Consider the following 113,227-nt stretch of genomic DNA (forward strand, 5'->3'; position numbering starts at 1 on the left):
GTCTTCCACAGCCGCTGCCGCGATTCCGGGTCCAGCCCGGTGGTCGGCTCGTCCAGCACCACCAGCTCCGGCCGTCCCCAGGTGGCCAGCGCGAAGTCGAGCCGCCGCTGCTCACCGCCGGACAGCTGCTCGACGCGGGTGTCCCGGCGGTGCCCGAGTTCCACGCGGTCCAGCTGCGCGTCGACGTCGTCGGTGCGGCTGCTCAGCGCCCCCCACAAGCGGAGGGTCTCCGCGGTGGACAGCTCCTCGATCAGCCCCGCCTGCTGCAGCATCACCCCCATCCGGGGCTTCAGCCGCGATCTCGCCCGCGCCGGATCGTGGTCGAACACCCGGATGCGGCCGGCTTCCGGCCGCCGGAAGCCCTCGATCATCTCCAGCGTGGTCGTCTTGCCCGCGCCGTTCGTGCCGAGCAGGGCGAAGATCTCGCCCGCCCGCACGGTGAAGTCGACGCCGTCCACGGCGGTGAAGCCGTCGTAGGAGTACTTCAGTTCGGAAATCTCGATCGCGTTCATGGGGAAAACCATGCCCCGGGGGCGCGCTCGTTCTTAGTCGTCGCTGTCACCGGTGCCGATGACGGTCGTACGCGGGGCACGTGACAGGTGTCATCTGTGGTTAGTGTGAGCCGGTGCGCGGAATCAGGTGGCGGGTGCGGGGACGGGATCGGGCCGCCCTCGAATCGTTGCGCCGCTACACCCGGTACAACATCCTGTTCTCGGTGTTCGCGGTCGGCAGTGTGCTGGTGCTGGCCGAGGTGCGGGACCACCTGGACGCCGCGCGCCTGGTGGCGCTGGTGGCCGGGCTGGTACTGGGCGGACTGGGGCACTGGCGCTGGACGGTGCGCTCGATCGACGGTCCGATCGAGCGGATGCCGTGGTGGCAGGCCGGTGCGCTCACCGCTCTCGCGGGCGGGCTGCTGGCCATCGCCTTCGGCACCGAGGGCCACGGCGTGGTGTGGTCGCTGGCCGCCGGGCTGATCGGGCACGACCTGCTGATCGGGCGGTTCCCCGAGGCGGGCTGGCGGTTCGGCGTCGGGTTCGCGGCGCTGATGGGGCTCACCGCGGCGGTCAGCATGGTGGTCACGGGTCAGCCAGGGGCGCCGGGGCAGGGCGTGCTGACCTTCGCGCTGACCCTGCTGATGACCTACGCCGAGGTGCTCCTGCTCAGGCAGTGGCGGCTCACGCTGGAACTGGAGAAGGCCCGCCACGACGCCGCGGAACTGGCCACCACCAAGGAAAGGCTGCGGCTGGCCGAGGACCTGCATGACATCCTCGGGCACGCACTGGAGGTGGTGTCGTTGAAGAGCGAACTGGCCAGCAGGCTCAGCGAAGTCGATCCCGAGCGGTCGCGGGCCGAACTCACCGAGGTGCAGCGGCTGGCCAGGGGCGCGGTGCACGACGTGCGCGCGCTGGTGCAGGGCAGGCGGTCCACCGAGCTGGTGATCGAGATGGCCGGGGCCCGCGGACTGCTCGAATCGGCGGGCATCCGGTGGCAGTTCACCGGCGATCCGGCGCGGCTCGGCGCCGAGTCGAGCGAGCTGCTCGGCCGGGTGCTGCGCGAGGCGGTGACCAATCTGCTCCGGCACGCCGACGCGAGCCATTGCCTGGTGCGCCTGGAGATCCGCCGCGATCGGGCGGTGCTGCACGTGCGCAACGACGGCGTCGCGCCGATGCGGCAGGACGGTCGCGAAGGTTCCGGCCTGCGCGGGCTGAACCGGCGCATCACCGAAGCGGGCGGGGAATTCAGCGCCGAACCCCACGGCAACGCCTTCGAGGTGCGGGCGGAGGTGCCCCGGTGATCCGCATCGTGCTGGCCGACGACGAGCAGCTGACCCGGCAGGCCATCGAGTCGCTGCTCAACCTGGAACCGGACCTGACCGTGGTGGCCGGGGTGCCGGACGGCGCCGCCGCGCTGGCCGCGGTCGCCGAGCACCGGCCGGACGTGCTCGTGGTGGACCACGAGATGCCGGTGCTCGACGGCCTCGCCGTGCTCGACCGGATCGCCGCCGCCCATCCGGCGGTGCGCTCGGTGATGCTCACCCGGCACGCGCGGCCGGGCGTGCTGCGGCAGGCGCTTTCCTCCGGTGCCAAGGGTTTCCTGGCGAAGACCGCACCGGCCTCGCTGCTCGCCGACGTGATCCGCCGAGTCCACTCCGGACTGCGGTACGTCGACCCCGAGTTCGCCGCCGACGCGATCGCCGAGGTCGACTGCCCGCTGACCGAACGCGAGCTGGACGTGCTGCGCCTGGTAGACGACACCACCACCGCCACCGAGATCGCGCGGGCGATGCACCTGTCGGCGGGTACCGTGCGCAACTACACCTCGTCGGCGATGGCGAAGCTGGGTGCGCGCAGCCGCGGGCAAGCGGCTCGCATCGCCCGCGACCACGGCTGGATCTAGGGCCGGTACACCGACTTCCGGGACACCGGGAAGTCGAAGTAGGTGTCCGGGTACGGCTCGTCGTTGAGGGTGAAGTGCCACCACTCCTCGACCAGGTTCCGGAACCCGGCCTCGGCCATGGTGTTCACCAGCAGGTCGCGGTTCTCCCGGGCCTTCCCGGTGATCAGCGGGTTCGCCGTGTGCGAGAGCGTGTCGAAGCAGTCGAAGCCGGTGCCCATGTCCACCGAGTTGTCCGGGAAGCGCTCGCCGGCGGGCGCGGTGCACGGCTGGAGCGGTTCACCGGGCACGTACGGCCGCTGGTGGCGCGGCGGCAGCTTCACCACGGTCAGGTCGACCGTGCTGCCCCGGCTGTGGCCCGACTTCTCCGCGATGTAGCCGTCCGCGAACAGCCGGTCCTTGGCCACGTTGGGGTAGAACTCGGGCTTCATCTTCTCGTCTTCGAGGTCCTTGGCCCAGCGCACGAAGTGGTCGACCGAGCGCTGCGGGCGGAAGCAGTCGTAGACCTTCAGCGTGTACCCGCGGCTGAGCATCTTCCACTGCACGCGCCGCAACGCCTCGGCGGCCGGGCGGGTGAGGATGCACAGCGGTTCGCGGTAGCCGTCGATCTTCGTGCCGACGAAGTTGTGCGGGCCGTAGTACCGGATGTCGTGCTGGATGGTCGGGGCGAAGTCCTGCAGCACGACGAACGGGCGGGGCGGGGCCGCCGAAGCGGGCGCGGCGAAGGTGGCGCCGGAGACCAGGACGGCGGCCGCGGCGGCGAGCACCTTGCGGAGGATGTGCGACATCCGCTCTTGGTAACAGCGCTGGGGTGGAAGAGTTCCCGAAAATACGTAACGAAAGAATAACGGGACTGGTGACCGAGTTCCGGGTCCGATCACCCGGTGTGAGCGACCGGCAGATGGCCCAGTCCGGACTCTGGGAACAGTTCGCCCGTTCGGCCCAGCAAAGCCGCCGAAGGGGCCTTCCGGCTGCCCTGAATGGTGGGAAAGCCACTCCCTCCGGTGGCGTCCCATCCTTTGATCACCTGATTGACACCCCCGGGGGGTGCCGAGAACATTCCGGGCATGTCCATTCGAGTCGCACTGGTCGGGCGGTTGCACGTCGACCTGCGCCAGCAAGCCAGCGCGCTCTGTCCGGCTTCCTGATTTCCTCTCCTTCGCGCTCTTGACCCGCGTGTTTTCCCGCGGGTGATTTTTCGAATTCACCATTCGGAAGGAATAGGGGTTAATTCATGCTGTCCACTTCGCCCCGATGGCGAAAACTCGTGATCGGCGCACTGGCGGGCGTGCTCGCCGTCGGCGCGGTCACCTACCAGGGGTCGAGCACCGAGGCGTACGCCGACGTGCAGACCTTCACCGATTCGAAGACCGCCTCCGACGGCAAGCAGTACTGGGTGAAGAACCACCTGGTCGGCGGCCAGCAAACCGCTCGCGCGGCCGGGGAAAAGCGCAAGAAATGGCTGCTCGTCTGGGCCGGTGACGAGAACATCGCCGACACGCTGGTCAAGGACGTGAAGAACCTGCCGGGTTCGCTCGCCGGTGGCCTCGGCAAGGTGACCAATGCCTTGCCCGGCCCCGATTTCCTGGCCGTGATCGACGCGACCGAGGGCTCGAGCACCTACGGCAAGGTGGTCAACACCGCCACCGTCGGCCCGCTGGTGGAGAACGAGCCGCACCACATGCAGTACGTGTGGCACAAGGGCGACACGATCTACGCTGGCGCGTTGTTCGCCGCGGCGACCTACGCCTTCGACGTCAGCGCGTTGCCGGAGCTGAAGCTCAAGGGCATCAGCCTGCCGACCAACACCCTCGGCGGTTCGGTGCCCGACGCGTACTGGACGCTGAAGGACGGCACCGCCTACGGCACCTACATGGGCGGCCCGGTGGTGCCCGGTCCGTACGCCTACGCCAACGGGCAGGTCGCCGTCGGCAACGGGTTCGCCGGCAGTCCCGGCGCGCTGGTCCGGTTCGACCAGACCGGCAAGGTGCTGTCGCAGACCTCGGCGGCGACCCCGCAGGGCGACAACGCGAAGCTGTGCGCGAACCTGCCGCAGCTCGGGAAACCGACCTGTGCCAACCCGCACGGCATCCAGGCCCGCGAGGACCTGAACACGCTGGTCACCAGCGACTACGCGGAACCGCGCAACATCATCCTCGACCCGGTGAAGCAGCCGTCGCCGTACCTGCGGCGGCCGACCGTGCGGACCTGGGACATCACCGAGCGGGACAACCCGAAGCTGAAGGCGGTGTCCTACCTGCAGGACGGCCCCCGCGCCGATCCGGCGGACCCGCTGCACGCGGAGAGCCGCGCGGTGATGGAGACGACGGTGACCAACCTGCCCGGCCACAAGGGCGCGTTCGCCCAGACCATGCAGGGCGGTGCGGTGCACTACACGCCGGACATCACCGCCAAGGAACCGAAGTGGGTCGAGGTGTTCGACGACGGGGCCGCCAACAAGGCGATCCACGCCGGGAACGACTCGAACGGCGGTGGCTCGAACGGTGGCTGGATCCAGACCAGCCCCGACGACAAGTACCTGTACCGCGCGATTTCCGGGCGGGGCAAGGGCGCGCTGGGGCCGAACGACCCCGGCACCACCGGTGGGGTCTACGTGCTCGACATCCAGAAGCTGCTGGCCGCGGGCACCGACTTCCAGTGCAGGATCGACACCTTGGCCGAAGCGCAGACGGGCGGCGCGGAAAGCGACTGCCCGACCGTCGCCGGTGCCGCGCCGATCAACCCCGGCCAGCCCGCCGCGGGCCCGCACTGGGGTGCCTACGACAACTTCAAGCTCGGCGCCGACGGCTTCTACCACGAAACCAAGTCGCCGGAACGGATCGCGGTGTCGAACTACTTCGTCGCACGGTCCGGTTTGGATGGTGACCACAAGGTGAACATGCTGAACCTCGGTCCCGACGGCAAGGTCAGCGTGGACAACACCTTCAAGGACGAGTTCTCCGGTCAGGTGGGCATCAACTTCAACCGGAAGGACTGGCCGCACGGGTCGTTCGGCAACGCCAAACCGCACTCGGAGCTGTTCGTCATCGCCGACGCGGACGTCAGGTAGTTCGGGGGTACGGGGGTCGTCCCCCGTGCGGACAAAGGAGTAGGGGCCATGGACCACTCGCACATCGGCGTCACCGGGTCGGCCGGGGCCGACACCGCCGCGCTGCTGCTCCGGCTCGTGCTGCTGCTCGGCACGGCCTTCGTCGCCGGAACCGGGCTGCTGCGCCCGCTGGCGGACCGGATCCCGGCCAGGGTAACCGTGTTCACCTGGGTGCTGGCCGCGGTTTCGGCCGTGCTGGCGGCGGTTTCGGTACCGGTGCTGGACGTCAACGTGGTGGGCGCCGCGGTGCACGTGGTCCTGGTTCTCGCGGTGCCGTCGGCACTGGGCAGGCCGGGTCCGGCCCGCTGGTTGTCGGCGGCACTGATCCTGTTGCTGGTACTGGAAACCGCCGTCGGGCGGTCCGGGGTGGAATTCGCCGTCGACACCGTCTACGTGGCCGCCGCGGCCGCGTGGTTCGGGGTCACGGTGCTCTCCGTGGCCGTTCCGGCGGACCAGCTGCGCACCGACGCCCTGCGGCCGGGGCCGTTGTCGCTCACGCTCGGCGGGTTGCTCGTGCTCGCCGGTGCGGTGCGGCTGGCCACGTCCGGGATCGGCTTCGACCGCCGGGTCCACGAAAGCGCGTTCGGCATCGCGCTGCTCGTGGTGGTGGGACTGCCGTTGCTGGTCACGGCGGTGGCGGCGATCCGGCCGGGCCGGATCTACCGCTACGGCACGGTGGGCATCGTCGCGGGTTTTGTCGCCTTCAGCGCGCTGGCGGCGATCCCGCGGCCCGCCGAGCTGCCGGTCCCCGGGGTGCCGGTGCTCGGCGAGGCGTCACTCGGTGGTCAGCGGGTGCCGGTGCTGATCAGCCCGCAACGGCCGGGGCGCAATCTGGTGCACTTCCCGGCCAGCGCGGGGGACCAGCTCGACGTCGCGGTGCCCGGTGGCACGCCGGTCCGGGCGCTGCCCCGGGCCGGGGCCGAGGGCACCTGGGCGGAGATCGACCTGCCCGCCGGGCGCAGCGAGGTGCTGCTGCGCGCCGGTGCGGCGGAGTCCACTGTGGACGTGGACACCGGTGACCAGCCGGGGTTCGCGTCGGCGTCCGGGGTGGACGGTCCCGAATGCGCCAGCGCCGCGCTGGGCGGGTTGATCACCGGCCGTCGTGACGTGCTCGGCTCGTGCCCGGCCGACGCATTGTCCAATGAGGACGCCGACGCGTTGCGAAAACTGGTCACCTTCCTGGATTCCCGTGGTGCGAAGGGAATCACGCTGAAGGCCGACGACTCCCCGCGCGGGGTGGCGGCGGCCGAGGTGGTGCGGGAGGCGGCGGCCGCGGCCGGGCTGCGGATCGACGCCGACCAGCAGCCGGAGAACGCGCTGGTCGCGGTGTCCGGCTGGGCCGAGGCGCACCGGGCGCTGACCACCGCCGGGGCGCAACAGGCGGAGAGCCCGGTCTACGCGCACGGGCTCTACCTCGCGCCGTGGCTGCTCAACACCCCGCTGGCGACCTCGGTGACCACCACCTCGGTGCCGCTGCGGTTCGACCCGCGGGAGCAGCTGCCGGTGAGCTACGCGGTCGCCGTCGGGAACGCGTTCGGCGGCGAAAGTCCCACCATGGCCGGGTTCCACACCTGGCTGGGCACGCAGTCCGTCGAGGGTGAGGTGCAGATCTACGCCGCCGCGCAGGTGACGGTGATGCCGATGGGGCCCGGTGAGGCGCACGCGCCGGGCATGCCGATGACCGAAGAGCTGGCCGGGCAGTGGGTGCCGAAGGCGACCGTGGTCCCGGTGAGCCTGCCGCTGCTCGCCTGAGCGCGGCTTTTGATGGGAGTCCTTGGAGGAGAGATGAAGAAGCTGGTTTCACGGGTGCTGGTGACCGGCGTCGCGGTGGCGGCGTTCTCCGGTGCCGCGGGCGGGGTGGCCTCGGCCGCGGACAGCACGCCGATCTGGGTGCTGCCGGGCGTGGACCTCGGTCCCGTGCTCGACCCGACGATCGGGGTGCCCGGTGGGCTGGCCCCGGTGTTCGACCTGCTCAAGCTGATCGGTGCTTGATTTTTTGTCGCATAAGGAGGAAGTCATGAAGAAGTCCCTCGCCCGCGGGGTGGCCGCGGCCGTGCTGTACGGGATCGCGCTGGTCGGTGTCGCCGCGCCGGCGCTCGCCGACCCGGTGATCGTCGACGAGCCGGACACCAGTGAGCTGAACAACATCTGGACGTTCGCGCCGCTGGGGGTTCCGGTGCTCGGGCTGGTGCAGTCCGTGGTGAAGGCGCCGAACAACCTCATCCCGAACTGACGCCGGCGTCCCCGGGGTTCACGCCACCTTGCCGCGCTCGCGCAGGGCGAGCAGGGCGAGCGGGACCCCGGGGATGAGCAGTGCCACGCCGAAGAGCGTCATCAGCGTGGCCGACCAGGTGCTCTCGTAGACCGGGTAGGGCCACATCGGCGCGACGGAGACGGGGATGGTGTCGGCTTCTGCGGGCAAAAGCCCGAAGTCGAACCACCAGGAGCGGTCGACGAAGACGCGGGTGCCGTCGAGGAGGTACTCGCCGCTGACCGTGCGGGGTGCGCCGTCCTCGAAGGTGCTGGTGTCCTCGGTGGCGGTGACCAGGAGATCGACGTTGTGGTCGAGGCCGACGAGGCTGCTGAGGCCGTTGAGGATGAGGTTGGCGGCGGGGATGCAGAAGGCGAGGGCGCCGATGGCGAGGAGGACCGCGGGCCAGATCGGGGGGAGGTTGTCGTCGTTGGCGCGCTTGCGGCGGGCGCGGCCGAGGACCTGGGACAGGAAGATCACCACGAAGGGGAGCACCACGAAGATCGCCAGGACGGTGATGGTGCCGGACAGCCCGGCGCCCGCTACCAGCCAGAACAAACTGGTCGCGACCACGAGCACCCAAACCGCTACGGCCAGCGGCTTTCGCCCGCGAACGCCGACCCGGCCGCGAAGCCAGCCGAGCACCCCCGCCAGCGCATACCCCGCGACGACGAAGGCGGGTAGGTAGTCCTTGAACGTCACGCCTTCCCCCTTCCTCCTGCGATCACCGCTCCACAAGAGCGCCCATCCAAATCAAGAGCACCGCTCTCCATCGAGAGCACCAATCCCACCTCAGAGCGCCGCTCTAGCCGGTTTCACGCCGACCTCTCCGCCATCCCCACCATCAGCGAGACCACCTCCGCCGCCTCCACCGACGCCGCCAAGACCGCCGACATCACCGGGACCGCCGGCATCACTGGCGCTCTCGCCGCCACCGCCGCCCCCGCGGACATCGTCGGGACGGCCGACATCACCGGGACCGGCGGGACACCCGAACCGCCCCGATGCCAACGGCCAGCAACGGCAGCCCGAACAAAACGACGCCGAGCAGAAAGCTCTGCGCCGCGGTCCCGAAGTCGGTGAACGGGCCGTACCACCCGCTCTCCAGGAACGGCAACCACGGCTCACCCCCGGCGAGCACCCGCGCCTCCGCCCCGAAGAAGTAGGCAACGGAGTTCACGAACGCCACCGCCCCGATGATCACCAGCGTCGCCAGCAGTGGGAGGAACCCCAGCACCAGCAGCACCAGCAACCCCCGCTCCACCACCCCCGGCCGAATCGCCGCCACATCCTCCGGTGCCCCGCCCCGCCGAACCGCCGCAGTCTCTTCCGGCGCCTTGTCCCGCCGAATCGCCGCAGTCTCTTCCGCCGCCTTGCTCCGCCGAATCGCGGCCGCCTCTTCCGACGGCCCGCCCTGCTGGGTCGCCGCCGTTCCCGACGGTGGGCCACCTGGCGAGGTCCCCGCAGCTTCCTCCGGTGCTGTGTCCGGGTGGGCTGCCGCGCTCTCGTCCGGCGGCGCAGCGCTCGCCGTCGTCTCCAGGTAGCGACTGGGGGCTGACCTGCCCTCCCCGGCCACGTTCAGCGGCGGCATCCGATACGCCAACTCGACCAGCAGGTCCGCATGGCGCAGCACGTTCGCATCCAGCTCACCCGCCGATTCACTGCTCAGCACCCCCTCCGCCAGCACGATCGGCGTGCTCACCTTCCGCCCCGCCAGCCAGTGCAGGCTTTCGCGGGGTAAAGCAGCCCGGGCGAACGGCGCATCTTCGGTGAACAGCGTGTACATCCGGTCGAACTCCGCGACGCCGGTGGCGACCGGCTCCCCGCCACGCGCCCAATCCCGCTCCTGCGACTTCGGCACGATGGCCAGCTGCGGCCCGACCGGCACCGCCAGCTGCACCACGCGGTACGGCACCGTGTCCTGCACCGGATCGTCGCCCTGCATTCGGCGGGTGGTGACCGTGTGCCGAAAGGCGACGAACCGCTGCCCCCGGTACCCGAAGCCGGAAAGCTCCTCGGGTCGAAGCGGCTCCCCGGTGTTCCAATACACGAACGAACCGAAATCCGGCTCTTCCGCCCGCCTCCGCAGCACCCGGTCGAATTCGCGGCGCTTGCGGCTTTTCACCGCGCGCCCGTAGAACACCGCCGAGGCCACGCCGACCGCGAGGCCGCCACCGACCCCCGCCGCGAAGACCGTCCCCGAAATCAGCGCCATCGACTCAGATGTCCAGCTTGTCGCTGGTCTCCTCGTGGCTCTGCTCGTCGCCGATCGCGCCGGCGTCGCTCGCCTTCTTGCCCGCCTTGGCGTGGCTGATGCCCTTCGCGAACAGGTCGTTCACGATCGCGCCCGGTTTGACGCCCTCACCCGAGCTGTCCCCGAAGTTGCTCGGGTTGATGCCGACGGTCGCCTTCGGGATTTCCTTGAGGCCCTTCATCCCGGCTTCCTTCAACCCGGTCAGCACGGACTTCCCGAGCGTCTCGCCGTACCCCGCGCCCTTCTCCAGCCCGATCTTGCCGACCCGGTCGAGCGCGGCCTGGTTGTTCTTGAGCGACTTGAGGAAACCGTCCGCCTTGACCTTCGCCAGGCTGTCCTTCAGCTTCGCCCAGAACTCCTTGATCTTGTCGAGCAGCTTGCGCAGCATCTGCACGATCTTGTTGCCCTTGGACACGCTGCTCGCGCCCTTGGCCGCCGAGGCGGTGCTGGCGGCGGCGGTCGACGCGCCCGCGGTGGGCACGGCGGCGGCCAGCGCCGGGATCCAGATGGTGATCAGCCAGGTCACCAGCTCGGTGATGATGGCCATGATGACCTGCTTGACGATGGTCATCAGCATGCTCGACAACTGCAGGATCTCGCTGACGTTCCCGGACTTCGCCGCCACGCCCTCGATGCCGCTGGCGAACTCGCCCAGCCGCTTCTTCGCCGCGTCACTGGCTTCGCCGGTCCACTCCTGCAGCGTCTCGTCGGCGTTCTTCACCAGGTCCTGGCTCATCCGGACCATGCTCTCGCCGATGGCCTTGAAGTTGCCCGCGCCCTGCGACAGTCCCTCCGGATCCCCGCTGACCAGCTCGATCGCGTCCTCCAGCGGCTGGAAGATGCTGACCAGGAAGCTCAGTCCCTGCCCGACCAGCCAGCCGATCGGATCGGTGGCGATCTCCTGCGCGGTGCTGCCGATGGACTGGATGAAACCGGTGGTGTCGGTGATCACCGTGCCCGCGGCGAGCGCGATGTCACCGGCGTCCTTGCTCTCGAACGCGCCCTTGACGTCCTTGACCAGCGTGTAGCCCTTGCTGATCGGCGCCGGCGCGGCACCCATCGCCTGGTCGAAGTTGTTCTCGCCGGTCTTGATCGACAGGCCCTTGTCGTACTCGCTGGTCTTCGTGGTCTCAGCCATTGCCGCCCCCCGACGCCGAACCGCCCGTGTTGATCTCGTTCAGCAGGTCGCTGAAGCCCTTCGCGAAGTCCTGGTCGGTCGACTGGTACGCCTGCGAGGCGCGCTCGAACTTCGTCGACAGCGCCAGCACGCCCTCGTTGAGCTGGCCGAGCAGGTCGTTCAGCTCGGCCAGCATGGTGGAGTAGTTGTCCTTGGTCATCAGCCCGACCAGCCCCCAGGACTTGTCGGCGACATCCGATTCGGTGACCTTGCTCTTGAGGTCGTTGCCCCAGCCCTCGTACTTGGTCAGGTCCGCGCTGAAGTCCTTCAGGCGCTCGTGCTTGGCGTTGAAGCCGCTTCCGTCCGGCATCAGCGGTCGTCCTCCTCGAACAGGTTCTTCAGGAACGCGTCACCCTGGGAACCGCCACCGGCTTGCGACGGCCCCGGCCGCGGCGGCTCGTCGGAGGCGCTGAGGAACGTCTGCTCCGAGAAGTCCTCGTGCTCGTCACGCGGGCGCCGGGCCGGTGCGGTTTCTTCTTCCGCGAGCTTGGACCGCAGCGCCTCCGGTGTGGTTCCGAAAAGTTCGGCCTGGGTTTCCAGCACCCGTTCGGTGGCGCCGAGCTCACCACCCATGTGGGCGTCGACGATCACCGCCTGCTTCCGCGCGGATTCGGCGACGGCGGCCTGCAGCGTCTGCATGAGCGCGGCCGAAAGCGCCTGCGGTCGCTGGCGCATCGCTTCCTCGGTGAGCCGGATTTCCTTCACCGCACCACCCGGTCCGGTGACCACGGTGACCGACCGGTCCGGGGAACTGGCGGTGGCCTCGAGTTCGCTGATCTCCGCCTGCATGCCCCCGATGTTCGCCAGGCGTTCATCCACGTTCTTGAGCCCGGCCTGGAACTCTTCGAACTTCGCGACGAGTTGGTCGAATTCCGCCGACATCGGCCCCTCCAGCTGCTGTTTTCGCCTGACGACGCGGCTGATTGTCGTACAAATGGAGCAGTACCGCCCAGCGATTCACCGGAATCGTTCCCCCAGGTTCTAGGCTGCTGCGGTGAGCAGCGGATCCACCAAGGGACAGCCGATGATCGAGACCCGTCATCAGACCGAACTGCTGGCCCTGTTGCGGGACGAGGGCCCGATGTCCCGGGTGGAACTGGGCGAGCGGCTGGAACTGCCGCGGGCGCGGGTCGCCGCCGAAGTGACCCGGCTGGGGGAGCTGGGACTGGTCGAGGTGGCCGGTCCGTCGGCGAGCCGGGGTGGGCGGCGCTCGACGCTGCTGCGGCTCGCCGGGGATCTCCGCATCCTCGGTGTGGACGTCGGTGCGACTTCGGTCGGCGTCGCCGTCACGGACGCGGCGTGCGAGGTGCTCGGGTACACGGTCGAGGACTGCGACATCCGGCAAGGGCCGCACGCGGTGCTGAGCCGCGTCGTGGAGTTGGCGGAGAAGGTGCGCGAGGAGGCGCCGGGCCGGTTGCTCGCCGCCGGGATCGGGCTGCCGGGGCCGGTGAGCTTCGCCGAGGGCATGCCGGTGGCGCCGCCGATCATGCCCGGCTGGGACCGGTTCGCCGTGCGGGACCACCTCGGCGGGTTGCTGCACTGCCCGGTCGCGGTGGACAACGACGTGAACGCGATGGCGCTCGGTGAACGGCACTCCGGGGTGGCGCGCTCGCTGGACGACCTGATCTTCGTGAAGGTCGGCACCGGGATCGGCTGCGGCATCGTGCTCGGCGGGAAGGTCTACCGCGGGGTCGCGGGCACGGCCGGGGACATCGGCCACATCCGGCTCGACGACTACGGGCCGACGTGCGCCTGCGGTGAGGTCGGCTGCCTGGAGGCGTACTTCGGCGGTTCGGCCCTCGCGCGCGACGCGCTCACGCTGGCGCGCAGCGGGCGGTCGGCGTTCCTGGCCGGGGTGCTCGCGGAGAAGGGTGAGGTGAACGCGCACGACGTGGGCCTCGCCGCGGCCTCGGGCGACTTCGGCGCGGTGAACCTGATCCGCGACGGCGGCCGTCGGCTCGGGCAGGTGGTGGCTTCGCTGGTCAGCTTCATCAACCCGGGCATGGTGGTGATCGGCGGCGGTGTGGCGCAGCTGGGGCACCAGCTGCTGGCGGAGGTGCGGAGCGCGGTGTACCGGCGCTCGCTGCCACTGGCCACCGGGAACCTGCCGATCGTGTTGTCCGAACTGGGCGACACCGCGGGCGTCATCGGCGCCGCCTGGTCCGCCGCGGACCGCGCCTTCACCCTCTCCTCCTGACCAGCCACCCCTGACCTGGGGAACCTGCTTTTGCCCGCAGAAGCAGGTTGCCCGGGTTTGTCACGCCTGGTGATCGTTGTGGGTTGAGGCGTGACCGTGGGTTAGTTTCTCGCCGTCGCGAGCGCCGGTGGGAAACGGCAGCGGCGTACATGCTTTTGAACGTTGTGAACGAAAGTAGGTACGTAACGAACTGGTCTAATCGGGTGGATTGACAAAAGATGGCTGGTTCTTCACCTTGACGAGTGAACTTTGCCACCTTACTTTCGCTGGCGACACTACAAAGTGGAGGCAAGGTGGCCATGGGCGTGAGCGTGCAGGCTGAGCAGATCAGCCAGCGCACGGCGAACCTCGCCGGCCTCCTTCGCGCGCTCCGGCGCGGCCCGCGGTCGCGGTCGCAGCTGGCCGCCCACTCCGGTCTCTACAAGGCCACCGTCTCCAGCCTCGTCACCGAGCTCGGCGACCGCGGCCTGGTCCGCCCGGCCGGGCTCCGCAACGGCGGGCACGGCAGGCCCAGCCAGCTGGTCGAACTCCGCGGCGAGGCGGCTTACGGACTCGCGCTGCGCGTGGAGGCCGACGGCTTCTCCGCGATGAGCATGGACCTCGCCGGCGTGCCGCTGGCCAGCCGCGCGAGCGTCGCCGACGTGGCCCAGCTCGGGCTCGAACGCGGCATGGACGAGCTCGCCGCTCTCGCCGAAGCCGTCTGCGCGGACCTCGACGGGCCGCCCATCGGCGTCGCGGTGTCGGTGCCCGGCCTGGTCGACACCGACTCCCAGGTCCTCCGGTTCGCCCCGGCGCTGCGCTGGCGCGACGCCGGCCTCGCCGACCTCATCGCCGCCCGCCTCGGCGTCGACCTCGCCGGGGTCGTCGTCGAGAACGAAGCCAACCTGGGCGCGTTCGCCGAGGTCCTCGAAGGCCCCGGTGTGCGGGAGCTGTTCTACCTCAGTGGCGGCATCGGCGTCGGCGGCGGACTCGTCTCGAGCGGCTCGGTCCTCCGCGGGTCACGAGGTTTCGCGGGCGAAATCGGGCACATCACCATCGACGCGATGGGGGACGCCTGCTCCTGCGGCCGCACCGGCTGCCTGGAGACCAAGGCCGGGTTCCCCGCCCTGCTGCGTGCCGCCGCCTCGCCGCCGGACTCGCTGCACGACCCCACGCTCGGCGTCGACGCCAGGGTGATCGCGCTCCGCGACCGCATCCGCAGCGGAGACCAGCGCGCCGCGGCCGCCGTGCACGACCTCGGCACCGCGTTGAGCACCGCGCTCGCCACCGTGGTCGACCTGGTCGACCCGGAGGTGCTGGTGCTCGGCGGTTACTTCGCCGGCCTCGCCGAATGGCTGGTCGAGCCGATCCGGGTGGCGCTCGGCGCGCGGTCCACCGGCCCCGGCACCCGCTGCCGGGTGGTCGCCTCCACGCTCGGCACCTCGGCCGCCCTGCTCGGCGCGGCCCACCTGGCCACCGAACGCCTCTTCGCCGATCCCACCCTCGCCCCGACGGCCGCGAGCGGCTTCTGCGGGGAAAAGCAGGTTCGCGGGGTCGGGCGGGATGACGTGGAGAAATCGGAGGTCTCCTGATGAACGACTCCCCGTTGCTCTTGGTGCGCGGCGTGGTCAAGGTGTTCCCCGGCGTGCGTGCGCTGGACGGGGTCGACCTGGAGGTGGTGCCCGGTGAGGTGCACTGCCTGCTCGGCCAGAACGGTGCCGGCAAGTCGACGTTGATCAAGGTGCTCGCCGCCGCGCACCACCCCGACGAGGGTGAGCTGCACTGGCGCGGCGAGGTGGTCTCGCCCGCGAACCCGTCGGCCGCGCTCCGCCTCGGCATCGCCACCATGTACCAGGAGCTCGACCTGGTGCCCGGCCTCTCGGTCGCGGAGAACATCTTCCTCGGCCACGAACGCCAGCGCTTCGGCTTCACCAGGGTCGCCGAGCAGCGCGCCAGGGCGCAGGAGCTGATGGCCCGCCTCGGCCACCCGGAGATCCACCCCGGCACCGAGGTCGGCAAGCTCTCGGCCGCCCACCAGCAGCTCGTCTCGATGGCCCGCGCGCTCGCGCACGACGCCCGCCTGCTGGTGATGGACGAGCCGACCGCCGCGCTCGCCGGTGAAGAGGTGGACAACCTCTTCCGGATCGTCGAGGAGCTCACCGCCGACGGCGTCGCGATCGTCTACATCTCCCACCGCCTCGAAGAACTGCGGCGCATCGGCCACCGCGTGACCGTGCTCAAGGACGGCCGCACCGTGGCCCAGAACCTCGACGCCCGCGACACCCCGACCTCCGAACTGGTCGCCCTGATGGCGGGCCGCCGCGTCGAAACGGTCTTCGGGCCGACCCGCGAACCGCGGCCCGAAGGCACGCCCGAGGTGCTGCGCGTCGAGGGCCTCGCCCGCCGTGGCGAGTTCGAGGAGATCGGTTTTTCCGTGCACGCCGGGGAAGTGCTCGGCATCGCCGGTCTCGTCGGCGCCGGGCGCAGCGAAATACTGGAGACCATCGCCGGCGCGCGGAAAGCCGATTCCGGCAGCGTCCACGTCGACGGCAAGAGCGTGCGCAACGGCAGCGTGCACGCCGCCGTCCGCGCGGGCATCGGCCTCGCCCCGGAGGAGCGCAAGAGCCAGGGCCTGCTGCTCGACCTCCCGGTGGCGCACAACGTGACGCTGGCCAGCCTGTCGCGCTACGCCAAGCTCGGCTTCACCGACCGCGCCCGCGAACTCCGCGACTCCGGCGACACGCTGAAGCGGCTGGACCTGCGGCCCGCCGACCCGCGGCGCATCGCGCGCACGCTCTCCGGCGGCAACCAGCAGAAGGCGGTCCTCGCGCGCTGGCTGGTGCGCGGCTGCCGGGTGCTGCTGCTCGACGAACCGACCCGAGGGGTGGACGTCGGCGCGCGCGCCGAGCTCTACCGCCTCATCACCGAACTGGCCGAGACCGGAGTGGCGATCGTGCTGGTCTCGAGCGAGATCCCGGAGGTACTCGGTCTGGCCGACCGGGTCCTCGTCCTCCGCGAAGGCCGGGTGCTGGCCGACCGGCAGGCGAACGAGCTCACCGAGGCCGGGGTGCTCGACCTGATCCTCGAGGGGAGTGCGGCATGACCGAACAGACCGAATCGCGGCCGATCAACACGGAGCCGGACCCGCCGCCGGCACCGCCGGCGGCCAAGAAGAACGGTTCCGGCTTCCCGCTGGACTTCCGGCTGATCGGGCTCACCGGGGTGCTGGTGGTGCTGTGCCTGGTCGGCTACTTCACCCGCCCCGAGGTCTTCTTCACCGAAGGCAACATCTCCACCATCCTGCGGCTGGCCGCGGCGATCGGCGTGGTCAGCGTCGGCATGACCTTCGTGATCATCAGCGGCGGCATCGACCTGTCCGTCGGCTCGATCGTCGCGCTCTCCAGCGTCTGGCTGACCACGCTGGCCACCCAGTCCTACGGCCCGGTCGTGATGGTGATCTGCGGCCTCGCGGTCGGCCTCGGCTGCGGCCTGGTCAACGGATTGCTGGTGTCGTACGGAAAAGTCGTGCCGTTCATCGCCACGCTGGCGATGTACGCCTCGGCGCGCGGGCTCGCCGAGCGGCTCAGCGGCCGCAAGACCCAGGTGGTCGGCGAGACCAGCTTCCTCGACTTCTTCCGCGGCGACATCCTCGGCATTCCGGTGCTGATCTGGATGTTCGCGCTGGTCTTCGGCGTCGGCTGGGTGGTGCTCAACCGGACCACCTTCGGCCGCCGCACCTACGCCGTCGGCGGCAACGCCGAAGCCGCTCGCCTCGCGGGCATCAACGTCAAGCGCCACACCGCGCTGGTCTACGCGGTGGCGGGACTGTGCTGCGGGGTCGCGGCGCTGATGGTGGTCGCCCGGACCACCGCCGGGGCCTCCACCAACGGCATGTTCTACGAGCTGGACGCGATCGCCGCGGTGGTCATCGGCGGCACGCTGCTCACCGGCGGCAAGGGCTCGCTGATCGGCACCCTGGTCGGCGTCCTGATCTTCACCGTGCTGTCCAACATCTTCACGCTCAACAACCTCGACACCGACATCCAGAACATCGCCAAGGGCGCGATCATCGTGCTGGCCGTCCTGCTGCGGTTCCGCGGTCGTGGGGAACGAAGCACCACCTAAACAACCAATGGAGGAGCAATGACGCAGTCCTTCCTGGCCCGCCGCGGGTTCCTGCTCGGCGCGGGTGCGGTCGGCGCCGGTGTGGTGCTGGCCGGCTGTACTTCGAACGAGCCGCCGGCGGCGGAGAACAACAACGCGCAGCCGGTGGCGGCGGGCTCGGGGGACAACGCCCAGCCCGGCAAGATGGTCACCGTCGGGTTCTCCGCGCCCGCCGCGGACCACGGCTGGATGGCCGCGATGACCACCAACGCCCGTGCCCAGGCGGAGAAGTTCTCCGACGTCACGTTCAAGCCCACCGAGGGCACGAACGACGTCAACCAGCAGATCGCCCAGGTGGAAACCCTGATCACGGCCAAGGTGGACGTGCTGGTCATCCTGCCGTTCGACGGCAAGGCGCTGACCGGCGTCGGCCAGCAGGCGATGGACGCGGGCATCCCGGTGATCAACGTGGACCGCGTGTTCGACACGCCGCTCGCCTACCGCACCTGGATCGGCGGCGACAACTACCGCATGGGCGTCAACGCGGGCAACTACATCGCCCAGCAGATGAAGGCCAAGGGCATCACCGCGCCGGTGATCGGCGAGGTGGCCGGCATCGACTCGCTGCCGCTGACCCAGGAACGCAGCCAGGGCTTCAAGGACGCGCTGACCCGCGCCGGTTTCGCCGTGGGCCCCCGGGTTTCCGCGCAGTTCACGCCGGAGTCCGGCGAGTCGCAGACGGCGAACCTGCTGCAGTCGGCCGCGAAGCTCGACGCGCTGTGGAACCACGACGACGACCAGGGCGTCGGCGTGCTCGCCGCGGTCGAGAACGCCAACCGCAGCGAGTTCATCATGGTCGGCGGCGCCGGTTCGAAGAACATGATGAACCACATCAAGTCCGACGCGAACCCGGTGAAGGCGACGGTGCTCTACAGCCCGTCGATGGCCTCCTCGGCGATCGCGCTGGCCAGGCTGCTCGGGCAGGCGAAGGGCGTCGGCGACCTCGCCGAGCACGAGATCCCCTCCGAGATCACCACCTATTCGGCCGTGGTCACCAAGGAGAACGTGGACCAGTACATGGACGTCGGCTTCGACTCGTAGCGAGCAGGTCGTCGGTCACAGCGCGGAGAACGGGGAAACAGCAATGAGTTCGGCAGGCGGGGAGCGCATCGGGGTCGGCTTGGTCGGGCACGCGTTCATGGGTGCGGTGCATTCGCACGCGTGGCGCAACGTGCACCGGATCTTCGACACCCCACTGACCCCGGTGCTCGCCGCCTTGGGCGGACGGGACGAAGCGAAAACGAAGGCCGCCGCGGCGAAGTACGGCTTCGCCGCGGTGGAAACGGACTGGCGCGACCTGATCGCCCGCGACGACGTGGGCCTGGTCGACGTCTGCACCCCCGGTGACTCGCACGCGGACATCGCGATCGCGGCACTGGAGGCCGGAAAGCACGTGCTGTGCGAGAAACCCCTCGCCAACACGGTGGAAGAGGCCGAGCGGATGGCCGCCGCGGCGCGGTCGGCGGCCACCCGCGGGGTGCGTTCGATGGTGGCGTTCAACTATCGCCGCGTGCCCGCGCTGGCGCACGCCCGCAAGCTCGTCGGCGACGGCGCGCTGGGTGAGATCCGGCACGTGCGCGCGACCTACCTGCAGGACTGGCTGTCCGACGCGCAGGCGCCGATGACCTGGCGGCTGCGCAGGGACAAGGCCGGTTCCGGCGCGCTCGGCGACCTCGGCGCGCACATCGTGGACGCGGCGCAGTTCGTCACCGGTGAGCTGATCACCGGGGTTTCCGCGCTCACCAACACCTTTGTCAAGCAGCGCCCGAGCGGCGACGGCTCGACGGGCGAGGTGACCGTCGACGACGCCGCGTTGTTCCTCGCGCGGCTGTCCGGCGGTGCGGTCGCCAGCTTCGAAGCCACCCGATATGCCTTGGGGCGCAAGAACGCGATGCGCCTGGAGATCAACGGGACCAAGGCCAGCATGGCGTTCGACTTCGAGTCGATGAACGAACTGTGGTGGCACGACGGATCCGCCCCGGACACCGAGGCGGGCTTCCGCCGGATCCTGGTCACCGAGCCCGGCCACCGGTACCTCGAAGGCTGGTGGCCGCCGGGGCACGGACTGGGCTACGACCACACCTTCACGCACGAGGTCGCGGACTTCCTGACCGCGATCGGCGAGGGCACCGACCCCGCCCCCGGTTTCGACGACGGCCTGTGCGTTCAGCAGGTCCTGCACGCGGTCGAGATCAGTGCCGCCGACGAGGCGCGCTGGACTCCGGTGGCCGGCACCACCGTCAGCACCGCCACGGCCGGGGGGAGGTGACCCCAGCCCTTTTCGTTCGGTCTCCTCGCTCGTACCGCCGCCACCCAAGGAAGTGTGTGTATTCGTCATGCGCGGATTGAGAAAACTCCGATCGGAAAGTCCACCCAAGCCCAGCCGGACCGCCATCCGGCTCGGGGTGCTGGCCCTCTCGGCGGCGACCGCCTTCAGCGGCAGCGCGCTCGCCACCGCGGCCCAGCCCGATGAAGTCGGTGCCCAGCACGAGGAAGCCAGCGTGCTGGTCTTCTCGAAGACCGCCGGGTTCCGGCACGACTCGATCCCCGCCGGGATCGCCGCCATCCAGCAACTCGGCGCCGACAACCACTTCTCCGTCGAAGCCACCGAGGACGCCGGTGCCTTCACCGACACCAACCTGGCCCGCTTCGACGCGGTGATCTGGTTGTCCACCACCGGGGACGTGCTCAACCCCGAGCAGCAGGGCGCCTTCGAGCGCTACATCACCGCCGGGGGCGGGTACGCCGGCGTGCACGCCGCTTCCGACACCGAGTACGACTGGCCGTTCTACGGCGACCTGGTCGGGGCGTACTTCAACTCGCACCCGCAGATCCAGCAGGCCACGGTCAACGTCGAGGACCGGCAGCATCCGTCCACTTCGGAGCTTCCGTACCAGTGGCCGCGGACCGACGAGTGGTACAACTACCGCGAAAACCCGCGCCAGGACGTGCACGTGCTCGCCTCGCTCGACGAGCAGAGCTACGACCCGGGCAACGGCGCCATGGGCGACCACCCGATCGCCTGGTGCCACACCAACTCCGGTGGCCGTTCCTGGTACACCGGCGGCGGGCACACCATCCAGTCCTACAGCGAGCCGGAGTTCCTCAACCACCTCAAGGGCGGCATCCTCTACGCCAGCGGGCTGGCCGAGGGCGATTGCTCCACAGAGGACCCCGGAACCGGTGAGCCGGGCGACGCCGACTTCGACCAGATCACCCTGGCCAAGGGCGAGGAGAAGACCGGCGAGCCGATCGCGCTGGCCGTGCTGCCCAACCGCGACGTGATCCACACCTCGCGCGACGGCCGCGTCTGGTACACGACTTCGGGCGCCACCACCTCGCTGGCCGCGCAGGTCCCCGTCTACAACCACGACGAGGACGGCCTGCAAGGCGTGGCGGTCGACCCCGACTTCGCCAACAACCGCTGGGTGTACCTCTACTACGCGCCCACGCTGAACACGCCCGCCGGGGACGCGCCGGAGAACGGCACCGCCGCCGACTTCGAGCCGTTCAAGGGCTACAACCAGCTTTCGCGGTTCAAGCTGAGCGAGGACAACACGCTCGACCTGGGCAGTGAGCAGCAGATCCTCCAGGTTCCCGCCGAACGCGGCATCTGCTGCCACGCCGGCGGTGAGATCGACTTCGACGCCGCGGGCAACCTGCTGCTGTCCACCGGTGACGACTCGAACCCGTTCGCCTCGGACGGCTACACCCCGATCGACGAGCGCGACACCCGCAACCCGGTCTTCGACGCGCAGCGGACCTCCGGCAACACCAACGACCTCCGCGGCAAGCTGCTGCGCATCAAGGTCGGTGCCGACGGTGGCTACACCGTGCCCGAGGGCAACCTGTTCGCGCCCGGCACGGACAAGACCAAGCCCGAGATCTACGCGATGGGCTTCCGCAACCCGTTCCGGTTCTCCGTGGACAAGGAGACCGGCTGGATCTACCTCGGTGACTACGGTCCGGACGCCGGTGCGGCCAACCCCGCCCGCGGGCCCGGCGGCACCGTCGAGTTCAACCTGATCAAGGGGCCGGGCAACTTCGGCTGGCCGTACTGCGTCGGGGACAACCAGCCGTTCATCGACTACGACTTCGCCACCGGCCAGTCGGGTCAGGCGTTCGACTGCGCGGCCCCGAAGAACACCAGCCCGCACAACACCGGCCTGGTCGACCTGCCCCCGGTGCAGCCGGCCTGGATCCCCTACGACGGCGGATCGGTGCCCGAGTTCGGCACCGGCGGCGAGTCGCCGATGGGCGGCCCGACCTACCGGTTCGACCCGGCGCTGGAGAACACCACGAAGTTCCCCGAGTACTACGACGGCAAGAACTTCGCCTACGAGTGGGACCGCGGCTGGATCAAGGAGATCGCCGTCGGCGCCAACGGCGAGCGCGGCGAGATCAAGCCGTTCTTCGACTCGATGGAGCTGGTCCGGCCGATGAACATCGAGTTCGGCCCGGACGGTTCGCTGTACGTGCTGGACTACGGCACCGGCTACTTCGGCGGTTCCGCGGAGTCGGCGGTCTACCGGATCGACTACACCAAGGGCAACCGCACGCCCGAGGTGAAGGTGACCGCGGACAAGACCTCCGGTCCCGCCCCGCTCACGGTCAGCTTCGACCCGGCGGGCACCACCGACCCGGACGGCGGTGACCTGACCTACGCCTGGGACTTCGACGGCGACGGCACCACCGACTCCACCGAGGAGGGTGTGGTCTCGCACACCTACGCCACCGCCGGGCAGTTCACCGCGAAGCTGTCGGTGACCGACCCGACCGGGCTGACCGGGGCGGCGAGCGTGGTGGTCACCGCGGGCAACACCGCACCGACGGTGACGCTGGACGCGCCGGTGAACGGCGGCTTCTTCGGCTTCGGCGACAAGGTGCCGTTCAAGGTCACCGTCACCGACCCCGAGGACGGGCCGGTCGACTGCGCGAAGGTCAAGGTCGAGTACATCCTCGGCCACGACAACCACGGTCACCCGCTGAGCCAGGCGACCGGGTGCGAGGGGGTCATCGAGACCCCGGCCGACGAGGGCCACGGGCTCGACGCCGACATCTTCGGCGTGATCAACGCCAGCTACACCGACAACGGTTCGGGCCAGGTGCCGCCGCTGACCGGTTCGGCGGAGAACGTCCTGCAGCCCAAGCTCAAGCAGGCCGAGTTCTTCACCGAGAACAACGGCACGCAGATCGTGGCCGCGGCCGGGGCCAGCGGTGGCAAGCGCGTCGGCTACATCGACGCGGGCGACTGGATCCAGTTCAGCCCGGTGAACCTGACCGGCGTCACCGGCATCGGCTACCGCGTCAGCTCCGGCGGCGCGGGCGGCACCATCGAGGTGCGCTCGGGTGCGGTGGACGGCCCGGTGGTCCAGACCGTGCCGGTGCCGAGCACCGGCGGCTGGGACACCTACGTCGACCTGCCCCCGGCGCCGATCACCGACCCCGGTGGCACCAAGCCGCTGTTCCTGGTGTTCAGCGGCACCGGCACCGGCGGGCTGTTCGATGTGGACGCGATCAACGTCCAGGGTCCCGGGGTGGCGCAGCCGGTGGTCACCGCCTGCGAGCCGGCCACGCCCGAGGCGGGGTACACCACCCTGCTCGACGGCACCGAGGCCAGCATGGCGAACTGGAAGATGGCCGGTCCCGGTTCCTTCGAACTGCAGGCCGACTGCAGCTGGAAGACCGTCGGTGGCATGGGGCTGCTGTGGCACCAGGAGGAGTTCAACGCCTACAGCCTGAAGCTGGACTGGAAGCTGGCCGGGGACGACAACTCCGGTGTGTTCGTCGGCTTCCCCGACCCCGGCAACGACCCGTGGGTCGCGGTCAACCAGGGCCAGGAGATCCAGATCGACGCCACCGACGCCCCCGACCGCACCACCGGTGCGATCTACGGGTTCAAGGGCGCCGACATCGCCAAGCGGGACGCCGCGCTGAAGCCGCCGGGTGAGTGGAACTCGTACGAGCTGGTGCTGGCCGGGCAGACGATCAAGGTCGTGCTGAACGGCGTGGTGATCAACGAGTACACCGAGACCGACCCGGCCCGTGACCTCTCGCAGGGCTTCATCGGCCTGCAGAACCACGGCAACGGCGACGACGTCTTCTTCCGCAACGTGCAGATCAAGGAACTGGACGTCACGGCACCGACGGTGGCGATCGGCGGGGCCACGCAGGGCGCGGTCTACGGCGACTCGGCCGACCTGGTGCTCGAACTGGACGCGCAGGACGAGGTCGGGGTCACCGAGGTGACCGCGACCCTGGACGGCGCCCCGGTGCGCGACGGTGACCTGGTCGCGCTGTACCGCCTGCCGCTGGGCTTCCACGACCTGACGGTGTCCGCTGTGGACGCCGCCGGGAACCGGACCAGCCAGAAGGTGCAGTTCGTCACCATCACCTCCGGCCGGGACGCGCAGCAGCTGCTCGATCGGTTCCGGGCGACCAGCCGGTTGTCGCTGACCGCCTACAACGAGCTGGGCAAGCAGCTCAAGAAGGCCAGGCAGGCCGAGGCGAACGGCAACGACACCAAGGCGGTCAAGGAATACCGCGCGTTCGCGGAGCTGGCGGCCAAGCCTGGCTTGGTCTCCGACGCCGAGGTGCGGGGCGTATTGGTTAGGGACGGTAACGAGTTGGCCCAGCGAATCGAATGGTCTATCGCGATCGCGCCTTCGGGTGGTTCCATCCGAAAGGTTTGACCACTCAGGGCCAACCCTGATCAGGACGGTGTGGGTGGCGACCTCGATCGGTCGTCACCCACACCGGGCCGCCGTTCTTTCGTGGAGAGGTGTTGTGTGATGTCCGAGCGAGGTATGCGCACCGGCTTGTGGCTGGTGGGGGCCAGAGGATCGGTAGCGACCACGGCCGCGGTCGGGCTGCTGGCGTTGCGCGCGGGGGTCGCCGGACCGACCGGGTGCGTCAGCGAACTGCCCGCGTTCGCCTCGGTGCCGCTGCCCGCGTGGGACGACATCGTGCTCGGCGGACACGACATCGTGCACACCCCGCTGGAGAAGCGGGCGGAGCAACTCGCCGACGCCGGCGTGTTCAGCCACGCGGTGCTCGCCGCCGTCCGCCCCGGCCTCACCTCCGTCGACGCCGAAATCCGCGACGGCTACCACCCCGCCACCCACACCGGCTCACAGGCTTCTGCGGGGAAAAGACTGTCAGAAGACATCCGATCGTTCGCGGCCAGGCACAACCTGGACCGCGTGGTCGTCGTCAACGTCTCGTCGACCGAGGCGCCGACCCCCGAGCTGCCCGAGCACAACGACCTCGGCCTGCTCGAAGCCGCCCTAGAGGACCCGGCGCGCGCCGTGCTCCCGCCGAGCTCGCTGATGGCCTACGCCGCTCTGCGCGCCGGCAGCCCCTACGTCGAGTTCACGCCTTCTGCGGGCATAAGCATGTCCGCGCTCCGTGCGCTCGCCGCGGACTTGGGCCTGCCGTACGCGGGTAGCGACGGCAAGACCGGCGAGACCCTGCTCCGGACCGTGCTCGCGCCGATGTTCACCTCGCGCGCCCTGCGCGTGCGCTCGTGGTCGGGCACCAACCTGCTCGGCGGCGGCGACGGCGAGACCCTCGGCGACCCGACCAAGGTCAACAGCAAGCTCGAGTCGAAGGCGCGCGGCCTGGCCGCGCTGCTCGGCGAGCAGGTCACCGCGCCGCTGCACATCGACAACGTGCCCGACCTCGGCGAGACCAAGACCGCGTGGGACAACGTGTCGTTCGAGGGCTTCCTCGGCGCGCGGATGAGCCTGCAGTTCACCTGGACCGGCTACGACTCGGCGCTGGCCGCGCCGCTGGTGCTGGACCTCGCCCGGTTCACCGCCGCCGCGCACGCCGCGGGGCAGTCGGGCGCGCTGACCGGGCTCGGCTTCTTCTTCAAGGACCCGATGGGCAGCGACGAGCACCGGTTCGCCGAGCAGACCCGCCTCCTGCACGAGTGGGCGGGCACCCTGTGAGCCGGCTACGCACCCTCGCCGAACTGGTCCGCGCCCCCGCCGCCCTCACCGTCCTCGGCGACACCGTCGCGGGTGCTTCTGCGGGGAAAAGCAGGTTGCGCGGGCGGCGGTTGTTGCTGCCGCTGGCTTCCGCCTCCTTCTACTGGGCGGGAATGGCGCTGAACGACTGGGCCGACCGCGACCTCGACGCGGTCGAGCGGCCCGAGCGCCCCATCCCGTCCGGCCGGATCTCCGCCAACGAGGCGCTGGCCACCGGCGGTGCGCTGACCGTCGCCGGGCTCAGCCTCGCCGCGCTCGGCGGCGGCAAGCAGGCGCTCAAGGTCGCCGTGCCGCTGGCCGGCGCGGTCTGGGCCTACGACACCCTGCTCAAGCCGACCCCGGCCGGCCCGCTCGGCATGGCCGTCTGCCGCGCGCTCGACGTGCTGCTCGGCGCGGGCGGCAACACCCGCGCGGCGGCCCCGGCGGCCGCGGCGATCGGCGTGCACACGCTGGGCGTCACCGCGCTGTCCACCGGCGAGGTGCACGGCGCCTCGCCGACCACCGCGAAAGCGGCACTGGCCACCAGCAGCGCGGCCACCGCGCTCGCGGTCAGCGGCCCCGCGCACACCGGCTGGCACCGGCTCGCCTCGCTCACCGCGGGCTCCGGGTACGCCGGGTTCGTCGGTCGCGCGCAGGCGGAAGCGGTCGCCGATCCGTCGGCGAAAGTTGTGCGCAACGCCACAAAAACCGGCATCCACGGCATGGTGCCGCTGCAGGCCGCCATCGCCGCCCGCGGCTCGATCGTGGGCGCCGCGCTGGTCGCCTCGGCGTTGCCGATCGCGCGCAAGCTGTCGAGGAAGGTGAGCCCCACATGACCTTCTCGCTCGGCTACGGCACGAACGGCTTCGCCAACCACCGGCTGCTCGACGCGCTCGCCGTGATCGCGGACCTCGGGTACACCGGCGTCGCGCTCACGCTGGACCACGACCACCTCAACCCCTACGCCGACGACCTGCCCAAGCAGCTCGAACGCGTGGCCGCGCGGCTGTCGTCGCTCGGGCTGAACCGGGTGGTGATCGAGACGGGCGCGCGCTACCTGCTCGACCCGTGGCGCAAGCACCACCCGACGTTGCTCTCGGACGACCCCGCGCCCCGGCTCGGCTTCCTGGAGCGGGCGATGCGGATCGCGGCCGAACTGGACGCGGACTGCGTGTCCTTCTGGTCCGGCGTCAAACCCCCTGACCTCGACGACGCCACCGCCGGCGCCCGCCTGCGCGAGGGCCTCCAGAACCTGCTTTTGCCCGCAGAAGCATTAGGGGTGCGGGTGGGGATGGAGCCCGAGCCCGGGCACTTCGTCCAGCACCTCCAGCAGGTCCTGGACCTGCGCGAACAGCTCGGCAACCACGAGCTGTTCGGCGTCACGCTCGACGTCGGGCACTGCGTCGCGGTCGAGCCGGTCGACGCCGCCGAGTGTGTGCGCCTGGCCGGTCCGCTGCTGTTCAACGTGCAACTCGACGACATGCTGCCCAACGTCCACGAGCACCTGGAGTTCGGTGAGGGGCAACTCGACCTCCCGGCGACGCTCGGTGCGCTCACCGAGATCGGCTACGAGGGCCTGGCCGCCGTCGAGCTGCCGCGGCACAGCCACGCCGCTCCCGAAGTAGCCGCCCGGGCCTTCCGCGTGCTGAACCTGCTTTTGCCCGCAGAAGCCGATCACCCCTGGGTCGTGGACGCGGTGGCGCAGGTCAGGGCCAAGCCCGACTCGATCGGCAGGTTGTTCCCGGCGGCGGGCCGCGGCGTCGGCCGCACGCCGGTCGCCGCCGAGGCCGATCCGCAGGGGCTCGTCCAGGGCACCCTCGACGACCAGGCCCGCGTCCGCCTCCTCACCGAACTGAACCTGCTTTTGCCCGCAGAAGCCTTCGCGGCGGAGGTGGGGGAGTTGTATCGGTATGGCGACGACGCGGAGCGCCGCGGCGTCCTCCGCGGGTTGAACGCGCTGGACAAGCCCGATGACAACGTCGTCGCCGCCGGGCTCCAGTTGGTCGCCGACGCTCTTCGCACCAACGACACCCGGCTGGTCGCCGCCGCCATGGGCGCGTTCGCCGCCACCCACCTCGATGCCCATTCCTGGCGCCACGGGGTACTGAAATGCCTGTTCACCGGGGTTCCCCTGGCGGCGGTCGCGGAGCTGGACCGCCGGGTCGACGATGAGCTGCGCCGCATGGTCTCGGACTACGCGGCGGAGCGGAGCGCGGCGGGCCGTGAAGTACCCGCGGACGCGCGCGCCATCTTGGAAAGGGGAGAGCACTGATGCGGATTTTCGACCCGCACATCCACATGACCTCACGCACCACCGACGACTACGAAGCGATGTACGCCGCCGGGGTCCGCGCGCTGGTCGAGCCCGCGTTCTGGCTGGGCCAGCCGCGCACCAGCGTCGGCTCGTTCACCGACTACTTCGACTCGCTGATCGGCTGGGAGCGGTTCCGCGCCGCGCAGTTCGGCATCCGCCACCACTGCACCATCGCGCTGAACCCGAAGGAGGCCAACGACCCCCGCTGCCGCGAGGTGCTCGACGTACTGCCGCGGTACCTGGCCAAGGACGGCGTGGTCGCGGTCGGCGAGGTCGGCTACGACTCGATGACCCCCGAAGAGGACGACGTCTTCGCCCGCCAACTGGAACTCGCCAAGGAGCACGAGCTGCCGGTGATGGTGCACACCCCGCACCGCGACAAGCTCGAAGGCACCAAGCGCACGCTCGACGTGGTCCGCGAGTCCGGCATCCCGATGGAGCACGTCCTGGTCGACCACCTCAACGAGGTGACTGTGGGCCTGGTCGCCGAGGCGGGCGCGTGGATGGGCTTCTCCATCTACCCCGACACCAAGATGGACGAGCACCGGATGGTGGCGATCCTGCGGGAGTACGGCCTGGAGCGCAAGATCGTCAACTCGGCCGCCGACTGGGGCCGCTCGGACCCGCTGAAAACGCTCAAGACCGGCCAGGCGATGCTCGCCGACGGGTACGAGGAGTCCCATGTGGACACCGTGCTGTGGCAGAACCCGGTCGACTTCTACGCGCAGAGCGGCAGGCTGACGCTGGACCCGCTGCCCGGGTTCAGCGGTGAGGCGAGCGAGTTCCAGGGCAACTCGGTGCTCCGGGGTGGCCGCAAGTGATCTCGTACTGCACCAACGTGCATCCCGCCGAGGACCTCGGCGGGATCCTGGCGCAGCTCGACCGGTACTCGGTACCAGTCCGCGAGCAGTACGGGGAGGACCGGCTCGGCGTCGGGCTCTGGCTGGCCGCGCCGGTCGCGCGCGGCCTCGCCGAGGACCCGGCCGCGCTGGCGAAGTTCCGTGCGGAGCTGGACGCGCGCGGGCTCGGCGTGTGCACGCTGAACGCCTTCCCGTACGGCGGTTTCCACGACGAGGTGGTCAAGCAGGCCGTCTACCATCCGAAGTGGACGGAACCGGCGCGGCTGCGGTACACGCTCGACTGCGTGACCGTGCTCGGTGGCCTGCTGGCCGACGACGCGGCATACGGCAGCATCTCCACCCTGCCGCTGGCCTGGCGGGAGCCGTGGACCCCGGTCGACGATGCCGCGGCCACCGCCGCGCTGACCGAGTTGACCGAGGTCCTCGCCCGGGGCGACCGCCCGATCCGGTTGGCGGTCGAGCCCGAACCGGGCTGCGTGCTGGACACCGTCGCCGACGCGCTCGGCTGGCTGTCCGGCCGCGTCGACCCCGCGCACATCGGGCTCTGCCTGGACACCTGCCACCTCGCGGTCTCGTTCGCCGATCCGGTGGACACCCTGCGGCGGATCGCCGACGCCGGGCTGGACGTGGTGAAGGTGCAGGCCTCGGCCGCACTGCACGTCGCCGACCCGGCCGCGGAGGACGCGAAAGCCGCACTGGCCGCCTTCGCCGAACCGCGCTACCTGCACCAGGTGCGCGAACTCGCCGAGGACGGCACCGTGCTCGCGTCGGACGACCTGCCCTCGGCCTCGGCCGAACTCCCCGCGCACGGGCCGTGGCGCGTCCACTTCCACATACCGTTGCACGCCGCCCCGCCGACGCCGCTGAGCAGCACCACCGACGTGCTGACCGCGGTGTTCGCCGAACTCGGGGGCGAGCCGCACATCGAGGTCGAGACCTACACCTGGAGCGTGCTCCCGGGTGGCGGGGACGACCTCGCCGGCGGCATCGCCGCCGAGCTGCGCTGGGCGCGCGACCAGCTGAACTCTCGAAAGGCTTCCGCATGAAACCCCTCGTGGTGCTCGACGTCGTCGGGCTGACCCCCAAGGCGCTGCGGCACATGCCGCGGCTGTCCGCGCTGGCCACCGACGGCTGGCAGGCCGAGCTCGGCACGGTGCTGCCCGCGGTCACCTGCAGCGCCCAGTCCACCTTCCTCACCGGGCTGACCCCAGCGCAGCACGGCATCGTCGGCAACGGCTGGTACTTCCGCGACCTCGGCGAGATCTACCTGTGGCGCCAGCACAACCGGCTCGTTCAGGGCGAGAAGCTGTGGGAGACGGCGCGGGCCGCGCACCCCGGCTACACCTCGGCGAACGTGTGCTGGTGGTACGCGATGGGCATGACCACCGACGTCACGGTGACGCCGCGGCCGATCTACCACGCCGACGGCCGCAAGTCGCCGGACGCCTACGTGCGGCCGGTCGAGCTGCACGACCAGCTGACCGGTGAGCTCGGCGAGTTCCCGCTGTTCCAGTACTGGGGCCCGACGGCCTCGCTGACCTCGAGCAAGTGGGTCATCGGCGCCACCCGCAAGCTTCTGCGGGAAAAAGCACCCGACCTGCTCATGGCGTACGTGCCCCACCTGGACTACGACCACCAGCGCTTCGGGCCCGACCACCCGCAGGCCGCCGTCGCCGCGCGCGAGCTGGACAACGCGCTCGCCCCGCTCCTCGACGACGCCCGCAACCGCGGCGCCACCGTGGTCGCGCTCAGCGAGTACGGCATCACCAACGTCAGCCGCCCGATCGACATCAACCGGGCGCTGCGCCGCGAGGGCCTGCTGGAGGTCTACACCCAGGCGGGCATGGAGTACCTCGACCCGTGGACCTCGCGCGCCTTCGCCGTGGCCGACCACCAGGTCGCCCACGTCTACGTCCAGGACCCCGCCGACCTCGAGCGCGTCCGGTCCGTCGTGGCCGAGCTGACCGGCGTGGACGAGGTGCTCGACCGGGAGGCCCAGGCCCGCTACGGCCTGGACCACGAGCGCGCCGGCGAGCTGGTCGCGGTCGCCGACCCCGAGTCGTGGTTCACCTACTACTACTGGACCGACGACAACCGCGCGCCCGACTTCGCGCGCGGTGTGGAGATCCACCGCAAGCCGGGTTACGACCCGGCCGAGCTGTTCTTCGACCCCGCCGACCGGCTCGCCAAGGCCAAGGCGGGGTTGAACCTGGCGAAGAAGTTCGCCGGGCTGCGGTACGCGATGAACGTGGTGCCGACCGATCCGCGCTGGGTGCGCGGCTCGCACGGCAGGCTGCCCGACTCGGCTGAGGACGGTCCGGTGCTGCTCTGCTCGGACAGCGCCTTCGAACCGGCCGGCCGGCTGTCCGCCACCGACGTGCACCCGCTGCTGCTGTCGCTGCAAGGACTCAAATAGAAGGAGTAGCTCGCTATGAGTCGTCCGATCACGCTGTTCACCGGCCAGTGGGCGGACCTGCCGTTCACCGAGGTCTGCAAGCTCGCCTCCGAATGGGGTTACGACGGGCTGGAGATCGCGTGCTCGGGCGACCACTTCGAGGTCGACCGCGCACTGTCCGAAGAGGACTACGTGCCGCAGCGCCTCGAACTGCTGGCCAAGCACAACCTCAAGGTCTGGACCATCTCGAACCACCTGGTCGGCCAGGCCGTCTGCGACGACCCGATCGACGAGCGGCACCAGGCCATCGTGCCCAGCCGCGTCTGGGGCGACGGCGAGCCGGAGGGCGTGCGGCAGCGCGCGGCCGCCGAACTCGCCGACACCGCCAGGGCCGCGGCCAAGCTCGGTGTGGACACCGTCGTCGGCTTCACCGGGTCGAAGATCTGGAAGTACGTGGCGATGTTCCCGCCGGTCTCGCAGGCCGTGATCGACGACGGCTACGAGGATTTCGCGAACCGCTGGAACCCGATCCTGGACGTGTTCGACCAGGAGGGCGTCCGGTTCGCGCACGAGGTGCACCCCTCGGAGATCGCCTACGACTTCTGGACCACGAAGCGGGCGCTGGAGGCGGTGGGCAACCGCCCGGCCTTCGGGCTGAACTGGGACCCCTCGCACTTCGTCTGGCAGGACCTCGACCCGGTCGGCTTCATCCTCGACTTCGCCGACCGGATCTACCACGTGGACTGCAAGGACACCCGGAAGCGGTTCGACGGGCGGAACGGGCGCCTCGGCTCCCACCTGCCGTGGGCGGACCCGCGGCGCGGCTGGGACTTCGTCTCCACCGGGCACGGCGACGTGCCGTGGGAGGACTGCTTCCGCGCGCTGAACTCGATCGGCTACTCCGGGCCGATCTCGGTGGAGTGGGAGGACGCCGGCATGGACCGGCTGCGCGGGGCGGCCGAGGCCGTGACCTTCCTGCGCGGCCTGCTGTTCGACAAGCCCGCGGCGGCGTTCGACGCCGCGTTCAGCAACCAGAAGTGAGGTTCATCTGATGGTCGACAGAAACCTTTCCCGTCGTTCGATGCTGCGCGGCGCGGCCGGTGCCGCGGCGGTCGGCGGCGCGATGCTGGCGCTGCCCGGGGTCGCCTCCGCCGGTGGTGGCCACGGTCACGGGCACGGCCACGGCAGCATCCCGCTGCACCGGATCAGCGTGCAGCTCTACACCCTGCGGTCGCTGCTGGAGAAGGACCTCGACGGCACGCTCGGCGCGCTGTCCGACATCGGTTTCCGCAACGTCGAGATGGCCGGGACGTACGGGCGCAGCGCGGCCGAGTTCCGCAAGATCCTGGACAAGCACCGCCTGCGCGCCACCTCCAGCCACATCGGCATCGACGGTGACGTGAACAAGCTCATCGAGGACGCCAAGACGCTGGGGCACCGGTACTCGGCGGTGCCGTGGGCCAAGTACGCGACGAAGGCCGAGTGGCAGGCCTTCGCCGAGCGGCTGGACAAGGCGTCCAGGGCCTTCGCCAAGGCAGGCATCCAGTTCGGGTACCACAACCACGACCACGAGTTCGCGCTGGTCGAGGGCGTGCGGCCGTTCGACATCCTGGCGAAGGGCACCAGCAGCCGGTACACCCACTTCGAGGTCGACCTGTACTGGGCGGTGGTGGCCGGGGTGGACCCGGTGAAGCTGTTCCGGGAGCAGCGCGGGCGGGTGCTGCAGTACCACGTCAAGGACCGCGGCGCGGACGGCGGCTGGGCCGACGTGGGCACCGGGAACATCGACTTCCGGAAGATCTTCGACGGCACCCCCGGCATCCGGGAGTACATCGTGGAGCACGACAATCCGGCCGATCCGCTCAAAACCGCCAAGGTCGGCTTCGATTACCTCCGGAAAGTCCGGTTCTGAGTTCCATTCGGCGGGAGCGGCTCCGGGCGTCTCCTGGCGCGGTGATCGGCGGGCGTAGCGTGGCGCGGGTTGCAGCAGGCGACACGAGGAGGGCGCTGTGAACACCGAGCAGAACGAGTGGACCGAGCCGGTGCCGGAAACCACCGGCCGCCGCGCCGCCCCGGAGGGCGCGCCCCGGCATCCGCTGATCGACCTCACCCGGGACCCGAACCCGGGCCGGCCGGATCACGCCAAGCCGGAGGACTGAACCACGGCCCACGAGTGGGGCGTCACCGCACCGCCGGTGGCGCCCCACTCGTGTGTCCAGCTCCCGAAGATCATCTCCAGTCCGCTCCCGGGCGGGATCGGCTTCTGCGGGGAAAAGGAGGTCACCGCGCTGACCTGCGCGAATGCGGACACCCGCGCCCGCCGGAACCTGCTTCTGCGGGCAAAAGCAGGTTCCGGCGGGTGGGTGGGGTGGTGGTGACGCGGCCGGTGGGAATCCGCCACGCTCCGCGGTGGAGGCGCTAGACTGGGTGGTCCGTCCCCGGATACGACCCCCCGATTGGGAGCTGCCCATCGGGCCGGGTATCTTTGATGACCGTGCCCGGCACATGTCGGGCCGCTCCGTGTGCCGTCAGGCGCCGGGCGGGACGCGTGCAGCGCTCGCCGGGCCGTTCAGGCGGGCTGGCGAGCACAAGCAGTTCCACGGAAACCCCGATGGGAAGTCAGTTGGGTCGTCAGACCCTGACGCGGGCCGACACGCCCGACCGCGGGGGCCGGGGAGAAACAAGCAAGATCGCGACAGAAAGCTGGTCCATTGCCCACGATCCAGCAGCTGGTCCGCAAGGGCCGCCAGGACAAGGCTGCCAAGCAGAAGACCGCGGCCCTCAAGGGGAGCCCGCAGCGGCGTGGCGTGTGCACCCGCGTGTACACCACGACCCCCAAGAAGCCGAACTCGGCGCTGCGCAAGGTCGCTCGTGTGAAGCTGACCAGCGGCATCGAGGTCACCGCCTACATCCCCGGTGAAGGCCACAACCTGCAGGAGCACTCGATGGTGCTCGTGCGCGGCGGCCGTGTGAAGGACCTGCCGGGGGTCCGCTACAAGATCATCCGCGGTTCGCTCGACACGCAGGGCGTGAAGAACCGCAAGCAGGCGCGCAGCCGGTACGGCGCGAAGAAGGAGAAGAGCTGATATGCCCCGCAAGGGTCCCGCGCCGAAGCGGCCGTTGATCTCCGACCCCGTCTACGCCTCGCCGCTGGTCACCCAGCTGGTGAACAAGGTGCTGAAGGACGGGAAGCGGTCCCTGGCCGAGCGCATCGTCTACGGCGCGCTCGAAGGCGCTCGCGAGAAGACCGGCACCGACCCGGTCGTCACGCTGAAGCGCGCGCTCGACAACGTGAAGCCCACCATCGAGGTGAAGAGCCGCCGCGTCGGTGGCGCCACCTACCAGGTGCCGATCGAGGTCAAGCCCGGCCGCTCGACCACCCTTGCGCTGCGCTGGCTGGTCTCGTTCTCGCAGGCGCGCCGTGAGAAGACGATGATCGAGCGCCTGCAGAACGAGCTCCTCGACGCGAGCAACGGCCTCGGGGCGAGCGTGAAGCGCCGCGAGGACACGCACAAGATGGCCGAGTCCAACAAGGCGTTCGCCCACTACCGCTGGTGACGTCCGCCCGGCTGTCGATCCAAGCCAGCCCGGGCCCCAAGCTTGAGACAGGGGAACACTGCAGTGGCACGTGACGTGCTGACCGACCTGAACCAGGTCCGCAACATCGGCATCATGGCCCACATCGACGCCGGTAAGACCACCACGACCGAGCGGATCCTGTTCTACACCGGGATCAACTACAAGATCGGCGAGGTCCACGACGGCGCCGCCACCATGGACTGGATGGAGGAGGAGCAGAAGCGGGGTATCACCATCACCTCGGCTGCCACCACCACCTTCTGGGCCGACCACCAGATCAACATCATCGACACCCCGGGTCACGTCGACTTCACCGTCGAGGTGGAGCGTTCGCTGCGGGTGCTCGACGGTGCGGTCGCCGTCTTCGACGGCAAGGAAGGTGTCGAGCCGCAGTCCGAGCAGGTCTGGCGCCAGGCGGACAAGTACGAGGTCCCGCGCATCTGCTTCGTCAACAAGATGGACAAGCTCGGTGCGGACTTCTACTTCACCGTGAAGACCATCGAGGACCGCCTCGGGGCCCGGCCGCTGGTCATCCAGCTGCCGATCGGCGCCGAGAGCGACTTCGAGGGCGTCATCGACCTGGTCCGCATGAAGGCGCTGACCTGGCGCGGCGAGGTCCAGAAGGGTGAGGACTACGCGGTCGAGGACATCCCCGCCGCGCTCGCCGACAAGGCCGCCGAGTACCGCGAGAAGCTGGTCGAGGCGATCGCCGAGACCGACGACGCGCTGATGGAGAAGTTCTTCGGCGGCGAGGAGCTGTCCGAGGCCGAGATCAAGGCCGGCATCCGCAAGCTGACGATCGCGCGTGAGGCGTACCCGGTGCTCACCGGTTCCGCCTTCAAGAACAAGGGCGTGCAGCCCATGCTCGACGCGGTGATCGACTACCTGCCGTCGCCGCTGGACGTCCCGGCCGTCGAGGGCACCCTCACCGACGGTGAGACCAAGGCCACCCGTGAGGCCTCGGTCTCCGAGCCGTTCTCCGCGCTCGCGTTCAAGATCGCCGCGCACCCGTTCTTCGGGAAGCTGACCTACATCCGGGTCTACTCGGGCAAGGTCGCCAAGGGCTCCCAGGTCGTCAACGCGACCAAGGAGCGCAAGGAGCGCATCGGCGGCCTGTTCCAGATGCACTCCAACAAGGAGAACCCGGTCGACGAGGGCCAGGCCGGCCACATCTACGCGGTGCAGGGCCTGAAGGACACCACCACCGGTGACACCCTGGCCGACCCGCAGAACCCGGTCGTGCTCGAGTCGATGACCTTCCCGGAGCCGGTCATCCGGGTGGCCATCGAGCCGAAGACCAAGGCCGACCAGGAGAAGCTGTCGCTGGCCATCCAGCGTCTCGCCGAAGAGGACCCGACCTTCCAGGTCAACCTCGACGAGGAGACCGGCCAGACGATCATCGCCGGCATGGGTGAGCTGCACCTCGAGGTGCTGGTGAACCGGATGAAGTCCGACTACAAGGTCGAGGCGAACATCGGCAAGCCGCAGGTCGCCTACCGCGAGACGATCAAGAAGACCGTCGAGAAGCTCGACTACGTGCACAAGAAGCAGACCGGTGGCTCCGGTCAGTTCGCCAAGGTGATCGTCAAGCTGGAGCCGCTCGCGACGACCGACGGTGCGCTGTACGAGTTCGACAACAAGGTCACCGGCGGCCGCATCCCGCGGGAGTACATCCCGTCGGTGGACGCGGGCGCCCAGGACGCCATGCAGTACGGCGTGCTGGCCGGTTACCCGCTGGTGGGGTTGAAGCTGACCCTGCTGGACGGTGCGTACCACGAGGTCGACTCTTCGGAGATGGCGTTCAAGATCGCCGGTTCGATGGCGATGAAGGAAGCCGCGAAGAAGGCCGGCCCGGTGATCCTCGAGCCGCTGATGGCCGTCGAGGTCACCACGCCCGAGGACTACATGGGTGACGTGATCGGTGACCTGAACTCCCGCCGTGGCCAGATCCAGGCCATGGAGGAGCGCGCAGGGACCCGTGTCGTGAAGGCACTGGTTCCGCTGTCGGAGATGTTCGGCTACGTCGGTGACCTGCGGTCGCGTACCCAGGGCCGGGCGAACTACTCCATGCAGTTCGACTCCTACGCCGAGGTTCCCGCGAACGTCGCGAAGGAGATCGTCGCCAAGGCGACGGGGGAGTAACACCCCAAGCCCGCGGTCGTGCGGGCCCCGAAGCGGGGCCCGCCCGGCCGACCAGATGATTCGCCGTCGACAGCCACGTCGTTCGGTGAGCAAGCTCAAAAAGTCCAGGAGGACATTCCAGTGGCGAAGGCGAAGTTCGAGCGGAGCAAGCCGCACGTCAACATCGGAACCATCGGTCACGTCGACCACGGGAAGACCACTCTGACCGCGGCGATCACCAAGGTTCTGCACGACAAGTACCCGGAGCTCAACGAGTCGCGGGCGTTCGACCAGATCGACAACGCGCCGGAAGAGAAGCAGCGCGGTATCACGATCAACATCTCGCACGTCGAGTACCAGACCGAGAAGCGCCACTACGCCCACGTGGACGCCCCCGGTCACGCGGACTACATCAAGAACATGATCACCGGTGCCGCGCAGATGGACGGCGCGATCCTGGTGGTGGCCGCGACCGACGGCCCGATGCCGCAGACCCGCGAGCACGTGCTGCTGGCCCGCCAGGTCGGTGTGCCCTACATCGTGGTGGCGCTGAACAAGGCCGACATGGTCGACGACGAGGAGATCCTCGAGCTGGTCGAGCTGGAGGTCCGCGAGCTGCTGTCCTCCCAGGAGTTCCCCGGCGACGACGCCCCCGTGGTGCGCGTGTCCGGCCTGAAGGCCCTCGAGGGCGACGAGAAGTGGGCCGAGGCCGTTCTCGAGCTGATGACCGCCGTCGACGACAGCGTGCCGGACCCGGTGCGTGACCTCGACAAGCCGTTCCTGATGCCGATCGAGGACGTCTTCACCATCACCGGTCGTGGCACCGTGGTGACCGGTCGCGTGGAGCGCGGCCAGGTCAACGTGAACGAAGAGGTCGAGATCGTCGGCATCCGCGAGAAGTCGACCAAGACCACCGTCACCGGTGTCGAGATGTTCCGCAAGCTGCTCGACTCGGGCCAGGCGGGCGACAACGTCGGCCTCCTGCTGCGCGGCATCAAGCGCGAGGACGTCGAGCGCGGCCAGGTCATCGTGAAGCCGGGCACCACCACCCCGCACACGGAGTTCGAGGGCTCGGTCTACATCCTGTCGAAGGACGAGGGTGGCCGTCACACCCCGTTCTTCAACAACTACCGCCCGCAGTTCTACTTCCGCACCACCGACGTCACCGGCGTGGTCACCCTCGCCGAGGGCACCGAGATGGTGATGCCGGGCGACAACACCAACATCAGCGTGTCGCTGATCCAGCCGATCGCCATGGACGAGGGTCTGCGGTTCGCCATCCGCGAGGGTGGCCGCACCGTCGGCGCCGGCCAGGTCACCAAGATCAACAAGTGATTTCCACCTGAACCCGGGGGGCTCCTGACCCCGGGTTCAGGTCGTGAAATCGCCTGTGCGACACTATTCAGGTTGCTTCGTGATGGGGCGGCCGAACCCGACCCGGGTTGCGGCCGCCCTGTCACGAGAGCCGAGGTCCGCCGAGCTCTTCCTTCGGGTGAGGGTTGCGGGCAAGGGACGCCGGTTTCCGGCGGCCCCCTCACGTTGAGGAAGACCAGGCAGGACGACGATCCCGAGGGATCCGTCTGTGCAGCGGGCGCGACACGCCCGACCGCGTGGACCGGAGACCAGGCCGTTGAACTGCGGAAACCGGGGCTCCGGCCCGGGTTGAACAGATAGCGGCACGAGACGACAAGGAACGCAGCCACCATGGCGGGACAGAAGATCCGCATTCGGCTCAAGGCCTACGACCACGAGGCGATCGACGCCAGCGCGCGCAAGATCGTCGAGACGGTCACGCGCACCGGTGCCTCAGTCGTGGGCCCGGTGCCGCTGCCCACCGAGAAGAACGTTTATTGCGTCATCCGCTCGCCGCACAAGTACAAGGACTCGCGCGAGCACTTCGAGATGCGCACGCACAAGCGGCTGATCGACATCCTCGACCCGACGCCGAAGACGGTGGACGCGCTCATGCGCATCGACCTGCCGGCCAGCGTCGACGTCAACATCCAGTAAGCGTTTGGCGAGCGGCGGAGATAAGAGACTCATGTCTGACAGGCAAGTGAAGGGCATCCTGGGCACCAAGCTCGGCATGACCCAGGTCTTCGACGAGAACAACCGGATGGTTCCGGTGACCGTCGTGCAGGCCGGGCCGAACGTGGTTACCCAGGTCCGTACCCAGGACAAAGACGGCTACAGCGCCGTGCAGCTGGCCTTCGGCGCCGTGGACCCGCGCCGGGTCAACAAGCCGCGCACGGGCCACTTCGACAAGGCCGGGGTGACCCCGCGCCGGCACCTCGCCGAGCTGCGCACCACCGACGCCGACGGCTACGAGGTCGGGCAGGAGATCACCGCCGAGGTGTTCCCCGCCGGCACGGTCGTCGACATCACCGGCACCACCAAGGGCAAGGGCTACGCCGGTGTCATGAAGCGTCACGGCTTCAAGGGCCAGGGCGCCAGCCACGGTGCGCAGGCCGTGCACCGCAAGCCCGGCTCGATCGGTGGCTGCGCCACCCCGGGCCGCGTCTTCAAGGGGCTCCGCATGGCGGGCCGGATGGGTTCCGCGCGGGTCACCACGCAGGGCCTGACCGTGCACGACGTGCGCGCCGACGAGGGCCTGCTGCTGATCAAGGGCGCGGTCCCCGGGAACAAGGGCGGTCTGGTCTTCGTCAGGACCGCCGCGAAGGGTGGTAACACCGAATGACCAGCGTCGAGCTGAAGACCCCGGCCGGTAAAGCCGACGGCACGATCGAGCTCCCCGCGGAGATCTTCGACGTGCAGGCCAACGTGCCGCTGATGCACCAGGTCGTGACGGCCCAGCTGGCCGCCGCGCGGCAGGGCACGCACGACACCAAGACCCGCGGCGAGGTCGCGGGTGGTGGCAAGAAGCCGTACCGCCAGAAGGGCACCGGTCGCGCCCGCCAGGGTTCGATCCGCGCCCCGCAGTTCACCGGTGGTGGCGTCGTCCACGGCCCCACGCCGCGCGACTACACCCAGCGCACCCCGAAGAAGATGAAGGCCGCCGCCCTGCGTGGCGCCCTCTCCGACCGGGCGCGCGCCGGCCAGCTGCACGTGGTCACCGAGCTGGTCACCGGCGAGAAGCCGTCGACCAAGGCCGCCAAGACCGCGCTGCGCGCGCTGACCGAGGCCAAGCGGGTGCTCGTGGTGCTGCACCGCGACGACGAGCTGACCTGGCGCTCGGTGCGCAACCTCACCGACGTGCACCTGATCACGCCGGACCAGCTCAACACCTATGACGTGCTGGTCAACGACGACGTGGTGTTCACCAAGTCCGCGTACGACGTCTTCGTCGCCGGCCCCGCCAAGGGCAAGGGCGCCAAGGCGACCGCGCGGTCGAGCGAAGTTGCCGAAGGGAGTGACGAGCAGTGAGTTCCGTCGCCATTCCTGACCCCCGCGACATCGTGCTCGCGCCGGTGATCTCCGAGAAGTCCTACGGGCTGCTCGAGGACCACAAGTACACGTTCGTGGTTCGCCCGGACGCCAACAAGACCCAGATCAAGATCGCCATCGAGCAGATCTTCGGGGTCAAGGTCGTCAGCGTGAACACGCTGAACCGCCAGGGCAAGCGCAAGCGCACCCGGTACGGCTTCGGCAAGCGCAAGGACATCAAGCGCGCCGTCGTGACCCTGTCCGCTGAGAGCAAGCCGATCGAGATCTTCGGCGGACCCGCCGCGTAAGGGACTGAGCAGACATGGGTATTCGCAAGTACAAGCCGACCACTCCCGGTCGCCGTGGCTCCAGCGTCTCCGACTTCTCGGAGATCACGCGGTCCACCCCGGAGAAGTCGCTGCTGCGTCCGCTGCACGGCCGTGGCGGCCGCAACGCCTCCGGCAAGATCACCACCCGGCACAAGGGTGGCGGCCACAAGCGGGCGTACCGGCTGATCGACTTCCGCCGCCACGACAAGGACGGCATCCCGGCCAAGGTCGCGCACATCGAGTACGACCCCAACCGGTCGGCCCGCATCGCGCTGCTGCACTACGCGGACGGCGAGAAGCGCTACATCATCGCGCCGGAGAAGCTCCGCCAGGGCGACACCGTGGAGAACGGCCCCCGCGCCGACATCAAGCCCGGTAACAACCTGCCGCTGCGCAACATCCCGGTCGGCACGGTGATCCACGCGATCGAGCTCCGCCCCGGTGGCGGCGCCAAGATCGCCCGGTCCGCCGGTGCCAAGGTCCAGCTGGTGGCCAAGGACGGTCCCTACGCCCAGCTGCGGATGCCCTCGGGCGAGATCCGCAACGTGGACGTGCGCAACCGCGCCACGGTCGGCGAGGTCGGCAACTCCGAGCACGCCAACATCAACTGGGGCAAGGCCGGTCGTAACCGCTGGCGGGGCAAGCGCCCCACCGTCCGCGGTGTGGTGATGAACCCGGTCGACCACCCGCACGGTGGTGGTGAGGGGAAGACCTCCGGTGGTCGCCACCCGGTCAACCCGAACGGCAAGCCGGAGGGTCGCACCCGCCGCAACAAGCCGAGTGACAAGCTGATCGTCCGCCGCCGGCGTACCGGCAAGAAGCGCTGAGCAGGGAGGTAGAAGACTATGCCGCGCAGCCTGAAGAAGGGCCCGTTCGTGGATGACCACCTGCTCAAGAAGGTGGACGCGCTGAACGAGTCCGGCAAGAAGACGGTGATCAAGACCTGGTCCCGCCGCTCCACGATCATCCCCGACTTCCTGGGGCACACGATCGCGGTGCACGACGGCCGCAAGCACGTCCCGGTGTTCGTCACCGAGGCGATGGTGGGTCACAAGCTGGGCGAGTTCGCCCCGACGCGGACCTTCAAGGGTCACATCAAGGACGACCGCAAGTCCCGCCGCCGCTGAGCGGTGCGACAGACAGCAAAGAGGTAGCAAGCGATGAACGCCAAGGATGCGACGGTCGAGGCAGAACTGCCGACGGCCTTCGCGCGGGCTCGCTTCGTCCGGGACTCGCCGACCAAGGTGCGCCGGGTGATCGAGCTCATCAAGGGCCGCAGCGCCGCCGACGCCCTCGCCGTGCTGCGGTTCGCACCGCAGGCGGCCAGTGAGCCGGTGGCGAAGGTGCTCGCCAGCGCCATGGCCAACGCCGAGAACAACCTCGACCTCGACCCCGACACCCTCTGGGTCAAGAACGCGTACGCCGACGAGGGCCCGACCCTCAAGCGCATCCGCCCGCGGGCCCAGGGCCGCGCGTACCGGATCCGCAAGCGCACGAGCCACATCACCGTCGAGGTGGAGTCGCGGCCGAAGGCCGACAAGAAGGCGAAGAGCAAGAAGGCAGGTGGCCGGTAGTGGGCCAGAAGATCAACCCGCACGGCTTCCGGCTGGGCATCACCACGGACTGGAAGTCCCGCTGGTACGCCGACAAGCAGTACGCCGAGTACGTGGCGGAGGACGTCAAGATCCGCAAGCTCCTGTCCACGGGCATGGAGCGGGCCGGCATCTCGAAGGTGGAGATCGAGCGCACCCGTGACCGGGTCCGCGTGGACATCCACACCGCCCGCCCCGGCATCGTCATCGGCCGCCGCGGCGCCGAGGCCGACCGGATCCGCGGTGCGCTGGAGAAGCTGACCAAGAAGCAGGTCCAGCTGAACATCCTCGAGGTGAAGAACCCCGAGGCCGACGCGCAGCTGGTCGCGCAGGGTGTGGCGGAGCAGCTCTCCAACCGCGTGGCGTTCCGCCGCGCGATGCGGAAGGCGATCCAGAGCTCCATGCGCTCGCCGCAGGTCAAGGGCATCCGCGTGCAGTGCGGTGGCCGCCTCGGCGGTGCCGAGATGTCGCGCTCGGAGCACTACCGCGACGGCCGCGTGCCGCTGCACACGCTGCGCGCCGACATCGACTACGGCTTCTTCGAGGCCCGCACCACCTTCGGCCGCATCGGCGTGAAGGTGTGGATCTACAAGGGTGACGTGGTCGGCGGGCTCAAGGCCAAGGAGGCGCGTGACGCCGCCGCGGCCGCCGAGCGCGCGCCGCGTCGCGACCGTGGCGACCGTCCGTCCCGCCCGCGCCGCTCCGGCGCGTCGGGCACCACGGCCACCTCCACGGAAGCGGGCCGGGCCGCCGCGGCGACCAAGAACGACACCGCCGCCGAGTCGGCGACCCCGGCTGCCGAGGGCACCACCCCGGCCGCCGCAGAGAAGACGGAGGGCTGACGTGCTCATCCCGCGCAAGGTCAAGCACCGGAAGCAGCACTCGCCGAAGCGCGCCGGTGCCGCCAAGGGCGGTACCAAGGTCAGCTTCGGTGACCTGGGGATCCAGGCACTCGAGCACAGCTACGTGACGAACCGGCAGATCGAGGCGGCCCGTATCGCCATGACCCGCCACATCAAGCGTGGCGGCAAGGTGTGGACCACCATCTACCCGGACCGCCCGCTGACCAAGAAGCCCGCCGAGACCCGCATGGGTTCCGGTAAGGGTTCGCCCGAGTGGTGGATCGCCAACGTCAAGCCGGGCCGGGTGATGTTCGAACTGAGCTTCCCCAACGAGGCCACGGCTCGCGAGGCGCTCCGCCGCGCGATCCACAAGCTGCCCATGAAGTGCCGAATCGTGACCCGTGAAGGTGGTGAGTTCTGATGGCGAAGGCCGGAGCTGCTGCGGCATCGGAGCTGCGCGAACTCACTGCGGAGGAGCTCGTGCTGCGCCTCAAGGAGGCCAAGGAGGAGCTGTTCAACCTCCGCTTCCAGATGGCCACCGGGCAGCTGGACAACAACCGCAGGCTGCGCGCCGTCCGCTCGGACATCGCGCGCATCTACACGGTGATGCGCGAGCGCGAGCTCGGGCTGTCCGTCTCCCCCGATGACGCCGAGAACGAAGAAGGTGCCGCATGAGCGAGCCGATCGCGGCGCAGGACCAGGCGTCCGGCCGCAACTACCGCAAGGTCCGGGAGGGCCTGGTCGTCTCCGACAAGATGGACAAGACCATCGTCGTCGAGCTCGAGGACCGCAAGAAGCACGCCCTCTACGGCAAGGTCATGCGGTCCACCACCAAGGTGAAGGCGCACGACGAGGAGAACACCGCCGGCAAGGGCGACCGCGTTCTGCTCATGGAGACCCGACCGCTGTCGGCCACGAAGCGCTGGCGGCTCGTCGAGATCCGCGAGAAGGCCAAGTAAGCCGGGGGACTTTCCAAGTTCCCTATCCGTTCCGCCAGGCTCACCCCGGACCACGGGGTGAGAACCGGCGAGACATACAGGAGTTGACGTGATCCAGCAGGAGTCGCGACTGCGAGTCGCCGACAACACGGGTGCCAAGGAGATCCTCTGCATCCGCGTGCTCGGCGGTTCGGGGCGGCGCTACGCGGGTATCGGCGACATCATCGTCGCCACCGTTAAGGACGCCATCCCGGCTGCCGGGGTGAAGAAGGGCGACGTGGTCAAGGCCGTCATCGTCCGCACGGTGAAGGAGCGGCGTCGTCCGGACGGCTCCTACATCCGGTTCGACGAGAACGCCGCGGTGCTCATCAAGAACGACAACGAGCCGCGTGGCACCCGCATCTTCGGCCCGGTCGGCCGTGAGCTGCGCGATCGGAAGTTCATGAAGATCATCTCGCTCGCGCCGGAGGTGTTGTAAGTGAAGGTGAAGAAGGGCGACACGGTCGTCGTCATCGCCGGCAAGGACAAGGGCGCCAAGGGCAAGGTCATCCAGGCCTACCCGGAGCGGTCGCGGGTGCTGGTCGAGGGTGTGAACCGGATCAAGAAGCACACGCGGATCAGCCAGACCCAGCGCGGTGCGCAGTCCGGCGGCATCGTGACCCAGGAAGCCCCCATCCACGTGTCGAACGTGATGGTCGTCGACTCCGACGGCAAGCCGACCCGGGTGGGCTACCGCATCGGCGAGGACGGCAAGAAGGTCCGGATCTCGCGCAGGAACGGCAAGGACATCTGATGACCACCGCTGAGAAGATCGTGCCGCGTCTCAAGACGCGCTACCGCGAGACAATCGCGGGCGAGCTCCAGAAGGAGTTCGAGTTCGCGAACGTGCACCAGATCCCCGGTGTGGTCAAGGTCGTGGTGAACATGGGCGTCGGCGACGCCGCCCGTGACAGCAAGCTGATCGAAGGCGCCATCCGCGACCTGGCCACCATCACCGGGCAGAAGCCCGAGGTGCGCAAGGCCCGGAAGTCGATCGCGCAGTTCAAGCTGCGCGAGGGCCAGCCGATCGGCGCGCGGGTGACCCTGCGCAACGACCGCATGTGGGAGTTCCTGGACCGGCTGCTGAACATCGCGCTGCCGCGTATCCGGGACTTCCGCGGGCTGTCGCCGAAGCAGTTCGACGGCAACGGCAACTACACCTTCGGTCTCAACGAGCAGTCCATGTTCCACGAGATCGACCCCGACTCCATCGACCGCCCGCGCGGCATGGACGTCACCGTTGTCACCACCGCCACCACCGACGACGAGGGCCGCGCGCTGCTTCGCAAGCTCGGCTTCCCGTTCAAGGAGAACTGAGCCGATGGCCAAGAAAGCACTGGTCCACAAGGCCGCGAAGAAGCCGAAGTTCAAGGTGCGCGGCTACACCCGCTGCCAGCGGTGCGGGCGTCCGCACTCGGTCTTCCGCAAGTTCGGGCTGTGCCGTATCTGCCTGCGCGAGATGGCGCACGCGGGCGAGCTGCCCGGCGTGAGCAAGTCCAGCTGGTAAAGGCTTCCTTCAAGACTCCCAAGTTCGCCACAGGCCCCGCCACGATGGTGGCGGGGAACCAGGGCGAGAAAGGTTGACAGGTCACCATGACGATGACCGACCCGATCGCAGACTTCTTGACCCGTCTGCGTAACGCGAACTCCGCGTACCACGACGAGGTCGTGCTGCCCCACTCGAAGCTCAAGGCGAACATCGCCGAGATCCTCAAGCGCGAGGGTTACATCTCGGCGTTCCGCGACGAGCCGGGCGAGAAGCACAAGAACCTCGTGGTGCAGCTCAAGTACGGCCCGAACCGTGAGCGCAGCATCGCCGGCCTCCGGCGTGTGTCGAAGCCCGGTCTGCGCGTGTACGCCAAGTCCACCGAACTGCCCAGCGTGCTGGGTGGCCTCGGGGTCGCCATCATCTCGACGTCCTCCGGTCTGCAGACCGACCGGCAGGCCAAGCGCAACGGCGTGGGCGGCGAAGTCCTCGCCTACGTCTGGTAAGGGAGGGGATCAAGCTATGTCACGTATCGGAAAGCTGCCGATCACCGTCCCCGCCGGGGTCGAGGTGAAGATCGACGGGCAGCACATCTCGGTCAAGGGACCGAAGGGCACGCTCGAGCACACCATCGCCGAGCCCATCACCGCGGAGCTCAACGACGGGGTCATCGAGGTCAAGCGCCCGGACGACGAGCGCTCCAGCCGCGCCCTGCACGGGCTCAGCCGCACCCTGGTGAACAACCTGGTGGTCGGCGTGACCGAGGGCTACGAGAAGAAGCTCGAGATCCACGGCGTCGGTTACCGCGTGCAGGCCAAGGGCTCGGACCTCGAGTTCGCGCTCGGCTTCTCCCACCCGGTGCACATCCCGGCTCCGGAGGGCATCACCTTCAAGGTGGAGACCCCGACCCGGTTCTCGGTGTCCGGCATCGACAAGCAGAAGGTCGGCCAGACGGCCGCGGTCATCCGCAAGCTGCGCCGCCCGGACCCGTACAAGGGCAAGGGCCTGCGGTACGAGGGTGAGCGCATCCGCCGCAAGGTCGGAAAGACGGGTAAGTGATCATGAGCGACACGACTACGACGAAGCGCAAGCCGGTCGGCAAGGACGTCTCGACCCGCCGTCGCGTGGCGAAGACCCGTCGGCACTTCCGGCTCCGCAAGAAGATCAGCGGGACTCCGGAGCGGCCTCGCCTGGCCGTCAAGAAGTCCTCGCGGCACCTGTCCGTCCAGCTGATCGACGACCTGGCCGGGCACACCCTGGCCGCGGCGTCGACCATGGAGGCGGACGTGCGCGCGGCCGACGGCGACAAGAAGGCCAAGGCCGCCAAGGTGGGCGAGCTGCTGGCCGCCCGCGCCAAGAACGCCGGGGTGACCAGCGTGGTGTTCGACCGGGGTGGCAACGCCTACCACGGCCGCATCGCCGCGCTCGCGGACGCCGCCCGCGAGGCGGGCCTGGAGTTCTGATGACGATGCAGTGCATGCTGGTGAATGGAAGGAAAGCCTGATGCCGGGACGTACACGGCAATTCGGCGGCGGCCAGGGCGGTCCCGGCGGGCAGGGCGGCAACGACCGCAATGACCGCCGCGAGCGCCGGGATCGCCGCGACGGCGGCCGTGGCGGGGCGGCCCAGGAGAAGACCCCGCACCTCGAGCGCGTGGTGGCCATCAACCGCGTGGCCAAGGTCGTGAAGGGTGGTCGTCGCTTCAGCTTCACCGCCCTGGTCGTGGTCGGTGACGGCGACGGTCAGGTCGGCGTCGGCTACGGCAAGGCCAAGGAAGTTCCCGCGGCCATCGCCAAGGGCGTCGAGGAGGCGAAGAAGAACTTCTTCCGCGTGCCTCGGATCGCCGGCACCATCCCGCACCCGATCCAGGGTGAGGACGCCGCCGGTGTGGTGCTGCTGCGCCCGGCGAGCGCCGGTACCGGTGTGATCGCCGGTGGTTCGGTGCGTGCGGTGCTGGAGTGCGCCGGGGTGCACGACGTGCTCTCGAAGTCGCTCGGCAGCGACAACGCGATCAACATCGTGCACGCCACCGTCGCGGCTCTGAAGGGCCTGCAGCGTCCGGAGGAGGTGGCGGCCCGTCGCGGTCTGCCGCTCGAGGACGTCGCTCCGGCCCGGATGCTGCGCCAGCGCGCCGGTCAGGGGGTCTGAGATGGCTCAGCTCAAGGTGACGCAGGTCAAGAGCAAGATCGGCACGAAGCACAACCACCGCGAGTCGCTGCGCACCCTCGGGCTGCGCAAGATCCGGCAGTCGGTGGTGCGTGAGGACACTCCCCAGGTGCGTGGCCTGATCCACACGGTTCGCCACCTGGTGGAGGTCGAGGAGGTCAAGTCATGACGGCCATCAAGATCCACCACCTGCGCCCGGCGCCCGGCGCCAAGTCGGAGAAGATCCGCGTCGGCCGTGGTGAGGGTTCGAAGGGCAAGACGGCTGGTCGCGGTACGAAGGGTACGAAGGCGCGGAAGAACGTGCCCGTGCGCTTCGAGGGTGGGCAGATGCCCATCCACATGCGCCTGCCGAAACTGCGCGGGTTCAAGAACCGGTTCCGCACCGAGTACCAGCCGGTGAACGTGGGCGACATCGCCCGCGTCTTCGCCGACGGTGGCAAGGTCGGGCCGGAAGAGCTGGCCGCTCGCGGCCTGGTCCGCAAGGGCAAGCTGGTCAAGGTGCTGGGCAACGGTGACATCAACGGCGTCAAGCTCGACGTCACCGCCGACGCCTTCTCCGGCTCGGCCAAGGAGAAGCTCGAGTCCGCCGGTGGCTCCGCCACCACCAACTGACGCTTTTCCCCGCAAAAGGCCCGCCAGGTCCATCCGGACCAGGCGGGCCTTTTCCGTACCCACCCATCCCCACAGCCCATCCGTTCCTCCCTCCGCCCCACCCTCTCCTGCCACCCACCATCCGGCCCCCCTGCCACCACCACCGCCCCACTCCCGCCCCATCAACCTGCTTTACCCCGCAGAAGCCGACACACCCGCCTCAACCGCCGAACGCCGACCCTGCTTTAGCCCGCAGAAGCCGGACCCTCTTTTAGTCCGCGGACGCCGGTGCCTGCTTTACTCCGCAGAATCCGACGCCTCCTTCGTCTGCGGAAGCCGGAACCCTGCTTCTCCCCGCGAAAGCCGACACCTGCTTTAGCCCGCAGAAGCTGATAGCTCCGCCCTCAGACCTCGCGACCCCGCTTCTCCCCGCAGAAGTCGGCACCGCCGCCGTCGGGACCTGCTTTTGCCCGCAGAAGCAGGTCAGTGCCAGGATCGCGCCCATGACGGATCAGCCGCCTCCACCTGAACCGGCTCCTGCCCGAGACCAGCGCCGCGGCCTGAGCGTGCTCCTCACCCTGGCCGCGCTCCTGCTCGCCGTCGCGGGCTCGTTCCTGCCGCTGTTCGTCAGCGTCCTGCCTGGTGTCGACGACTCCGACAAAGTCAGCATCACCGTCAGCGGCTGGTCCGGTGAGTCGGACACGGGCGGGTTCCCGCCGCTCGAGGCAGGCAACCTTCTCGCGCCCTTCGCCAGGAACGGCCCCATGCTGATCGTCGCCGCGCTGGTCCTGGCCGCCGCGGCCGCGCTCACCGTCCGCTCCCTCAAGACGGGCGCCGCGGCCCCGGCCCGCGCCGCCTCCGTCGCGGCCGCAGCCTTCCTGCTCGCGATCGCGGGCTCGATTGGCATGCAGGCGATCGGTTGGACGACCCTGTTCTCCTCGGGCGGCGCCCCGGCCGGCCCAGGATTCGGCTACTGGATGGTCGCCGCGGGCGCGGTCTTCGCGATCGTCGCCGCGATCCTGCTCAACCTCGATCCACAACGCACGCCGCGCCAGGACTCACCCGCCGACACCGCCGTCCACGACGTCTCGACCCCGCGCTACGGCTTCCCAGCCCCCGAGGACCCACCAGCGCACCCCTGACCGAACCTGCTTTTGCCCGCAGAAGCATGTCGCCGGAATCGGGGAGCGCTCGCGGGTGGGGCGGCGATAGGGTCGCGCCCGATCGAAGGGAGCAGGACATGGGCTGGCTGGTCGTCTTCTTCGGGGCGTCGACCCTCATCGCGCTGACGCCGGGCGCCAACAACCTGCTCGGCCTGCACCACGGCATGGGCCACGGCCTCGGCAGGGCCCTCATCGGCCTCCTCGGCAGGCTCGCCGCGTTCGTGCTCCTCATCGCGGCCGTCGCCGCCGGGCTCGGCCAGCTGCTCGCGGCCTGGGCCCCGGCGCTCACCATCGTCAAGTGGGTCGGCGTCGCCTACCTGGTCTACCTCGGCGTGCGCATCCTCATCGAAGCCAGGCGGCTTTTGCCCGCAGAAGCCGATCCGGCGGCGGGGCAGAGCGCCCTGGGGATCGCCCGCAAGGAGTTCCTGGTCGCCATCACCAATCCGAAGGCGGTGCTCATCTTCACCGCGTTCGTGCCGCAGTTCATCGATCCCGCCCACGGGCCCGTCCCCGGCCAGGTCGCTCTCCTCGGCGCCATCTACCTCCTCGCCGAGTTCCTCGCCGGAACCGTCTACATCGTCGCGGGCACCCTGGTGAAGGCCACCCGCATGAGCCTCCGCGCCCGCCGCAACATCGACCGCGGCACCGGCGTCGTGCTCCTCGGCATGGCGGGCCTGCTCGCCGGCTCCAGGACGTGAGTACTAGGCCACCCGGGTGGTTCCGCCAACTCCGGTTGTCCGCTCACAGCGGACAGAATCTCCCTCACCACAGCACTTCCCGGCCGCTGTGACCGCCCTCACCGGTGAAGATCACTCGCCACGAACGGGTGACCAGCACCTCTCGCGAGCAACCTCCGCATCCGCCTCCCCGCGAATAAGCCGCACACGGTGCCACGCGCGATCCGGGTGCTGTTAGAGTCGGCGACACGCTTTGGGGCAAGTGTGCCCTGATGCGTTCCTGGCTTGCCTGCCAGTGAGTTGTGTTCCCGCCGGTCACCGTGCCGGCCAAGCCGTTCATCGGTTCGATGGCCGATGACGTCGAGGAGGTCCCCCGCGTGCTCAGCGCCTTCCGCTCGGCTCTCGCGACGCCGGACCTGCGCAAGAAGATCCTGTTCACGCTGATGATCGTGGCCGTGTACCGGCTCGGCGCGATCACCCCAGCTCCTGGGGTTTCCTACCCCAACGTCCAGGCATGTCAGGCGCAGACCGATCAAGAGGGCATTTACTCGCTGCTGAACCTCTTCAGCGGTGGGGCTCTCCTGCAGTTGTCGATCTTCTCGACGGGCATCATGCCGTACATCACGGCGAGCATCATCGTCCAGCTCCTCACCGTGGTCATCCCGCGGTTCGAGGAGTTGAAGAAGGAAGGCCAGTCCGGCCAGGGCAAGCTGACCCAGTACACCCGCTACCTGACGATCGCGCTGGCGATCCTGCAGGCCACCGGCGTGATCGCGCTGGCCGACCGCGGCCAGCTGTTCCAGGACTGCGACCAGCCGGTCATCCCGGACAACAGCATCTACTCGCTGGCGCTGATCGTGGTCACCATGACCGCGGGCACCGCGGTGATGATGTGGCTGGGTGAGCTGATCACCGAGCGCGGCGTCGGCAACGGCATGTCCGTGCTGATCTTCCTGAACATCGCGGCCCAGCTGCCGACCGAGGGCGCCAACATCCTCGAGCGCAACAACGCCGTGGTCTTCACCTTCGTCTGCGTGCTCGGCCTGGCGATCATCGCCTCGGTCATCTTCGTCGAGCAGGGCCAGCGCCGGATCCCGGTGCAGTACGCCAAGCGCATGGTCGGCCGCCGGATGTACGGCGGCACCTCGACCTACCTGCCGATCAAGGTGAACCAGGCCGGTGTCATCCCGGTCATCTTCGGTTCCTCGCTGCTGTACCTGCCGGACCTGATCAGCCGCCTGATCGGCGATCCGAACAGCAGCTCGGGCTGGCAGGTCTTCCTGCAGAACTACGTGGTGAACCAGTCCAGCTGGGTGCACATCCTGCTGTACTTCGCGCTGATCATCTTCTTCACGTACTTCTACATCACGATCACGTTCAACGTGGACGAGCGTGCGGAGGAGATGAAGAAGTTCGGTGGCTTCATCCCGGGCATCCGCCCGGGGCGGCCGACCGCCGAATACCTGAGCTTCGTGCTCGGCCGGATCACCCTCCCCGGCTCCATCTACCTCGGTCTGGTAGCGATCCTGCCGAACTTCTTCCTGTCCATCACCGGTGACGGCAACAACCAGAACTTCCCGTTCGGTGGCACCGCCGTGCTGATCATGGTGGGTGTCGGTCTCGACACCGTGAAGCAGATCGAAAGCCAGCTCATGCAGCGCAACTACGAAGGGTTCCTCCGATGACGAGGCTGGTTCTGGTCGGGCCTCCCGGAGCAGGTAAGGGTACGCAGGCAGTCGCGTTGTCCGAAAAGCTCAGGGTGCCGCACATCTCCACCGGCGACCTGTTCCGCGCGCACGTCGGCGAGCAGACGCCGCTGGGCCGCGAGGCGCAGCGCTACATGGACTCGGGCGAGCTGGTGCCGGACACCGTCACCAACGAGATGGTCCGCGAGCGCCTGGCCGAGCCGGACGCCAAGGCGGGCTTCCTGCTCGACGGCTTCCCCCGCAACACCAAGCAGGCGGACGTGCTGGGCCAGATGCTGGCCGACGCCGACACCAGCCTGGACGCGGTGATCCAGCTCGAGGTGCCCGAGGACGTCGTGGTCGGCAGGCTGCTTTCGCGGGGTCGTTCCGACGACACCGAGGAGGTCGTCCGGCGCCGGCAGCAGGTCTACCGGTCGGAGACCGCGCCGCTGCTGGAGTACTACGGCGACATCCTGGTGACCGTGGACGGCGTCGGCGGGGTCGACGAGGTCTCGGCCAGGGTGCTGGCCGCACTGCCTGACCGCTCGTGACTGTGGGCGGACTGAGTGTTCCGAAGTTTCTCCGCCGAGGTCGCATGATCGAGCTGAAGTCCCGGGGCGAGCTGGAAGCGATGCGCGCCGCCGGGTTGGTCGTGGCGCGCACGCTGGAGCTGGTCACCGAGGCCGCGCGGCCCGGGGTCTCGACGAAGGAACTCGACGAACTCGCCGAGCAGACCATCCGGGACGCCGGTGCGGTGCCCTCGTTCAAGGGCTACCACGGGTTCCCGGCGTCGATCTGCGCTTCGGTGAACGAGCAGATCGTGCACGGCATCCCGGCGGCCTCGCAGGTGCTGGCCGACGGTGACCTGATCTCGGTGGACTGCGGCGCCATCCTGGAGGGGTGGCACGGCGATTCCGCGGTGACCATCGCGGTCGGTCCGTCCGTGTCGGCGAAGGACCTCGCGCTCTCGGACGCGACGCGGGTGGCGATGTGGGCCGGCGTCGAGGCGGTCCAGCCGGGCGCGCGGCTCACCGACATCTCGTACGCCGTGCAGACCGCCGCGGAACGCGCCGGCGAGGCCGACGGCATCGAGTACGGCATGATCCTGGAGTACGGCGGCCACGGCATCGGGACGCAGATGCACATGGAGCCGTTCCTGCCGAACGTCGGGAAGCCGGGGAAGGGCCCGCGGCTGAAGCCGGGCATGGCGCTGGCCGTCGAGCCGATGCTGACCGGCGGCGGTGGCGAAACCCTCGAACTGGACGACGGCTGGACCGTGGTCACCGCCGACGGCTCGCGAGCCGCCCACTGGGAGCACACCGTCGCCATCACCGACGACGGCCCCTGGGTCCTCACCGCCCCCGCCTGACCTGCTTTAGCGGGCAGAAGCATGTCCCGCACCCTGCTTTTGCCCGCAGAAGCCGATCGGCCCGGGGGTGGGACCGGCCGGGGCGGCGCCCTGATCGGGTCGTTTCGTATCGCCTGACCTGGTGTTTTTCCGCTACTGGCGAGTCGCCTCCCCGCCGTCTACCCTGGAGCCTGCCCGGCGGCCTCGGCCTGCCGGAAGCACCCGACCGCGATGTGACCTAACACAGTCAACCCCCGGTTGGGTGTCGCGACACGGCTTGCGTACACTGTCAAGTCGGCGTACTCATCTCGCCGGTTCCAGCGCGCGTGCAAACCTGCGGCATCGGAGTCGGGGCGGCGCGTGCGCCGGGCACCACAGCAAGCACTCACCGCTCAACCAATCACGAAACGCGGAGGACATGGGCAAGAAGGACGGGGCCATCGAGGTCGAAGGCCGCGTAATCGAGCCGCTTCCCAACGCGATGTTCCGCGTCGAGTTGGAGAACGGCCACAAGGTCCTTGCACACATCAGCGGCAAGATGCGGCAGCACTACATCCGCATCCTGCCTGAGGACAGGGTTGTCGTGGAGCTCTCGCCCTACGACTTGTCCCGTGGTCGCATCGTCTACCGCTACAAGTGATCACGGCGCAACGAGTACAAGCAGGAAAGCAGGAGACGTGAAGGTCCAGCCGAGCGTCAAGAAGATCTGCGACAAGTGCAAGGTGATCCGCCGCCACGGCCGGATCATGGTGATCTGCGAGAACCTGCGGCACAAGCAGCGGCAGGGCTGATCACCCACTCGTCGAAGAGTGGATTGACGGCACAACAACTCTCCCCGCACCTGCCGGGCCGCCCAGCGGCCTGGTTCACCCCCGGACTTCAGGCCGGGGCCGGGACACCGGTGGCGCGAGCCGCCGGATCGACAGCGAGTCGGTCCCGGGACCGGGCGGGGAGCAGACCTGAAGAGACGAATTCAGACAAGGAGCACCAGCGCCAATGGCACGACTCGCTGGCGTAGACCTCCCCCGCGAAAAGCGGTTGGAGATCGCGCTGACCTACATCTACGGCATCGGCCGTACCCGCTCCAAGCAGATGATCGCCGCCGCCGAGCTGAACGCGGACACCCGCGTGAAGGACCTCAGCGACGACGACCTGCTCAAGCTGCGGGACTTCATGGACGAGAACTTCAAGGTCGAGGGTGACCTTCGCCGCGAGGTGAACGCCGACATCCGTCGGAAGATCGAGATCGGGTGCTACGAGGGTCTGCGGTGGCGCCGCGGGCTTCCCGTCCGTGGGCAGCGGACCAAGACCAACGCCCGCACCCGCAAGGGTCCGAAGAAGACGGTCGCCGGCAAGAAGAAGGCTGGCAAGAAGTGAGCATTCGGGGCAAGAAGGTCGTGCACATCGGCGGCGCCCAGCGCCGCGGCACGGGTTCGTGCGTTTCACCGTCTGCTCTGTACGCCCGCCCGATGGCGCTCCGCCAGCTGTACACCGACGCCGGTTCCGTGATCCGGCGCGGGCAGCGTGAAGCGGCCGCCGCTCACCAAGAGAACTCGCGCTAACCGAGGAGAATCACCCAGACATGCCACCGAAGTCTCGTACCGCCGGGGCCAAGAAGGTCCGGCGCAAGGAAAAGAAGAACGTGGCCCACGGCCACGCGCACATCAAGAGCACCTTCAACAACACCATCGTGTCGATCACCGACCCGACCGGTGCGGTGATCTCGTGGGCGTCCTCGGGCCACGTCGGCTTCAAGGGCTCCCGCAAGTCGACTCCGTTCGCCGCGCAGATGGCCGCCGAGAACGCGGCCCGCAAGGCCGCCGAGCACGGCATGAAGAAGGTCGACGTGTTCGTGAAGGGCCCGGGTTCGGGCCGCGAGACCGCGATCCGCTCGCTGCAGGCCGCGGGTCTCGAGGTCGGCACCATCCAGGACGTGACCCCGCAGCCTCACAACGGCTGCCGCCCGCCCAAGCGGCGCCGGGTCTGAGGAACGGGGAGGAGTAAGCAGAAATGGCTCGTTACACCGGCCCGGCGACGCGTATTTCCCGTCGCCTCAAGGTTGACCTCATCGGCGGCGACCAGGCTTTCGAGCGCCGTCCGTACCCGCCCGGCCAGCACGGCCGCGGCCGCATCAAGGAGAGCGAGTACCTGCTTCAGCTTCAGGAGAAGCAGAAGGCTCGCTACACCTACGGCGTTCTCGAGCGCCAGTTCGTCCGTTACTACAAGGACGCTGTGCGCCGCACCGGCAAGACCGGTGAGAACCTGCTCCAGATCCTGGAGTCCCGGCTCGACAACGTGATCTACCGCGCCGGCATCGCCCGGACGCGCCGTCAGGCCCGCCAGCTGGTGAGCCACGGCCACTTCCTGGTCAACGGCAAGAAGGTCAACGTGCCGAGCTTCCAGGTCTCGAAGTTCGACATCATCGACGTCAAGCCGAAGTCGATGGGCACCCTGCCGTTCGTGGCGGCGAAGGAGTCCTTCGGCGAGCGCCCCATCCCGGCATGGCTGCAGGTCGTCCAGTCGAACCTGCGGGTGCTGGTCCACCAGCTGCCCGAGCGTGCGCAGATCGACGTTCCGGTCCAGGAACAGCTGATCGTCGAGCTCTACTCGAAGTGATCCCGGCCGGGCTCAGGCCCGGCGGTGATCGGGCGGCGGCGCCCCGAGTGCGCCGCCGCCACGCCACCCCTTTCGGCGTCATATGGCGGGCGTCGGCAGGACAAGGAGAAGGAAAGTGCTGATTTCCCAGCGGCCGGCTCTCGGCGAAGAGACGGTCAACGAAACCAGGTCCCGGTTCACCATCGAGCCGCTCGAGCCCGGTTTCGGCTACACGCTCGGCAACTCGCTGCGGCGCACGCTGCTGTCGTCCATCCCGGGCGCGGCGGTCACCAGCATCCGCATCGACGGGGTGCTGCACGAGTTCACCACCGTTCCCGGGGTGAAGGAAGACGTCACCGACATCATCCTGAACCTGAAAGAGCTCGTGGTGAGCTCCGAGGAGGACGAGCCGGTCACCATGTACCTGCGCAAGCAGGGGCCTGGTGAGGTCACCGCCGCGGACATCGTGCCGCCGGCCGGGGTCACCGTGCACAACCCGGATCTGCACATCGCCTCGCTGAACGGCAAGGGCAAGCTGGAGATCGAGCTGGTCGTCGAGCGTGGCCGCGGCTACGTGCCCGCCCTGCAGAACAAGCAGGCCGGCGCCGAGATCGGCCGGATCCCGGTCGACTCGATCTACTCGCCGGTGCTGAAGGTGACCTACAAGGTCGAGGCCACCCGTGTCGAGCAGCGCACCGACTTCGACAAGCTCATCCTGGACGTCGAGACCAAGCCGTCCATCACCCCCCGCGACGCTGTGGCTTCTGCGGGCAAAACACTGGTCGAGCTGTTCGGCCTGGCGCGTGAGCTCAACGTCGACGCCGAGGGCATCGAGATCGGGCCGTCGCCGCAGGAGGCGGACACCATCGCCGCCTACGCGATGCCGATCGAGGACCTCGACCTGACCGTGCGGTCCTACAACTGCCTCAAGCGCGAGGGGATCCACACGGTCGGCGAGCTGGTTTCGCGGTCAGAAGCCGACCTGCTCGACATCCGCAACTTCGGTGCGAAGTCCATCGACGAGGTCAAGCTGAAGCTCGTCGGCCTGGGCCTCGCGCTCAAGGACAGCCCGCCCGGGTTCGACCCGACCGCGGCCGCGACCAGCTACGACGGCGAGGGCTGGTCCGAGGGCGTTGGCGGGATCACCGACGGTATTTCGGACAACGGCCACGACGATGGCCAGGACTACGCAGAGACGGAGCAGCTGTAGGACCGGTGGTCGCTCCGATGTGGTGACGCATCGGAGCGACCTGGTTCCGTGGCTGAGAAGCTGAACTAGGAGAACCGATGCCCACCCCCACCAAGGGAGCCCGTCTCGGCGGGTCGGCCGCCCACCAGCGGCACCTGCTGGCCAACCTGGCCACGTCGCTGTTCGAGCACGGCCGGATCACCACCACCGAGGCGAAGGCCCGGCGGGTGCGTCCGCTGGCCGAGAAGCTGATCACCAAGGCGAAGCGGGGCGACCTGCACAACCGCCGGCAGATCCAGCAGGTCATCCGTGACAAGTCGGTCGTGCACAAGCTGATCGCCGAGATCGGTCCCGGTTTCGCGGACCGTGCGGGCGGCTACATCCGCATCACCAAGACGATGCCGCGCAAGGGCGACAACGCCCCGATGGCGGTCATCGAACTGGTGGCGGAGAAGACCGTGACCGCCGAGGCGCAGGCCGCGCGCAAGACCAAGTTCGCCAAGGACGAGGCCCCGAAGACCGCGGAGGCCCCGGCCGAGGAGACCAAGGCCGACGAGGACGCCCCCGAGACCGACAAGGCCTCGGACACCCCCGAGTCGACCCCCGCCGACACCCCCGAAGCCACCGACGAGGCTGCTTCTGCGGGCGAAAGCACCGCCAAGAAGGACGAGTCCTGACGGCTGAGAACACCCCGGACGAGCCCGCCACCCCCACTGGGGAGGGCGGGCTCGTCCGTCTGCGCCTGGAAGTGTCTTATGACGGCACAAACTTCTCCGGCTGGGCCAAACAACCAGGTCGGCGCACTGTTCAGGGCGTCCTGGAGGACACCCTCGCCAAGCAACCGCCCGGCGTAGCCGTCCCCCGTTCCGTGGTCGTCGCCGGCCGCACAGACGCCGGCGTCCACGCCTCCGCCCAAGTCCTCCACCTCGACGCGCAGCCTTTTGCGGGCAAAAGCATGAACACGCGGGTTCCGGTGGATGAGCGCGGGATTCCTGATCTTGAGCGCATGCGTCACCGCTGGAACCGGCACCTGCCTGCGGACGTGCGCGTGCTCGCCGCGACGGTGGCTCCGCCCGGCTTCGATGCCCGGTTCTCCGCGGCCCGCAGGCACTACCTTTACCGGGTCTCAGACGCCCCCTGGGGCGTCGACCCGCTGCGCCGGTACGACACGCTCGCCTGGGGCCGTCCGTTGTCCGTGGACCGCCTCAACGAGGCCTCGGCCGAACTGCTCGGCCTCCACGACTTCGCCGCGTTCTGCAAGCAGCGAGAGGGCGGCACCACGATTCGAGAGCTGCAGCGGCTGGTCTGGCGTCGCACGGCTGAGTACGCGGTCGAGGTCGAGGTTTCGGCGGACGCGTTCTGCCACTCGATGGTCCGCAGCCTCGTCGGTGCGCTGCTCCAGGTCGGAGACGGTCGCAAGGACACAGGCTGGCCAGGGCAGCAGCTGGAGTCCCGCGTACGAGACAGCGCGGTCGCACCCGCCCATGGGCTGACCCTGGTGGCCGTCGACTATCCGCCCGACGCCGAGCTGGCCCAACGAGCCGAGCAGACGCGCAACATCCGGACGCCTGATTCAGTTTCGTAGTTCAGCTGCCAGCTCGAACCAGCTGGATTCGTTTCAGGATCTCTTGGTAATCGGTAGCGAGATGCTCCGCGCGCACAATCACGAACTTCCAGCCTGCCTTTCGTAACCTTTGTCGGCGCTCCTCATCGCGGCGTTGCTGCGCGGCAGTGTCATGCATTCGGCCGTCGTATTCGACAGCCAACTTGTCTTCTTCGAGCGCCAGATCCAGGCGGCCGATGAACTCGCCGTTCTCGTGCACGTTCAGTTGGGTCGTGGGGCGTAGACCGCCGCACTGCATGATTACTCGCAGCTCGGACTCGGGGTGCGATTCTGCTTTGGTGTCTACGAATTCAAGGGCCAGGCGACCGAGGCGCACGCCCCAGTTCCTTCGCCGTCGGCACTCGGCCTTGAGCTTGTCGAGCCTGATCCTGATCCGTCGGAGGAACATGTCGAGGTCGGGTACGGCCGTGCGCAGGCGGCGCACGGTGCCTCGCAGGCGAGGCGCATGGCGGAAGATCAGGTCGAGGGCGATGCGGACTGGTCGCGCGATTCGTGCGTTCGCCCAACGCTTCGATTCGATTGGCCGGATATCCGTGCGTCGAATGCGCATCCCGGCTACCGGACCGAAGCGAGAGGTCTCGGGGACGACGAATTCGACCGGGTCGTAGGGCTTGGCGAGCTTCGCGCCGCGGATGGTGGCCGCCGAGCGGCCGGTCAGCACGGCTTCCGGCGGTACTCGCAGGGTTGCTCCGCGGCATCTGAGCTCGTGCGTGACTTCGGCTTCGGCGCGGACGTAAACGTCCTGGAACAGCCGCCTGAACCGAGGTCCTTGCAGCTGTGCTTTGGTCACGAAGCCAGCCGCGATGGCAGCCGAACCGCGGAAGACGTCTTTCAGGGACGGGTCGAGAACAATTTTCTTGGCCATGATCGGAGCCTGCGAGGCGGCACCGACAGAACCGGCCCAATCACGCCCAACGCACCCGACTTGTCCACAACGCCCGAAACAATCCACAACCCCACGCCGAACGTGCTACGCGGCGATGAGGCGTCTTCTGCGGGCAAAGCCGGGCGGGGCATGCTTCTGCCCGCAGAAGCATGCCCCGCCCGGGTGGTGGTTAGTCGCCTCGGCGGACTGGGCCGAGGAGTTGTTGTTCCTTCGGGGTGGTGACCAGGCGCAGGGGGCGCCACAGGTTGCGGCCCAGCGCCACCACCTGGTCATCCTTCAGGGTGGTCAGCTGCCGCATCATTTGCGGCGGCAGGTTCCAGATGCGCGCCGCGAGCTCCGCCTGGCCGATCGGGAGACGCTGCATGAGCACCAGGTCAGCGGCGTTCGCCGTGGCTCCGGCCTGCGGGTGAAGGTACGGCAGCACGTAGACCGTCGTCTGCCACGGCGAACGCGGCGGGAACAGGTCCTGCGGGGTCGGGCCGCCGTCGGTGATCACCAGCAGCGGCGCGTCTTCCGAAGGCCGCGGAAGCTCGACCGGCGACAGACGTCGAATCTGCACCAGCGGCGACGGGCGGCCGTTCGGCTGGTTCCCGGCCGCCTTCGCGAGCAGCTGCCACGCCGTGGGACGACCGGTGGCGACCACGACCCACGCACCGACCGCCATCGCCCGCAGTGCGACCTGCCGGGCCAGGTAGAGGCCGCCCACCAGCACGATCCTGGTCGGCGTTGACCGAAGCGCCGAGATGGTCAGCGGCTCGTCCTTGAGACCGGAGCCCAGGACGATGCCGCCGCGGTCGCCGGACGGGCTGACCGCGTCCAGCATCGCGGGGTCCACCGAGAACTCGGGGGCCACGCCGATGTTCTGGCCGGCGTCGCGCATTCGCGTGCTCATGCCGTGCCTCCCATCGGCATCGTGGCGGCCAGGCCGGACACCTGACGGCCGCGCAGCAGGGTGAGGTCGATGTTGAGGCGGTCGGAGATGGCCTTCATCCGGTCAGACGCGACATCCAACTCGCGCGGGTTTCGCGCGCTCAAGCGCACCACACCGCGGAGCCCGATCCTGCCTTCGTCCGCAGAAGGCGAGATGGACATGGCGATCGTCGAGGACAGGGCGCGCACGCTGCTGAGCGCGTTCAGGGTGCCGGTGATCTTGCCCTTCGGCCACCCGCTGATCGCGTAGCTCGCATGGCCTATGCCCGCAGAAGTCACGCTGTCCTTGCGCTCTTGGAGGCCGACGCGGGTGCCTGAGCCGGCGACCGAGGTCAATTCTGCGGCCGAAAGCCCGGCGCGGAGCAGTTCGTCCGGGTCCAGGGGGCGGGTGGGGACGCCTTGCGACTCGAGAGCGTTCCTAACCCGCGAAAGTGCGCCGATCAAGGCGCGGTGCGCGCCCACGACGCCGCCACCACGTTCCCGCACGGCCGTCGGGCAGCGCCGCGGGTCCAGCCTGATCGCCACCCACGTCGTCCGCCGGGCGGCCGCCTGCAGCGGGCCCAGCACCTCCATGTACGAGCTGAGCGCAGGCGAGTCCGACGGCAGCGCCGCACTACCCGGGTAGCAGTGCCAGATCACCTGGATCGAGTCCAGCACCACACCGCGGTCCTCGAGACACGGCGCCAGGGCGGACAGCGGCAGGCTCGGCGCCCCGCCGGCCTGGCTGATCAGCGCAGGTGCCGGTTCGACCAGCAGCACCGCGGTCCACGTCCCGTCGTTCCAGGCGAGACCGACCTGCTGCCGTTCGTGGTCAACCCCGTGCGCTACCACCAGATCCGGCACGACCAGCCGCAGCAGGTTCACCCGCGGGTCGTCCGGACCGGTCACCGCGTCCTCGGCGGCCGCGATCGACTCGATGCTGCTCGGCGGAGTGGGATTCGCCACTCGGCTGTGCGAGCGCATCGAATACCGCAGGCTGAGACCAACCCATTGGGTGAACCACTGCCCACCCCAGCGCAGGAAAGCGATCACCAGCGCGACGGCCGTCACACCGATGGAGACGTACAGCAGCTTCTCGTTGATCGCGAGCAACACGAGCCCGATTGCCAGGCCGACCTCGACCACGACCAGGTTCATCACCGGCAGCGGACCGAGGTTGATCCCCATCGCACGACGCCGGGCGGCACCGATCCGGACCGGAGCGGCGGGCGGCGGACCACCAGCGGGACGCGGCGGCGGGCCGGGCGGCGGACCGCCACCGGGGCCACCAGGTCCACCCGGACCCCCGGGGCCTCCCGGGCCACCGGGACCGCGGGGCCCACCCGGGCCACCGGGACCACCAGGACCTCCCGGTCCACCAGGCCCACCGGGTCCGCCCGGTCCACCGGGAACTCGCGGTCCGGCGGGACCACCAGGTCCACCGGCAGGGCCCCCCGGACGCCTCGGCGGCGGGCCGGGCGGACGGCCGCCGGGCGGAGGTGGTGGCGAACCCGGAGGCGGCCCCGGAGGTCCAGGTGGACGTGGAGGAGTGGTGACCGACATCCGCTCGTTCTCTTCCCCTCGTGCTTGCAACTGCGCCGGAAAGCCAGTCCGGAGTGTCGAACCCTAGCCGGAGTTGGTAGAAACCAACCACCAGCCGTCCCCGTGCGGCTATCCTGCGGAACCGTACCGCGAGTGGGAGAGCTGTAGGTCGAGAATGCCGTCAACACCGACAACAAAGTCTCAGGTCCAGGCATATCAGTTCGTGCTGCGCAGGATGCAGTCCGCGTTGGTCCGCAAGGACGCCGTCATGCTCCACGACCCCATGCGGACGCACTCGCGTGCCACGATCGTGGGCGTCGTGCTGGCTGTGATCGGCATGCTCGGGTTCATCATCTTCGGCTTCATCAAGCCGGCGCCGAAGCCACCTTCTGCGGGCATAGTCATCGGCGAGCAGTCCGGTCAGATCTACGTCAAGACCGAGAACCCGACCAAGCTGATCCCCACCTTCAACCTCGCCTCCGCGCGGCTGATGCTGCTCGGTCAGCAACAGCAGGCGCCGGCGGACGGGCAGCAGGCCGGTCAGCAGCAAGGCTCCGCGCCCAAGCTCGTCGAGCCCGCGGTGGTGCCGGACGAGCAACTGAAGGACATCCCCCGCGGTCGGCAGCAGGGCATCATCAACGCGCCTCAACTTCTGCCGAATAAAGACCAGCGCATCTCCGACAACTGGGCGGTGTGCGACTTCCTCCGCATCGACCCGAACCAGCCGGAGAACGTGGGTCTGCAGCAGGCTTCCCGCGAAACCAGCGTGCTCGCCGGCGTCTCGAACCTCGGCACCGACGGCATGGGCCGCGAACTCGGCGACCGCGAAGCCCTCCTCGTCACCGGCGACAACGCCGCCACCTACCTCGTCTACCGGCTCGCCAACCACGCGAACCAGCCGAACGCCAGCGTGGTGAAGGCCCGGCTCGCGCCGGGCAATATCGTCAAGGCGGCCCTGGGTGTGACGGTCAACGGCCGCAAGATCTCGACCGGTCTGCTCAACGCCATTCCCGAGGTCGACCAGCTGAACGAGCAGCGGGTGCAGAACGCGGGCGCGCCCACCAGCGGCTTCAACATCGACAGCCTGCCCATCGGCGCGGTGTTCAAGACGCAGCCGTCCGGCGCGCCGACCCAGTTCTGGGTGATCCACTCGACCGGCATCCAGGAGATCACCGAGGTGGCCGGCGACATCATCCGGACCACGAACACCTCGGTCCCGCAGAACAAGGAGGTTCGCACGGTGAACCTCGACCAGATCGCCAACGTCAAGCGGGTCCTCCCGGGCGCGCCCGAGGCGCTGAAGGTGGACACCTACCCGAAGCTGAAGCCGGAGATCCTGGACCCGATCAAGAGCGGCACGCCGGCGACCTGTCTCGGCTGGAAGACGCAGGGCGACGGGGCCACCAAAGACGAGCGCACCGCGGTCTACGTCAGCAACGAGGTGCCCTTCCCGAAGGACGCCAACGGTGCGCGGCAGACGCCGGTCGCGGTCGGCCAGGCGACGCCGGACGGCATGAAGATCGACAACTTCTACATGCAGCCGGGCCGGGCCGCGGTGGTGCGGTCGGCGCAGTCGAAGGACTCGTTCACGTCGGGGCCGATCTCGCTGGTGTCCGACCTCGGGCTGCGGTACGGCGTGCCGGACCTGCCGACGGCGCAGGCGCTGTTCGGTCCTGACCCGCAGGCGCCGGCGCCGGAGAACATCCTCAAACTGCTCCCGGCGGCGGCTACGACGTTGAACGTGAACGATGCGAAGCGGACCTACGACTCGGTGCCGGTGGACCCGAACGCGGGCTCGTTCCCGAGCTCGGCTCCGCAGGCCGGCGGCGCGGGCGGCTGACGGAACCGTCGGCCGGGAACCGTCGTCACACCGCAGAAGTCGGCAAGCGAGTCCGGAGGTGTGGTTGTGTCGGGTTTCAAGGTCGATGCCGAGGTGGTCGCCGATTACGCGAGATCGGTGGAGGACGCCGCGGCGAACCTGGACACTGCGCACGGCGCGCTGACGGGCCAGGCGCTGGCCGGTGAGGACTTCGGCGTCCTGGGACGTGAGGCGGGGGCTGCGGACGCGTACGCGCGCGCCGCAGCCGCCCTACACGCACAACTCGCCGACGGCCGCGACGCCCTGCTTTCGGCCGCAGAAGCGTTGCGTGAGGTCGCGGGGCAACACGGCGGCGGCGAAGAAGAGGCGGTCTCCACGCTCAAGAAGGCGGTGGAGTCCTGATGAGCACCCCGAACTCCGAGCCCGACGTCTTCCAGGGCCTGCGGGCCGCCACCGCCCCACCCGCCGCAGTCGCAGGCTTTAGCGGGCAAAAGCAGGATCCGGCTGGGGCGCCGGAGGTGCCACAGCGGCCCGTGGAGGCGCCGCCTGCACCGGCGGAGGCAGAAGGCAAGGGTGGGCACCTCGAGTTCCTCTCCGAGCTGTCGAAGCAGCTGGGCGTCACTGACATCGTCGAGGCGCATCTCGTGCCCGTCGTCGGTCAATGGACGGAAATGCGGGCAGAAGCAGAGCGCTGGCGTGCGGCGGCGGCTTCTGCGGGCGAAATCTCGAAGGAGCTCGCGGAGCCGCTCGGCAAGGTGGATGCGGGCTGGGAAGGCGAGAACGCGGACGCCTTCGTGGCGTACATGGGCAAGATCAACTCGGCCAGCGAGGCCGCGCAGGAGGCCATGACCACCATGGCCGACGCCCTCGACGACACCGCCGACGCCATCGAGCGGATCACCGGCACGATGATCGACGTCGTGCTTGATGCCGCAGAAGTCGCCTCCGAGTCCGCGATGTTGCCGGTGGGCGGCACCGAGCGGGCGAGGAATCACCTCATCGACGTGCAGCAGTCCACACAGGCCCTCCACGATTCTGTGCGGGACGTGCTCGAAGAATTCGCCCGTCTGTGTGACGGCGTCGAGGGCAAGGACGCCGAAGCGCGCAGCGTCGCGATGGAGAGCCAGTTCCCCGGCGAGAAGTTCGCGTTGAAGGACGCCCCGGCCGAGCCCGCAGCGGCGGTGGCGGCGCCCGGTGGGCCCGCGGCGACTGCTGAGAAGACGGACGCGCCCGCGGAAAAGGCGGCCGCGCCGCCCAGCGGTAGTGGAGGCGGTAGCGGCAACGAGAACGCCGCCAGCGGCGGTGCCGGGGCGCTCGGCGCGGACACCGCTGTGCCGTCGGCGCCGTCGCCAGGCAACCAGGTGTCCGCGGGAGCGCCGCCGGCCGCCGAGCCGGTGGCAGCGAACCCCGGTGCTACTGCGTCGAGGGGTGCTGCGGCGACCACCGGGTCCCCGATGATGGGCGGCATGATGCCCATGGGGATGGGTGGCATGGGAGGCGGCGGCCAGGGGGGTAATCAGGAGCACCGGGTGAAGACCCGGGCGACCACCGACCCCGCGGACCTGTTCGGCAAGCCGGAGCAGGTCGCGCCCCCGGTCCTCGGCGAAGACCCAGTCCGGAAGTCCCCCGACAAAGGCACCTGACGCTTCTGCGGGCAAAAGCAGGCTCGCCCGGGCTGGGTGACCTGCTTTTGCCTGCAGAAGCAGGTCACCCGGGGGCGTTAGGCGGGTTTGTTGGGGGTGGCGGGGCGGTTGCGGCGCACGGTGTGCACCACGAACAGGGTGATCAGCAGGGCCACCACGCCGCCGGCGGCGCCGGAGAGGGCCACGATCATCGGCGCCTGGTCACCGTCGTTTGCGGGCGGAAGGTCCGACGGGAGGGCGACGGGGACGGGGAGTTTCTGCTCCAGCGGGGTCGACAAAGCGATCTTGTCCTCGCCCGGGATGACCGCGGTGAGCGCCGCCATCGGGTTGATCACGCCGTAGCCGACGAACTGGTCGCGCCCGGTGCGCGAGCCCGGGTGCTGCGCGGTCGTGGTGATCCGGTTCATCACCTGCCGCGCGTTGAGGTTCGGGAACTTCGCCCTGATCAGCGTCGCCAGCCCGGCCACGTAGGGCGACGCGAAACTCGTCCCCTGGATCGGCAGGACCTGCTCGCCTTCCACGGTCTGGTTCGCGAAGTCGCCCATCCGCGCGTTCTTCGACGGGTCCAGCGAGATGATCTGCGTCCCCGGCGCGGCCACGGTCACCCACGGCCCGTTCACGCTGAACGGCGCCACGCCGCCGGTCTCGTCGATCGCCGCCACCGAGATCACGTCGTCGGTGAACCACGGCGGGCTGACGATGTTGATCGGCTTGCTCGGGTCGGGCTGGTTGTTCTGCTTGCACGCCTCGGAGGTGTTGCCCGCCGCGGCGACCACCACGATGTCCTTGTTCACCGCGTACCGGACCGCCGCCTGCAGCGCCTGCTCCTCCGGCGTGATTCCGCCGCCAGAAGCAGGTCGGCAGTTGTCGACGGACATGTTGATGACGCGGACGCCGGCGGTGTCGGCGGCGGTGCGGACCGCCTGGGCCAGCGTGGTCAGGTTCCCGGCGCCCTGCCCACCCTGCTGACGGCCCTGGTTCCCCTGGCCGGGCACGGTGTCCGAGGCGGAGGCACCGGCGGTGCCGCTCGACTCGGCGGGCTCTTCGGTGCCGGACTCCTCACCCGCGCCGCCCGACGGCGGCGGCTGCGAACCGGACGGCTGGCCGGACTCGCCGCTCGGCGGAGCCGCCGGTGGGGGCTCCGGCTTGTCGTCGACCTGGTAGTTCTGGCTCGACTGCCGGATGGAGACGATCTGCGCGTCGGGGGCGACCCCCATGAACCCGATGTCGTCCTGCTTGCGGGCGCCGATGATGCCCGCGACCTCGGTGCCGTGGCCGTCGCAGTCCTCCAGGCCGCGGCCCTCGGTGTTGACGTAGTCCCCGCCGGACTGCACCGGCTGGCCGAACGCCGGGTGCTCGGTCACGCCGGTGTCGATCACCGCGACCCGGATGATCTCCCCGGTCGGCGTCATGCCGACGTGCCCGTTGGTCGCCGCCCGCATGTGGTCGTGGACCTTGTCGAGTTGCAGGTACTTCTGCGCCCAGGGGATGTCGGGCAGCGGGATGTTGTTGTCCAGGTCGCGGGTGACGCACTGGATCTTCTTGACGTAGTTCTTGTCCGGCTTGTTCGTCGCGGACGGAAGCTTGCCCAGGTCCACCGGCGGTGGGACCAGCGGCGCCGTGCCCGGTGGAGTGCCAGGGGGCGGCGTCCCCTGCTGCGCACTCGCGGTCAGCGGGCTCAGGCCGGGGGCCAGGACCGCGACGGTGGCGGTGAGCAGCACCGTCGCCAGCCGGGACGGTGTTCCGAACGAACGCACTTCTTCCCCCTAAAGGTTCCCGCTCAGCGCGGGAAGTCGATGTGGCGCAGCGTCGAGTACAGGTCCATCACCGCGAGCGCGAGCGGCAGCACCGTCGCGATGCAGATCGCTTCGATGATTTCGACCGTGCGGCGAAGCGGCGGTGAGAAGCGCTGTCCGGGGAAGATCACCCCGACCACCAGCGCACCAGCCGCGACCAGCACCAGGGTGCCCGCCACGAACATCAGCCTGCCCATGCCGTCTTCGGTCCAGAGCCAGCCCAACAGGATTCCGCCCGCAGAAGCTATGCCGGTGGCGAGCAGGGCGACGGCCTGGCTGCCGTTGGCGTATGCCCTTCCCCGCAGAAGCAGCACGAGGGTGGCGACCACGGCCATGATCACGCCGAAGATGCTCGGCGAGGTGGCGGTGATGATCGAGGCCAGCGCCGCGGTAGCACCGCAGCCGATCAGCAGGCCGGTCATGTAGTTGTGCGCGACGGCGGTGCGGCGCTCGATGGCCGTGTAGTCGGGGAAGCCCGAGTCCTCCTTCAGCTCCTCCGCGCTGCCCGGCACGTGCGGCAGCGGCAGTTTCGCCAACTGGAGTGTGATCCTCGGCAACATCGAGATGAAGGCCAGCGACACCGCGGCGGTGCCGGCGGCGATGCCCGGCATCGGGTGCGCGACGAAGGTGGCGACCAGGAAGGCGATCGACCACAGCGCGGCGGCCGTGGCCGCGGCGATGAAGGTGGTGATCCCGGCACCGATAACCATGATCGCCACCGACGCGACGATGAGCACCAGCGCCGACGCGAGCAGCAGGTTCGCCCGGATCCCCAGCCCGGGCACGATGTAGAAACCGCTGACGAAGGCGAGTGGCAGGCCACCGGCCGCGGCGATCAGCACACCGGTCGACTCCGCCTGGTACGCCTTGACCAGCGTGGCCCCGAGCGCGATGCAGGCGATCGACCCGACGCCACCCGCGATGGCGGAGGCGAGCGCGCTCCCGCCGAACAAGCTTCCGCCCGCAAAAAGCGCCACGGCCGCGAAGAACAGGGCGAGGCCGCCGGCGATGTGGCCGATGCGCTGGGCGGTCTCCTTGGTCCACGGCCGGAAGCTGTCCGGGTCGGACTCCGCGATCGCGTCCACCACGTCGTCGTACAGCGGCGGCGGCGGGTTCTCGTTGCGCTTGCGCAGCTGCAGCAGCTCACCGTCGATCACGCCGAGCGACGCGAGCGTCCGGCTCGGGTCCAGCGGGGCGTCACCCAGCTTGGCCAGCGCCCAGCCACCGTGGCGCGCACCGCCGTCGGGGGTGGTCTCCTTGGCCATGTCGAGCAGCATCGGCAGCAGATCGGCCACCGCGACGTCGGCCGGTAGGGCCACGTCGATGCGGGTGCGCGGCGCGACCACCGTCACCCTGCTGAATACCGTCGTGCCCGTCGCCACTGGATGCCCCCTGCCTAGAGAGAATGCTGCGGGCAACTTATACCCAACGCCCGCGTCACCGTCTTCGCCCGCCCGTGGCCGAACGGATCGGCCCGGTCGGCGAGCGGCTCTAGTATTAACGCACTTCCGGTGGTCGTGGGGGTACTTCGCACGATCCCGGCCAGGTTGGGCGGTCTTCACCCGGAGGACCGTCCGGTTCGCTACCGTGTGGACCGGCCGTGTCTGCCTCGCGGCCGGAATCGCCGAGTTGAAGAGGGGTCCTTCGGTGAGCACGCTGCAGTTCAAACGGTCGCCGCGGCTGGCCGCGCCGCGCCCACCCGGTGGCGAGGTTCACCTGGAGCCGCCGCCCGAGGTCCCCCGGACGATCCCCGGCAACATCGTGATGAAGCTGCTGCCGGTGGTGATGATCGTCGCCTCCATCGGGATGATGATTTTCATGTTCACCCTCGGTGGGCGTAACCCGATGATGCTGATGATGGGCGCCATGATGGTGATGGGCACCGTCGGCATGATGGCGGGCGGTGGCGGTCGCGGGGGCGGTCAGAAGAAGGCCGAGATGAACGAGGACCGCAAGGACTACCTGCGGTACCTCGGCCAGATGCGGGAACGGGCCCGCGAGGCGATGGTCGACCAGCGTGCCGCGCTCGAATGGGTGCACCCGGATCCGCAGGCGCTGTGGTCGCTGGCCACCAGCCGCCGCATGTGGGAGCGCAGGCAGAACGACCAGGACTTCCTGCACCTGCGCGTGGGCCGGAGTTCGCACCGGCTGGCCACTCGCCTGGTGCCGCCGCAGACCGGCCCGGTCGACGAACTGGAGCCGATCGCCACGCTTGCGCTGCGCCGGTTCGTGCGCGCGCACTCGATCGTTCCCGACCTGCCCACGCAGATCACGCTGCGGGGTTTCGCGGCCGTAAGCATGCAGGGGGACAAGGAGCTGACCCGCGGGCTGACGCGGGCGGCGCTGGCCCAGATGGTCACCTTCCACTCGCCGGACGACGTGCTGATCGCGATCGCCACGGCCGGGCGGGCGAAGGAGGAGTGGGAGTGGGCCAAGTGGCTGCCCCACGTCCAGCACCCCGCGCTGTCCGACGGCATCGGCCAGCTGCGGATGATGGCCGGTTCGCTGGCCCAGATCGAAGCCTGGCTCGACGAGGAACTGCGGGACCGGCAGCGCTTCTCGCGCAACGCGACGCCGCCGCCGGACCAGCCGCACATCGTGATCGTGGTCGACGACGCCGATGTGACCCGTGAAGAGCAGATCATCCTGGAAGAGGGCCTGGTCGGCGTCACGCTGATCGACCTGTCCGACTCCATCGGCAACCTGGCCGCCCGGCGCGGGCTCCGGCTGGTCGTCGAGGAGGAGCGGCTGGGTGCGCGGAGCGCGGGCGGGGTCGAGTGGTTCGGCCGCCCGGACACCCTGAGCCTGGTCGAGGCGGAGGCTTTAGCCCGCAAACTCTCGCCGTACCGGATCGGGACGGCGGCTCAGGAGGCAGACGAGGACGAGCCGCTGCTGTCCAACCCGTCGCTGCTCGAGCTGCTCGGCATCCCCGGCGACCCGATGACTTTCGACGTCCAGCAGGCCTGGCGCCCCCGGCCGATCCGCGACCGCTACCGCGTGCCGTTCGGCGTCGGCGAGTACGGCCAGCCGGTCGAGCTGGACATCAAGGAAGCCGCGATGGAGGGCATGGGCCCGCACGGCCTGTGCATCGGGGCGACCGGTTCCGGTAAGTCCGAGTTCCTGCGCACGCTGGTGCTCGGCATGCTGGCCACGCACTCGTCCACCACGCTCAACTTCGTGCTGGTCGACTTCAAGGGTGGTGCGACCTTCCTCGGGCTCGACAGCGCGCCGCACGTTTCCGCGGTCATCACCAACCTCGCGGACGAGGTCACGCTGGTCGACCGCATGAAGGACGCGCTGGCCGGCGAGATGAACCGGCGCCAGGAGGCGCTGAAGAACGGCGGCAACTTCAAGAACGTGTGGGAGTACGAGAAGGCCCGAGAGAACGGCGCCGACCTCGACCCGCTGCCCGCCCTGTTCATCGTGGTCGACGAGTTCTCCGAGCTTTTGTCCGCGAAACCCGACTTCATCGACCTCTTCGTGGCGATCGGCCGGCTGGGGCGTTCGCTCCAGATGCACATGCTGCTCGCCTCGCAGCGACTCGAGGAGGGCAAGCTCCGCGGCCTCGACTCGCACCTCTCCTACCGGATCGGTCTGAAGACGTTTTCGGCCGCGGAATCTCGTGCGGCGATCGGTGTGCCGGACGCGTTCGAGCTGCCGTCGGTGCCCGGCGGTGGGTACCTGAAGTACGACACCTCAACGATGGTGCGCTTCAAGGCGTCCTACGTCTCGGGTCCGTACCGCCCAGCAGGCATCAAGATGGCCGCGCCAGGCGCGACCGTGGTCCGCGCGGACAAGCGGCCGCAGCTGTTCGTGCCCGACTTCGTCGAGCTGCCGAAGGAACCGGAGCCCGAGCCGGAGCCCGTGATTCAGCAGCCAAAAGCAGAATCGGACGAAGCGGTCGAGCCGAGTGAGCTCGACGTCATCGTCAACCGCCTGGTCGGCCAGGGGCCGCCGGCGCACGAGGTGTGGCTGCCGCCGCTGAAGGAGCCGAGCTCCCTCGACACCCTGCTCCCCAACCTCAACCCCACCGAGGACCGCGGCCTCTCGCCGGTCGGCTTCTTCGGCAACGGCCGCCTGCAGGTCCCGCTCGGCATCGTCGACCGCCCGTACGAGCAGCGGCGCGACCCGCTGTGGGCCGACTTCTCCGGCGCCGCCGGGCACGGTGTGCTGGTCGGCGGCCCGCAGTCGGGCAAGTCGACCATGCTCCGCACGCTGATCATGTCCATGGCCCTCACCCACACCCCCGAGGAAGTGCAGTTCTACTGCGTCGATCTCGGTGGTGGCACGCTCGCCGGGCTCGCCGACCTGCCGCACGTCGGCGGGGTCGCGGTGGCCCGCCGCGAGCCGGACAAGGCGCGCCGCATCGTCGCCGAGCTGACCACGCTGGCCAACGAGCGTGAAGGCCGCTTCGGCGCGATGGGCATCGACTCGATGAACGAGTTCCGCAACCGGCAGCGCCGCGGCGAGATCAAGCCGGAGCAGGACCCGTTCGGTGACGCCTTCCTGATCGTCGACGGCTGGAAGGCCCTGCGCGACGACTTCGACGAGCTCGAACCGCAGATCACCAAGCTCGCCACGCAGGGTCTGTCCTACGGCGTGCACGTGGTCATCGCCTCGAACCGCTGGGCGGACATCCGCCCGGCGATCAAGGACATGCTCGGCACCCGGTTCGAACTCCGCCTCGGTGACCCGAGCGAGTCCGACATCGACCGCCGCGTCGCGGTCAACGTGCCCGCCGGGCGGCCCGGTCGCGGCCTCACCCGCGAGAAGCTGCACATGCTGACCGGCCTGCCGCGCGTCGACGGGTCGAGCGATCCGGAGAACGTCGGTGCCGGGGTGGCCGACGCGGTGGCGAAGATCAAGGCCGCGTGGAAGGGGCGCCCGGCGCCGCAGGTGCGGCTGCTGCCGGAGATGTTCCCGTACGAGCAGCTGCTCGCCCAGGACTCGAAGCGGAACACCAAGCTGGTGCCGATCGGCCTCAACGAGGAGGACCTTTCGCCGGTCTACCTCGACTTCGACGCCGACCCGCACTTCATGGCGTTCGCCGACGGCGAGTCGGGCAAGACGAACCTGCTGCGCACGATCGCCAAGGGCATCACCGACCGGTACACGGCCAAGGAGGCCGTCGTCATCCTGGTCGACTACCGGCGCACGATGCTCGGGTTCATCGAGGGCGACCAGCTGGCCGGTTACGCGGTGTCGTCGAACCAGCTGGACGGCATGATGAAGGACGTCGCCGGTTCGATGAAGAAGCGGCTGCCCGGGCCGGACGTCACGCCGGACCAGCTGCGCAACCGCTCCTGGTGGAACGGACCGGAGCTGTTCGTCATCGTCGACGACTACGACCTGGTGGTGACCCAGACCAACAACCCGCTCAAGCCGCTGTCGGAGTTCCTGGCCCAGGCGAAGGACGTCGGCCTGCACCTGGTCGTGGCCCGGCGTTCCGGTGGTGCCGCGAAGTCGACCTACGACCCGGTGATCGGCAAGCTCAAGGAAATCGCCATGCCGGGCATCATCATGAACGGCTCCAAGGACGAGGGGCAGCTGCTCGGCAACGTCAAGCCGTCGCAGATGCCGCCGGGCCGAGGCACGCTGGTCAGCCGTAAGGTCGGCAAGCAACTGATGCACGTCGCCTTCCTGCAGGGCGAGTGATCGGCTGGCCCGGGGCCGGTGCGGTGGGATGAGTACGGGAGCGGTTTGTGACCTTGCGGGTCGCGGTGGACTTCGGCACCTCGAGCACGTGTGTCGTGGCGTCGATCAACGGCCGCGAACCGCAGGTCGTGGTGGTCGACGGGCAGCCGTTGATGGCGTCGGCGGTGTACGCGGCGCCGGACGGCACGCTGTTCGTCGGCCAGGAAGCCGAGCGGCAGGCGGCGGTCGACCCGTCGCGGTTCGAGCCCAACCCGAAGCGGCGCGTCGACGAGGGTGAACTGCTGCTCGGCGACACCGTGCTCCGCGTGCTCGATGCGGTGAACGCGGTGCTCCGCCGTGCGGTCGACGAGGCCCGGCGGGTGGCCGGCGGGGCCGAGGTGAACCTGCTGGTGCTGACCCACCCGGCGGACTGGGGCGCGATCCGGACGCGGCTTCTGCGGCAAGCAGCAGGTCGGCTGGCGCACGAGGTGGCGCTGGTGCCGGAGCCGGTGGCGGCCGCGGTGTTCCACGCCGCGACGTTCGCCGCGACGGAGGTCAACCAGGAGCGGACGGTCGAGTTCAGCGGGCGGCCCGGCGAGACGATCGCCGTGCTGGACCTCGGTGGCGGGACCGTGGACGTGAGCGTGGTCCGGCGGATGCCGCGCGGGCCGGCCGACCGGCGCGGCGGGTTCCAGGTGCTGGCGACGCGCGGCGACCCGAGTTTCGGTGGCGCCGATGTCGACCAGGCTCTGCTGGAGCACGTCGGAGGCCTGGTTTCAGGTTCGGCTCCGGCGGCTTGGCGGCAACTGGTCGAAGGCCGCGAGCTCGCGGACCGGCGACGACGTCGGGTTCTGCGGCAAGATGTGCGTGGCGCGAAGGAGACGCTGTCGCGGCATACGTACACCGATGTGCCGATGCCGCCGCCCTTCGCCGACGCGCACGTGACGCGGGAGGACCTGGAGAAGCTGATCGCGGCTCCGCTGGGACGCGCGGTCGAACTCACCGCGGCGGCGATCGACGAGGCGGGGTTGCGGCCGAAGCAGCTGACGGCGATCTTCCTGGTGGGCGGCTCGAGCCGGATCCCGATGGTTTCGCGGCTGGTGCACGAGCGGACCGGGGTGGTGCCGACGACGCTGGACCAGCCGGAGACGGTGGTCGCGCGGGGTGCGCTGCGCGCGGTGCTGATCGACCCGGACCGCACCGGCGCCCTACCCGGCGGCACCCCGATGCGGGCCCCCGCGCTGCGCCCACTCGGCGAACAACGCACCGAAATCGTCCGCCCCGGCGACCGCCCCCGTCCGCAGGCTTCTGCGGGGAAAAGCATGCTCCCGGGACCGGGGCCCGGGCATCCGCCGCCGGGACGGGTACCGCAGCCGGTGCACCCGCCGCCGTCCCCGCCGTTCGGGCAGCCCGTGCTTTCGCAGGGAGAAGCAGGTTCGCGGGGGAAGTGGAAGCGCAGGGTGCCGTGGCTGGTCGGCGCGGTGGTGCTGCTCGTCGTGGCGCTGGTGGGCACGCTGTTCCTGCTCAACCAGGGTGAGGACGGCCGGACGATCGCGCAGTACAACTACCGGTTCGTCGCGCCGTCGGACTGGGCGCAGACCGGGGGCGTGGTCGAGGAGCGCAAGGTCGAACTTCACCCGGCCGAGGCGCAGTCCGGCCTGGACCTGGTGGTCGTGCAGGAGTACTCGAACAACTACGACGCCTCGGCCGACCCGGGCAGGCTGACCAGCGAACTCGAGTCCGCCGTGCGCGCCCGCGCCAGCGAGTACCCCACCTTCGAACCCCGGCAGGCTTTTGCGGGCAAAAGCCTGATCTACTATCGCCAGCTCAAGACTGATGGGGTGCGTACCTGGTACGTCGACTGGTACGTGGAGGCGAAGGGGGACGTGCGCATTCACGTCGGCTGCCAGTACGCGGACAGCTTCCAGGACCGCGTCCGTCCCGCCTGCGAGCAGATCGTGCGCACCCTCGAGCTGACCAACCAGGCCTCGGGGCGCTGAACCGTGGAGGACAACGCCGCGGCGCGGTTCCGGGCCACCGTGCAGAACGCCGTCACCCATTCGGAGCGCGTCGCCGGGGAGGCGAAGGCTCGCAGCGACCGGCACCGGGCGGAGAACGCCGCGCTCGCGCAGCAGCTCCGGGCCCGCCGCCTGCCCGCGGGCGACACCACCCCGACCAGCCCAGCGCTGCGCGCGGCGGCGAACGGCTTTCGCATTCGCAACGCGCTGCCGGTCGAAAATCTGCCTTCGCCCGCGGAATTGGTTCCAATTCGCAAGAGGGAACGGCCGAAGCGGCCTCGTGTGGGTGAAGAAGACGAGGACTTTTCGCAAGAGCGAATCATGCGCAGGGTGGACGGAACCCGTCCCGGCGACCCGCGCAAGTAGTCAGAAACCCTTGTGTCGCAACGGATCCAGGCTGCCCTGCCGGTCATCGGAAACCGCCGGTTCCAGTCGGTTCCAAGATCCTGCGTTAACGCAAGCAACTACTTGGGAACAGATGGCGACAAGGGGAACCAACCATGGCAAGGTCTGCGTCGTAGGTCCGTACAAACAAACAAGCTTGGTACGGACATCCACTAACGAAGGGGGCCACTCACATGGCTGGCAGCGGTTACACCGGAGACCCGACCCTGTTCGCTGAGGCGCACAAGAACGTGTCGCAGACCAAGGCGGACATGGACTCCAACCTCGCCACCCTGAAGGCGAACATCGAAGCCACCCGCGAAGGCTGGGCCGGCGAGGCCGCCACCGTCTTCCAGCAGGTCATGGAGGCGTTCGACGCCAAGACCCTGAAGATCAACGAGGCGCTCCAGCACATCGCCGACATGCTGCAGCAGTCCGGTGTCAAGTACGACACCCAGGACACCGACGTCAAGGACCAGGTCTCCAAGCTCGGTTCGATCCTCAACGGCTGATCTCAGCTCTCGTAAATCCACAGACTTTCACTAAAACGGAGGGTAAGAAATGTCGATCGTTGTTAATTACGAGACGATCCGCACCGCGGCGGAGGACTGCCAGAAGACCGGTGGCGAGCTCGAGCAGCGCTTCGAGGACCTGAAGCAGCAGCTGGCTCCGCTGGTCGAAACCTGGACCGGTGAGGCCATGGAGGCGTGGAACCAGCGCCAGGACGAGTGGAACCGCTCCCTCGAGGAGATGAAGTCCCTCCTGGCCCGCATCGCCACCGCGCTGCCGCAGATCGCCGACGGCTACCAGGACACCGACAAGGGTGTCGGGAACATGTTCGCCTGAGCATGATCTCGTAGCAAAGGGCCCCGACTCCGGTCGGGGCCCTTTGCGTTGTGCGGCAACCTACTTCGGTGCGCCGACCTCGAATTCAGGCTTGTCGTTGAGCACCCGGATGGTGACCTTCTTCGGCTGGCCCGCCACGCTCACGTCGCAGTCGAAGGTGTGGCCGGTCTTGATCTCCTGGCTGTCCGGGCACTTCGCGTTCTGCACGTCCTGCTCGCCGTAGCTGTCCTTCAGCACCGTGGTGATGCCGCTCTGGACGGAGCTCGGGTCGAGCACATCCCCGCTGAAGACGCCGGCGAACCACGCGGCCGCCCCGCCTGCGGCCAGCACCAGCACCGCGACGCCGCCGATGATCAGCGGCTTCTTCTTCGACTTCTTCTGATTCTCGGCTCCCTCGCCGAACGCGCCGAGCCCGCCGTACTGGCTCGCCGACGGCTGGAAACCGCCGCCGTACTGCTGCTGTTGCTGCTCCTGCGCGGGCGGCTGCTGCGGTACGGGTGGCTGTTGCTGTGCGGGATAGCCCTGGGGCTGTCCCCACTGCGGTTGCTGCTGCGGCCCGCTGGGTGGATAACCGGGCTGCTGCTGCGGGTAGCCGCCGTACTGCGGCTGCTGCTGAGGCGGCTGTTGCTGTTGCTGCCACTGGCCGGGCTGCTGCTGTTGACCCCACTGCTGCTGGGGGTCCGGCGCGCCGGGCTGCCACCACTGGCCCGGCTGGTTCGGCGGCTGGGTCATGAGCGGTCACCTCGCGCGACGGTCGGTTTGTTCTCAGTCATGGTCACTCCTGGTCACCGGCCCTGCACCTCGCCCTTGCGGCGGTTGAACTCGTCCACCGCGGCCTGGTCCGGCAGTGCGGTCACCTGGGCGGCGTCGGGAATCGCCGGGATGTCCTTCTCCGTGGCGCCCTCGGTGATCTGGAAGAGGTAGTGGACGTCGATCTGCACGTCCTTGTCGGTCTTGGACTTCCCAGCGAACTTGCTGGTCATCTCGATCTGTCGCGCCTTCATCTGCGGCGTCAGCGAGATCTTCGTCTTGACCAGGTTGTTCATCATCTCGTCGGTGAACTTCGCGATCAGATCGTCCGGGAACTGCTCGATCTTGAATTCCAGGAACGTGCGGAAGGTGATGTCGACTTCGAGTTCGACACTGCCGTCGGCGAGCCGCTTCGCGCCCTTCGCGGCTTTGTAGTTCTTGGTGGCGTTGACCATCGCGTTGACCATTTTGCAGGCGGCGATGTAGGTGCCGGTGACGCAGGACCCCAGTTCCCCGGTGGCGAATTCGGCGGGCATGGAGACCCAGGGCGTGGGGGCAAGGCCCGCGTACAACGGCCCGAGCAACGCGTAGGTGATCTTCTCGCCCGCCGGGTGCAGGTAGTCCATGTAGTCGTTGAGGTCGTCCTTGGCGTGGTTGCGCACCAGTTCCGCCGGTGGGCTGCCCACCTGGACCGTGCTGACCTGGGTGCTGATCCCCTCGCCGTTGATCAGGAAGGTTTTGTCCAGTGTGGACTTCCGTGGCGGCATGCTCTGGAAGTCGTCGTAGAGTTTTTCCAGTGTGCTGGTGAACTTGGCGCTGACGTAGCCCGCGGCCTCGTCGCCATCCGGGATGGGGGTGCCGGCTTTGCCCTGGGCGCAGCCCGCGACGAGGAGGGCGGTGGCGGCGCCGGCCGCGAGCAGTCGCCTGCTCATCGGCCCTGGATTTCCGCGCGCCTGCGGTTGAAGTCGTCGACCGCGCCCTGGTCGGGCAGGACGGTCACCTGCGACGCGTCGGGGATCGCCGGGATGTCCCGTTCGGTGGCGCCCTCGGTGATCTGGAACAGGTAGTCGATGTCGATCTTGGCGTCGTTCCCGCTCTTCGACTTGCCCGAGAAAGTGCCCTTCATCTCGATCTTCGAGGCGGTGTTCTGCGGGGTCAGGGTTATTTTCGTGGCGATGATCGTGTTCATCATCTCGTCGGTGAACTTCGCGATCAGATCGTCCGGGAAAAGCTCGATCTTGAATTCGACGAAGGTGCGCAAAGTGATGTCGACGGTCAGTTCCACGCTGCCGTCCGGCAGCCGCTTCGCCGATTTCGCCGCCTTGTTCTCCTTGGTCGACTTCACCATCGCGTTGACCATCTTGCACGGCGTCAGGTACATCCCGGTCGCGCACGCGCCGATCTCCCCGACGGCGAAGTTCCGCGGCATCGACACCCACGGCGTCGGCGCCAGGCCGGCGTACATCGGGCCGAGGAGCGTGTAGTTCGTCGTACCGGTTGCCGGGTAGAGGGCGTCGGTGTAGTCGTTGAGGTCGACCTTCGAGTGGTTGCGCACCAGCTCGGCGGGCGGTTTGCCGACCTGGACGGTGCTGATCTGCACGTCCACGCCCTCGCCGTTGACGTGGAAGACCCGGTCCATCGTGGCCTTGCGCGGCTTCATCGCCTCGAAGTCGTCGTGCAGCTTCTCGAGGGTCTCGGTGAACTTGGCGCTGACGTAGCCCGCCGCCTCGTCGCCGTCGGGAATGGCGGTGCCCGCCTTGCCCTGGGCGCAGCCCGCGAGCAGCAGCAGGCTCGCGGCCAGCGCCGCGGCCCTCCGCGCGTTCCCCGTCATCTCCTCGTTCCCCCTCGTCGGCCCTGGTCAGCTGCCCTGGATCTCGCCCATGCGGTCGTAGAAGTCGTTGACCTCGGCCTCGGTCGTGAGCGCGGTGACCTCCGCCTCGGGCGGCACCTCGGGCAGGTCGCGCTCGGTCGGCTCGCCCTGGTGCTGGTAGTGCATGCGGATCTCGACCTCGTGGCCGTCCTTGGCGATCTTCGCGTTCATCTCGATCGCCTTGATCGTCCCCTGCGGGTCGATGGTGATCTTGGTCGGGATCGGCTCGTCCTGCATCGGCTCGGTCATCAGGTCGATCAGGTTCTGCGGGAAAACGACGACGCGGTGCTTGAGGAACAGGCGCAGGGTGATGTCGGCGTGGAGCTCGACGGTGCCGTCGTCCAGACGCTTGGCGCTCTTCGCGGCCCGCGCCTTGGGGCTCTGGGTGGCCTCGGTCACCGCGCTGACCATCTTGCAGACGTCCTGCTGGCCGCCCCAGAAGCACTCGTCGTACTGGTCGCCGTTGTAGGGCATCGACACCCACGGCGTCGGCGCGAGGCTGGCGTAGACCGGCCCGAGCTTCAGGTACTCGACCGCGCTGCCCGCCGGGTGGAACGAGTCCAGGTACTCCTCCGGGTCCTCCTTCGACCGGTTCGTCGACAGCCGCGCGGGCGGCCTGCCGAGCTGGACGCCGGTGATGGTGGAGTCGGAGTCCTTGTCGTCGACCCTGGCGTAGCGGTCGAGCGTGTTCTTGCGCGGGCGGTCGCCGGTGAACTGGTCGCCGAGCTTGCCGAGCTGCTCGGCGAACTTCTCGCTGACGTAGGTGGCCGCGTCGTCGCCGTCGGCGATGGCCGTGCCCGCCTTGCCCTGACCGCACGCGGTGAGCAGCAGCGCGGCGCCGGTCAGCAGTGCGGCCAGCCGTCGCGCGCGGGTGCTCCGAAACGTGCCGCTCACCTCGCTCACCCCCGGGTTGTAGTGCGGTCTCCTCGTCGAGACCCTAGTATCGAGCACGGCCGGACACCCCCGCTTTGACCCTCTCCGAAGCCAGCGGGTATCTTCAGATGTCGTTGTGCGCTGCGGCGCGTAAGCGCTAGGCCCGCACAGAACCCACACGCAATGTTGACGACGAGGTAGACCCTTGCCCACGTACAGCCCCAAGCCCGGCGACGTCACTCGTGCCTGGCACGTGATCGATGCCGAGGATGTCGTGCTCGGCCGGCTCGCGACCGAGGTCGCCACGCTGCTGCGCGGCAAGCACAAGCCGACCTACGCCCCGCACGTGGACACCGGTGACTTCGTCATCATCGTCAACGCCGAGAAGGTCGCTCTCACCGGTAACAAGCGCGAGCAGAAGTTCGCGTACCGCCACAGCGGCTACCCCGGTGGTCTGCGGAAGCGGTCCTTCGGCGAACTGCTCGACACCAGGCCGGAGCGCCTGCTCGAGAAGGTCGTCAAGGGCATGCTGCCGAAGAACAAGCTCGGCCGCGCCCAGGCGAAGAAGCTCAAGGTCTACGCCGGCCCGGAGCACCCGCACTCGGCGCAGCAGCCCCAGACGCGCGAGATCACCAAGATCGCGCAGGTCGCCCAGTGAGTGAGGAACAGTCTGTGACCAGCCCCGAGACCGACGTCGTCGCCGACGAGGGCGCCACCGAGGCCTTCGCGACCAGCGAGACCCCGGCCGCCCCGAAGCCCTCGCGTGCCGCCGGCGGCAACGCGCAGACCGTCGGCCGCCGCAAGGAGGCCGTCGTCCGCGTCCGCCTCGTGCCCGGCACCGGCGAGTTCAAGCTGAACGGCCGCAGCCTCGAGGAGTACTTCCCGAACAAGGTGCACCAGCAGCTCATCCGCGAGCCGCTGGTGACCGTCGAGAAGCCGGACTCGTTCGACATCTTCGGCAACCTGCACGGTGGTGGCATCTCCGGTCAGGCGGGCGCGCTGCGCCTGGCGATCGCCCGTGCGCTGGTCGAGGTCGACGCTGATGACCGTCCCGCGCTGAAGAAGGCCGGCTTCCTGACCCGTGACGCGCGCGCCACGGAGCGGAAGAAGTACGGCCTCAAGAAGGCCCGCAAGGCGCCGCAGTACAGCAAGCGCTGATCTGCCCACGGGCAGCAAGCAACCCACGGAAGCGCTCATCCGTCTCATACGGGTGGGCGCTTCCGTGCTTTCCCGAGCCCACCACCCCTGACCTGCTTCTGCGGGCTAAAGCAGGTCCGCGGCAGGCTTCTGCGGGCAAAAGCAGGTTGTGGGGCGCGGCCGGGTGTATCCCCAGGTCCAGTAGGGTGTCGGGGTTGTTCGTTCAAGGAGGATCGATGGCTCGCCTTTTCGGCACGGACGGGGTGCGTGGCCTCGCCAACGCGGAGCTCACGCCCGAACTCGCGATGTCGATCGCCGCCAGCGCCGCCAGGGTGCTCGCCGCGCACGATCACTCGCACCGCCCGGTCGCCGTGGTCGGCCGCGACCCCCGCGCCAGCGGCGAGATGCTCGAAGCCGCCGTCGTGGCCGGGCTCGCGTCCGCCGGCGCCGACGTGCGCCGCCTCGGCGTGCTGCCCACGCCCGCGGTCGCCTACCTGGTCGGCGCGCTCAGCGCGGACCTCGGCGTGATGATCTCCGCCTCGCACAACCCCATGCCCGACAACGGCATCAAGCTCTTCGCCGCGGGCGGGCACAAGCTCCCCGACGGCATCGAGGACGAGATCGAGGCCGGTCTCGGCCACGGCGGCGTCCGGCCCACCGGCGCCGAGGTCGGCCGCGTCACCGACGTCGAGGACGCGCTCAGCCGCTACGTCCAGCACCTCCTCGCCTCCACCCCGCACTCGCTCGCCGGGGTGCGCGTGGTCGTCGACTGCGCCAACGGCGCCGCCTCGGCCGCCGCGCCCGAGGTCTACCGCAAGGCGGGCGCCGAGGTCATCGCGATCTACGCCGACCCCGACGGCATCAACATCAACGACGACTGCGGCTCCACCCACATGGACCGCGTCAGCGCCGCGGTGCGCGAGCACAACGCCGACCTGGGCATCGCCCACGACGGTGACGCCGACCGCTGCCTCGCCGTGGACGCCGCCGGTGAACTGGTCGACGGCGACCAGATCATGGCCGTGCTGGCACTGGCCATGGCGGAGTCCGGCGAGCTGACCGACGAGACCCTGGTCGCTACCGTGATGAGCAACCTGGGCCTGCACCTGGCCATGCGCGAGCACGGCGTCCACATCCGCACCACCGGCGTCGGTGACCGGTACGTGCTCGAGGAGCTGCGTGCGGGCGGGTTCGCGCTCGGCGGCGAGCAGTCCGGTCACGTGGTGCTGCCCGCGCACGCGACCACCGGTGACGGTCTGCTGACGGCCCTGCGCGTGATGAGCCGCATGGCTTCGACCGGCAAGTCGCTGGCCGACCTCGCCGGCGTCATGCGGCGGCTGCCGCAGGTGCTGGTGAACGTGCGGGTCGCGGACAAGGCCGCGGTCGCCGATTCGGACGCGGTGCGCAAGGCCGTCGACGCGGTCGAAGCCGAGTTGGGTGACGAAGGTCGCGTTCTGCTCCGGCCGTCGGGCACCGAGCAACTGGTGCGCGTGATGGTCGAGGCAGCCGCGCAGGAAACCGCGCAGGCGGCCGCCGACCGCCTCGCCGGAGTGGTGTCCACCGCCTCCTGAGCTTCACCCCGCAAAACGGTCAACTTGCTGCATCACGGTCACCGGCCCGGTACATTCCGTGTGCATGACGCGGTGATCACACGATTGAGGGGGAGTTGTGCCAGAAGGTGGGTACCGGGCTGATTCGGAGGCAATGGCGGTAGCGCAGACGCGGCTCAAGGAGCAGGTGGGCAAACCGGCCGCGCAAGCTGATCGCCTCACCCCGCCGAAGGTCAAACCGGAGGAGTTCGGCCGCATTCACGCGCACCATTTCGACAGCTACAGCGCGGGCGCGGAACAGGTGGGCGCCGCGTTGAAAGGGCTGACCGCCGAACTGACCGCGCTCGCCGGTGGCATCGGCAGCGCTGGGCAGAGTTACGCGAGCGCGGATCAGGCGAATGCCGCGCAGGTCAACCAGCAGGCTGTGTACTGATGGCCGGGGAAGACGCCGAACTGCTGGAAAGCCCGCACGTTTCCGAAGAGACCAAGAAAAGGCTGGTGCAATCCGCGCTCGATCCGTTGAGCCGGATAGCCGGTGGGGCTTCTCACGAAGAGGTCCGAGCACAGGCCGCCCAGGAAATGGAACACGGGCGAAAGGTCGAGCAAGGCACCGCGAAAGCCCACGGGGATCTGTCCGCGCAGCAACCGCCTGGCGCCAATGGTGCTGGAGTCGCGAAATCGGACGACGTGCTCGATCTGGCCAAGCCCGCCCTCGATTTTTTCTCCACTTGGATCGACCAGGTCTGGAACAACGTTCCCGGGGTCAGCAGGCTCGAATACATGCCGGCGATCTGGGACCGCTTCCACCAGAACCGCGGCATCGACTTCCGCAAGTTCACCGATGAGGCGGAGGAGTACGGCAAGGCGCGGGAAGTGGTCGAGCAGACCATGGAGGGGGCCCGTGCCGAGCTGAACACCTTGTTCGGCGACTGGGAGGGTGCCGGCGCGGCGGCCGCACGGACGAAGTACGAGGAAGGCATCGTCCCGGATTCGCAGAAATTGCTGGACCAGCTGGAAGGCGCGGCCACCCTCATCCCGGAAACCGTCACGGCGATTTACGAAACGCTGAAGCAGCAGGTGGATGAAGTTCTGCTGCTGAGCAGGGCGACCATTGCCGGTGCCGATGTCGAAACCGCCGCGAAGATCGCCAGGGTGGCGCCTGGTGGCTCGGACAGCAATGAGGCGGACCGGCTGGATGCGGTGCGGTTCTTCGACCGTCAGTGGAACAGCAACCTGGAAGCCGGTCTGAACGAATTTGGCATGACCTTCCCGTACGCCGAGGAGATCATCCCGCAGTTCTGTGAAACTTGGCTGACTTCGTTCAAAGCGGAATTCGAGCCGCTGCTCCAGGCTTTTGGCGATCTCTGCGATCAAACGAACAAAACGGTGGACGGCCAGTGGTACGCGCTCGCGGAATTCATGAGCGACTACGCCAACGAATTCACCGACGCGGCGGCTCCCGCCGCGGCACCGTCGCCGTCCGGCCCGCCGCCGGGCGGGACCGCTCCGGCGATGACCGGAGGCGGACCGCCCGCCATGCCCGCCGGTGGGACCGGTGGGACTCCGTCGATGCCCAGCCCGCCCTCGCCGCCCGCTGCGCCGCCGATGCCGGCCGCACCGGAGACCGCCGCGGCACCAGAGACGGTGGCGCCGGACACGGCGGCTGCGGAGACGAACCCGGTCACCGGCGGGGAACTCGAGCTCGACCCGGAAACCGGCGAGGCCTACCCGATCGATCCGCTCACCGGCGAGGCGGTGAAGGAGCCCGGCGGCGCGACGCTGACCGTGGAAAAGGGCGAGAACAAGCTGTCCCTCTCCGAACCGGACGCCGACGGGAACATGGCGATCACGGTCGAGGGCCCCTCGGGCGAGCCGAAGGACTACCAGCTGGCCTTCGAGGGTGAGGGGACCGAAGGAGACGAGATCTTCCGGCCGGGCGAGGACGGGAAGATCCTCGTCGAGGACGGGCCGCTGAAGATCACCGCCGAACGCCCGGACGGCCCGGATGGCCAAACCGTCGTCGAGGTCGACGATGGTTCGGGTGAGCCGACCAGGTACGTCCTGGGAGAACAACCCTCAGACGCTGAGTCTCAACCGGCCTCAGCACCCGGCGCCCTTGCCGGGGTTCCCGCCTCACCCGGGGGCCCAACCGCCTCACCCGGAGGCCCAACTGCCTCATCCGGAGACCTGGCTGCTTCAGCCGGAGACCTGGCTGCTTCAGCCGGAGACCTGGCTGCTTCAGCCGGAGACGTAGGTGCTTCAGCCGAGGCGCCTGCCGTTCCTTCCGGAGCTCCGGCCGTTCCTGGCGCGGACCCCGCCGTTCCGGCCGCAGACTCCGCTGCCCCGGCCCTCGCTGCGCCAACCGCAGCCGCCCCCGACGACCTGCTTTTGCCCGCAGAAGCAGGTCAGCAGGCGGAAGGGATGGGGCAGTCGACGGCGCCCCAGTCGGTCGGTGCCGGTGACTTCCTGTCCAGCGGAGCCGCCGCGGTCGGCCTCGGTGAACCGGCGCTCGGCGACACCGCGTCCGTCCCCGGCGCCGCTCCCAGCGGGACCGGCCTCGGCTCGGCACCGGGCGGCACCTCGCCCCAACCGGCCGCGTCCTCCCAGGACAGCGCGACCGCGGCGGGCATGGGCATGATGGGTGGCATGGGCGGCGGAGCCGGTGGCGGCAACGCCGGCGACACCGAGCGCCAGCCCAACCAGTACCGGCATTCCGGCAACCTTTTCGATACGCCGGCGCCTGCGAACCGCATCAGCGGCTCGCTGGACGACGATGATGACGGCCTGATCGGATTCGGCCGGTGAGCAGGAGGACCCGGTGAGCGTCGAAGATCGGCTGCGCGCCGCCAGAACGGCCTTGTCGGCCTTGTCGCGGGAGCGGCAGGAGCAGCGCGCGCTCCGCGAGCAGCGGCTGGTGACCACGCAGGGCAAGTCCGCGGCGGCGCTCGGCGAGCGGATGCACGAGCTCAACGAGACCGTGCGGCAGCAGGTCGAGCTGAAGCGGCGGGAGGACAAGGCCGGCGGCTGGGCCACCTCGTCGACCCTCGCCGATGGCAGCGAGAAGGACGAGAACTACGAGTTCCTGCAGTTCGACGAGCAGCCGAAGGCGCCCGCGCAGACGTGGACGCCTCCGCCCTCAGCGCCCCCTCCACCGCCGCCTGCTCCGGCGCCTCCCGCCGCCCCCGCGCCCCGGCGACGCGCGGCCGCCGCGGATGAGGAGGAGGACTTCGCCGAGCACAAGTGGTGGGCGGGTTGAGCGGTGCGCCGGAGCGGCCGCTGATCGAATACCTGCTGGACCGGGCGGAGTCGACCGAGATCGCGTTCACCTACCTCGACTGCACGGGCGGGCGTGACGCGGAGCCGCGCGACCTGACCTGGGCGGAGCTGGTGCGGCAGGTGCGGGCGGTCGCGACGCGGCTGCGGCGGGTCGCGGCGCCGGGTGATCGGGTCGCACTGGTCATGCCGCAGGATCTGACCTACGTGGTCGGTTTCCTGGGCGCGCTGTACGCCGGAGTGGTCGCCGTGCCGCTGTTCGCGCCGGAGGTCCGCTCGCACCGGCGGCGCCTGGTCAGCGCCCTGAACGACTGCGAAGCGCGGGTCTGGCTGACCTCCAGCTCAGCGGTAGACAAGCTCACCGACTTCACCACCTCCGCCCCCGTCACCCCTCCCCACCAGCTCCTCTGCGTCGAAGACCTGCTTTTGCCCGCAGAAGCCGATGACCTGCTTTTGCCCGCAGAAGACGGTGAGCGGGTGGCGTATCTGCAGTACACGTCGGGGTCGACGCGGGAGCCGGCCGGGGCGGTGATCACGCACCGAGCGTTGACCGCCAGCGTCTGGCAGGTGGCCGGCGCCTACCAGGTCGACCAGCACACCACCTGCGTCGGCTGGATCCCGTTCTTCCACGACATGGGGCTCATCCAGCTGATGTGCGTCCCGGTGTTCGCCGGCGCCCGGTCGGTGTTCATGCAGCCTCTGGAGTTCATCCGCCGCCCGGTCCGCTGGTTGCGCCAGCTGTCCGACTACCCGGCGGTCTTCACCGCCGCCCCCAACTTCGCCTTCGACTACGCCGTCACGTCGGTACCTGCTTTAGCCCGCAGAAGCCTGGACCTGGGGGATGTGCGGGTGGTGCTCAACGGGAGCGAGCCGGTGCGGCCGGCGACGGTGCGGGCGTTCGCCGAGGCGTTCGCGCCGCAGGGCTTCCGCCCCGAGGCGCACCGGCCGTCCTACGGGCTCGCCGAGGCGACGGTCTACGTCTCCAGCGCGGGTGACGAAGGTCCCACCATCACCACCTTCGACCGGGACGCGCTCGCGACCGGATCGGCGGTCGCCGCGGAGACCGGCACCGAGCTGGTCTCGGTCGGGCGTCCGTTCGGCCAGGAGGTGCGGATCGTGGACAACGGTGAGACCTGTCCGGACGGCCAGGTCGGCGAGATCCAGGTGCGCGGCCCGCACCTCGCCAGCGGTTACTGGCGGCAACCGGAACGCACCGCGGAGACCTTCATCGACGGCTGGCTGCGCACCGGCGACCTGGGCGTCGTCCACGACGGGCAGCTCTACATCACCGGCCGGATCAAGGACCTGATCATCGTCGACGGCCGGAACCTCTACCCGCAGGACATCGAGGAGACCGCCGCCGACGCGCACCCGGGGATCCGGCGCGATCGCGTGGCCGCCTTCGGGATCGCCGACGACCGGGGCGAGGGCGTGGTCGTGCTGGCCGAGCCGGTCCGCGACCAGGCGGTGGACTTCGCCGAGGTCGGCAAGGCCGTGCGCGCCGCGGTGTCCGCCCAGCACGAGATCGCCCTCCGCGACTTCCTGCTTTTGCCCGCAGAAGACGGTGGGGTGCCGCGGACGTCCAGTGGGAAGGTGGCGCGTTCGGCCGCGAAAGCGCGGTATGAGGCACGATGAGCTGGTGAACACCGAAGACGCCAGCCAGTACCACGCCCAGGTCAAGCAGCTGGTCTGCGATTCGTTCCACCTGTCCCCGGACGCGCTCGACGTGACCACGTCGTTCGACGAGCTCGGCCTCGACTCGAAGCAGCGCGTTCAGCTGCTCGCCACCATCGAGGTCTTCTTCGAAGTGACCATCGACCTCGACGAACGCGACCGCCTGACCGACATCGCCGGCACCGCCGAGGTGCTCGCGGACGCGCTCCGTGCCAAGTCCGGCGCGGCCGGTTCCGGCCAGTGACGCGTTCGGGTATGCAAACAGGCGAATCCTGTGCGTCCGGTCAGCCGCATGAGTACATTCTGTGTGCATCTGCGACGGCACCATTCGCCGTTCGGGTGCGTCAGAGTTCCTGACTTGAACTAGGAGACCTCGGACCAAGGGGGAGCTGACCGGTGGGTGGGCACAAGGTCGATGCCGACGCGATGGCGTCCGCCTCGAAGAAGATGACCGAGTTCGCGGAGGACGTGACCGACGGCACCAAGGAACTGGAGAAGTCCAAGATCACCGCGAAGGAGTTCGGCGAGGCGCACGCCACGCACGCGGAGACCTACACGACTTCCGTCGCCACGCTGTCCGCCGCGGTGAAGGGGTACACCACGGCGCTGACCGGCTTCGCCGCGAACATCGCCGCCGGTGGCGCGTCCTACACCGCCAACGACCAGTCCCAGTCGTCCGCCATGAACAACGCCGGGAGCAACTGATGGCCAAGACGTGGGAAGAAGTCAAGGCCGTACTCGACGATCCGGCCGTCTCGCCGGACAAGAAGCAGGCCCTGCTGCAGTCCTGGTCGAGCAGCAGCGCCGAAGCGTGGGACGCCGACGACGCCAAGCGCGCCGAGATCTCCAAGTACCAAGAGGCGTACAACGGCTACCCGATCGGGCTCGGGAGCGAGAAGTTCACCGACGAGCTGTACGACGACGCCAAAAAAGAAGGCTCGGAGAACACCTACAACGAGCGCGAGCACCAAAAGGACGTCGACGCCGGCAGAACAGCGCTGGACAGTTCGCGACCGCCCGCCCCCGGCGGCGGTGGCACGAAGATGTCCGACGAACTGCTCAAGCACGGTGAACCCAGCCTGCAGGTGTTCAAGGACTTCGGCCCGCTGCTCGGCAAGCTCCCGGCGGACTGCCGCGGCCGCACGCGCGCGCTCGACTACAACACCGACATCAAGAAGCGGTACGAGGAGCAGAAGGGCATCAACTTCGCGGAGTTCCTGACCGACTCCTCGGACTTCTCCATCGCCGCCGGCCAGGTCCGCCAGGCGCTCAAGGACACGCGCGGCCAGCTCGACGGCCTGTCCGACAGCTGGACCGGGCCCGCCGCCGACAAGGCGAACGAGCACTACAACGAGAAGATCAACACCCCCGGGGACGAGCTGGTCGGCTTCCTCGAGGGCGCCTCGTCCGCCACCTCGACCGCGGTGGACGCGGTCTACCAGCTGGTCAAGGGCAAGGTCGACGCGGTCATCGAGATGCACACCACGATGGTGGGCAAGGCCGACGTCGACATGGCCACCACCGTGATCAACATTGCGAACGACTCCGCGGCCGGCAAGGACGAGATGGAGAAGGTCGCCGGCTGGATGGACGTCAACTTCGGCACGAACATGCGTGAGAAGTTGAACGACGACGGCTGCTGCGATGACGACGACATCAAAAAAGAGGGCATCCGCCTCGCCAAGCAGTGGATCCAGAACCAGTTCAACGTCGAGATGTGGGACGGTCTCTGGACCAGCTTCGACACGCTGTGCAAGGACACGAAGGAATTCGTGGACGAGGCCTACACCCAGCTGACCGACGTGATGGGCAAGGCGGAGAACGGCTTCGCCAACGCCGCGGCGGAGAACCCGCCGCCGCCGAAGGAGAAGGAAAAGGGCGGCGGTGGCGACACCGGCGGTGGTGGCGGTGGCACCGGCGGTGGCGGCTCCGGTTCTGGTGGCGGGGGCACCGGTTCCGGCGGTGGCGGCACCGGTGGCGGTGGCACGCCCGGCGCGACCGAGCCGCCGTCGGCCGAGGACGACAAGGGCACCAACCCGATCACCGGCAAGCCGCTCGAGGTCGACCCGGAGACGGGCAAGCCGTACCCGATCGACCCGGAGACCGGCGAGGCCATCAAGGACGCCGGTGACGACGACGACACGATGACCGTCAAGCAGGGCGACAACGAGATCACGATGTCCGAGCCGGGCAAGGACGGCAAGATGGACATCTCGCTCGACGACGGCACCCCGCCGCCGAAGGAGTACAAGCTCGACTTCGGCAACGGCGAACTCGGCCCGGACGGCAAGCCCGTCGAAGGCGCCGAGGGCGCGGCGGGTGCCGAGGGCGAGGAGAAGGTCTACAAGCCCGGTCCCGACGGCAAGATCGTCATCGAGGAAAACGGCGTCAAGATCACCGCGGAGCAGCCGCAGGGGCCGAAGGGCCCGACCGTGGTCACGGTCGACGACGGCAAGGGCGAGCCGGTCACCTACACGCTCGGTGCGGACAACAAGGGTGAGAAGGACGCGCTGAACGGCCTCGACGACTCCGACCCGACGGGCGGTGCGGGCAAGCCCGACGCCGTGGGCGCGGGCGGCGGCGGTGCCTCCGGCGAAGGTGCTCCCGGTGAGGGCTCGGGCTTCAGCTCGCCCGGTGGCCTCGACCTGCCCGAGGACGGCGAGGTCGAGACCAAGCCGGCCGCCGACGGTGGTGCCGGTGGCTCGGGCGGCGGCGGTGCCGGCGGCGACAGCGGTGGTTCCGCGGGTGGTGCCGGTGGCAGTGGCGGCAGCGCGGGCGGGGTGTCCGGCAGTGCCAGCGGCGACCTCGGCAACACGGGTTCGCTGTCCGCTGGTGCGCAGGTCGGCGCGGCTTCGCCGGAACCGGCCGCGGCCGGTCTCGGTTCGGCGCCGGGTGGCGCCGGGGTCGGCGCGGCGCCGGCTGCCGCGGGTGCCGGGGCGGGCGCCGGTGCCATGGGTGGCGGCATGGGCATGATGGGCGGCATGGGGGCCATGGGCGGTGGCGCCGGTGGTGGCCAGAGCGGCGACCAGGAGCGCAATTCCAGCCAGTACAAGGTCGCGGGCAACATTTTCGAGACCAGTGGTGCCGGTGGCCGGATCAGTGGTTCCCTGGACGAGGAAGGCGACCGCTCCATCCGGTACGACCGGTGAGCGCGCGTGAGGAGTGCTGATGAGCATCACTGACGAAGTGGCGCGGATGCGGGAGCGGCTCGAGGGCCTCGTCCGGGAGCAGGCCGATCGCCGCGCGCTGCGTGACCGCCAGGCGGAGGAAGCCAAGGCGAAGGCCCAGGACTACATGTCCAAGCAGATCCAGGCGGCCGAGCGGTACGTCGACCACCGGCGTGAGCTGGGGCGGCGGGAAAAGGAAGCCGGCGGCTGGGCGACGGAGAAGACGCTCGCCGACAAGAGCAACGTCATGGGGTTCGGCGTCGAGGACGACGAGGAGGGGCCTGGGTTCACCGGGCATCCCGTCAACACGGCGCCGCCGATGACCAGGGCGGAACCGCAGCAGGCCGGAGGGTGGCAGGCGCCGCCGCCCGCGGCGCCCGCGCCGGAACCGGTCGCGGTGGCCGAACCGGCTCCGGCCCCGCGCCGGGCGGGCAGGCACGCCCGCCGGGAAGAGTCCTTCGACGACGACGACTTCTCGAACAACAGCTGGATGAAGTAGCCCGGAAACCTGCTTTTGCCCGCAGAAGACGCTCGACCCCGTGGGGGCCGGGCGTCTTCCGCGTTGGCGGGTCAGCTCAGGCGTCGGTGAGTTCGAGCGAGTCGTCCACCGCGATCGTGGCGTTCTTCACATCCGCCTCGAGCAGCGGCCGGTACTTGTCGGTGCCGGTGAGGTGGGTCAGGAAGAAGGCCGCGAGCAGGGCGCGGACCAGGCGCTGCGTGCCGCGGTGGGGCTTGCCGTGCAGCAGCAGGCCGCTCCAGTGCCTGCCCTCGGTGATGCCGAGGTGTGACGACTTGCCGAGGTAGCGCAGCTGGGCCGGGCCCTGCCAGGCCTTGGCGATGGCTTCGGCGTGCCCGACCGGCGGGGCGACCAGGTCGCCGTCGGCGGCGAGGTGCAGCGACGGCACGGTGAGGCGGCGCGCCGCCTCGGAAGCCGGCGGAATCGTCTGGGCCGCGTTCACCGTGGCGACCGCCTTGACGTCGGCTTCTGCGGCCGAAAGCACGGCGGCGCCACCGCCGGTGGAGTGCCCGGCGAGGCCGAGCTTGGCCGGGTCGACGCTGATGCCGTCGGGGCCGAGGCGGACCTTCGTGACCAGCTCGAGCGTGGTGCGGAGGTCGGTGGCGAACAGCCGGTGCGAGGGCAGCGGCCCGCGCTGGGTGGCGGGCGCCGCGGCGACGATGCCCCAGCTCGCGAGGTGGCGGAGCAGTTCGCGGTAGCGGGTGGGCGGCTGGAGCCAGCCGTGCCCGAAGGCGATCGCGGGCAGACCGAGCCCGGCTCGCGGGGTGAAGACCACGCCGGGCACGCCGACCAGGCCCAGATTGCCCCGGAGCACTTCGTGCGGGCCTGGGTGGGACAGCTCTTCGAGCAGGTGCTTGGGCTTGGGCGCCATGCCGGGAGCCTACTGCCAGCGCCCCTCCCCAGCCCGGCGACACCAACCTGCTTCTGCGGGCAAAAGCAGGTGACCTGCTTTTGCCCGCAGAAGCAGGTCGACGGGGGTTGGGGATGTGCCGGGCGAGGGGGCCGATGGTGCCTCGTTACCCTGGTGGGCGTGTGCGGAATCGTGGGATATGTCGGTCATCGGCAGGCGCTGGACGTAGTGCTCGGCGGGCTCCGGAGGATGGAGTACCGGGGATACGACTCGGCGGGCGTCGCCGTGCTCGACGGCGAGGGCGCGCTGAACGTCGAGCGCAAGGCCGGCCGCCTGGCGAACCTGGAGGCCCAGCTCGACCTGACCGGGCGCAAGGAGTTCGCGGGCACCGCCGGCATGGGCCACACCCGCTGGGCGACGCACGGCCCGCCGGTCGACCGCAACTCCCACCCCCACCGCGACGTCAGCGGCCGCGTCGCGGTCGTGCACAACGGCATCATCGAGAACTTCGCCACCCTGCGCGCCGAGCTCGAGACCGAGGGCGTCGAGCTGAGCAGCGACACCGACACCGAGTCCGCGGCGCACCTGATCTCCCGCGCCTACGCCGACGGCGACACCGCGGGTGACTTCGCGGCCAGCGTCCGCTCGGTCTGCCGCCGCCTCGAAGGTGCCTTCACCCTGGTGGTCACCCACGCCGACCAGCCGGACACGATCGTCGCCGCGCGCCGGTCCTCGCCGCTGGTCGTCGGTGTCGGCGAAGGTGAGACCTTCGTCGCTTCCGACGTCGCCGCGTTCATCGAGCACACCCGCGAGGCCGTGGAGCTGGGCCAGGACCAGGTCGTGGTGATCACCCGCGAGGGTTACGAGGTCAGCGACTTCGCCGGCGAGCCCGCCCAGGCCAAGCCGTTCACCGTGGACTGGGACCTCTCGGCCGCGGAAAAGGGCGGCCACGAGTACTTCATGCTCAAGGAGATCGACGAGCAGCCCGAGGCACTGGCGAACACGCTGCGCGGGCACTTCGACAACGGCCGCATCATCCTCGACGAACAGCGCCTGTCCGATCAGGACCTCCGCGACGTCGACAAGGTCTTCGTGATCGCCTGCGGCTCGGCCTACCACTCCGGCCTGGTCGCCAAGTACGCCATCGAGCACTGGACGCGCCTGCCGGTCGAGGTCGAGCTGGCCAGCGAGTTCCGCTACCGCGACCCGGTGCTGGACCGGGACACCCTGGTCGTCGCGGTCTCCCAGTCCGGTGAGACGGCCGACACGCTCGAAGCCGTCCGTCACGCGCGTGAGCAGAAGGCCAGGGTGCTGGCGGTCTGCAACACCAACGGCGCGCAGATCCCGCGTGAGTCCGACGCGGTGCTCTACACGCACGCCGGTCCGGAGATCGGCGTCGCCTCGACCAAGGCCTTCCTCGCGCAGATCGCCGCGAACTACCTGGTCGGCCTGGCGCTGGCGCAGGCGCGCGGCACCAAGTACCCGGACGAGGTCGCCCGCGAGTTCGCCGAGCTGGAGGCGATGCCCGCCGCGGTGCAGAAGGTCCTGTCCACTGTGGACCAGGTGAAGGCGCTGGGCAGGCAGATCGCCGACTCGAAGGCGGTGCTGTTCCTGGGCAGGCACGTCGGCTTCCCGGTGGCGCTGGAGGGCGCGCTCAAGCTGAAGGAACTGGCGTACATGCACGCCGAGGGCTTCGCGGCGGGTGAGCTCAAGCACGGTCCGATCGCGCTGATCGAGGACGGGCTGCCGGTGGTCGTGGTGATGCCGTCCCCGAAGGGGCGCGCGGTGCTGCACGCCAAGCTGGTCTCGAACATCAGCGAGATCCAGGCGCGGGGCGCGCGGACGATCGTGATCGCCGAAGAGGGTGACGAGACGGTGCGCCCGTTCGCCGACGAGCTGGTGGAAATCCCGGCGGTGCCGACGCTGCTGCAGCCGCTGGTGTCGACCGTGCCGCTGCAGGTGCTGGCGGCGGAGATCGCGCGCAGCCGCGGGTACGACGTGGACAAGCCGCGTAACCTGGCGAAGTCCGTCACCGTGGAGTAGGGCGGGGAGGCCACCGCGTGCTGGGAATCTGGACCACCGACCGGATTCGGGCGGCCGAGGAGAAGCTGCTGGCCGTCACGCCCGAAGGCGCGCTGATGCACAAGGCCGCCTTCGGTGTCGCGGTGCACGCCGCGGAGATGCTCGCCGAGCACACCGGACGGGTGGCCGGAACGCGGGTGGTCCTGCTGGTCGGCGCCGGAAACAACGGCGGCGATGCGCTTTGGGCCGGCGCCTTCCTGCGCAAGCGCGGTGTCGCGGTGACCGCGATTCTGCTGAACCCGGAACGCGCCCACACGGCAGGCCTCGCCGCCCTGCGCCGCGCCCGCGGGCGGCTTCTGCGGGCAGAAGCAGGTGGGCCCGCGATCGAGCGGGCGGACCTGGTGATCGACGGGATCGTGGGGTTGTCCGCGCGGGGCCCGCTGCGTCCGGACGCGGCGAAGCTGGTGGACCAGGTGAGCGCGCCGGTGTTGGCGGTCGACCTGCCCAGCGGCGTCGACCCGGACACCGGCGAGGTCAACGGCCCCGCCGTCCGCGCCACGCGCACGGTCACTTTCGGTGCCCGCAAACCGATCCACGTCCTCAACCCCGACTTCTGCGGGCAAACGCAGCTCGTCGACATCGGGCTGGCCGGTGAGCTCGGTGAGCCGGACCTGGTGCAGCTCGGCGTCGCCGATGTCGCGGCGGCCTGGCCGATCCCGGGGCCGAACGATGACAAGTACACCCAGGGCGTGACCGGGGTGGCCGCCGGTTCGGCCACCTACCCCGGCGCGGCGGTGCTGGCCACGGGGTCGGCCGTGCTGGCGACCTCGGGCATGGTCCGTTACGCCGGTTCGGCGGCGGACGTCGTGCGCGCGGACTGGCCGGAGGTGGTCGGCACCGGTTCGGTGACCGACGCCGGGCGCGTGCAGGCGTGGGTGACCGGGCCGGGCATGGGCACCGGGAACGAGGGGCGCGAGACGCTGCGGCACGTCCTCGACCAGGGCGTTCCGGTCTGCGCGGACGCCGACGCGATCACGTTGATCGCGAAGTTCCCGGACGTGCTGGACGCGCGCGACCCGGGCACGCCGCTGGTGCTGACGCCGCACGCCGGGGAGTTCGAGCGACTGACCGGGGCGGCGCCGGGCGCGGACCGACCGGCGGCGGCACGCGCCGCGGCGCGCCGGTTCGACGCGGTTGTCCTGCTCAAGGGGCACAGCACGGTGGTCGCCGCGCCGGACGGCCGGACGCTGGTGAACGTGGCGAGCGGCTCGTGGCTGGCGACGGCCGGCTCGGGGGATGTGCTCTCGGGACTCATCGGCGCGCTGCTCGCGGCCGGCTTGGATCCGTGGCTGGCAGCCGGGGCGGCGGCACACGTGCACGGGCTGGCCGCCCACCTGGCCGCCGATGGCGTGCCGGCCCCCGCCTCGAAGATCCAGGCGGCGATCCCGGCCGCCATCCGCGCGATCCGCGCCTCCATCACCCGCTGACCAGCGGCTTCCCCTCTCTCTGTACCTCAGCGCACCAGCCTGCCCGTTTTGTCCGAACCTGCTTTTGCCCGCAGAAGCAGGTTTGCGACAGCTGGGCGTAGTTATCGCATTTTGTGTTAACAACGGGCCGAAGCTCTGGTAAGAATGGGGCCGTCGCGGCATGCGCGAGACCGCATGCGTCTGACCCAGTCCTTCGGAGGAGCCAATGGCGGCACCGGGTGCTCGACCTGCTTTTGCCCGCAGAAGCCTGTTGCGCGGGGTGGTGGGGGGTGGGGTGGTCGCGGCGCTCGGGGCGTGCGGCGGTCGTGAGGACGCGGTCCGCCTGGCCACCGACGATCGCTGGCGGCAGTTCGCCGGGACCACGCTCAACCTGATCTCCGAGAACACCGCGCCCACCGCGGCCATCGCCGCCAACCTGCGGCCGTTCACCGAGCTCACCGGCATCAACGTCAACATCATCACGCTCGAGCTCTCCGCCATGGTGCAGAAGGTCGCGCTCGACCTCGCCGGCGGCGAGTCCCAGTACCACGTGATCTACGCCGACCCCTACCAAGTCCTCGCTCCCTACTCCAAGGGGCTCGTCGATCTACCTGCTTTAGCGGGCGAAAGCAGCCTGCCGCCGCTCGAGGGTGGGTTCGGGGACTTCATTCCGACGCAGCTCGACGCGGCCGGCCGGTTCGGCGATCGCGACAAGATTTTCGCCCTGCCCTACGACTGCCCCACGATGATCTGGCAGTACCGCGCCGACCTCTTCGAGAAGCACGGCCCCCGCATGGCCCAGGACCTCGGCTTCGACCCGACCCCCGGCCTCGACCGCACCTGGGAGGAGTACTTCCGGATCGCCCGCTGGTTCAACGACCACACCGACGACGTCACCTTCGGGGCGGGCCAGCAGGCCAAGCAGCACGACTCCCTGATGTGCGACTTCTCCAACGTGCTCTGGGCCTACGGCGGCGACTACTTCGACAACGGCAAGGAGATCGGCCTCTACGGCACGGTCGATCCCGGCCCCTGCCGCCTCGGGTCCGAGGCGGCGATCGCCGCGGCCGAGGTGTACCAGCGCCTCCTCCAGGTCGCCGACCCGTCGTCGAAGACCTGGGACTGGAACGGCCTCGCCCCCGCGCTCAGCTCCGGGCGCGTCGCGATGTGCGTCAACTGGCACGAGTACGCCGCCGCCAACGAGAAGGCCATGCCCGGCAAGTTCGGCTACGCCCCGCTGCCGCGCGGCCCGGCCCGCTCCGCCAACCACTACGGCGGCTGCGGCATCGCGATCAGCGGCAACACCCTGCCCAACCAGCGCCGCGCCGCGTGGTTGTTCGTGAACTGGGCGACCTCCCCGCAAACCCAGCTCGCGAACCTCAAGAGCAGCGCGGGCGGCGGCACGCCCACCCGCGATTCGGTCTACCGGCTGCCCGAAGTCCGACAGGCCGAACAACGCCCGTCACCGATGCCGAACATTCTCACCGCGCCCGCGGTCTCGCGTGCCTGGGAACCGGAGAACATCGGACTGCGGCCGAAGATCCCCATGTGGAACGAGTGCGACACGGCGATCTACACCGAACTGTCCAAGATGCTCGCCGGTGATTCGAGCCCCGCCGAGGCCATGCGCGCGGCCGCCACCCGGATCGACCGGATCACCGCCAGGGGGTGGTCGTCGTGAAGAAGCTCGGCTTCCACGGCCGGATGATGACCCCGGGCATGCTGCTGCTCGCCGCGTTGTCGTTCATCCCGCTGTTCACCGTCATCGCGATGAGCTTCAGCCGCGTGCGGCTGCTCGGCGGGGTGTCGTTCGAGTGGGTCGGCCTGGAGTACTGGATCCGCTTCTTCACCGACCTGGACCTCGGTCTGCAGTGGCTGCGCACGCTGGCCTTCTTCGTGCTCACCGTCGGCCTGGAAATGGGACTCGGCATCGTTTTCGCGCTCTGCCTGTGGAAACTGGCGCGCGGGCGCAACACCGTGCTCAGCCTGTTCCTGTTGCCGATGTTCGTCGCGCCGGTGATCGTCGGGCTGCTCGGCCGGTTCCTCACCGACTCGACCTTCGGGCTGTACGCCTGGGTGTTCAGGCTGCTCGGCTACGAGGAGGACATCCTCGGCAGCGGCACCTCCGCGTTCGTCGCGGTGGTCGCGATGGACGTCTGGCAGTGGACGCCGCTGATCGCGCTGATCACCCTGGCCGGACTGACCTCGGTGCCGCTGAGCGTGCGCGAGGCGGCCGCGCTCGACGGCGCGAGCGGCTGGCAGAACCTGCGTCACATCATCCTGCCGTCGATCTCCAGCGTGCTGCTGGTCGCGCTGCTGATCCGCTCGATGGACGCGATCCGCTACTTCGACATCATCTCGGTGACCACGAACGGGGGTCCGGCCGATGCCACCAAGGTGGTGCCGATCCGCTTGTACGAAACGGCTTTCCGGTTCTTCGACCTCGGCTACGCGGCGGTGATCGGGCTGGTCATGCTGGTGGTGTCGATCATCATCGCGCGGACCTTCGTGCGGTTGCTGGACAAGAAGGGACTCGCGCGATGACGACACCGGTCGACCGCAGCCCGTTACGCGCGCGCTTGAGCGTCCGGGTGATCGTGCTCCTCGGTCTGTTGTGGACGCTCGTGCCGCTGGTCTGGATGGCGTTGTCGTCGTTCAAGTCCGACACCGACGTCACCTCGCCCGAGCCGCAGGTGTTCTTCGAACCCACGCTGGACAACTACGCGAAGCTGTTCAGCGGCGCGAACAACCTGGGCCCGTACATCCTGCACAGCGTTTTCGCCGCCGGGATCTCCTCGGTTCTGGCCGTGGTGCTGGGCGCACTCGCCGGCTACGGCCTCGCGGGAACACGCTTTCGCGGGAAGAAGCATGTCGCGTTCTGGATCATTTCGACGCGCATGGCGCCGATCGCGGTGGTGGTGCTGCCGTTGTTCCTGCTCTTCCGCGGTGCGGGACTGATCGACAGCATCCCCGGCCTGGTCCTGGCCTACCTGACCTTCAACCTGCCGTTCGCGATCTGGCTGATGAGCGCCTTCTTCGCGGAGATCCCGCCGTCGGTGGAGGAGTCGGCGCTGGTCGCGGGCTGCACGCGCTGGCAGGCCTTCCGGCACGTCGTGCTTCCGCTGACAAAAGCAGGTTTGGTCACCACGTTCGTGCTGTGCCTGGTGTTCTCCTGGAACGACTACGCCTTCGCGCTGGTGTTCAGCGGCCCGGACTCGCAGACGCTGCCGATCGCGGCCGACCAGCTGGTCACCCAGACCGGCATCGACTGGGGGCAGCTCACCGCCATCGGCACCATAGTGGTGCTACCGATGATCGTGGCCGGCCTCGCCGTGCGGCGCTGGCTGGTCACCGGGCTGACGCTGGGTGCCGTGACGGGAGAGTGAGCATGAGGAAGATCCCCGGAACCATGAAGGTTTCCGTATTGCACGGGGTGGGGGAGGTGGTGCTGGAGGAACGTCCCGTGCCCGAGCCGGGCCCGCACGAGGTGCTCATCCGGGTCACCGCAGTGGGCACCTGCGGTTCGGACGTGCACTACTACGAGCACGGCCGCATCGGCGACTTCGTGGTGCGCGAACCGCTGGTGCTCGGCCACGAACCGAGCGGAGTGGTGGTCGCCAGGGGGGCCGAGGCGCGGGCGCACGAGATCGGCCAGCGCGTCGCGATCGAGCCCGGGGTGCCGTGCTCGACCTGCGAGCAGTGCACGATCGGCCAGTACAACCTGTGCCCGGACATGCGGTTCTTCGGCACCCCGCCGATCGACGGCGCGTTCGCCGAGTACGTGGTGCTGCGCGAGGACTTCGCCTACGCCGTGCCGGACGAGCTCTCCGACGAGGCGGCGGGCCTGCTCGAACCGCTGTCGGTCGGGGTCTGGTCGTGCCGCAAGGCGTCGGTCGGACCGGGTGCGCGCGTGCTGATCACCGGTGCCGGGCCGATCGGGCTGGTCGCCGCGCAGACCGCGCGGGCCTTCGGTGCCACCGAGATCGTGGTCACCGACATCAACGCCGAACGCCTCGCACTGGCCGCCGAACTGGGCGCCACCGCCACCATCGATGTGTCCAAAGAGGACTTGTCCGAGTCCGCCTTCGAACCGGACGTGCTGCTGGAGTGCTCCGGTGCGCCGCGGGCCATCGGGGCGGCGATCCGCAAGGTCGGTCGCGCAGGCCGGGTGGTGCTGATCGGCATGGGCGGCGACGAGATCCCGTTGCCGCTGGCCCACGTGCAGGGCTTCGAGTTGGAGGTCACCGGCACCTTCCGGTACGCCAACACCTGGCCGACCGCGATCGCGCTGGCCGCCGGTGGGGACGTCGACCTCGACCGGCTGGTCACGCACCGGTTCGGGCTGGACGAAGTCGAGAAGGCGCTCACCATCGCGAAAACCGATCCCAGCGTGATCAAGCCCGTGGTGCTGCCGCAGGTGGCGCATGCCTAGAACCCGACCGTCGGACGCCGCCGTCGAGCAGCGTCGCCAGGACGTGCTGCGCCGGGTGATCGAACTCGGCGAGGTGCGCATCGACGACCTGACCGAGGCGTTCGGCGTGAGCCTGATGACCATGCACCGCGACCTCGACGACCTCGCCGAACGCCGCCTGCTGCGCAAACTCCGCGGCAAGGTCGAGGCGTACCCGGCGCTGACCATGGAGACCGCGACCCGCTTCCGCGAAGGGCTCAACACCGCGCTCAAGGAGTCGCTGGCCGAGGTGGCGATCGCCGAAGTCCGCCCTGGCCAGACGGTTTTTGTCGACGACTCGACCACGTTGTTCCCGCTGATGCGGCGGATGGCGGCGATCTCGCCGCTGGTAGTGATCACCAACTCGATGAGTGCGATCAAGATCTTCGGTCCCGCCGAGGGGATCGAGCTGATCGTGATCGGCGGCAGGTATAACGCCGAGTTCGAGTCGTGCATCGGGCCGGACGCGCTCGCCGCGCTCGACCGCACGCGCGCCGATCTGGGCTTCGTCTCGGTGACCGCGGTGGCAGGCGGGCGGTTGTACCACCCGGTGCAGGACTACGGGGAGCTGAAGCGCGGCGTGCTCGGCATGGCCAACCGGAACGTGCTCGTCGCCGACCACTCGAAGTTCGGGAAGACGGCCACCTACGCCCACGGTGACGTCTCCGCCTACGACCTGGTGATCACCGACGGCGGCACGCCGGCGGACGAGGTGGCGGCCATGCGGGACCTGGGGGTGGAAGTCGTGTACGCCAACGGAAAGGACTGAGCATGCGCGCGGTGGTGATCGAGGAACCCGGCACGGTGACGGTATCCACAGTGGACGACCCGGCGCCGGGGGCCGGGCAGGTGGTGGTGGCGGTGTCGGCGTGCGGCATCTGCGGGACCGACCTCCACATCGTCGACGGGGAGTTCGCGCCGACGCCCTACCCGATCGTGCCGGGGCACGAGTTCGCGGGTGAGGTGGTCGCGCTCGGTGAGGGTGTGACCGGACTGGCCGAAGGTGATCTGGTGGCGGTCGACCCGTCGCTGTTCTGCGGGGAGTGCCACTACTGCGCGATCGGCCGCGGGAACCTCTGCGAGCGGTGGGCGGCGATCGGGGTCACCACGAACGGTGCCGCCGCGGAGTACGCGCTCGCTCCGGCGGGGAACTGCTACCGGCTGCCCGAGGGCGTCGACGTGCGGGAGGCGGCGCTGATCGAACCGCTGTCGTGCGCGGTGCGCGGGTTCGACCTGCTGCCGCGGCGGCTCGGGGAGCACTACCTGATCTACGGCGCGGGCACGATGGGCCTGCTGATGCTGCAGCTGGCGCGGGTGGCGGGCGCCGGTTCCCTGTCCGTGGTCGACCTCAACGCCGACCGGCTTTCGACCGCGAAAGCACTCGGTGCCGACGCGGTGGCTGCGAACGCCGACGACCTCGACCGGCCGCAGGGCTGGGAAGTGGTGATCGACTGCACCGGCGTGGTCGCGGCGATCGAGGACGCGCTGACCCGCGTCCGGCGGGGCGGCACCTACCAGCAGTTCGGCGTGGCCCCGGCCGAGGCGACCGCGTCGTTCTCGCCGTTCCGCGTGTACAACGACGAGATCACCATCGTCGGCAGCATGGCCGTGCTGCACAGCTACGGGCGCGCGGTCGAGCTGATGGGGCGGGGCGCGGTGGACGCCAGAACGATGATCAGCCACTCGCTCGCGCTCGACGAGTACCCCCGCGCACTGGACATGTTCCGCGCAAGTACTGGACGGAAGCTCCAAGTCCGGCCAGGCTCGTGACCATGCACACTCCCACGCTGGTCGCCGGAGTCGACACGTCGACCCAATCGGCGAAGGTGGTGATCTGCGACGCCGAGACCGGGACCGTGGTCCGCGAAGGCCGCGCGGCGCACCCGGACGGCACCGAGGTCGACCCGAAGCACTGGTGGACGGCGTTCACCGAGGCGGCCGACGGCCTGCTCGACGGGGTCTCGGCGATCGGCGTCGGCGGTCAGCAGCACGGCATGGTCGCGCTGGACGAGGACGGCGAGGTGGTGCGGCCCGCGCTGCTGTGGAACGACACGCGCTCGGGGCCGCAGGCGCAGGACCTGGTCGCCGAACTCGGCGGGCCGGGCGCCTGGACGGAGGCGGTCGGCTCGGTGCCGGTCGCCAGCTTCACCATCACCAAGCTGCGGTGGCTCGCCGAGCACGAGCCGGAACTGGCCGCGCGGGTGGCGCGCGTGGTGCTGCCGCACGACTGGCTCAACTGGCGGATCCTGGGCCGCCCGGACCGCGTGACCACCGACCGCGGGGACGCGTCCGGCACCGGGTACTTCTCGCCCGCCACCGGCGAATACCGCACTGACCTGCTCAAGCGCGCCTTCGGCCGGACCCCCGCCCTCCCGGACCTGCTTTTGCCCGCAGAAGCAGGTGGGCACACGTCGGACGGGGTGCTGGTGTCGGCCGGGACCGGCGACAACATGGCGGCCGCGCTCGCCCTCGAACTCGGCCCCGGCGACGTCGTGGTCTCGCTCGGCACCAGCGGCACGGTGTTCGCGGTGTCCGAGACCCCGCCCGCCGACGCCTCCGGCACGGTCGCCGGTTTCGCCGACGCCACCGGCCGCTTCCTCCCGCTCGCCTGCACGCTCAACGCGGCCAGGGTGCTCACCGCCACCGCCGACCTGCTCGGCGTCGACCTGGCGGGCCTCGACAACCTTGCTTTGGCCGCAGAAGCCGGTGCGGGCGGGTTGACCCTGCTGCCCTACCTGGACGGCGAGCGCACCCCCAACCTGCCGGATGCGAACGGCACCTTGCTCGGCCTGACCAGGTCGAACATGAAGCCGGAGAACTTGGCTCGCGCGGCTGTGGAAGGCATGCTGTGCGGACTGGCCGCCGGTCTGGAGGCGATCGCCGGGCACGGGGTCGAACCGCGCCGGGTGCTCCTGATCGGCGGCGCCGCGCAGTCGGCCAGCGTGCGCGCGGCCGCGCCGGTGATCTTCGGCCTCCCGGTCGAGTTGCCCGCGCCCGCCGAGTACGTGGCGCTCGGGGCCGCCCGCCAGGCGGCCTGGGCGCTGGCCGGGACCACCGCGCCGCCGAGCTGGCGGGGTTCGGACGTGCTGCGACTCGGTGAGCCGGACACCGACGCGGGCCAGGACATCCGGCAACGGCACCACGCCGCCCGCGAACTCGTGCACGCGCGAGCGTTAGGAAGGGAAAGCTGAATGGCGACGATTACCTACGACAAGGCGTCCAGGCACTACTCCGGAGCCGACCGTCCCGCGGTGGACGCGCTCGACCTGGAGATCGCCGACGGTGAGTTCCTGGTGCTGGTCGGGCCGTCGGGCTGCGGCAAGTCGACCAGCCTGCGCATGCTCGCCGGGCTGGAGGACATCGACGACGGCTCCGTCTGGATCGGGGACCGCGACGTCACCCAGCTGCCGCCGCGGTCGCGGGACATCGCCATGGTGTTCCAGAACTACGCGCTCTACCCGCACATGACGGTCGGCCAGAACATGGGCTTCGCGCTGAAGATCGCGGGCAAGCCCGCCTCGGAGATCAAGGAGCGCGTGCGCGACGCGGCGAAGCTGCTCGACATCGAGCAGTACCTCGACCGCAAGCCGAAGGCGCTCTCCGGTGGTCAGCGCCAGCGCGTGGCGATGGGCCGCGCGATCGTGCGCGAGCCGCAGGTCTTCCTGATGGACGAGCCGCTGTCGAACCTGGACGCCAAGCTCCGCGTGTCCACCCGCACGCAGATCGCCGCGCTGCAGCGCCGCCTCGGCGTCACCACCGTCTACGTCACGCACGACCAGGTCGAGGCGATGACCATGGGCGACCGCGTGGCCGTGCTGTCCGACGGCGTGCTGCAGCAGTGCGACACCCCGCGTGCGCTGTACGAACGCCCCGCAAACGCTTTCGTCGCCGGGTTCATCGGCTCGCCGGCGATGAACCTCGTCGCCGCCTCGCTCACCGAGGACGGCGCGAACGTCGGCGGGGCGAAGGTGGCCCTGCCGCGCGAGATCATCGCCCAGGCCGGTGACGACGGCGTGACCGTCGGTTTCCGCCCGGAGTCGCTCGAAGTGGCGCAGGAGGGCGCGGGCACCATCCCGGTCAAGGTGGACCTCGTCGAGGAACTCGGCTCGGACGCGTACTGCTACGGCAAGCTGGCCGGTGACGACCCGGAGGCGGGCACCACGGTGGTGGCGCGGGTCGACCCGCGGACGCCGCCGTCGATGGGTGACACGCTGCACTTCCGCGTGCGGCCGGACGAACTGCACGTGTTCTCCGCCACCACCGGAGCCCGCCTGGAGTGACCCCTGTGGGAAAATGGGCTGGTCATGAGCCCAGACCCCTTCCCACGCGCTGAAGTCCGCATCGACCTGGACCTGATCCGCCACAACCTCGCGCTGCTCGCCGGGCGCGCGGCCGCCTCCGGCGCCGCGACCATGGCGGTGGTGAAGGCGGACGCCTACGGGCACGGTGCGGTGCCGGTCGCGCGCGCCGCACTCGAGGCGGGCGCGACCTGGCTCGGCGCCTGCTCGCTGGCCGAGGCGTTGACCTTGCGCGAAGCGGGTATCCAGGCGCCGATGCTGGCCTGGTTGGACACCGCGGACACCGACTACACCCCCGCCGTCGAGACGGGGGTGGACCTCGGCCTGAGCAACGCCGGTGAGCTGGAACGCGCGGCCGACGCGGCGCGGCGAGCCGGTGGCCGCGCGCGCGTGCACCTGAAGATCGACACCGGGTTGTCCCGCAACGGCTGCCCGCCGCACGCCTGGCCCGCGCTGGTCAAGTCGGCCGCCGCCGATCCCGCGGTCGAGGTGGTGGGCATCTGGTCGCACCTGGCCTGCGCGGACGAACCCGGCCACCCGTCGATCGACAGGCAGGCTTCGCGGTTCCAGCAGGCGTACGAGGTCGCGCTCGAAGCGGGCCTGAACCCGGTGCGCCACCTGGCGAACTCGGCGGCCACGCTGACCCGGCCGGACCTGCACTTCGACCTGGTGCGGGTCGGGATCGCGATGTACGGGCTCAACCCCGTGCCGCAGCAGGAGGACCTGCGCCCGGCGATGACCTTCCGCTCGTCGGTGGTCTCGACCAAACGGGTCGAGGCGGGCGAGTCCGTCTCCTATGGACACACGTGGACCGCCGACGCGGCGACCACGCTGGCGCTGGTGCCCAGCGGGTACGCGGACGGCGTGCCGCGCACGTTGTCTGGCCGGCTGGACGTCTGGCTCGACGGAAAACGGCGGCCGGTGGTCGGCCGGGTCTGCATGGACCAGTTCGTCGTCGACTGCGGTGACCACGAGCCGGCGCCGGGCGCCGAGGTGGTGCTGTTCGGCACCGGCGAGGGCGGGGCGCCGACGGCCACCGAGTGGGCGGACAAGATCGGCACGATCGACTACGAGATCGTCACCGGCATGTACCGGCCGCGGGTGGCGCGCAGCTACGCGGGGCAGCGCTGATGGCGGCTCCGTCACGGAGACTCCTGGCGATCGCCGGTGGGATCGGCGCGGTGCTGACCGGGTCGGCCGCCGCCGCGATCACCATCGCCACCCAGCAGAAGCGGCATCGCGTGGACCCGTTCGGCGACGAGCCGCTCGGTGAGTTGAAGCCGGATCGCACGTCGACGGTGGCCGCGGACGACGGCACCCCGCTGGCGGTCGCCGAGGTCGATCCCGCCGACGGCGGCCGTCCCGCGCTGACCCTCGTCGGCGTGCACGGCTTCGCGCTTTCCCAGCTCAGCTGGCATTTTCAGCGGCGGGATCTGGCGTCGCTGACGCTGCCGCGCGTGCGGCAGGTCTACTACGACCACCGCAGCCACGGCCTGTCCGGCGCGGCGAACCACGAAACCAGCACCATCGAGCAGCTGGCCGAGGACCTGCACGCGGTGATCCGCGCGGTCGCGCCGGACGGGCCGCTGGTGCTGATGGCCCATTCGATGGGCGGCATGGTCGTGATGGAACTGGCTCAGCGGCACCCGGAGCTGTTCGAGGACCGGGTGCGCGGGGTGGCGTTGATCGCGACGGCCGCCGGTGAGGTCGGTACCCGCGGCATCCCGCGCGGGCTGCTGTCGAAGTACAACCCGCTGACGCGCGGAGTGAGCGAGCTGGCGGGCTGGCAGCCGGGGCTGGTGGAGTTCGTGCGGGCGGCAGGCGGGCAGCTGACGCGGCAGGCGGTGCGGCGGCTGGCGTTCGGTGCGCGGGACGTCAGCCCGCGGATCGTCGACTTCATGCTGGAGATGCTCGAAGTGACGCCGGTGCTGGGGCTGGTGAACTTCGCCGACACGCTCGGCAGCCACAACCGGTACGCGGCGCTGGCCGGGCTCAAGCACGCGCACGTGCTGGTGATCGGCGCCGACTCGGACCGGGTGACGCCCTACTCGCACGCCGAGCGGATCGCCGCCGAACTGCCGGACGCGGAGCTGGTGCGTGTGCGCGGGGCGGGGCACATGGTGCAGCTGGAACAGCCGGAGCTGGTGAACAGCCACCTGATCGACCTAGTGCAACGGTGCGCCGGTGTGGACGGCGCGGATTCCTCACGACGACTGTGGCGGTGGCTGAACCGGTGAATTTCGAGTGCACGACCCCGGAGGACACGATCGAGTTCGGCCGTTCACTCGGCCGTGAACTGCGGGCGGGCGACCTGGTCCTGCTGGCCGGGCCGCTCGGGGCGGGCAAGACCACGCTGACCCGGGGCATCGCCGAAGGGCTCGGGGTGAGCGGGCGGGTCAGCTCGCCGACCTTCGTGCTGGCGCGGGTGCACCCGGGGCCGGTGCCGCTGGTGCACGTCGACGCCTACCGGCTGGGTGGGGACCTGGCCCAGCTGGACGACCTGGACCTGGACACCGACCTGGAGGCGTCGGCCGTGGTCGTCGAATGGGGTGAGGGCTCCGCCGACCGCCTGTCCATCGACCACCTCGTGGTGCGGCTTTCGCGGGCAGAAGACGACGTCCGCACGATCACCCTCGAACCACACGGCAGCTGGCACTCCCGCACCCCCCTCCTCCCCACCCCCTGACCGGCTTCTGCGGGCAAAAGCCGGAAACCTGCTTTTCCCCGCAGAAGCATGTTTGCCTGGTCAGAGGGTGTGCAGGACGGTGTACAGGGCGTCCTCGATGCCCGGCAGGTCCTCGTGGCCGAAGTCGGGGTACTCGCGCAGGGACTTGGTGCCGGTGAGCTTGTTGTAGGCGGCGAACTGGGTCGACGGCGGGCACACCACGTCCTCCAGCGCGACCGTCCAGTCGACCCGGGCCCGGACACGCGGAGCGAGGTGCTGGATGTCGATGTACCCGAGTCGGGTGAAGATTTCCTCGCGGCGCCGGTGCAGCGGGTCACGCTTCCGGAACCACGTGGTGATCTCGTTGTACGGCGCTTCCCCGAGCGCCAGCTCCCACGCGCGCTCGTAGTCCGATAGGAACGAGAACACCGCCGCGACCAGCGCGATCCGTGGTTCGAGCGCCGCGCACGCGAGGCTCAGCGCGCCGCCTTGGCTGTGCCCGGTGGTGGCCACCCGGTCCGGGTCGACGCCGGGCAGGTCCATCACCGTGCGCGCGAGGCGGACGGTGTCGAGGAACGCGTGCCGCATGTGCAGCTGGTCGGCGCCTTCTTCCAGGCCGAGCAGCAGCTGGTTGCTCACCGCCCAGCCGGTGGCCGTCGCGCCCCAGCCCTGTCCGCGCATGTCCATCGCGACCGCGGTCTGCCCGCGCGCGACGTACGCGAGCAACTCGGTCCAGGGCGTTGACCTGCCGTTATAGCCGTGGAAGAAGAGCACGGCCGAGCCTTCGGTGTCCGTCAGCGGCCGCGCAAGCCTGGCGTGGACGCGGACGCCGCCGACGCCGGTGAACTCCAGGTCCTCGCACCGGGCGAACGGCGCCGAGAACTCGGCGGGCCTGATCTCGACCTGTGGCTCGGTCGCGTCCAACTCGGCGAGGGCCTTCTCCCAGTAACCGTCGAAATCGGCGGGGCGCGGGTTGGTGCCCTGGTAGCTCCGGAGCTGCTCCGGCGACAGATCGAAATTCAGCGGCATGCGGACGGCTCCCTCGAACTCAGACGATCACCGTCATCCTAGGAGGCGCCCATCATGCTTTTGCGGGCAAAAGCAGGTTGGCGAGGGTGAGGACGTCCAGGTCGGCGCGGGGTTTGCCGATCAGCTGGACGCCCATCGGCAGGCCGTCGGCGTTGAAGCCGGCCGGCATGCCCAGCACCGGCACCCCGGCCAGCGACCACGGCGCCACGGTCTCCATCCACCGGTGGTACGTGTCCATCTCGCGCCCGCCGACGGTGGTCGGCCACGGCGTGCCGACGTCGAACGGGAACACCTGCGCGCTCGGCGCCAGGATGAAGTCGAAGTCCTCGAAGAACCGCAGCAGCGCGTCCAGCCACCGCGTGCGCTCCAGCGAAGCCGGGCCGAGGTCGGCCGCCGACAACTTGAGTCCCTGCTCGAGTTCCCACACCAGCTCCGGCTTCAGCTGCGCCCCCGGCATCCGGTGCAACGAACCCAGGTTCGCCGCGACGTTGAACCCCCGCCAGGTCAGCACCGCCTGCCACACGCGGTCCATCGGGTAGTCCGGCACCGCGTCGACCACTTCGCAGCCCAGTGCGGTGAACCCGGCGAACGCGCTCCGGCAGACGTCCAGCACGCCCGGGTCCATCGGCAGGTACCCGTCGAAATCGCCGACCCAGGCGATCCGCGTGCCGCGGAAGTCGCGCGGGGTGAGCGGCGGCATGAACATCGACGGGTCCTCGGCGATGCCCAGCGGCGCCCGCGGGTCCGGCCCGGCCAGCACCGACAGCAACGCGGCGACGTCGGCGACCGTCCGGCCCATCGGCCCGGCCGTGTCCAATTGCGCCACGAAAGAGGTCGACGGCACCCTTCCGAGCGACGGCCGGAACCCATACGTGTTCGTGAACGCCGCCGGGTTGCGCAGCGAACCGAGGTAGTCGCTGCCGTCGGCCACCGGCAGCATCCGCGCCGCGACCGCCGCCGCGGCACCACCGCTGCTGCCGCCCGGCGTGCGCGACAGGTCGTGGGGATTCCTCGTCGGTCCGTACACCGGGTTGTAGGTCTGCGAGCCGAGCCCGAATTCCGGCACGTTCGTTTTGCCGATGACGATGCCGCCCGCGTCCTTCATCCGCCGCACGAAGAGGTCGTCGTGCTGGGCGATCTGGTCGGCGAAAACCGGCGACCCGTAGGTCCACGGCAATCCGGCCGCGGCCGAAAGGTCCTTAACCGCCAACGGAAACCCGTGCAGCCAGCCGCGGTTCGGCTCCTTGTCCCGCTCAGCGGCCTCTCGCATGAGGTCGTCGCGGTCGCGCAGCGCGACGATCGCGTTGAGCTTCGGGTTGTGTTCCTCGATCTGGTCCAGGTACGCAGCCATGACCTCGGTGCACGACACCTCGTGGAGCCGGATCTTCTCGGCCAGGTCCACCGCGTCGAGTTCGACCAGGCTCATCGGCTGTCCTCCACGTGCGGGGCGATGCCTTGCGCGACACCGAGTTCGACGACGTCCTGCGGTCGCAGGCGCAGCTGGTTCGCCGTTTCCGGCACCTCCGAAGGGTCGCGCTTGAGGATCGACGCCGCGGCTTCCGGTGAGGTGACCGAGAAGTAGCTGTCCGGCGTCATCCACGTCCGCCCGGGCGCGGCGAACGCCAGCGCCCCACCGGAACCACCTTCACCGATCACCAGCGAAGTGATCGGCACCTTCGCGCTCGCCACCGCGAGGAACAACTCCGCGATCGACGGACCCGCACCGGAACCTTCGGCAGCGGCGTCATTCGCCGCACCGAGAGTGTCCACAATGGTCAAAATGGGCAGGCCAAGGCGATCGGCGAGCGAGACCAACCTGGCAGCGGTGCGGAACCCGGACGGCAGTGTCGGCGTACCGGCCTGAGTCACATAGGCGATGGTTTCCCCGTTGCGCTTGCCGAAGCCGCAAAGCACGCCGGGATCGCGGCCGCCGCAGAGGTCTCCGCTGATCTCTTCGCGTTCGTCGAAGTAGTGATCCAAATAGGACTGTGCGCGTGGGCGTTCGGCCGCGCGGGCGTTTCGCACTGCCTCCCAACCGGTTTCCGGAAGTTCCTTGCGGCCCAGTGCGGGTGGAACCGGCGCTTCCGTGGCAGCCGGTCCGGCGAGCAGGCCGAGCCAAGACGCGAGCACGCCGGGCAGCTCGTCTGGTTCGACCACTGCGTCGATATGCCCTGATTCGTATTGCGCCTCCGCGGTGTAGGCGTGCGCGTCGCCGGGTGGGCGGACGCGGGAACCGGCAAATCCTACCTGTGCCTGGGAAAGCGCGAGTGTGACATCCGCGCCCGCGCCCAAAGTCGCCCAGCCGCCGCCGGTTGCCGGGTCGCGGAGGACCGCGATCTGGGGCAAACCGGCTTCTCGGGTCAACGCGATCTGCCGGGCCACGCGCTGCAATTGGGACAACGCGCGCATGCCTTCCTGCATCCGGCTGCCGCCGGTCGCGATCAGGAAAACGAGTGGCAGCCGCAATTCCCGGGCTCGGACGAAGGCGGCCTCCACCCGATCGCCGGTGCGTCCGCCCATCGAGCCGCCGAGGAAACCGAACTCGAAGGCGATCACCGCCGCCTCGGTTCCACCGATTCGGCCGTGGCCGCACACCACGGATTCGCTTTCCCCGGTGCGTTTAGCCGCTTTAGCGTGTGCTTCGTCGTAACCGGGCCAGCTGATCGGACCGTCCACTTCGGAATATTCGACCGGTCCGTAGTCGAACTCGGCGAAGCCGGTGGCGACGGTCTCGATCACGGCACGGGCCGACAGCCGCTCAGGCACCGAGAGCTCGCTTCATCACCTTGCCCATGTCGTTGCGTGGCAACGCTTCCACGAACCGGACCACCCGCGGTCGCTTGTGCGGGGTGAGTAGCCGTGCCACGTGGTCGACCAGGTCTTGTTCTGCGGGCTTCGGTCCATCCGGGACGATCCAGGCGACGATGCGCTCGCCGAGATCGGGATCGGGTTCGCCGGTGACCGCGGCCTCGGCGACCCCGCTGTGCTCCAGCAGCGCGTTCTCGATCTCCCCGGCGCCGATCTTGTAACCACCGCTCTTGATCAGGTCGGTGGCCTTGCGGCCGACGATGCGGAGGTATCCGTCGGCGTCGCGGGTGGCCATGTCGCCGGTGCGGAACCAGCCGTCGTCGAACACCTCCGCGGTCGCGTCGGGGCGGTTCAGGTACTCGGTGAAGAGATTCGGCCCGCGCACCTGGATCTCGCCGACGGTCTCGCCGTCGCTGGTTTCGATGGCCTGGCCGGATTCGTCGACCAGCCGCACGTCCACCCCGCGCAACGGCACGCCGACGGTGCCGGGCTTGCGCTCGCCGTCGGCGCGGACACTGGTGTTCATCAGGGTTTCGGTCATGCCGTAGCGCTCGATCACCTGCTGGCCGGTGGCCGCGGTGATGCGCTGGTGGTCGTGCACCGGCAGGGCGGCCGAACCGGAGACCAGGATCCGGGCGCCCCGCAGCGCGGATGCGAGTGCCTCGTTGGTTTCCAGCTCACCGGCGATGCGGTGGTACATGGTGGGCACGCCGAACATCATCGTGCCGCGGCCGGCCAGTTCGGTGGCGAGCGCGGCGGTGGAGAACTTGCCGAGGTGGATCACCGATCCACCGCGCCGCAACGGTCCGAGCATGCCGAGGATCAACCCGTGCACGTGGAACAGTGGCAACCCGTGCACCAGCACGTCCTCCGCGGTCCACTGCCACGCGTCCTCCAGCGTGTCCAATGTGGACGAAATGGCGCGACGCGGGAGCACCACGCCCTTCGGTGGCCCGGTGGTGCCCGAGGTGTAGACGATCATCGCCGGGGCTTCGGCATCGGGCTCGGGAAGCGGGAGGACCTCGCCGCTGGTCAGCTCGATGTCCTTGCGTGCCAAGTCGTGCAGGCCCGCGGGGAGCTTGGCCTCCGCTTCGGCGAGCACGAGCGCGGGCGCGCTGTCGGCGATGATGTGCTCGAGTTCGCGTTCGCCGATCTTGGGGTTGATCGGCACGGCGGGCACTCCGGCCCGCAGCGCCGAGACGACGGCGACCGTGGTCTCCAGCGTGGACGTCGCCCACACCGCCACCTTCGCTCCCGGCGGCAGGTCGCGCAGGCTCGTCGCGAGGGTGCCGGTGACGGCGGACAGTTCGGCGTAGCTGAGGGCACGGTCGCCGAACCGGACGGCTTCCTGGTCGGAAGCCTGTTCGAGGGCGGGGAACAAACGCACGCGGAACCTCCTCGGTAGTACTGGGTCAGCCCCAGCCGGGCACGATCAGGGCGAGCCACACGGCGGCCGGGACCACCACGACCATGATGCCGCCGTAGACCATCAACTGCCGGAAGAACGTGTCGCGGTCGACGTTTTTCGCGTTGGCCAGGACGAGGGCGCCGTTCGTCGAGAACGGGCTGACGTCGACCACGGTGGCGGCGACGGCCAGCGCGGCGATCATGCCGATCGGGCCGACCGTGCCCTGGGCGAGGAACGGCACGGCCAGCGGGATGAGCGCGCCCATGATGCCGACGGAGGACGCGAACGCGGACACGATCGCGCCGATGTAGCAGAGCAGGAGCGCGGCGAGCAGTGGCACGCCGACGCCGGTCACCGCGTTGCCCGCGTAGTCGATCGTGCCCATTTCCTGGAGCACGCCGACGTAGGTGAGCACACCGCAGATCAGCAGGACGGTCGGCCAGGTGATCTCGCCGACGGCCTTGCGGCCGGTGTCCGGCCAGAACACGCTGAGCAGCACGGCCAGCGAGATCGCGGTCAGGCCGACGTCGAGGTCGAACACCAGCGCGCCGACGACCAGCGCGAGCAGGCTGACCAGCACGGCGATCCGGGCGGGGTTGAGCTTGGGGGTCTCTTCGGCGTCGTCCTCGGCCGTGACGCGGGTGCGGCCGAGCTTGAGCCCGCCGAGCACGACGAAGAGGATGGCCGCGATGACCAGGTTGACCGCGAGGCTGGCCAGGAAGAGCACGGTCTCGCTGCCCGCGAGGTTCTCGCGGCTGACGATGCTGTTGACCGTGGAGCCGTAGACGCTGATCGGGGAGAAGCCGCCGGCCTGGGCGCCGTGGACGACGAGGGCGCCCATCAGGAGTGGGCTGATGCCGTAGCGGGAGGCGAACCCGAGCGCGATGGGCGCGACGATGGCGACCGCGGCGGGGCTGACCGCGCCGATCGCGGTGAGCACGGCGGTGACCGCGAACATCACCCAGGGGATGAGGGCGAGCCGGCCGCCGACCAGGTGGATGGAGGCGTGGACCAGCCAGTCGGTGGTGCCAGTCGCCCTGGCGATGGCGAAGAGGTAGGTGACGCCGACGAGCACCACGAACAGATCACCGGGGAAGCCCGCGAAGATCCCGTCGGCGTCCAGCCCGGCGACCAGCGTCCCCACCCCGAACGCGCCGGCGAAGGCCAGCACCCCCATGTTGATCGATCTGGTGGTGGCGAGCACGAAGATCACCACGAGAACAAGGATCGAAATCAGCTCGGCGGACATCAGGGCTCCCGTCGTTGGTCGCCGCAGTGGCTGAGTGGCCAGTCCACTCGGTGGCTCAGTGGCCTAGTGGCTCAGTGGCTGGTCCACTTTGCGGTGTGCTGGATCACGCTGTCAAGGGGGCAGTGGTTCAGTGGCTGAGCCACTTGGCCGTTTTCCGGTGGGGAGCCGGTCACCGGCTGTTAGGCTCGGTGGTCCAGGCCGACCGTTGCCGGAGGGATTCATGGGGTCCGACGCACTGCGCCCGATGGCGCGGCCACGGCTGTACGAGCAGGTGGTCCAGCG

The 113,227-nt window shown here is 69.4% G+C and carries 117 protein-coding genes (2 of these 117 only partly in view); 94 read left to right on the top strand and 23 right to left on the bottom strand.

Features of this window, described 5'->3' with window-relative positions; translation table 11 throughout:
• Nucleotides 1-512, bottom strand: partial view of an ABC transporter ATP-binding protein gene (locus tag JYK18_RS15470; protein ID WP_206802734.1) — the 5' portion only. The gene continues 394 nt to the left of window position 1, outside the view; the window shows 512 of its 906 coding nt (coding positions 1-512); the start codon lies at nt 510-512; its stop codon lies beyond the left edge, outside the window.
• A 113-nt stretch (nt 513-625) separates the two neighbouring features.
• On the opposite strand from JYK18_RS15470, the gene JYK18_RS48005 reads away from it, so the two are divergent.
• Together JYK18_RS48005 and JYK18_RS15480 are read left to right on the top strand one after the other, a co-directional pair.
• A complete protein-coding gene (locus JYK18_RS48005) occupies nt 626-1,795 on the top strand; it encodes a sensor histidine kinase (RefSeq protein ID WP_206802735.1) in 1,170 nt (389 codons plus the stop codon).
• Entirely contained in the window at nt 1,792-2,397 is a 606-nt protein-coding gene (locus JYK18_RS15480) for a DNA-binding response regulator (protein ID WP_206802736.1), read from the top strand. Before JYK18_RS48005 ends, JYK18_RS15480 begins: the two co-directional genes overlap by 4 nt.
• Here the strand turns inward: JYK18_RS15480 and JYK18_RS15485 are convergent.
• Nucleotides 2,394-3,182 (bottom strand): M15 family metallopeptidase, encoded by a 789-nt coding sequence (locus JYK18_RS15485; protein ID WP_206802737.1) that lies wholly within the window; start codon nt 3,180-3,182, stop codon nt 2,394-2,396. The genes JYK18_RS15480 and JYK18_RS15485 overlap by 4 nt on opposite strands.
• A 446-nt stretch (nt 3,183-3,628) precedes the next feature.
• On the opposite strand from JYK18_RS15485, the gene JYK18_RS15490 reads away from it, so the two are divergent.
• From JYK18_RS15490 to JYK18_RS15505, 4 genes are read left to right on the top strand one after another with little or no spacing between them, the layout of a single operon-like run.
• Nucleotides 3,629-5,464, top strand: coding sequence for a selenium-binding family protein (locus JYK18_RS15490; RefSeq protein ID WP_242579137.1), 1,836 nt, complete (start codon nt 3,629-3,631; stop codon nt 5,462-5,464).
• 48 nt (nt 5,465-5,512) lie between these two features.
• Complete coding sequence (locus tag JYK18_RS15495) at nt 5,513-7,255, top strand: hypothetical protein (protein WP_206802738.1); 1,743 nt, start codon at nt 5,513-5,515, stop codon at nt 7,253-7,255.
• 33 nt (nt 7,256-7,288) lie between these two features.
• Nucleotides 7,289-7,495 carry a hypothetical protein gene (locus tag JYK18_RS15500; protein WP_206802739.1) on the top strand — a complete coding sequence of 69 codons (207 nt, stop codon included), beginning with the start codon at nt 7,289-7,291 and terminating at the stop codon, nt 7,493-7,495.
• A gap of 25 nt (nt 7,496-7,520) precedes the next feature.
• Nucleotides 7,521-7,736: a hypothetical protein gene (locus JYK18_RS15505; protein WP_206802740.1), complete on the top strand. Its 216-nt coding sequence runs from the start codon at nt 7,521-7,523 to the stop codon at nt 7,734-7,736.
• A gap of 18 nt (nt 7,737-7,754) precedes the next feature.
• On the opposite strand, the gene JYK18_RS15510 is transcribed toward JYK18_RS15505, so the two are convergent.
• The 5 genes from JYK18_RS15510 to JYK18_RS15530 all read right to left on the bottom strand — a co-directional run bounded on the left by JYK18_RS15510 (nt 7,755) and on the right by JYK18_RS15530 (nt 12,067).
• Entirely contained in the window at nt 7,755-8,456 is a 702-nt protein-coding gene (locus JYK18_RS15510; RefSeq protein ID WP_206802741.1) for a hypothetical protein, read from the bottom strand.
• A gap of 268 nt (nt 8,457-8,724) precedes the next feature.
• A complete protein-coding gene (locus JYK18_RS15515; RefSeq protein WP_206802742.1) occupies nt 8,725-9,909 on the bottom strand; it encodes a hypothetical protein in 1,185 nt (394 codons plus the stop codon).
• A 64-nt stretch (nt 9,910-9,973) separates the two neighbouring features.
• Nucleotides 9,974-11,146 (bottom strand): WXG100 family type VII secretion target, encoded by a 1,173-nt coding sequence (locus JYK18_RS15520; protein WP_206802743.1) that lies wholly within the window; start codon nt 11,144-11,146, stop codon nt 9,974-9,976.
• The gene (locus JYK18_RS15525; protein ID WP_206802744.1) at nt 11,139-11,495 is read right to left on the bottom strand and encodes an ESX-1 secretion-associated protein; all 357 of its coding nucleotides are present in this window, start codon (nt 11,493-11,495) and stop codon (nt 11,139-11,141) included. The genes JYK18_RS15520 and JYK18_RS15525 overlap by 8 nt, the downstream gene beginning before the upstream one ends.
• Complete coding sequence (locus tag JYK18_RS15530) at nt 11,495-12,067, bottom strand: YbaB/EbfC family nucleoid-associated protein (protein ID WP_206802745.1); 573 nt, start codon at nt 12,065-12,067, stop codon at nt 11,495-11,497. The genes JYK18_RS15525 and JYK18_RS15530 overlap by 1 nt, the downstream gene beginning before the upstream one ends.
• 142 nt (nt 12,068-12,209) lie before the next feature.
• Here JYK18_RS15530 and JYK18_RS15535 point away from each other — a divergent pair, with 142 nt between their 5' ends.
• The 55 genes from JYK18_RS15535 (at nt 12,210) to truA (ending at nt 58,373) form a co-directional block, all read left to right on the top strand.
• Nucleotides 12,210-13,382 (top strand): ROK family transcriptional regulator, encoded by a 1,173-nt coding sequence (locus JYK18_RS15535; RefSeq protein ID WP_206804253.1) that lies wholly within the window; start codon nt 12,210-12,212, stop codon nt 13,380-13,382.
• Nucleotides 13,383-13,681: 299 nt separating this feature from the next.
• Nucleotides 13,682-14,953, top strand: a complete 1,272-nt coding sequence (locus JYK18_RS15540; RefSeq protein WP_206804254.1) for an ROK family protein — start codon at nt 13,682-13,684, stop codon at nt 14,951-14,953.
• A complete protein-coding gene (locus JYK18_RS15545) occupies nt 14,953-16,464 on the top strand; it encodes a sugar ABC transporter ATP-binding protein (protein ID WP_206802746.1) in 1,512 nt (503 codons plus the stop codon). Before JYK18_RS15540 ends, JYK18_RS15545 begins: the two co-directional genes overlap by 1 nt.
• Entirely contained in the window at nt 16,461-17,486 is a 1,026-nt protein-coding gene (locus JYK18_RS15550; RefSeq protein WP_206802747.1) for an ABC transporter permease, read from the top strand. Before JYK18_RS15545 ends, JYK18_RS15550 begins: the two co-directional genes overlap by 4 nt.
• 18 nt (nt 17,487-17,504) lie before the next feature.
• Entirely contained in the window at nt 17,505-18,566 is a 1,062-nt protein-coding gene (locus tag JYK18_RS15555; protein WP_206802748.1) for a substrate-binding domain-containing protein, read from the top strand.
• Between the two features lie 43 nt (nt 18,567-18,609).
• Complete coding sequence (locus JYK18_RS15560; RefSeq protein ID WP_206802749.1) at nt 18,610-19,794, top strand: Gfo/Idh/MocA family protein; 1,185 nt, start codon at nt 18,610-18,612, stop codon at nt 19,792-19,794.
• A 67-nt stretch (nt 19,795-19,861) separates the two neighbouring features.
• Nucleotides 19,862-24,217 (top strand): ThuA domain-containing protein, encoded by a 4,356-nt coding sequence (locus tag JYK18_RS15565; protein ID WP_206802750.1) that lies wholly within the window; start codon nt 19,862-19,864, stop codon nt 24,215-24,217.
• 99 nt (nt 24,218-24,316) lie between these two features.
• Nucleotides 24,317-25,477 carry an inositol-3-phosphate synthase gene (locus tag JYK18_RS15570; RefSeq protein ID WP_206802751.1) on the top strand — a complete coding sequence of 387 codons (1,161 nt, stop codon included), beginning with the start codon at nt 24,317-24,319 and terminating at the stop codon, nt 25,475-25,477.
• Nucleotides 25,474-26,331 carry an SCO3242 family prenyltransferase gene (locus JYK18_RS15575; RefSeq protein WP_206802752.1) on the top strand — a complete coding sequence of 286 codons (858 nt, stop codon included), beginning with the start codon at nt 25,474-25,476 and terminating at the stop codon, nt 26,329-26,331. Before JYK18_RS15570 ends, JYK18_RS15575 begins: the two co-directional genes overlap by 4 nt.
• Nucleotides 26,328-27,767 (top strand): EboA domain-containing protein, encoded by a 1,440-nt coding sequence (locus tag JYK18_RS15580; RefSeq protein WP_206802753.1) that lies wholly within the window; start codon nt 26,328-26,330, stop codon nt 27,765-27,767. The genes JYK18_RS15575 and JYK18_RS15580 overlap by 4 nt, the downstream gene beginning before the upstream one ends.
• Nucleotides 27,767-28,630 (top strand): TatD family hydrolase, encoded by an 864-nt coding sequence (locus JYK18_RS15585; protein ID WP_206802754.1) that lies wholly within the window; start codon nt 27,767-27,769, stop codon nt 28,628-28,630. The genes JYK18_RS15580 and JYK18_RS15585 overlap by 1 nt, the downstream gene beginning before the upstream one ends.
• Complete coding sequence (eboE, locus tag JYK18_RS15590) at nt 28,627-29,715, top strand: metabolite traffic protein EboE (protein WP_206802755.1); 1,089 nt, start codon at nt 28,627-28,629, stop codon at nt 29,713-29,715. Before JYK18_RS15585 ends, eboE begins: the two co-directional genes overlap by 4 nt.
• The gene (locus JYK18_RS15595) at nt 29,712-31,085 is read left to right on the top strand and encodes an alkaline phosphatase family protein (RefSeq protein ID WP_206802756.1); all 1,374 of its coding nucleotides are present in this window, start codon (nt 29,712-29,714) and stop codon (nt 31,083-31,085) included. The genes eboE and JYK18_RS15595 overlap by 4 nt, the downstream gene beginning before the upstream one ends.
• A 15-nt stretch (nt 31,086-31,100) precedes the next feature.
• Nucleotides 31,101-32,105 (top strand): sugar phosphate isomerase/epimerase, encoded by a 1,005-nt coding sequence (locus JYK18_RS15600; protein WP_206802757.1) that lies wholly within the window; start codon nt 31,101-31,103, stop codon nt 32,103-32,105.
• 10 nt (nt 32,106-32,115) lie between these two features.
• Nucleotides 32,116-32,976 (top strand): sugar phosphate isomerase/epimerase, encoded by an 861-nt coding sequence (locus tag JYK18_RS15605; protein ID WP_206802758.1) that lies wholly within the window; start codon nt 32,116-32,118, stop codon nt 32,974-32,976.
• Between the two features lie 97 nt (nt 32,977-33,073).
• Nucleotides 33,074-33,223 (top strand): hypothetical protein, encoded by a 150-nt coding sequence (locus JYK18_RS15610; protein WP_206802759.1) that lies wholly within the window; start codon nt 33,074-33,076, stop codon nt 33,221-33,223.
• Nucleotides 33,224-33,775: 552 nt separating this feature from the next.
• Nucleotides 33,776-34,150, top strand: a complete 375-nt coding sequence (gene rpsL, locus JYK18_RS15615) for a 30S ribosomal protein S12 (RefSeq protein ID WP_003102113.1) — start codon at nt 33,776-33,778, stop codon at nt 34,148-34,150.
• Nucleotide 34,151: 1 nt separating this feature from the next.
• Nucleotides 34,152-34,622, top strand: a complete 471-nt coding sequence (gene rpsG, locus JYK18_RS15620) for a 30S ribosomal protein S7 (protein WP_007031033.1) — start codon at nt 34,152-34,154, stop codon at nt 34,620-34,622.
• Nucleotides 34,623-34,685: 63 nt separating this feature from the next.
• Complete coding sequence (gene fusA / locus JYK18_RS15625) at nt 34,686-36,785, top strand: elongation factor G (RefSeq protein ID WP_206802760.1); 2,100 nt, start codon at nt 34,686-34,688, stop codon at nt 36,783-36,785.
• A gap of 120 nt (nt 36,786-36,905) precedes the next feature.
• Entirely contained in the window at nt 36,906-38,099 is a 1,194-nt protein-coding gene (gene tuf, locus JYK18_RS15630) for an elongation factor Tu (RefSeq protein WP_206802761.1), read from the top strand.
• A gap of 369 nt (nt 38,100-38,468) precedes the next feature.
• Nucleotides 38,469-38,774, top strand: a complete 306-nt coding sequence (rpsJ, locus tag JYK18_RS15635) for a 30S ribosomal protein S10 (RefSeq protein ID WP_003883485.1) — start codon at nt 38,469-38,471, stop codon at nt 38,772-38,774.
• 31 nt (nt 38,775-38,805) lie between these two features.
• Nucleotides 38,806-39,462 (top strand): 50S ribosomal protein L3, encoded by a 657-nt coding sequence (gene rplC / locus JYK18_RS15640; RefSeq protein WP_206802762.1) that lies wholly within the window; start codon nt 38,806-38,808, stop codon nt 39,460-39,462.
• Nucleotides 39,459-40,148, top strand: a complete 690-nt coding sequence (gene rplD, locus JYK18_RS15645) for a 50S ribosomal protein L4 (protein ID WP_206802763.1) — start codon at nt 39,459-39,461, stop codon at nt 40,146-40,148. The genes rplC and rplD overlap by 4 nt, the downstream gene beginning before the upstream one ends.
• Complete coding sequence (gene rplW / locus JYK18_RS15650; RefSeq protein WP_153035999.1) at nt 40,145-40,456, top strand: 50S ribosomal protein L23; 312 nt, start codon at nt 40,145-40,147, stop codon at nt 40,454-40,456. The genes rplD and rplW overlap by 4 nt, the downstream gene beginning before the upstream one ends.
• 14 nt (nt 40,457-40,470) lie before the next feature.
• Nucleotides 40,471-41,304, top strand: coding sequence for a 50S ribosomal protein L2 (gene rplB, locus JYK18_RS15655; RefSeq protein ID WP_153035998.1), 834 nt, complete (start codon nt 40,471-40,473; stop codon nt 41,302-41,304).
• 18 nt (nt 41,305-41,322) lie between these two features.
• Nucleotides 41,323-41,604, top strand: a complete 282-nt coding sequence (gene rpsS, locus JYK18_RS15660; RefSeq protein ID WP_003102083.1) for a 30S ribosomal protein S19 — start codon at nt 41,323-41,325, stop codon at nt 41,602-41,604.
• Between the two features lie 33 nt (nt 41,605-41,637).
• Complete coding sequence (rplV, locus tag JYK18_RS15665) at nt 41,638-42,051, top strand: 50S ribosomal protein L22 (RefSeq protein ID WP_113695886.1); 414 nt, start codon at nt 41,638-41,640, stop codon at nt 42,049-42,051.
• On the top strand, nt 42,051-42,911 hold the full coding sequence (rpsC, locus tag JYK18_RS15670) for a 30S ribosomal protein S3 (protein WP_113695887.1): 861 nt from the start codon (nt 42,051-42,053) through the stop codon (nt 42,909-42,911). Before rplV ends, rpsC begins: the two co-directional genes overlap by 1 nt.
• A gap of 1 nt (nt 42,912) precedes the next feature.
• Nucleotides 42,913-43,332: a 50S ribosomal protein L16 gene (rplP, locus tag JYK18_RS15675; RefSeq protein ID WP_113695888.1), complete on the top strand. Its 420-nt coding sequence runs from the start codon at nt 42,913-42,915 to the stop codon at nt 43,330-43,332.
• Nucleotides 43,332-43,586, top strand: a complete 255-nt coding sequence (gene rpmC / locus JYK18_RS15680) for a 50S ribosomal protein L29 (RefSeq protein WP_113695889.1) — start codon at nt 43,332-43,334, stop codon at nt 43,584-43,586. The genes rplP and rpmC overlap by 1 nt, the downstream gene beginning before the upstream one ends.
• Nucleotides 43,583-43,870 (top strand): 30S ribosomal protein S17, encoded by a 288-nt coding sequence (gene rpsQ / locus JYK18_RS15685; protein WP_206802764.1) that lies wholly within the window; start codon nt 43,583-43,585, stop codon nt 43,868-43,870. The genes rpmC and rpsQ overlap by 4 nt, the downstream gene beginning before the upstream one ends.
• Nucleotides 43,871-43,958: 88 nt before the next feature.
• The gene (gene rplN / locus JYK18_RS15690) at nt 43,959-44,327 is read left to right on the top strand and encodes a 50S ribosomal protein L14 (protein ID WP_004558867.1); all 369 of its coding nucleotides are present in this window, start codon (nt 43,959-43,961) and stop codon (nt 44,325-44,327) included.
• A complete protein-coding gene (gene rplX / locus JYK18_RS15695) occupies nt 44,328-44,642 on the top strand; it encodes a 50S ribosomal protein L24 (RefSeq protein ID WP_113695891.1) in 315 nt (104 codons plus the stop codon). It begins immediately after the preceding gene.
• Nucleotides 44,642-45,205 (top strand): 50S ribosomal protein L5, encoded by a 564-nt coding sequence (gene rplE, locus JYK18_RS15700; protein WP_206802765.1) that lies wholly within the window; start codon nt 44,642-44,644, stop codon nt 45,203-45,205. Before rplX ends, rplE begins: the two co-directional genes overlap by 1 nt.
• A 4-nt stretch (nt 45,206-45,209) precedes the next feature.
• Nucleotides 45,210-45,395, top strand: coding sequence for a type Z 30S ribosomal protein S14 (locus JYK18_RS15705; protein ID WP_113695893.1), 186 nt, complete (start codon nt 45,210-45,212; stop codon nt 45,393-45,395).
• Between the two features lie 86 nt (nt 45,396-45,481).
• Nucleotides 45,482-45,880 (top strand): 30S ribosomal protein S8, encoded by a 399-nt coding sequence (rpsH, locus tag JYK18_RS15710; protein ID WP_153035995.1) that lies wholly within the window; start codon nt 45,482-45,484, stop codon nt 45,878-45,880.
• A gap of 16 nt (nt 45,881-45,896) precedes the next feature.
• On the top strand, nt 45,897-46,433 hold the full coding sequence (rplF, locus tag JYK18_RS15715) for a 50S ribosomal protein L6 (protein ID WP_206802766.1): 537 nt from the start codon (nt 45,897-45,899) through the stop codon (nt 46,431-46,433).
• Nucleotides 46,434-46,435: 2 nt separating this feature from the next.
• Nucleotides 46,436-46,837 carry a 50S ribosomal protein L18 gene (rplR, locus tag JYK18_RS15720; RefSeq protein ID WP_153035993.1) on the top strand — a complete coding sequence of 134 codons (402 nt, stop codon included), beginning with the start codon at nt 46,436-46,438 and terminating at the stop codon, nt 46,835-46,837.
• A 40-nt stretch (nt 46,838-46,877) separates the two neighbouring features.
• Nucleotides 46,878-47,522 carry a 30S ribosomal protein S5 gene (gene rpsE, locus JYK18_RS15725; RefSeq protein WP_153035992.1) on the top strand — a complete coding sequence of 215 codons (645 nt, stop codon included), beginning with the start codon at nt 46,878-46,880 and terminating at the stop codon, nt 47,520-47,522.
• A 1-nt stretch (nt 47,523) separates the two neighbouring features.
• A complete protein-coding gene (gene rpmD / locus JYK18_RS15730) occupies nt 47,524-47,709 on the top strand; it encodes a 50S ribosomal protein L30 (RefSeq protein ID WP_206802767.1) in 186 nt (61 codons plus the stop codon).
• Entirely contained in the window at nt 47,706-48,152 is a 447-nt protein-coding gene (rplO, locus tag JYK18_RS15735) for a 50S ribosomal protein L15 (RefSeq protein ID WP_206802768.1), read from the top strand. The genes rpmD and rplO overlap by 4 nt, the downstream gene beginning before the upstream one ends.
• Nucleotides 48,153-48,634: 482 nt before the next feature.
• Nucleotides 48,635-49,273 carry a hypothetical protein gene (locus JYK18_RS15740; RefSeq protein WP_206802769.1) on the top strand — a complete coding sequence of 213 codons (639 nt, stop codon included), beginning with the start codon at nt 48,635-48,637 and terminating at the stop codon, nt 49,271-49,273.
• 98 nt (nt 49,274-49,371) lie between these two features.
• Entirely contained in the window at nt 49,372-49,992 is a 621-nt protein-coding gene (locus JYK18_RS15745; protein WP_206802770.1) for a LysE family translocator, read from the top strand.
• A 356-nt stretch (nt 49,993-50,348) separates the two neighbouring features.
• Entirely contained in the window at nt 50,349-51,656 is a 1,308-nt protein-coding gene (gene secY / locus JYK18_RS15750) for a preprotein translocase subunit SecY (protein ID WP_206804255.1), read from the top strand.
• Nucleotides 51,653-52,207 carry an adenylate kinase gene (locus tag JYK18_RS15755; protein ID WP_206802771.1) on the top strand — a complete coding sequence of 185 codons (555 nt, stop codon included), beginning with the start codon at nt 51,653-51,655 and terminating at the stop codon, nt 52,205-52,207. Before secY ends, JYK18_RS15755 begins: the two co-directional genes overlap by 4 nt.
• 44 nt (nt 52,208-52,251) lie before the next feature.
• The gene (gene map, locus JYK18_RS15760) at nt 52,252-53,025 is read left to right on the top strand and encodes a type I methionyl aminopeptidase (protein WP_206802772.1); all 774 of its coding nucleotides are present in this window, start codon (nt 52,252-52,254) and stop codon (nt 53,023-53,025) included.
• A 397-nt stretch (nt 53,026-53,422) separates the two neighbouring features.
• Nucleotides 53,423-53,644, top strand: a complete 222-nt coding sequence (infA, locus tag JYK18_RS15765) for a translation initiation factor IF-1 (protein ID WP_009948665.1) — start codon at nt 53,423-53,425, stop codon at nt 53,642-53,644.
• Between the two features lie 37 nt (nt 53,645-53,681).
• The gene (gene rpmJ / locus JYK18_RS15770) at nt 53,682-53,795 is read left to right on the top strand and encodes a 50S ribosomal protein L36 (RefSeq protein WP_004558882.1); all 114 of its coding nucleotides are present in this window, start codon (nt 53,682-53,684) and stop codon (nt 53,793-53,795) included.
• Nucleotides 53,796-54,000: 205 nt separating this feature from the next.
• Complete coding sequence (rpsM, locus tag JYK18_RS15775; protein WP_206802773.1) at nt 54,001-54,381, top strand: 30S ribosomal protein S13; 381 nt, start codon at nt 54,001-54,003, stop codon at nt 54,379-54,381.
• A complete protein-coding gene (locus JYK18_RS15780; protein ID WP_206802774.1) occupies nt 54,378-54,566 on the top strand; it encodes a hypothetical protein in 189 nt (62 codons plus the stop codon). The genes rpsM and JYK18_RS15780 overlap by 4 nt, the downstream gene beginning before the upstream one ends.
• 20 nt (nt 54,567-54,586) lie before the next feature.
• A complete protein-coding gene (gene rpsK / locus JYK18_RS15785; protein ID WP_091505007.1) occupies nt 54,587-54,991 on the top strand; it encodes a 30S ribosomal protein S11 in 405 nt (134 codons plus the stop codon).
• Between the two features lie 23 nt (nt 54,992-55,014).
• Nucleotides 55,015-55,620 carry a 30S ribosomal protein S4 gene (gene rpsD, locus JYK18_RS15790; RefSeq protein WP_153035984.1) on the top strand — a complete coding sequence of 202 codons (606 nt, stop codon included), beginning with the start codon at nt 55,015-55,017 and terminating at the stop codon, nt 55,618-55,620.
• A gap of 115 nt (nt 55,621-55,735) precedes the next feature.
• Nucleotides 55,736-56,809, top strand: coding sequence for a DNA-directed RNA polymerase subunit alpha (locus JYK18_RS15795; RefSeq protein ID WP_153035983.1), 1,074 nt, complete (start codon nt 55,736-55,738; stop codon nt 56,807-56,809).
• 77 nt (nt 56,810-56,886) lie between these two features.
• Nucleotides 56,887-57,465 carry a 50S ribosomal protein L17 gene (gene rplQ / locus JYK18_RS15800; RefSeq protein WP_206802775.1) on the top strand — a complete coding sequence of 193 codons (579 nt, stop codon included), beginning with the start codon at nt 56,887-56,889 and terminating at the stop codon, nt 57,463-57,465.
• Nucleotides 57,466-57,530: 65 nt separating this feature from the next.
• Complete coding sequence (gene truA, locus JYK18_RS15805; protein ID WP_206804256.1) at nt 57,531-58,373, top strand: tRNA pseudouridine(38-40) synthase TruA; 843 nt, start codon at nt 57,531-57,533, stop codon at nt 58,371-58,373.
• Nucleotide 58,374: 1 nt separating this feature from the next.
• Here truA and JYK18_RS15810 read toward each other — a convergent pair whose 3' ends face one another.
• From JYK18_RS15810 to JYK18_RS15825, 4 genes are all read right to left on the bottom strand, one after another.
• Nucleotides 58,375-59,277 (bottom strand): DUF559 domain-containing protein, encoded by a 903-nt coding sequence (locus JYK18_RS15810; RefSeq protein WP_206802776.1) that lies wholly within the window; start codon nt 59,275-59,277, stop codon nt 58,375-58,377.
• Between the two features lie 190 nt (nt 59,278-59,467).
• Entirely contained in the window at nt 59,468-60,190 is a 723-nt protein-coding gene (locus tag JYK18_RS15815) for a hypothetical protein (protein ID WP_113695910.1), read from the bottom strand.
• On the bottom strand, nt 60,187-61,395 hold the full coding sequence (gene eccE, locus JYK18_RS15820; RefSeq protein ID WP_206802777.1) for a type VII secretion protein EccE: 1,209 nt from the start codon (nt 61,393-61,395) through the stop codon (nt 60,187-60,189). The genes JYK18_RS15815 and eccE overlap by 4 nt, the downstream gene beginning before the upstream one ends.
• A complete protein-coding gene (locus tag JYK18_RS15825; protein WP_206802778.1) occupies nt 61,365-61,649 on the bottom strand; it encodes a hypothetical protein in 285 nt (94 codons plus the stop codon). The genes eccE and JYK18_RS15825 overlap by 31 nt, the downstream gene beginning before the upstream one ends.
• A gap of 194 nt (nt 61,650-61,843) precedes the next feature.
• Here JYK18_RS15825 and eccB point away from each other — a divergent pair, with 194 nt between their 5' ends.
• From eccB to JYK18_RS15840, 3 genes are all read left to right on the top strand, one after another.
• Nucleotides 61,844-63,589 carry a type VII secretion protein EccB gene (gene eccB / locus JYK18_RS15830; RefSeq protein ID WP_307795917.1) on the top strand — a complete coding sequence of 582 codons (1,746 nt, stop codon included), beginning with the start codon at nt 61,844-61,846 and terminating at the stop codon, nt 63,587-63,589.
• Between the two features lie 66 nt (nt 63,590-63,655).
• Nucleotides 63,656-63,970 (top strand): hypothetical protein, encoded by a 315-nt coding sequence (locus JYK18_RS15835; protein WP_206802779.1) that lies wholly within the window; start codon nt 63,656-63,658, stop codon nt 63,968-63,970.
• On the top strand, nt 63,970-65,211 hold the full coding sequence (locus JYK18_RS15840; protein WP_206802780.1) for a WXG100 family type VII secretion target: 1,242 nt from the start codon (nt 63,970-63,972) through the stop codon (nt 65,209-65,211). The genes JYK18_RS15835 and JYK18_RS15840 overlap by 1 nt, the downstream gene beginning before the upstream one ends.
• A gap of 77 nt (nt 65,212-65,288) precedes the next feature.
• On the opposite strand, the gene JYK18_RS15845 is transcribed toward JYK18_RS15840, so the two are convergent.
• Together JYK18_RS15845 and eccD are read right to left on the bottom strand one after the other, a co-directional pair.
• Complete coding sequence (locus tag JYK18_RS15845) at nt 65,289-66,968, bottom strand: type VII secretion-associated serine protease mycosin (protein ID WP_307795918.1); 1,680 nt, start codon at nt 66,966-66,968, stop codon at nt 65,289-65,291.
• A 23-nt stretch (nt 66,969-66,991) separates the two neighbouring features.
• Nucleotides 66,992-68,359: a type VII secretion integral membrane protein EccD gene (eccD, locus tag JYK18_RS15850; RefSeq protein WP_206802781.1), complete on the bottom strand. Its 1,368-nt coding sequence runs from the start codon at nt 68,357-68,359 to the stop codon at nt 66,992-66,994.
• A gap of 295 nt (nt 68,360-68,654) precedes the next feature.
• Between eccD and eccCa the strand changes: the two genes are divergently transcribed.
• The 5 genes from eccCa (at nt 68,655) to JYK18_RS15875 (ending at nt 75,889) form a co-directional block, all read left to right on the top strand.
• On the top strand, nt 68,655-72,662 hold the full coding sequence (gene eccCa, locus JYK18_RS15855; protein ID WP_206802782.1) for a type VII secretion protein EccCa: 4,008 nt from the start codon (nt 68,655-68,657) through the stop codon (nt 72,660-72,662).
• Between the two features lie 47 nt (nt 72,663-72,709).
• Complete coding sequence (locus tag JYK18_RS15860) at nt 72,710-74,641, top strand: type VII secretion-associated protein (protein WP_307795919.1); 1,932 nt, start codon at nt 72,710-72,712, stop codon at nt 74,639-74,641.
• Between the two features lie 3 nt (nt 74,642-74,644).
• Nucleotides 74,645-75,025 (top strand): hypothetical protein, encoded by a 381-nt coding sequence (locus tag JYK18_RS15865; RefSeq protein ID WP_206802783.1) that lies wholly within the window; start codon nt 74,645-74,647, stop codon nt 75,023-75,025.
• Between the two features lie 212 nt (nt 75,026-75,237).
• Nucleotides 75,238-75,555, top strand: coding sequence for a WXG100 family type VII secretion target (locus JYK18_RS15870; RefSeq protein WP_206802784.1), 318 nt, complete (start codon nt 75,238-75,240; stop codon nt 75,553-75,555).
• 49 nt (nt 75,556-75,604) lie between these two features.
• A complete protein-coding gene (locus JYK18_RS15875) occupies nt 75,605-75,889 on the top strand; it encodes a WXG100 family type VII secretion target (RefSeq protein WP_206802785.1) in 285 nt (94 codons plus the stop codon).
• Between the two features lie 60 nt (nt 75,890-75,949).
• On the opposite strand, the gene JYK18_RS15880 is transcribed toward JYK18_RS15875, so the two are convergent.
• The 4 genes from JYK18_RS15880 to JYK18_RS15895 are packed head-to-tail and all read right to left on the bottom strand — an operon-like array spanning nt 75,950 to nt 79,403.
• Nucleotides 75,950-76,621, bottom strand: coding sequence for a DUF4333 domain-containing protein (locus tag JYK18_RS15880; RefSeq protein ID WP_206802786.1), 672 nt, complete (start codon nt 76,619-76,621; stop codon nt 75,950-75,952).
• A gap of 53 nt (nt 76,622-76,674) precedes the next feature.
• On the bottom strand, nt 76,675-77,571 hold the full coding sequence (locus JYK18_RS15885; protein WP_206802787.1) for a hypothetical protein: 897 nt from the start codon (nt 77,569-77,571) through the stop codon (nt 76,675-76,677).
• Complete coding sequence (locus JYK18_RS15890) at nt 77,568-78,470, bottom strand: hypothetical protein (protein ID WP_206802788.1); 903 nt, start codon at nt 78,468-78,470, stop codon at nt 77,568-77,570. The genes JYK18_RS15885 and JYK18_RS15890 overlap by 4 nt, the downstream gene beginning before the upstream one ends.
• A 27-nt stretch (nt 78,471-78,497) precedes the next feature.
• Nucleotides 78,498-79,403, bottom strand: coding sequence for a hypothetical protein (locus JYK18_RS15895; protein ID WP_307795920.1), 906 nt, complete (start codon nt 79,401-79,403; stop codon nt 78,498-78,500).
• 184 nt (nt 79,404-79,587) lie between these two features.
• On the opposite strand from JYK18_RS15895, the gene rplM reads away from it, so the two are divergent.
• The 11 genes from rplM (at nt 79,588) to JYK18_RS15950 (ending at nt 90,682) form a co-directional block, all read left to right on the top strand.
• Nucleotides 79,588-80,040, top strand: coding sequence for a 50S ribosomal protein L13 (gene rplM / locus JYK18_RS15900; protein ID WP_113695922.1), 453 nt, complete (start codon nt 79,588-79,590; stop codon nt 80,038-80,040).
• 14 nt (nt 80,041-80,054) lie between these two features.
• A complete protein-coding gene (gene rpsI / locus JYK18_RS15905) occupies nt 80,055-80,540 on the top strand; it encodes a 30S ribosomal protein S9 (RefSeq protein ID WP_206802789.1) in 486 nt (161 codons plus the stop codon).
• 215 nt (nt 80,541-80,755) lie between these two features.
• Nucleotides 80,756-82,090, top strand: coding sequence for a phosphoglucosamine mutase (gene glmM, locus JYK18_RS15910; protein WP_206802790.1), 1,335 nt, complete (start codon nt 80,756-80,758; stop codon nt 82,088-82,090).
• A gap of 133 nt (nt 82,091-82,223) precedes the next feature.
• Nucleotides 82,224-82,502: a hypothetical protein gene (locus tag JYK18_RS15915; RefSeq protein ID WP_206802791.1), complete on the top strand. Its 279-nt coding sequence runs from the start codon at nt 82,224-82,226 to the stop codon at nt 82,500-82,502.
• Entirely contained in the window at nt 82,502-84,874 is a 2,373-nt protein-coding gene (locus JYK18_RS15920; RefSeq protein WP_206802792.1) for a hypothetical protein, read from the top strand. Before JYK18_RS15915 ends, JYK18_RS15920 begins: the two co-directional genes overlap by 1 nt.
• 13 nt (nt 84,875-84,887) lie before the next feature.
• Nucleotides 84,888-85,325 carry a hypothetical protein gene (locus JYK18_RS15925; protein WP_206802793.1) on the top strand — a complete coding sequence of 146 codons (438 nt, stop codon included), beginning with the start codon at nt 84,888-84,890 and terminating at the stop codon, nt 85,323-85,325.
• On the top strand, nt 85,313-86,977 hold the full coding sequence (locus tag JYK18_RS15930) for a fatty acyl-AMP ligase (protein ID WP_374195020.1): 1,665 nt from the start codon (nt 85,313-85,315) through the stop codon (nt 86,975-86,977). Before JYK18_RS15925 ends, JYK18_RS15930 begins: the two co-directional genes overlap by 13 nt.
• A 4-nt stretch (nt 86,978-86,981) precedes the next feature.
• Nucleotides 86,982-87,260: an acyl carrier protein gene (locus tag JYK18_RS15935; RefSeq protein WP_307795921.1), complete on the top strand. Its 279-nt coding sequence runs from the start codon at nt 86,982-86,984 to the stop codon at nt 87,258-87,260.
• A 152-nt stretch (nt 87,261-87,412) separates the two neighbouring features.
• Nucleotides 87,413-87,721 carry a hypothetical protein gene (locus JYK18_RS15940; protein WP_206802796.1) on the top strand — a complete coding sequence of 103 codons (309 nt, stop codon included), beginning with the start codon at nt 87,413-87,415 and terminating at the stop codon, nt 87,719-87,721.
• Nucleotides 87,721-90,165 (top strand): WXG100 family type VII secretion target, encoded by a 2,445-nt coding sequence (locus tag JYK18_RS15945; RefSeq protein WP_206802797.1) that lies wholly within the window; start codon nt 87,721-87,723, stop codon nt 90,163-90,165. The genes JYK18_RS15940 and JYK18_RS15945 overlap by 1 nt, the downstream gene beginning before the upstream one ends.
• 19 nt (nt 90,166-90,184) lie before the next feature.
• Nucleotides 90,185-90,682 (top strand): hypothetical protein, encoded by a 498-nt coding sequence (locus JYK18_RS15950; RefSeq protein WP_242579142.1) that lies wholly within the window; start codon nt 90,185-90,187, stop codon nt 90,680-90,682.
• Between the two features lie 76 nt (nt 90,683-90,758).
• Here the strand turns inward: JYK18_RS15950 and JYK18_RS15955 are convergent, their stop codons facing one another.
• Nucleotides 90,759-91,571: a dienelactone hydrolase family protein gene (locus JYK18_RS15955; RefSeq protein WP_206802798.1), complete on the bottom strand. Its 813-nt coding sequence runs from the start codon at nt 91,569-91,571 to the stop codon at nt 90,759-90,761.
• A gap of 159 nt (nt 91,572-91,730) precedes the next feature.
• Between JYK18_RS15955 and glmS the strand changes: the two genes are divergently transcribed.
• The 13 genes from glmS to tsaE all read left to right on the top strand — a co-directional run bounded on the left by glmS (nt 91,731) and on the right by tsaE (nt 106,472).
• On the top strand, nt 91,731-93,593 hold the full coding sequence (glmS, locus tag JYK18_RS15960) for a glutamine--fructose-6-phosphate transaminase (isomerizing) (protein ID WP_206802799.1): 1,863 nt from the start codon (nt 91,731-91,733) through the stop codon (nt 93,591-93,593).
• A gap of 17 nt (nt 93,594-93,610) precedes the next feature.
• Nucleotides 93,611-95,059, top strand: coding sequence for an NAD(P)H-hydrate dehydratase (locus JYK18_RS15965; RefSeq protein ID WP_206802800.1), 1,449 nt, complete (start codon nt 93,611-93,613; stop codon nt 95,057-95,059).
• Nucleotides 95,060-95,318: 259 nt separating this feature from the next.
• A complete protein-coding gene (locus JYK18_RS15970) occupies nt 95,319-96,719 on the top strand; it encodes an extracellular solute-binding protein (RefSeq protein ID WP_307796006.1) in 1,401 nt (466 codons plus the stop codon).
• Nucleotides 96,716-97,582 carry a sugar ABC transporter permease gene (locus JYK18_RS15975; RefSeq protein WP_307795922.1) on the top strand — a complete coding sequence of 289 codons (867 nt, stop codon included), beginning with the start codon at nt 96,716-96,718 and terminating at the stop codon, nt 97,580-97,582. Before JYK18_RS15970 ends, JYK18_RS15975 begins: the two co-directional genes overlap by 4 nt.
• Nucleotides 97,579-98,424 (top strand): carbohydrate ABC transporter permease, encoded by an 846-nt coding sequence (locus tag JYK18_RS15980; RefSeq protein ID WP_206802802.1) that lies wholly within the window; start codon nt 97,579-97,581, stop codon nt 98,422-98,424. Before JYK18_RS15975 ends, JYK18_RS15980 begins: the two co-directional genes overlap by 4 nt.
• Before the next feature lie 23 nt (nt 98,425-98,447).
• Nucleotides 98,448-99,470, top strand: coding sequence for an NAD(P)-dependent alcohol dehydrogenase (locus tag JYK18_RS15985; RefSeq protein ID WP_206802803.1), 1,023 nt, complete (start codon nt 98,448-98,450; stop codon nt 99,468-99,470).
• Nucleotides 99,463-100,257 carry a DeoR/GlpR family DNA-binding transcription regulator gene (locus JYK18_RS15990; RefSeq protein WP_206802804.1) on the top strand — a complete coding sequence of 265 codons (795 nt, stop codon included), beginning with the start codon at nt 99,463-99,465 and terminating at the stop codon, nt 100,255-100,257. The genes JYK18_RS15985 and JYK18_RS15990 overlap by 8 nt, the downstream gene beginning before the upstream one ends.
• A gap of 2 nt (nt 100,258-100,259) precedes the next feature.
• Complete coding sequence (locus JYK18_RS15995; protein ID WP_206802805.1) at nt 100,260-101,258, top strand: zinc-dependent alcohol dehydrogenase family protein; 999 nt, start codon at nt 100,260-100,262, stop codon at nt 101,256-101,258.
• A gap of 2 nt (nt 101,259-101,260) precedes the next feature.
• The gene (gene xylB, locus JYK18_RS16000; protein ID WP_206802806.1) at nt 101,261-102,679 is read left to right on the top strand and encodes a xylulokinase; all 1,419 of its coding nucleotides are present in this window, start codon (nt 101,261-101,263) and stop codon (nt 102,677-102,679) included.
• Nucleotides 102,680-103,768, top strand: a complete 1,089-nt coding sequence (locus JYK18_RS16005; protein ID WP_206802807.1) for an ABC transporter ATP-binding protein — start codon at nt 102,680-102,682, stop codon at nt 103,766-103,768.
• A gap of 24 nt (nt 103,769-103,792) precedes the next feature.
• Nucleotides 103,793-104,917: an alanine racemase gene (gene alr / locus JYK18_RS16010; RefSeq protein WP_206802808.1), complete on the top strand. Its 1,125-nt coding sequence runs from the start codon at nt 103,793-103,795 to the stop codon at nt 104,915-104,917.
• Nucleotides 104,917-106,023 (top strand): alpha/beta fold hydrolase, encoded by a 1,107-nt coding sequence (locus JYK18_RS16015; protein ID WP_206802809.1) that lies wholly within the window; start codon nt 104,917-104,919, stop codon nt 106,021-106,023. The genes alr and JYK18_RS16015 overlap by 1 nt, the downstream gene beginning before the upstream one ends.
• The gene (tsaE, locus tag JYK18_RS16020; protein ID WP_206804263.1) at nt 106,020-106,472 is read left to right on the top strand and encodes a tRNA (adenosine(37)-N6)-threonylcarbamoyltransferase complex ATPase subunit type 1 TsaE; all 453 of its coding nucleotides are present in this window, start codon (nt 106,020-106,022) and stop codon (nt 106,470-106,472) included. The genes JYK18_RS16015 and tsaE overlap by 4 nt, the downstream gene beginning before the upstream one ends.
• 60 nt (nt 106,473-106,532) lie before the next feature.
• Here tsaE and JYK18_RS16025 read toward each other — a convergent pair whose 3' ends face one another.
• From JYK18_RS16025 to JYK18_RS16045, 5 genes are read right to left on the bottom strand one after another with little or no spacing between them, the layout of a single operon-like run.
• Nucleotides 106,533-107,480 (bottom strand): alpha/beta fold hydrolase, encoded by a 948-nt coding sequence (locus tag JYK18_RS16025; protein WP_206802810.1) that lies wholly within the window; start codon nt 107,478-107,480, stop codon nt 106,533-106,535.
• A 52-nt stretch (nt 107,481-107,532) separates the two neighbouring features.
• On the bottom strand, nt 107,533-108,906 hold the full coding sequence (locus tag JYK18_RS16030; protein WP_206802811.1) for an amidase: 1,374 nt from the start codon (nt 108,904-108,906) through the stop codon (nt 107,533-107,535).
• Nucleotides 108,903-110,246: a carboxyl transferase domain-containing protein gene (locus tag JYK18_RS16035; protein ID WP_206802812.1), complete on the bottom strand. Its 1,344-nt coding sequence runs from the start codon at nt 110,244-110,246 to the stop codon at nt 108,903-108,905. The genes JYK18_RS16030 and JYK18_RS16035 overlap by 4 nt, the downstream gene beginning before the upstream one ends.
• Nucleotides 110,239-111,675 (bottom strand): acyl-CoA synthetase, encoded by a 1,437-nt coding sequence (locus JYK18_RS16040; protein WP_206802813.1) that lies wholly within the window; start codon nt 111,673-111,675, stop codon nt 110,239-110,241. The genes JYK18_RS16035 and JYK18_RS16040 overlap by 8 nt, the downstream gene beginning before the upstream one ends.
• A gap of 25 nt (nt 111,676-111,700) precedes the next feature.
• Entirely contained in the window at nt 111,701-112,945 is a 1,245-nt protein-coding gene (locus JYK18_RS16045) for an SLC13 family permease (RefSeq protein WP_206802814.1), read from the bottom strand.
• A gap of 220 nt (nt 112,946-113,165) precedes the next feature.
• Between JYK18_RS16045 and JYK18_RS16050 the strand changes: the two genes are divergently transcribed.
• On the top strand, nt 113,166-113,227 hold the 5' portion of the coding sequence (locus JYK18_RS16050; protein ID WP_242579144.1) for a FadR/GntR family transcriptional regulator. The gene runs 649 nt beyond the window's last position; 62 of the gene's 711 nt are visible here — the first part of the coding sequence; its start codon is at nt 113,166-113,168; its stop codon lies off the right edge, out of view.

The sequence above is a fragment of the Amycolatopsis sp. 195334CR genome (assembly GCF_017309385.1).
Classification (GTDB): Bacteria; Actinomycetota; Actinomycetes; order Mycobacteriales; family Pseudonocardiaceae; genus Amycolatopsis.

Excerpts from the sequence above, each read along its gene's own strand:
- JYK18_RS15745 (WP_206802770.1), top strand. The coding sequence starts at position 49,372 with ATGGGCTGGCTGGTCGTCTTCTTCGGGGCGTCGACCCTCATCGCGCTG.
- JYK18_RS15985 (WP_206802803.1), top strand. The coding sequence starts at position 98,448 with ATGAAGGTTTCCGTATTGCACGGGGTGGGGGAGGTGGTGCTGGAGGAA.
- JYK18_RS15600 (WP_206802757.1), top strand. The coding sequence starts at position 31,101 with ATGAGTCGTCCGATCACGCTGTTCACCGGCCAGTGGGCGGACCTGCCG.
- JYK18_RS15870 (WP_206802784.1), top strand. The coding sequence starts at position 75,238 with ATGGCTGGCAGCGGTTACACCGGAGACCCGACCCTGTTCGCTGAGGCG.
- JYK18_RS15585 (WP_206802754.1), top strand. The coding sequence starts at position 27,767 with ATGCGGATTTTCGACCCGCACATCCACATGACCTCACGCACCACCGAC.
- rpsD (WP_153035984.1), top strand. The coding sequence starts at position 55,015 with ATGGCTCGTTACACCGGCCCGGCGACGCGTATTTCCCGTCGCCTCAAG.
- JYK18_RS15580 (WP_206802753.1), top strand. The coding sequence starts at position 26,328 with ATGACCTTCTCGCTCGGCTACGGCACGAACGGCTTCGCCAACCACCGG.
- JYK18_RS15875 (WP_206802785.1), top strand. The coding sequence starts at position 75,605 with ATGTCGATCGTTGTTAATTACGAGACGATCCGCACCGCGGCGGAGGAC.
- JYK18_RS15920 (WP_206802792.1), top strand. The coding sequence starts at position 82,502 with ATGGCCGGGGAAGACGCCGAACTGCTGGAAAGCCCGCACGTTTCCGAA.
- JYK18_RS15740 (WP_206802769.1), top strand. The coding sequence starts at position 48,635 with ATGACGGATCAGCCGCCTCCACCTGAACCGGCTCCTGCCCGAGACCAG.
- JYK18_RS15525 (WP_206802744.1), bottom strand. The coding sequence starts at position 11,495 with ATGCCGGACGGAAGCGGCTTCAACGCCAAGCACGAGCGCCTGAAGGAC.
- eccE (WP_206802777.1), bottom strand. The coding sequence starts at position 61,395 with ATGGGGATCAACCTCGGTCCGCTGCCGGTGATGAACCTGGTCGTGGTC.
- JYK18_RS15595 (WP_206802756.1), top strand. The coding sequence starts at position 29,712 with ATGAAACCCCTCGTGGTGCTCGACGTCGTCGGGCTGACCCCCAAGGCG.
- JYK18_RS16025 (WP_206802810.1), bottom strand. The coding sequence starts at position 107,480 with ATGCCGCTGAATTTCGATCTGTCGCCGGAGCAGCTCCGGAGCTACCAG.
- rplO (WP_206802768.1), top strand. The coding sequence starts at position 47,706 with ATGACGGCCATCAAGATCCACCACCTGCGCCCGGCGCCCGGCGCCAAG.
- JYK18_RS15500 (WP_206802739.1), top strand. The coding sequence starts at position 7,289 with ATGAAGAAGCTGGTTTCACGGGTGCTGGTGACCGGCGTCGCGGTGGCG.
- rplE (WP_206802765.1), top strand. The coding sequence starts at position 44,642 with ATGACCACCGCTGAGAAGATCGTGCCGCGTCTCAAGACGCGCTACCGC.
- JYK18_RS15980 (WP_206802802.1), top strand. The coding sequence starts at position 97,579 with ATGACGACACCGGTCGACCGCAGCCCGTTACGCGCGCGCTTGAGCGTC.
- rplC (WP_206802762.1), top strand. The coding sequence starts at position 38,806 with ATGTCTGACAGGCAAGTGAAGGGCATCCTGGGCACCAAGCTCGGCATG.
- JYK18_RS15550 (WP_206802747.1), top strand. The coding sequence starts at position 16,461 with ATGACCGAACAGACCGAATCGCGGCCGATCAACACGGAGCCGGACCCG.
- JYK18_RS15890 (WP_206802788.1), bottom strand. The coding sequence starts at position 78,470 with ATGACGGGGAACGCGCGGAGGGCCGCGGCGCTGGCCGCGAGCCTGCTG.
- rplV (WP_113695886.1), top strand. The coding sequence starts at position 41,638 with ATGAACGCCAAGGATGCGACGGTCGAGGCAGAACTGCCGACGGCCTTC.
- glmM (WP_206802790.1), top strand. The coding sequence starts at position 80,756 with ATGGCTCGCCTTTTCGGCACGGACGGGGTGCGTGGCCTCGCCAACGCG.
- JYK18_RS15880 (WP_206802786.1), bottom strand. The coding sequence starts at position 76,621 with ATGACCCAGCCGCCGAACCAGCCGGGCCAGTGGTGGCAGCCCGGCGCG.
- JYK18_RS16030 (WP_206802811.1), bottom strand. The coding sequence starts at position 108,906 with ATGAGCCTGGTCGAACTCGACGCGGTGGACCTGGCCGAGAAGATCCGG.
- JYK18_RS15555 (WP_206802748.1), top strand. The coding sequence starts at position 17,505 with ATGACGCAGTCCTTCCTGGCCCGCCGCGGGTTCCTGCTCGGCGCGGGT.
- JYK18_RS15810 (WP_206802776.1), bottom strand. The coding sequence starts at position 59,277 with ATGGCCAAGAAAATTGTTCTCGACCCGTCCCTGAAAGACGTCTTCCGC.
- JYK18_RS15995 (WP_206802805.1), top strand. The coding sequence starts at position 100,260 with ATGCGCGCGGTGGTGATCGAGGAACCCGGCACGGTGACGGTATCCACA.
- JYK18_RS15570 (WP_206802751.1), top strand. The coding sequence starts at position 24,317 with ATGTCCGAGCGAGGTATGCGCACCGGCTTGTGGCTGGTGGGGGCCAGA.
- JYK18_RS15495 (WP_206802738.1), top strand. The coding sequence starts at position 5,513 with ATGGACCACTCGCACATCGGCGTCACCGGGTCGGCCGGGGCCGACACC.
- rpsG (WP_007031033.1), top strand. The coding sequence starts at position 34,152 with ATGCCCCGCAAGGGTCCCGCGCCGAAGCGGCCGTTGATCTCCGACCCC.
- JYK18_RS15505 (WP_206802740.1), top strand. The coding sequence starts at position 7,521 with ATGAAGAAGTCCCTCGCCCGCGGGGTGGCCGCGGCCGTGCTGTACGGG.
- JYK18_RS15815 (WP_113695910.1), bottom strand. The coding sequence starts at position 60,190 with ATGAGCACGCGAATGCGCGACGCCGGCCAGAACATCGGCGTGGCCCCC.
- JYK18_RS15950 (WP_242579142.1), top strand. The coding sequence starts at position 90,185 with ATGAGCATCACTGACGAAGTGGCGCGGATGCGGGAGCGGCTCGAGGGC.
- rplB (WP_153035998.1), top strand. The coding sequence starts at position 40,471 with ATGGGTATTCGCAAGTACAAGCCGACCACTCCCGGTCGCCGTGGCTCC.
- JYK18_RS15945 (WP_206802797.1), top strand. The coding sequence starts at position 87,721 with ATGGCCAAGACGTGGGAAGAAGTCAAGGCCGTACTCGACGATCCGGCC.
- infA (WP_009948665.1), top strand. The coding sequence starts at position 53,423 with ATGGGCAAGAAGGACGGGGCCATCGAGGTCGAAGGCCGCGTAATCGAG.
- JYK18_RS15705 (WP_113695893.1), top strand. The coding sequence starts at position 45,210 with ATGGCCAAGAAAGCACTGGTCCACAAGGCCGCGAAGAAGCCGAAGTTC.
- JYK18_RS15605 (WP_206802758.1), top strand. The coding sequence starts at position 32,116 with ATGGTCGACAGAAACCTTTCCCGTCGTTCGATGCTGCGCGGCGCGGCC.
- JYK18_RS16005 (WP_206802807.1), top strand. The coding sequence starts at position 102,680 with ATGGCGACGATTACCTACGACAAGGCGTCCAGGCACTACTCCGGAGCC.
- rplQ (WP_206802775.1), top strand. The coding sequence starts at position 56,887 with ATGCCCACCCCCACCAAGGGAGCCCGTCTCGGCGGGTCGGCCGCCCAC.
- rplD (WP_206802763.1), top strand. The coding sequence starts at position 39,459 with ATGACCAGCGTCGAGCTGAAGACCCCGGCCGGTAAAGCCGACGGCACG.
- JYK18_RS16015 (WP_206802809.1), top strand. The coding sequence starts at position 104,917 with ATGGCGGCTCCGTCACGGAGACTCCTGGCGATCGCCGGTGGGATCGGC.
- rpsS (WP_003102083.1), top strand. The coding sequence starts at position 41,323 with ATGCCGCGCAGCCTGAAGAAGGGCCCGTTCGTGGATGACCACCTGCTC.
- alr (WP_206802808.1), top strand. The coding sequence starts at position 103,793 with ATGAGCCCAGACCCCTTCCCACGCGCTGAAGTCCGCATCGACCTGGAC.
- JYK18_RS15915 (WP_206802791.1), top strand. The coding sequence starts at position 82,224 with ATGGCGGTAGCGCAGACGCGGCTCAAGGAGCAGGTGGGCAAACCGGCC.
- JYK18_RS15530 (WP_206802745.1), bottom strand. The coding sequence starts at position 12,067 with ATGTCGGCGGAATTCGACCAACTCGTCGCGAAGTTCGAAGAGTTCCAG.
- rplR (WP_153035993.1), top strand. The coding sequence starts at position 46,436 with ATGAGCGACACGACTACGACGAAGCGCAAGCCGGTCGGCAAGGACGTC.
- JYK18_RS15755 (WP_206802771.1), top strand. The coding sequence starts at position 51,653 with ATGACGAGGCTGGTTCTGGTCGGGCCTCCCGGAGCAGGTAAGGGTACG.
- JYK18_RS15520 (WP_206802743.1), bottom strand. The coding sequence starts at position 11,146 with ATGGCTGAGACCACGAAGACCAGCGAGTACGACAAGGGCCTGTCGATC.
- rpsH (WP_153035995.1), top strand. The coding sequence starts at position 45,482 with ATGACGATGACCGACCCGATCGCAGACTTCTTGACCCGTCTGCGTAAC.
- rpsK (WP_091505007.1), top strand. The coding sequence starts at position 54,587 with ATGCCACCGAAGTCTCGTACCGCCGGGGCCAAGAAGGTCCGGCGCAAG.
- JYK18_RS16045 (WP_206802814.1), bottom strand. The coding sequence starts at position 112,945 with ATGTCCGCCGAGCTGATTTCGATCCTTGTTCTCGTGGTGATCTTCGTG.
- JYK18_RS15955 (WP_206802798.1), bottom strand. The coding sequence starts at position 91,571 with ATGGCGCCCAAGCCCAAGCACCTGCTCGAAGAGCTGTCCCACCCAGGC.
- rpsE (WP_153035992.1), top strand. The coding sequence starts at position 46,878 with ATGCCGGGACGTACACGGCAATTCGGCGGCGGCCAGGGCGGTCCCGGC.
- JYK18_RS15990 (WP_206802804.1), top strand. The coding sequence starts at position 99,463 with ATGCCTAGAACCCGACCGTCGGACGCCGCCGTCGAGCAGCGTCGCCAG.
- rpsM (WP_206802773.1), top strand. The coding sequence starts at position 54,001 with ATGGCACGACTCGCTGGCGTAGACCTCCCCCGCGAAAAGCGGTTGGAG.
- rpmD (WP_206802767.1), top strand. The coding sequence starts at position 47,524 with ATGGCTCAGCTCAAGGTGACGCAGGTCAAGAGCAAGATCGGCACGAAG.
- JYK18_RS15545 (WP_206802746.1), top strand. The coding sequence starts at position 14,953 with ATGAACGACTCCCCGTTGCTCTTGGTGCGCGGCGTGGTCAAGGTGTTC.
- JYK18_RS15535 (WP_206804253.1), top strand. The coding sequence starts at position 12,210 with ATGATCGAGACCCGTCATCAGACCGAACTGCTGGCCCTGTTGCGGGAC.
- rpsQ (WP_206802764.1), top strand. The coding sequence starts at position 43,583 with ATGAGCGAGCCGATCGCGGCGCAGGACCAGGCGTCCGGCCGCAACTAC.
- JYK18_RS15560 (WP_206802749.1), top strand. The coding sequence starts at position 18,610 with ATGAGTTCGGCAGGCGGGGAGCGCATCGGGGTCGGCTTGGTCGGGCAC.
- JYK18_RS15840 (WP_206802780.1), top strand. The coding sequence starts at position 63,970 with ATGAGCACCCCGAACTCCGAGCCCGACGTCTTCCAGGGCCTGCGGGCC.
- JYK18_RS15885 (WP_206802787.1), bottom strand. The coding sequence starts at position 77,571 with ATGAGCAGGCGACTGCTCGCGGCCGGCGCCGCCACCGCCCTCCTCGTC.
- JYK18_RS15565 (WP_206802750.1), top strand. The coding sequence starts at position 19,862 with ATGCGCGGATTGAGAAAACTCCGATCGGAAAGTCCACCCAAGCCCAGC.
- JYK18_RS15490 (WP_242579137.1), top strand. The coding sequence starts at position 3,629 with ATGCTGTCCACTTCGCCCCGATGGCGAAAACTCGTGATCGGCGCACTG.
- map (WP_206802772.1), top strand. The coding sequence starts at position 52,252 with ATGATCGAGCTGAAGTCCCGGGGCGAGCTGGAAGCGATGCGCGCCGCC.
- rpmC (WP_113695889.1), top strand. The coding sequence starts at position 43,332 with ATGGCGAAGGCCGGAGCTGCTGCGGCATCGGAGCTGCGCGAACTCACT.
- JYK18_RS15540 (WP_206804254.1), top strand. The coding sequence starts at position 13,682 with ATGGGCGTGAGCGTGCAGGCTGAGCAGATCAGCCAGCGCACGGCGAAC.
- xylB (WP_206802806.1), top strand. The coding sequence starts at position 101,261 with ATGCACACTCCCACGCTGGTCGCCGGAGTCGACACGTCGACCCAATCG.
- rpsJ (WP_003883485.1), top strand. The coding sequence starts at position 38,469 with ATGGCGGGACAGAAGATCCGCATTCGGCTCAAGGCCTACGACCACGAG.
- JYK18_RS15485 (WP_206802737.1), bottom strand. The coding sequence starts at position 3,182 with ATGTCGCACATCCTCCGCAAGGTGCTCGCCGCCGCGGCCGCCGTCCTG.
- rplF (WP_206802766.1), top strand. The coding sequence starts at position 45,897 with ATGTCACGTATCGGAAAGCTGCCGATCACCGTCCCCGCCGGGGTCGAG.